Origin of the sequence: Streptomyces sp. NPDC008139, assembly GCF_042957025.1 — a bacterium.
In the GTDB taxonomy this organism is placed as follows: Bacteria; Actinomycetota; Actinomycetes; order Streptomycetales; family Streptomycetaceae; genus Actinacidiphila.
In genome coordinates, this window is record NZ_JBIBHM010000007.1 from 294,570 (window position 1) to 409,912 (window position 115,343).

Below are 115,343 nucleotides of genomic sequence, written 5' to 3' on the forward strand. Positions count from 1 at the left end.
GGTTGGCCTTCCGGCCGGGGCTTAGCTCAGCGCCTCCGGCCTGCCCGGCTCGTGCGGTGCAGAGGAGCCGGAGGATTCGGATCGCCGCGTCGGCCTGCGGCCGGGGCTGTTTCGGTGCCGCGCGGCCGCCGGCCGAGGCGGTGCTTGGGGGTGCCCGGTGCGGCGGAGATGGTGAAGCGCCCCTGCCGAAGGGATCGGCGGGGGCGCTTCGTTGTGCGGGGTGGGGTCAGGCCGCGCGGCCTGAGCTGCCGGTGTCGCCGCCGCGGGCGCGGCGGCCCACCGCGCCGCCGCGGCCGGCGGCGGCGCCGGGGCCGGTGCGGCGGCCGCGGCCCGCGGCGCCCTCGTTGGCGGTGGCGCCGGTACGGCGGGGTGCGGCCTTCTTGGCGGGCTGCTGACGCTCACCGGTGGTGGCGGCGCCGCCGCGGCCACTGCCGCCACGACGGCGGCGGGACGGGGCCGCGCCGGGAGCCTTGGCCTTGGGGGCCGGGACCTCGGCGGCGGGCAACGTGACCGGGGTGCCGGACGGCTGCCGGGCACCGGTGATCCTGACCAGATCCGCGTCGCCCGGACGGACCCGGGCGGTGTGCGGCCGGATCCCGGCCTGCGTCATGAGCCGGGCGTTCTCACGCCGCTGCTCGGGCAGCACCAGCGTGACGACCGTGCCGGACTCACCGGCCCGCGCCGTACGCCCGCCGCGGTGCAGATAGTCCTTGGCCTCGGTCGGCGGATCGACGTTCACGACCAGGTCGAGACCCTCGATGTGAATCCCGCGCGCCGCGACATTCGTGGCCACCAGCGCGTCGGCCGTCCCCGTACGGAACTGGTCGAGCGCCCGGTTCCGCTGCGGCTGCGACTTGCCGCCGTGCAGCGCCACCGCCCGCACCCCGAGGCCCAGCAGGTGCTTGGTGAGCCGGTCGGCGCCGCGCTTGGTGCCGACGAACATGATCACGCCACCCTGCCGGGCGGCGATCTCCGCGGTCACCGCCCGCTTGGTCGCCTCGTCGACGTGCAGCACATGGTGCTCCATCGTCGTCACCGTCGCGGACGACGGGTCCACCGAGTGCGTGACCGGATTCTTCAGGAACCGCTTGACCAGCTTGTCGACATTGCGGTCCAGCGTCGCCGAGAACAGCATCCGCTGCCCGCCCGGCTTGACCTGCTCCAGCAGCCGCGTGACCTGCGGAAGGAACCCCATGTCGGCCATCTGGTCGGCCTCGTCCAGTACCGTCACGCCGACCTGGTCCAGCGAGCAGGCGCGCCGCTCGATCAGGTCGAAGAGCCGTCCGGGGGTCGCGACCAGGATCTCGGCCCCGCCGCGCAGCGCGGCGATCTGCTTGGTGATGGAGGCGCCGCCGACCACCGCGGTGGTCCGCAGCCCGAGCACCTTCGCGTACGGCGCGAGCGCGTCGGTCACCTGGGTGGCCAGCTCGCGGGTGGGCACCAGCACCAGCGCCAGCGGACGCTTGGCGTCGGCACGGCGGCCGAGCGCCTTGACGCGGGTCAGCATCGGCAGGCCGAAAGCCAGCGTCTTGCCGGAGCCGGTACGGCCGCGGCCGAGCACGTCACGGCCGGCGAGCGAGTCCGGCAGCGTCGCGGCCTGGATCGGGAACGGTTCTGTCACCCCGTCGGCGTCCAGGGCGGCGACCAGCGCCGGGTCGAGCGGAAGCTCGGAGAACAGCTTTACGGGGGACACGGGTGACAAAAGCGGGATTCCTTCCTCGGGCCGCCACGGCGGGAGCCATTGCGGCGGCTGCACGCGAGAGGCCCGCACCGTGCGGTGCGGGCCTCTCGTTACCGAGCGTCGCGGCTCGGTTACTCTGAATTAGAGCGGACGGATGTTCTCCGCCTGCGGGCCCTTCTGGCCCTGCGTGACGTCGAACTCGACCTTCTGGCCCTCAAGCAGCTCACGGAAGCCCTGGGACTGAATGTTCGAGTAGTGGGCGAACACGTCCGGGCCGCCACCCTCCTGCTCGATGAAGCCGAAGCCCTTTTCCGAGTTGAACCACTTCACGGTTCCGGTAGCCATAACAATCTCCTTATGGTGGGGCAGTTTCCAAACCCGCACTGTACGGATATGGGTCGCTGTAGATGATCACCCCACACCGGAGAAATCCGGCAAAACAAAAGTGCGCCCGGAATCGCAATCATCCAGGCGCACAAAAAGTTCTGGGTACCACAACTGCAACGCGACTAGCCTACCAGAGTCCGGCGGCCTCCGGTCGATCTTGTCCCGGCGAGTTCCTCTGCCCGGGTCCTGCGGCGGGTGGGGACCCGCCGCAGGACTCAGACACGAGCCGTACGGGCTAGCTGACGTTGACCGCCGCGTCGTCGATCAGGAACGACGTCGCGAGGGAGGCGTCCTCGGTGCCGGTGAACTTCAGGCTGACGGTCTGGCCCTTGTAGGAGGACAGGTCGACCGAGCGCTGGACGTAGCCGGTGCCCTTGTTGACGTTGGAGTAGGTGACCAGGGTCGTGCTGCCCGCCGTGAGGGTGAGCTTGTCGTACGCCGTGGTCGTGGAGGTCTCCTGGCTGCTGATGTAGAGCCAGTAGGTGAAGGTGGCGCTGGTGCAGGAGGCGGGGATCGTGACCGACTGGGCGAGCGTGTCGGTGTGCGTGGTCCCGTAGCCGTTCAGCCACGCCTTGTACGAGCCGCCGTGGGACGCGGCGCCGGTGCTGTTGTCGATCACGCCCGACGTCGTCGTCCAGCCGGTGTTGCCGCTCTCGAAGCCCGGGTTGGTCAGGAGCTGCGCCGCGGTGCAGCCGCCGCCGCCCGCGCTGGTGACCGTCCAGGTGAAGGTCGCCGTACCGGTGGCGTTGGTGGAGTCCTTCGCCGTGACCGTCACGCTGGAGCTGCCGGTCGCGGTCGGGGTGCCCGAGATCAGGCCGCTGGAGGCGTTGATCGACAGACCGGCCGGCAGGCCGGTCGCGGTGTAGGTCAGCGCGCCGCCGTTGGTGGTGCTCGCCTGGATCTGGAGGCTGGCCGCCGTGTTCACCACGGTGGACTTGGCGCCCGGGTTGGTGACGGTGACGCCGCTGGGCGTGGTGACCCGGCTGCCGACGTTGATTGCCGCCCAGGTGTTGGCGACCGTGTTGTACGTGGCGCTGTTGGCGCCCCACAGGTCGGCCGCCGCCAGCAGCGACTGGGTGCGGGCCGACGCGTAGTTGGTGGTCGAGGTGAAGCGCTCGGTGAGCGCCTTGTACCAGAGCTTGAGGGCGTTGTCCCGGCCGATGCCGGGCACCGACAGACCGTCGGAGGTCGGGCTGTTGTAGCTCACACCGCCGATGACCTTGGCGCCGCTGCCCTCGGAGAGCAGGTAGAAGAAGTGGTTGGCCGGGCCCGACGAGTAGTGCACGTCGAGGCCGCCCAGGCTGGAGGACCAGTAGTCCTTCGAGCCGCCGTCCTTGCTCGGCTGGTCCATGTACCGCAACGGGGTGCCGTTGCCGTTGATGTTGATCTTCTCGCCGATGAGGTAGTCACCCGGGTCGGAGGTGTTGTTGGCGTAGAACTCCACGCCGGTGCCGAAGATGTCCGAGGTGGCCTCGTTCAGACCGCCGGACTCACCCGAGTAGTTCAGCCCCGCGGTGTTGGAGGTGACGCCGTGGCTCATCTCGTGGCCCGCGACGTCGAGGGCGGTCAGCGGGTGCGTGTTGCCGCTGCCGTCGCCGTACGTCATGCAGAAGCAGGAGTCGTCCCAGAAGGCGTTGACGTAGCTGTTGCCGTAGTGGGCGCGGGAGTACGCGGCCACACCGTCGCCGCGTATGCCGCTGCGGCCGAAGGTGTTCTTGTAGAAGTCCCAGGTCTCCTGGGCGCCGTAGGCCGCGTCCACACCGGCGGTCGTGGCGGTCGACGGGTTGCCGTCGCCCCACGTGTCGCTGGACTGCGAGAACAGCGTGCCGGTGCCGGAGGTGCCGTGGTTCAGGTTGTACGTCTTGTGGCCGCCGCGCCCGCCGTCGGTCAGCGTGTACGTCGACCCGGACTGCGTGGTGCCGATGGTGACCTGGCCGCTGTACTCACTGTTGCCGATGCCGGTCTCGATGCCCTGGTACTCGTACAGGCGGTTGCCGGTGCTCGCGTCGGTGATGACGTGGAGCTGGTTCGGCGTGCCGTCCTCCTGGAAGCCGCCGATGACGGACTCCCAGGCCAGTACGGGCGTACCGGACGCGGCCCAGATGACCTTGTGCGGCGCGCCGACCGCGGCCGGGGAGGCCGCGCCGTCCGCCTTCGCGCGGGCGAGCGCGGTGGTCTTCGCCGAGTCCGCGCTCTTGACCGCGGTCGTGCTGGCCACCGCCACCGAGGCGTTGGTCGCCTTGTCGACACCGGTGGTCGCCCCTGCGGCGTCCTGGTGCACGATCAAGTCGCCGCCGAGGACCGGCAGGCCCTGGTACGTACGCTCGTAGCGGGTGTGGACGGTGCCGTCGGTGTCCTTGGTGACGGACTTGACGACCAGCTTCTCACCCGAGCTCAGGTGCAGCGAGGACGCGGTGGCCGCGCTCTTGGTCTGCGCCTGCGAGACGAGGGTGGCCTGCTGGGCCGGGGAGAGCGATGCGGGCAGCGCACCCGCTCGCGGCTGAACATGTGTACTGGCCTGGGCCGTTGCCTGCCCGGGTACGCCTGCTGAGGCCGTACCCGCGGGCAGTGCGACCGCCAGCATCGCTGCACCGGCAATCAGCACTCCTGCTGCTGTTGCCTTGCGGGGGGATCTGCGCACTCGTCACTCCTTCTGCGGCGACCGCGGATGGGCGGTCGGTGACAGTCCGGACAGGTGGGGTTGGTGATCTGTCCGGGTAGAGCTGTGGCACTGCTGTAGTGCTGTGGCGTTGCTGTGGGACGGGGCACAGAGTGGCATCCTTTACCGGTACATGTCAGTGGCGTGGGGCAAACTTGGCCGAAAACAGTCCGTTGTTCGGTGAGCGGTGTTCGCATAGCGGTCATTTGTCATCGCGGTGTTGCGCGGAGAAGAAGTTTTTCTGCGGGCGAATGGGGTCAAGAGGGGGCCAATCCGGCCCTCTGGATCAGGCGGAGTTGGTGTCCCGGCAATACGAACCGCCCTTGGCGCGTGGCGCGAAGGGCGGTTCGTTGGCGTGGGCCGGGCGGTGCGCCGACGCGGGGCGGGGCGGTGCGCCGACCCGGATGGGGTGGTTCGCCGACACAAGCGGGGTGGTTCGCCGACACAAGCGGGGCGGTTCGCCGACGCGGGCGGGTGCCGCGTCGGCGTGGACGGCCTCGTCGTAGGGGCGCTGACGGTCAGACCAGGCTGTCCCGCCACGCCTGGTGGAGTCCGGCGAAGTGGCCGTCGTCCGCGATGAGTTCGTCCGGGGTGCCGTCCTCGACGATCCGGCCGTCGCGCATGACCAGGACCCGGTCGGCGATCTCCACGGTCGACAGCCGGTGCGCGATGATCACGGCCGTACGCCCGTTGAGCACGGTGTGCATCGCGTGCTGAACGGCCTTCTCGCCGGGCACGTCCAGCGAGGACGTCGCCTCGTCCAGGATCAGCACGCCGGGGTCGGCGAGCAACGCCCGCGCGAAGGCGACCAGTTGGCGCTGGCCCGCGGAGATACGGCCGCCGCGCTTGCGTACGTCCGTGTCGTAGCCGTCCGGCAGCGCCGCGATGAAGTCATGGGCGCCGATGGCCTTCGCGGCGGCCTCCACATCCTCGCGGGAGGCGTCCGGCCGGCCGATCGCGATGTTCTCCGCGACCGTCCCGGAGAACAGGAACGCCTCCTGCGTCACCATCACGACCCCGCGCCGCAGATCGGTCTGCGTGAGATCGCTCAACTCCACGCCGTCCAGCAGCACTCGGCCACTGGTGGGGTCGTAGAACCTGGCCAGCAGTTTGGCGAGCGTCGACTTGCCCGCGCCGGTCGCGCCCACCACGGCGACGGTCTGCCCCGCGGGCAGCCGCAGCGAGAACCGCGGCAGCACCTCGCCGCCCGTGCGGTACGCGAAGCGCACCTCGTCGAAGACGACCTCGCGGCCCGGCAGTTCGCCCGCCCGCTCCGGCAGCGGCACCGCGCGCTCGGGCGCGGGCTCCGGCACGGTCGGCCGCTGGGCCAGCAGCCCGGCGATCTTCTCCAGTGAAGCCGCCGCGGACTGATAGGAGTTGAGGAACATGCCGAGCCGGTCGATCGGGTCGTAGAGCCGCCGCAGATACAGCACGAAGGCGGCGAGCACGCCGAGCGCCATCCCGCCGTCCGCCACCCGGTACGCGCCCCACATCACGATCGCCGCGATCGTGACGTTGGCGATCACGCGGGAGCCGACGACGTAACGCGCCATCTCCAGGATCGCGTCGCCGTTGGCCCGCTCATGGCGGTGGTTCAGTTCGAGGAACGCCTCGTCGTTCGGCTCCTCGCGGCGGAACGCCTTCACCGGGCGGATGCCGTTCATCGTCTCGGTGAACTTCACGATGACGGCCGCGATGGCCGTGGACCGTTTGCGGTAGGCGACCATCGAGCGGCGCTGGTACACGCGGATCGCCACGTACAGCGGGGCGTACGACACCAGGGCCGCCAGGCCCAGCTCCCAGTCGAGGAAGATCAGCAGCGCGGTGATGTAGACCGCCGACAGCACGACCTCGATCAGCTCGTCCAGGCCGTCGTTGAGCAGCTCGCGGATCGACTCGACGTCCGAGGTGGAGCGGGAGATCAGCCGGCCCGAGGTGTAGCGCTCGTGGAAGTCCAGGCTGAGGGTCTGGGCGTGCCGGAAGATCCGGCCGCGCAGGTCGACCAGCACGTCCTGGCTGACCCGGGCGGCGACCCGGATGAAGAAGCGCTGGAGCGTGCCGGAGGCGATGCCGCAGCCCATGTAGCCGCAGGCGACCGCGATCAGCGCGCCGTGCCGGCCGTCGCGCACCGCCGGGATCGCGTGGTCGATGGAGTACGCCACCAGGAGCGGGCCCGCCTGCACGGCCGCCTGCTGGACCAGCAGCAGGATCGCGGCCAGCCAGACGCGGGCGCGGTGCGGGCCGAGGAGCGAGCGCAGGAGGGTGAACTGGGCGTTCTTCGGGGCGGGCAGGACGTCCTTGGCAAAGGGGTCGTCGGGCGGGAGCGGCGCGGTGGTGGGCTCGTCGAAGTCGTACTCCTCGGTCGCGCCGGCTTCTGTCGCGTCCTCTTTCGCCGCGCTCTCTTTCGCCGCGCTCTCTTTCGTCGCGCCCTGTTCTGTCGCGCCCTGTTCTGTCGCGGACGTCATCGGGCGTCGCTCCTCTCCCGCGCGGCGGAAGCCTCGTCGGCCTCCCCGGTTCGTTCTTCGGCGCCGTGCTGCTCCGGCAGGTCCGGGTGCCCCTCGGCGTCCGGCTCTTCGTCGGCGCCCGACATCAGGTGGCGGTAGACCGCGCTGTCCCGCAGCAGTTCGGCGTGCGTGCCGACGGCCGTGATCCGGCCGTCCTCCAGCAGTGCCACCCGGTCCGCGAGCATCACCGTGGACGGGCGGTGCGCGACGACCAGCGCGGTCGTGTCGGCCAGCACCTCGCGCAGCGCGGCCTCGACCAGCGCCTCGGTGTGCACGTCGAGCGCCGACAGCGGGTCGTCCAGGACCAGGAACTGCGGGCGGCCGACCACCGCGCGGGCCAGCGCGAGCCGTTGCCGCTGCCCGCCGGAAAGGCTCAGGCCCTGCTCGCCGACCTGCGTGTCCAGGCCCTGCGGCAGCCGCTCCACGAAGCCGCACTGCGCGACGGCCAGGGCGCGTACGATGTCCGCCTCGTCGGCGCCCTCGGGGCCCGCGCCCATCGCCACGTTCTCCCGTACGGTCGCGGAGAACAGCGTCGGCTCCTCGAAGGCGACGGCGAGCAGTTCGCGCAGCCGCTTGACCGGCAGGTCGGCGATGTCCGCGCCGTCCAGGGTGATCCGGCCGCCGGTCGCCTGGTGCAGCCGGGGGAGCAGCGCGGTCAGCGTCGTCTTGCCGCTGCCGGTGGCGCCGACCAGGGCCATCGTCTCGCCGGGGCCGACGTGCAGGTCGACGCCCTTGAGGAGATCGGGGCCCGCGTCGGGGGCGTCGGGGTAACGGAAGCGGACGGCGTGCATGCGCAGACCGTCGCTCGGTCGCCCGGCTCCGGTGCCGTCCGTGGCACTCGCGGCGCTTCCGTCGTTCTCGCTCCCGCTGGTGCTGCCGGTGCTGCCGGTGCTGCCGGTGCTGTCGGGTTCGGGGGTGTCCATCGCCTCGAAGTACCGGTCGGCGGCGGTGGCCGCCTCATTGCTCATCGCGAGCAGGAAGCCGATCGACTCGACCGGCCAGCGCAGCGCGAGGGCGGTCGACAGGAACGCCACCAGGGTGCCCGCCGACAGCTTGCCGTCCGAGACCTGGAGCACACCGCACACGAGCGCGGCGCCGATCGCCACCTCGGGCAGCGTCATGATCACGGCCCAGATGTCCGAGAGCAGCCGCGCCTTGCGCATCTCGGTACGCCACAGCCCCCGGGTCTGCGCGCGGAAGGCCCGCGCCTGGCTGCGGTGCCGGCCGAACGCCTTGATGATCCGGATGCCCAGCACCGACTCCTCGACCAGCGTGGCCAGATCGCCCGCTTGGTCCTGCGCGCGGCGGGCGGCCAGCGCGTACCGCGTCTCGAAGACGGAACACATGATCATCAGTGGCACGGCGGGCGCCAGCAGCACCAGGCCGAGCAGCCAGGACTGCGCGAACAGGATCGCGAAGCCGATCAGCACGGTGACGGTGTTGACCACCAGGAAGACCAGCGGGAAGGCGAGGAACATCCGCAGGATCTGGAGGTCCATCGTCGCCCGCGAGAGCAACTGCCCCGACGCCCAGCGGTCGTGGAACTCCACAGGCAGCCGCTGGAGATGCCGGTACAGATCCGCCCGCATCGCCGCCTCGACCCCGGCCAGCGGCCGGGCCACCAGCCACCGCCTGATCCCGAACAGCAGCGCCTCCAGCAGCCCGAGCAGCAGGATCAGCCCGCCGCCCAGCCACACCCCGGCCGGATCGTGGTCGGAGACCGGGCCGTCCACCATCCACTTCAGCACCAGCGGAATCAGCAGCGCCACGCACGACGCGCCCGCGCCCACCACCGCGGACACCCCCAACCGCACCCGCACCGCCCGCACATAAGGCCAAAGGCGCAGCAGCGACCGAATCGCTGATCTCGAACGGACGGCGGGCGCGGGGTCAGTGGTCGTGGCAGACATCCCTCCCGACATTAGGCGCGACCACCGACACCGCTCACCCGGTTTTCCGCCGCGCGTACCCGCCGCCGATCCCTTCCCGCCACAGGAACGGGGCCGCCCCAGCGATCACCTGTCGCACACCATGGGAATCCTTGAAGAATTCATTACCTCGCCATGACCCGAGGCCCCCGGACCGGACGGTGAGGCCGCCTTCCGCGTGGATCCACGGCCGGTGGTCCGGGGGCAGCCGGATTGCCCCGTTGGGGCGGGTGGTGAGGTGCGGGAGCGTGGATGGCCGGGGCCGGGAAGGTCGGGGGCGGGTTAGGTCGTCGGGGCTCGGCGGAGGTTGCGGATGGCGGGGACGGAGAGGAGGAGGGTGCAGACGATGAGGGTGACCACGGCGCCGGTCTGGAGGACGTGGCGGGCGCCGAAGGCGGCGGAGGCGGGGCCGGCGAGGGACTGGCCGACGGGCATCATGGCGATGGAGCCGGCGACCTCGTAGGCGTGGATGCGGTTGAGGATCTCACCGGGGACCTGGGTCTGGACGCTGGTGGCCCAGTTGACGCCCCAGTAGGCCCAGCAGATGCCGGAGCCGAAGACGCAGGCGGCGATCGCGGGGACCGGGAGGTCGAAGCCGACCGAGGCGGGCATCAGGGCGGTGCCGAAGAGGGCGATGGAGCCCGCGCGCAAGGGGCGGTCCGCGCGTACGCGCATGGCGATCAGCGCGCCGACCGCGGTGCCGCCGCCGAGGGCGGAGTTGACGAGGCCGTAGGCGCCCGCGCCGTGCTCGGGGATGATCTGACCGGCGGCGAGCGGTATGTAGGGGCCGAAGACAAAGATCATGTAGCCCATCCAGATCACGATCACCCCCCACATCCAGGTGCGCGCGCGGAACTCCCGCCAGCCCTCCGCGAGATCGGCCTTGAACGTGCCAGTGCCAGTGCCAGTGCCAGTGCCAGTGCCCGAGCCGGTGCCCGTGCCCGACCCCGTCCCGGCGCCCGTCTTCGCCGGAAGCGGTCGCAGCCGCAGCGCGATCAGGCACAGCGCGCTGACCAGATACGTCGACGCGTGGACGGCGAAGACGACACCCGGTGAGGTGAAGCCGACCAGGACACCGGCGACCGCTGGCCCGGCCAGCCCCGCGACGGACTCGGCGGTACGGGTCACGCCGTTGGCGCCCTGCACATCGGTGGCGACCCGCACGACCGTACTGGCCACGCCCGGCTGGAACATGGCCGCCGCCGTGCCGTTGACGACGGCGATCAGCGCCATCTCCCACAGCGTGATGTGGTGGGTGAGGAAGAGCACCGCCGCGGTGGACTGCGTGCCGACGCGTACGAGATCGGCGCCGATCATCAGCCGCCGCGCGTTGAAGCGGTCCGCGAAGACCCCGCCGAAGATGACGAATCCGGCGAAGCACGCGGTGGACGCGGCCATCACCAGGCCGATGTCACCGGCCGAGTAGCCGTACTGGATCAGACCCGCGGACAGCGCGACCGGCAGCATCGTGTCGCCGAGCATGGCGACGGAGCGCGCCGTGAAGTAGAACCGGAAATTCGCCGACCACAGCCGCTCCTTACCGGGAAGCGGGGATGTGCGCGGGAGGTCTACCGGGGAGGTACGCGGGAGGTCCACTGCTGCGTCGGACAACGGCATGAGATTCGGCTGCGAAAGCGGCTCGGCGGCATCGGCCCCGGCGCGGTCGGGGCTGGGCGCGGAAGAGGTCACCAGGACATAGTGGACTGGACCATTCGGTGTCGTCCACACCGGTCCACACCGGTCCACGCCATTCCCCGCACCGGTCAACGCACCGGTCAAGGCCGGTCAACGCACCGGCCCACACCACCCCCCACACCACCCCCCACACCGGCCCCCGCCACGCCGAGGCGCCCCCCGCCTCCCGACCGCTCCGGTGACCGAACTCACCCGCTGAGCAGGTCTTCCCGTCCCTCCCCGCCACCGCACGCCCGGTACAGCCGCACGGACCTCTCCGCCACCGCAACCTCGGAACCAGCTGCCGCACGCGCCCCGTCAGGCGCCGCCGTCTGCTCCTCCAGGGCGGTGTCGACGAGCAGTTCATACGCCGCCGCCCACGGCGCCCCCGGCAGCGTGAAAGCGGCGGGCCGCGACCCCGCGTGCGCGATCAGCAGGAAGCTGTCGTCCACGACCGCCTCCCCCCGCGCGTTCCGCTGCGGAATCTCCTTCCCCGACAGGAACATCCCCAGCGTCGAGCCCGGCGCGAACCAGTCCTCGTCCGTCATCTCCTCGCCGCGCGGCCCGAACCAGGCCAGATCGCGCAGCCCCTCCGGCGCCTGCGCGAGCCCGGAGAAGAAGCCGCCGCGCCGCAGCACCGGATGGGCCCGGCGCAGGGCGATCAGCCGCGCCGCGAGATCGGACAGCGACCGCCAGGCCGGATCGTCCGCCAGCGACCAGTCGATCCAGCTCACCTCGTTGTCCTGGCAGTACGCGTTGTTGTTGCCGCCCTGCGTCCGCCCCATCTCGTCGCCCGCGACCAGCATCGGCACCCCGGTGGACAGCAGCAGCGTGGAGAGCAGGTTACGGATCTGGCGGCGGCGCAGCGCGCTGATGCCGGGGTCGTCGGTCGGCCCCTCGGCGCCGCAGTTCCACGACCGGTTGCCGTCGGTGCCGTCCCGCCCGTCCTCGCCGTTGGCCTCGTTGTGCTTGCGCTCGTAGCTCACCAGGTCGCGCAGGGTGAAACCGTCGTGCGCCGTGACGAAGTTGACCGAGGCGTACGGCCGCCGCCCGCCCCAGTCGTACAGGTCGCTCGACCCGGACAGCCGGTACGCCAGATCGCGTACATCCCCGGCCGCGCCCCGCCAGAAGTCCCGTACGGTGTCGCGGAACCGGTCGTTCCACTCCGTCCACAGCGGCGGGAAGGCGCCCACCTGGTAGCCGCCGGAGCCCACGTCCCACGGCTCGGCGATCAGCTTGACCCGGCGCAGCACCGGGTCCTGGGCGATCACCGCGAGGAAGGGGGAGAGCATGTCCACGTCGTGCATCGAGCGGGCCAGCGCCGCCGCCAGGTCGAACCGGAAGCCGTCCACGCCCATTTCGGTCACCCAGTAGCGCAGGCTGTCGGTGATCAGCCGCAGCACGTGCGGCTGGACGACGCTGAGGGTGTTGCCGCAGCCGGTGTAGTCGGCGTAGCGCCGCGCGTCCTGCTGGAGCCGGTAGTAACCGCGGTTGTCGATACCGCGCAGCGACAGCGTGGGGCCGCCCTCGCCGCCCTCGGCGGTGTGGTTGTAGACCACGTCGAGGATCACCTCGATGCCCGCCGCGTGCAGCGCCCGCACCATCCGCTTGAACTCGCCGACCTGTTCGCCGCGCGTGCCGCTCGCGCTGTACGCGGCGTGCGGCGCGAAGTAGCCGATCGAGTTGTAACCCCAGTAGTTGCGCAGCCCCTTGCGCTCCAGGTGCTCCTCGTGCGCGAAGTGGTGCACCGGCAGCAGCTCGACGGCGGTCACCCCGAGCCGGGTCAGATGGGCGATGGCCGCCGGGTGCGCGAGACCGGCGTACGTACCGCGCAGCTCCGGCGGAATGTCCGGGTGCGCCCGGGTGAAACCGCGCACGTGCAACTCGTAGATCACCGAGTCCGACCAGGGCGTCTTCGGCCGGTGGTCGTCCTCCCAGTCGTCGTCATCGTCGACCACGACGCCCTTGGGGACGTACGGCGCCGAGTCGCGGTTGTCCCGCACGGTGTCGGCGACCTGCCGCTCGGGCCAGTCGCGGACGTGCCCGTACACCTCGGGGACCAGCGTGAAGTCGCCGTCCACCGCCCGCGCGTACGGGTCGAGCAGCAGCTTCGCCGGATTCCAGCGGGCGCCGGTCCACGGGTCCCAGCGACCGCCGACCCGGTAGCCGTACCGCTGGCCCGGCAGCGCGTCCGGTACGAAGCCGTGCCATATCTCATGGGTCAGCTCGGTCAGCGGCGCCCGCGTCTCGGTGCCGTCCGCGTCGAACAGGCACACCTCGACGGACTCCGCCCCGCCCGCCCACAGCGCGAAGTTGGTGCCCGCGCGCCCGCCGGGACCGGCGTGGAAACGCGCGCCGAGCGGCTGCGCCGAGCCGGGCCACACGGTCGCGAGCCGCGCCGCCACCCGCCGGTCCGACGCACCGGCCGGCGGCGATACGGACGCGACCGGCGGATCCTGCGGTACGGCCGGATCCTGCGGTACGGCCGGGGCGAGTGCGACAGACGGGTCCCGCGGTACGGCCGGGCCCGGCACCGGCGACGACGGCGGCGGTACGGTCGCCGCCCCCGGATCCCCTGCGGGCAGCGGAAGACCCTCCGGGCGTCCCACGACGCCGTGTTCGCGTGTCTCTGACACGTGTATGCCTCCTGCGGCTCCGAAGGACCGAGCTGTGACCAGGTGCGCTGTGCCCGGCAGGGCGGGCCGGGTCCGTACCGTACGCCGGGTGTCCCTCCCCGCGTCGACGGCCGTTTCCCCGCACCCGCTGCTCCATTCATTCCCACCGGGGGGTACGGAGTCACACGGTTGATCGGTGCACGTGACGGCGGCCAGCGCGTTTCCCCGGCGCCGGTCGCCTCGTTGACGGTGCGTGAAGACAGCGGTGAGGCGCGTGCTGCGCGCGGGTGCGGGAGTGGTACTGGGTGCGACGCTGATCGCGGGCTGCGGGGGACCGGGCGGGTCCGACGGGGCGGGCGGGGGCGACGACCGGGCGCCGAGCGCCACGTCGACCGGCACGTCGACCGCCGTACCGGATGTCTCGCAGGCGGCCATCACCGTATCGCCCGGCGACGGCGCGAAGGACGTACCCGCCAGTGGGACGCTGCGCGTCACCGTCGGCCAGGGCAAGCTCACCGGGGTCACCGCCAAGAGCGCGGACGGCACCGCCGTGCCCGGCACCCTCGCCGCCGACGGCAGCGGCTGGCAGCCCACCGGACGCCTCGCGCTGGCCACCCGCTACACCGTCGACGCCTACGCGGTCGACGAGCAGGGCCGCCCGGCCGCCAAGCACGCCGACTTCACCACCCTCGTGCCGCAGCACACCTTCATCGGCTTCTTCACCCCGGAGGACGGCTCGACCGTCGGCGTCGGCATGATCGTCTCGCTGAAGTTCAACCGCCCGGTCACCGACCGCGCCGCTGTCGAACGCGCCATCACGGTCACGTCCGTACCCGCCGTCCCCGTCACCGGCCACTGGTTCGGCGGCCAGCGGCTCGACCTGCGCCCCGCCGACTACTGGAAGGCCGGCACCCGCGTCACCCTCCACCTGCGGCTGCGCGACGTCCAGGGCGCGCCCGGCGTCTACGGCACCCAGTCCAAGGACGTGCGGTTCACCATCGGCCGCGACCAGCGCAGCACCGTCGACGCGGTGGCGCACACCCTGGTCGTCCGGCGTGGCGGCGCGGTCGTGCGCACCCTCCCCGCCTCGGCCGGCGCGCCCCAGCACACCACGTACGACGGCGTGATGGTCATCGCCGAGAAGCACGCCGTCACGCGCATGAACGGTCAGACGGTCGGCTTCGGCGGCGAATACGACATCCCGGACGTCCCGCACGCGATGCGGCTGACCAACTCCGGCACCTTCGTGCACGGCAACTACTGGTCGCCCGCCGGGGTCTTCGGCGCCGCCAACGTCAGCCACGGCTGCATCGGGCTGCGCGACGTCAAGGGCGGCAGCGCCACCAGCCCGGCGGGCTGGTTCTTCGACCACTCCCTGGTCGGCGACCCGATCCGCGTGACCAACTCCCATGACCGCACGGTCGCCGCCGACAACGGGATGGGCGGCTGGAATCTCAGCTGGGCCCAGTGGCAGGCGGGTTCCGCGCTGTAGCGGCGGCTCCGCCCGTCACGCACGCGCGGGCTCCCCGTCCGCAGCCCCGTCCCGCGCACGCGGGCTCCCCGTCCGCCGCACCCCCCACTACACCCCCGACCGGCCCTGGTCCACAGTCATCTGGGACGGAACGGTGACAATCTCGTGAGCACTTGCGCTTGTTCCGTGTGATTGTCTTGCGCTGACCAGGGGAATTCAGGGTGTTCCGGGCGGTAGGGGAGAGCAAGAGTTGAAGCCGATATTGGCTGCGCCGGGTATCAGGAGAAACGTTCTGGTGCTGGCGCTCGGAGCGTTGCTGCTGATGGTCACCGCGTGCGGTGGCGGTGGCGGCGGCAACAAGGCCGGCAGTGGGAACGGCTCCACGTCGGGTGCCTCGAACGGCAAGGCGAACGCGTCGGACACGGTCGCCTCGACCGCCGTCGTGACGATCCTGCCGAAGGACGGCTCGACCGAGGTGTCGACCACGGGGACGCTGAAGGTCACGGCGCAGGGCGGCAAGCTGTCGTCGGTCGTCGTGAAGGACGACAAGGGCACGGAGGTGGAGGGCGCGATCTCCGCCGACGGCGCCGGATGGGTGCCGGCCGGGCACCTGGACACGTCCACGCAGTACACGGTGGACGCGGTCGCCAAGGACGACGCGGGACGTGAGTCCGACAAGCACTCCAGCTTCACCACGGTCACCCCGAAGAACACCTTCGTCGGTTACTACACGCCGGAGGACGGTTCGACCGTCGGCGTCGGCATGGAGGTCTTCCTCAACTTCAACCGGCCGATCACGAACAAGAAGGCCGTCGAGGAAGGCGTCAAGGTCACCGCGAGCCCGTCGGTCCCGGTCGCCGCGCACTGGTACGGCGACCAGCAGCTCTACATCCGCCCGCAGGAGTACTGGGCGGCCGGTACGAAGGTCACGCTGAGCCTCAACCTCAACGGTGTCGAGGGCGCCCCCGGCGTCTACGGCAAGCAGCACAAGGACGTCCACTTCACCGTCGGCCGCCGCCAGGTGAGCATCGTGGACGCGGCCAAGCACACGATGACCGTCTACCGCGACAACAAGGTGCTGCGCACCATCCCGATCTCCTCGGGCGCGCCGGACCACACCACGTACAACGGCAAGATGGTCATCTCCGAGAAGTACGTGACCACCCGGATGAACGGCGACACGGTCGGCTTCGGCGGTGAGTACGACATCAAGGACGTGCCGCACGCCATGCGGCTGACCACCTCGGGCACCTTCATCCACGGCAACTACTGGGCCGCGACCTCGGTCTTCGGCAACAGCAACACCAGCCACGGCTGCGTCGGTCTGCACGACGTGCGCGGCGCGGGTGACGCGAGCACCCCCGCGGCCTGGTTCTACAACCAGTCGATCGTCGGTGACGTGGTGCAGGTGCAGAACTCCAAGGACAAGACCGTCCAGTGGTACAACGGCCTCAACGGCTGGAATCTGCCCTGGAGCGAGTGGACGTCCTGATCGGGGCCGCATAAGGTTCCGCCCGTGTGAGGCACCGCACGTGAGCCGCGACGGCCCGTCCCTGACCTGGGGCGGGCCGTCCGTCGTACGCTCGCCCGTATGACTGTGACCTTTGAAGTCGACGAAGGCGTCGGCACCGTCCGGCTCGACCGGCCGCCCATGAACGCCCTGGACTCCGGCACGCAGGACCGGCTCAAGGAGGTCGCCGAGGAGGCGGCGCGGCGTCCCGAGGTACGGGCCGTGGTGGTGTGGGGCGGGGAGAAGGTGTTCGCGGCGGGCGCGGACATCAAGGAGATGCAGGCCATGTCGTACGAGGACATGGTCGACCGCTCGCGGGCGCTCCAGGAGTCCTTCACGGCGGTGGCGCGGATCCCGAAGCCGGTGGTGGCGGCCGTGACCGGTTACGCGCTCGGCGGCGGCTGCGAGCTGGCACTGTGTGCCGACTACCGGATCGCGGGCGAGAACGCGAAGCTCGGACAGCCGGAGATCCTGCTCGGTCTGATCCCGGGCGCGGGCGGCACCCAGCGGCTGTCCCGGCTGGTCGGTCCCTCGCGCGCCAAGGACCTGATCTTCACCGGCCGGATGGTGACGGCGCGGGAGGCGCTGTCGCTGGGGCTGGTGGACGAGGTCGTTCCGGCCGACGAGGTGTACGCGCGGGCGCGGGCCTGGGCGGAGCGGCTGGCGCGCGGTCCCGCGTACGCGCTGCGGGCCGCGAAGGAGGCCGTCGACGCGGGTCTCGAAACGGATCTGGAGACCGGGCTGACGATCGAACGCACCTTGTTCGCGGGGCTGTTCGCGACGGCGGACCGCGAGACGGGGATGCGCAGCTTCGTCGAGGACGGACCGGGGAAGGCCACCTTCCGCTGAGCCCGCGGATGCTGACGTGTGGTCAGCCGGGGACGGCGATCCGACGCACATGCGGCTGAGCGTCGAACGGGTGCTCGGCTGACAGCGCGTCAGGGGTGACGCAGGGTGCGCGGTCCACCTTAAGGCAACCTTATGCCAGCCTTAAGGAATGGGAGGCCGCCACCATCCGCTGTGATGGTTGCATGCGTCAACTCCACTGGTCAGCGGGGTCGTTGAGGGGCGTTCTGTACCCAGGGCATATGCCTAGTCACAGGCGTGGGGCGGCGCACTCCGTCTGACGAATTCCCCCGGTTACCCCTCGGAGCGCTGCAATTGCAGCCATCATGAAGTCATGGCGGGCCGGGGAGCATCTGAGCAGCCGCAGCGGGTGGACACCGCCGCGGGTGCGGTTCCCGTTCTCACCGACGACACGGCGGCCAAGGCCCTCGATCTGTACGGCGACCCGTCCGTCCAGGAGGTCCATCTGACCTCCCGCCCCGAATCCGCCTCCACCGCCCGGCGCCTGGCGCTCTCCGTGGTACGGGTCTGGGGCCTCCCGCAGTTCGCCGACACCGTGGAACTGCTCGTCTCCGAACTCGTGGGCAACGCCGTACGGCACACCGGGGCGCGGACGTTCGGGCTGCGGATGCACTGGCGCCGGGGCTGGGTCAGGGTCGAGGTGCGGGACCCCTCGCGGGCGCTGCCCTGCCTGCTGCCGGTCCGCGGCCTGGACGCCAGCGGCCGGGGCCTCTTCCTGGTGGACAAGCTCTCCGACCGCTGGGGTGTCGACCTCCAGTCGCGCGGCAAGACGACGTGGTTCGAACTGCGGGTCCCGGAGCGGTAGTTCGCGCCCGGCGCGGGAGTCGGGGCCGTCGTGCGCGGGCGTCGGGGTCATACCGCCGTGACCGGCCCGGATATTGTGAAGAGGCCCTTCGCGTCGTGGTAACGACTGCGCAAGGGCCTCTTCGAACCGCCGCGAAGCAAGGGGGGTGTGGTTCGCGGCGTCTGTGGAACGGCCGAGCGCGGGTCGGTGCGGGCCGTTGAGAAGACTCTGGCACGCAGTGCCAGGCACGGTCAAATGCGCATATGGCTCACATCTGGACAAACGAGGCATTGTGCCGCGCAAAGCAAGGGTGATGTGCACCACCCGCCTTGTAAACCATGGATAAGTACGTTCATCTTCTTCTAATGATCGGAACCCTCGGGGATGTGAGGGGCACGCCCCTGAGGAGGGGTGGGGGTAGCCCCCACACGCAATGGGGGACACACCTGATGGGCCCCCGCGCGGCCGTGCGGAAGAGTCGGTGACACGACGACGGGCGCCCTCAGCGGCCGTCACCGACACAGGAGTTGACCATGGCCGCCAGCACGGCGATCACCGGCCAGGCGGCCATCGCGTCCCCGTCCTCGCGCACCGCGGCCCTCGCCTCCTTCGTGCGGTTCGTGCTGTGCGGCGGCGCAGTCACCGTCCTCGCCAGCGGCGTCCTCCTGCTGATCGGCGACAGCGTCCCCCTCGCCCTGTCCAACGCCGTCGTCACCGTCGGCTCCACGGTCCTGGCCACCGAACTCCACGGCCGCTTCACCTTCGGCCGGGGCGGCGCCGACTGGTCCGACCACTGCGCCTGCGCGCTCACCGTCCTGCTGTCGTACCTCTTCACCACCGGGGCGCTGCTCGCCTACGCCTCCGCGTATCCGTCCGGCGACGCCCTCACCCGACAGGGCGTCTACATCGCGGCCTCCGCCCTCGCCGGCCTCGGCCGCTTCCTGCTCCTGCGGCTCGTCGTCTTCCGGCCGGGCCGCGGCGGTGTCCCGCTCGGCCGGGCGGCGGTCGCCGCCGCGGCCTGACGCCTGGCCCGCGACGGCTGCCTGCGGCCTACGCGGTGGCCGCCGCCGTACGGGTGAGGGCGGCGGCCTCGCCGCGGGAGGCGACGCCGAGCTTGGCGAGGATGTTGGCGACGTGGAATTTCACGGTGGACTCGCTGATGTGGAGGGCGAGGGCGATCTCGCGGTTGCGGCGCCCGAGGGCGAGCTCTTCGAGGACCTGCCGTTCCCTCGGATGGAGGGCGTCCAGCGGACCGGCCGCAGCGGGGGCGGCCGGGAGGTCGGGGGACAGCGGCAGGGTGACGGTGATGGTGGAGCCCCAGCCGGGCAGGGCGTCGAGGACGAGCCGACCGCCGAGCGCCGTGAGCCGGTCGGTGAAGCGGTGGACGGCGAGCGCCTCCGGGGCGAGCAGGCCGGGCCCGTCGTCGCGTACCAGCACGCGGAGCGTGTCCTCGTCGAGCTGCCAGCTCACATGGAGCCGCCCCAGGTCGCCCTGTTCCAGCATGGCCAGGACGGCGCCGCGTACCGCCGCCCGCGCGCCGTGGGCCACGTCGGCGGCCAGGGTACGGCGCGAGGCCGGAGGGCGCAGGTCCAGCTCGACGGGGCTGTAGCGCAGCAGCGGGCGCAGCTCGGCGGTGAGGCGGCCGAAGGCGGTGTCCGCGGGCTCCTCGCTCAGCTCCCGGTCCAGGTCGGCGCCCGCGCGCAGGTCGATCAGGGCCGCGACGGCCAGGTCCACGGCGCCGCGCCGCGCGGCGGTGTCGTCCAGGGACGCGGCGCGCAGCGTACCGAGAATCGCCGACAGTACGGAGGAGTGCGCGTCGGTCAGCTCCGCGATGGCCCGCGCCCTGGCCGCGGCGGCGGCCCGCGAACTGGCCGCCTGCGTCGGTCCTGCCTCCGCCATCCGGCGCTCCTGGTTGACGGTGACCAGGTCCCACAGGCCCTGCGCCACGGCCGTGACGTCGGCGTCCAGCGGCCCGGCCGAGGAGCGTACGACGACCAGCAGCGGGCCCGCGCCCGTGTCGGTGGCCTCGGTGGTCTCCGCGAACTCACGCGCGGAGGCGACGGCGAGCACCGGGCGCGGCGCCCCGGCCAGCACCGCCTCGCCCTGCCAGGGCGCGCCCGCCGTCACCAGCCCGGCCAGGCGCGTCAGTTCGGCGCCGGTGATCCGGCCGGTCAGTTCCTCCTCCCCGAAGGCCGCCGTCGGAGTGAACGTGCAGACGGCGCTCCGCCGGGCGACCGCCCGGTGCGGCACCAGGTCGGTCAGCACCTCCGACAGCCGCCGCATGGTGTCGGGCAGCGGTGCGCGGGTGACGACCAGGGCCCGCGCGAGGGCGTCCTGCGGGCGGATTCCGTCATGGCTCGGCATGCCTCCCGAGCGTACGGCGACGATGATGGGCGCGGACTGTCCTTTCGGCCGGGCGGAACCGTCCGAAGGGCGGGCCGGGTCGGCGGCGGCCTGCGGTGATGCTGGGAAGTGCCCTGAAGGACCCCGGGGAGTACCGGGGACACCCGGGGAGTCCCCCGGGACACCTGGGGAATGCCCGGGGACGCCCGGGGAACGCCTAGGGATGCCGGCGGAACGCCCGGGGAATGCCGCCGTCGCACCAGGGCGCCGCGTCTACTCGGGTGCCCGCCAAGGCAATTGCTTCAGGTCTCCGAATGTTCTCGAATATTTCCGAGCCTTCCGAAGGATTGTGAACCCCATGACGAAGTCCATCGCCTTCACCGAATACGGCTCCGCGGACGTGCTGCGGGTCGTGGACACCGACGTGCCGGAGCCGGGCCCCGGCCAGGTGCGGATCACGGTGCGCACGGCGGGCGTGAACCCGCTCGACAGCAAGATCCGCGCCGGTTACATGGAGCAGGTCTTCCCCGTGGACTTCCCGCATGTGGCGGGCCTCGAGGCGGCGGGTGTCGTCGAGGCGCTGGGCGAGGGCGTCGAGGGCCTGGCGGTCGGCGACGACGTCTTCGGCCAGACCACCACCGGCGCCTACGCCGAGCGGGCGCTCGCCGAGGTCGCGAAGGTCGCACTCAAGCCCGGCACGCTGAGCTGGGAGCAGGCGGCGGCGCTGCCGGTCGCGGCGGAGACCGCGTACCGCGCGCTGGACATGCTCACGGTGCAGCCCGGCGAGACGCTGTTGATCCACGGCGCGGCGGGCGGCGTCGGCACCGTCGCCGTACAGTTCGCGGTCGCGCGCGGCGTCAAGGTCGTCGGCACGGCGAGCGAGGCCAACCACGAGCACCTGCGGGCGCTCGGCGCGGTCCCGGTCGCCTACGGGGACGGGCTGGTGGAACGGGTGCGGGCCGCCGCGCCCCAGGGGATCGACGCGGCGCTCGACGCGGCCGGGCGCGGCGACGCGCTCCAGGCGTCGGTCGAGCTGACCGGCGGCACCGAGCGGGTGCTGTCCATCGCGGACGCGCCGGGCGCGGGCAAGCTCGGCGTCCGCTTCACCTCGGGCGCTGAGGGGTACTACGGCGAGCCCGCCTTCGCGGAGGCGCTGGCGCTGTTCGCTGCGGACAAGCTGACCATCGCCGTCCACGAGGTGTTCCCGCTGGAGGCGGCGGCGGACGCGCAGCGCGCGAGCGAGGCCGGGCACCTGACCGGCAAGATCGTGCTCAGGGTGTCCGAGGGCGTCTGACACCCGGGGACGCGGCGTGACGGCGGGCGGTACGGGCGGGTTCCGTACCGCCCGCCGCCGTGTCGCCCTCGATCCTTGTGAGGTCCCCGGCCCCTTGTGAGGTCCCCGGCCCCTGTGAGGTCCCCGGCCCCTGTGAGGTCCCCGGCCCTTGTGAGGTCCCCGATCCCTGTTAGGTTAGGGCACCCTAACCTAATGATCGGAGGGAGTCAGGGTGAGCAGCGAGGTCTTCAGGGACGCCTGGGGCATCCCCCACCTCCGCGCGGACAGCGCCCGCGAACTCGCCTTCGCTCAAGGTCGGAACGCCGCCGTCGACCGGGCCTGGCAGCTGGAGACCGAACGGCACCGCGCGGAGGGCGGCACCGCCGCGTTCCTCGGAGCCGGCGCCGTCGAGTGGGACCGCTTCGCCCGCCGCGCGCTGCTCGCCGACACCGCCCGCCGCTGCCACGCCCGGCTCGACCGGGACACCGCGCGGTGGGTCGCCGCCTATGTGGACGGCGTCAACTCCGGGCTGCCCCAAGGCGCCGCGCAGGCACCGGAGTTCGCCGCCACAGGCCGGGCGCCCGGCCGCTGGCAGCCCTGGACCCCACTGGCCGTCTGGCTCTCCACCCACATCCTCTTCGCGGGCTTCCCCGCCAAACTCTGGCGGTACGAGGCGGCCCGGCGGCTCGGCCCGGACGCCGTCGCGGCCTTCGCCACCGACGGGCCCGGCACCGCGGGCAGCAACGGCTGGCTGATCACCGGGGACCGCACCGCCACGGGCGCGGCGCTCCTCGCGGGCGACCCGCACCGCTTCATCGAGGCACCGGGCGTCTACCAGCAGATCCGCCTGGCCTGCCCGGAGTTCGACGTCGTCGGCCTCGCCGTCCCCGGCGTCCCCGGCCTCGCCCACTTCGGCCACACCGGCGGCGTCGCCTGGGCCATCACCAACGCCATGGCCGACTACCAGGACCTCTACCGCGAACACCTGCGCCGCGCCCCCGACGGCTCCGTCCGGGCCCTCGGCCCCGACGGCTGGGAGGCCGCCGCTTCCCGTACCGAGACCGTCGCCGTCGCGGACGCGGACCCCGTCCGCGTCGAGATCGTCGAGACCGCACGCGGCCCGGTGATCATCGGCGGCCCCGACGCGCCGGAGAACCCCGACATGCCGGAGAACCCCGACGCGCCCGAGACCCCCGACGCGTCGGACGGCGCGGACACCACCTGGAACGCCGTCAGCCTGCGCTGTCCCGCCCGCGCCGGAACCGAACTCGGCTTCTCCGCACTGCCGTCGCTGCTGCGCGCCACCACCGTCGGCGACGTCGACCGGGCGCTGGAGGGCTGGGTCGAGCCGGTCAACGTCGTGCAGGCCGCCGACACCGAGGGCGGCCTCCTGCACCGGACGGCGGGCCGAGTGCCCGTACGGCATCCGGACAACTCCCTGTACGCCGTGCCCGCGTGGCGGAAGGAGCACGCGTGGACCGGCGCCTACGCGCCCCTGCCGCGCGCCGAAGTCCGCGACGGCCTCGCGGTGATGGCCAACGCGCGCGAACTCGCCGCCCCGCTCGGCCCCGAATTCGCCGCGCCGCACCGCGCGCGCCGCATCCGCCGCCTCCTGGCATCCGGCGACGACTGGACGGCGGACGGCATGGGGGCGATCCACACCGACGTCCATCTCGGCTCCGCCCGCGCCCTGTTGGACCACGTAGCCGACCTCCAGGGCCCTGACACGCCGCCGCTGAGCCCCGCGGCCTCCGCTCTCGGCGCGCGACTCCTGCGCTGGGACCGGCGGATGGCGGCCGAGAGCACTGACGCCGCGTCATACGCCGTACTGCGGACGGCGGTCGTACGCGGTCTCGCCGCGCACCCCGCACTGGCCCCGCTGGCCGAACTCGTCCATCTGCCGTCGTATCCCGCGACGTTCACACCGTGGCTGGCGCTGGTGCCCCGGGTGGCGTTCGCGCTGGAGACCCTGCTGGGTGGCGGGCTCATACCCGCGCGGGACCGGTCCGCGATCGTACGGGCCGCGCTGGAGGAGACGGCGGGGGCCGGGACGGGGGAGGCGGGCACGGGGGAGCGGACGTGGGGGGAACTGCACCGGCTCGCGCCCTGGCAGGCGCTGCCGCCCGACGCGTACGGGCACGCACCCGAGGTGTGGCCGGGGCTGGCGGGGGACCACGACTGCGTGCTGTCCACGTCCAGCGTCCCCGGTATCACCCACCACAGCCTGCGCGGGCCCGCCGCCCGCTACGTATGGGATCTGGCCGACCGTGAGAACAGCCGGTGGGTCGTGCCCTTCGGAGCGAGCGGAGTGCCCGGTGGCCCGCACCACCGCGACCAGCTTCCGTACTGGCTGCGCGGCGACCTCGTCCCCGTGGTCACCGACTGGACCCGACTCACCAGGGAGACATCTGTGTCCGAAGCCCCGGAAGCCCCGGAAGCCCCGGAAGCCCCGGAAGCACCCGAAGCCCCGGAAGCACCCGAAGCCACCGAAGCGCCTGTCGCCGGCCCCGCTGGAGCCGCCGCCTTTCAAGGGCCGCCCGCCGGCTTCGGGACCGTCCGCTTCGTGCCCGTCGACCCCGACCGGGACATCGGCCTCATCCACGCGTGGGTCACCCAGGAGCGGGGCCGGTTCTGGGGCATGGGCGACGCGACCCGCGACCAGGTGCGCGAGATCTACGCCTTCCTGGACTCGCTCGACACCCACCACGCCTACCTGGTCCGGCGCGACGACCGCCCCGTGGCCCTCTTCCAGACCTACCAGCCGGAGGCCGACCCGATCGGCGACTTCTACGAGCGGCTGCCCGGCGACATCGGCGTCCACGTCTTCGTCGGCCCCGTCGACCCCGGCGCCGAACGCGAACCCGACTACGCGCGGCACCTGTTTGCCGCCTTCCTCGCCCACGTCTTCGCCGACCCCGCCTGCCGCCGTATCGTCGCGGAACCCGACGCCCGCAACACCCGCGCGATCGACCGGCTCCTCAGTACCGGCTTCACCCTCGGCCCCCGCGTCGAACTCCCGGACAAACCTGCTCAGTTCGTCTTCCTCACACGCGACTTGACCACTGATTGACCAAAAGAAAGCGATACTGCGACCGGGAACCCTTCAGGTAGCGTGAAACGTCTCTACTGATGATCAGCTGTTGATCACCGGTTCACCACCCGTGAACACCACCCGCTGAACACCACCCGCTGAACACCACGCGCCGACGGGGGAATTGACGCATGGGTCGTCCGAGCGACTGGCACATACTCGACATGGATCGCGATCCGGTTCCGGGTGACGCGTCGCGGGTGAAGGCGTTGTCGCGGCAGTTGCACGAGTTCGCGGACGATGTGGGCGGCGCGCTGCGGCTGGTGAAGGGGATGCAGTCGGAGGACGCGATCCTGGCGTGGGCGGGGCTGTCGGCGGACGCGTTCCGGGACGAGTTCGGGTCGACGCCGAAGAATCTCGACAAGCTGCATACGTCGTACCGGATCGCGGCGGAGGCGCTGGAGTCGTACTGGCCGGATCTGGAGCACGCGCAGTACCAGGCGGACCGCGCCCTGGCCGACGGGCGCACGGCGCATGCCCGGCTGGTCTCCGCCCAGAGCGGTCTCAACGGTGCGCAGGACTGGGTGCACACGGCCACGTCGACCGCCGACTCGTACGATCCGGCGAAGAACCACGGTGTGACCGTCCCGCCGCCCGATTCGGACCAGGTCCGCCAGGCCACCCGTGACCTGGCCGCCGCCAAGGCCCGTCGGGCCGACGCCCAGCAGGCCGTCTCCTCCGCGCAGTCGGCGCTCGACGCGGCGAAGCGGCTGGCGGAGCAGGCGCGGGGTATGCGAGAGGACGCGGCGCGGCGCACGGTGGCCAGGCTGCACGAGGCGTCGGACGCGGGGATCAAGAACCGGCACTGGTGGGAGAAGGCGGTCCACTGGGTCGCCGACCACTGGGACGAGATCATCACGGTCTGCAAGTGGATCGTGGCGGTCCTCGGCATCGTCGTGATGATCATCGGCGGCCCGCTGGCCTGGCTCGTCGTCGCCGCGGCGCTGCTCGTCCTTGCCGACACCGTCACCAAATACATCCAGGGCAAGGCCACCTTGTGGGACGTGCTCTTCGCCGTCCTGGACTGCGTCCCCATGACCAAGGGCCTGACCTCCCTCGGCAAGCTCGCCGAGCTCTACAAGGCGGGCGGGCTGCTCAAGATCGGTGCCCACGCGCTGGGTTCGGCCAAGGGCGCGCTCAAGAACATGGCATCGCTGATCCGGGACGGCGGCGAGGGACTCCGGGCAATCACGGTCGCCTTCAAGGGCGGCGACCGGCTGCCCGGCGGCACCATTCCCTTCCGCGATCTGTCACCGAAGGCCAAGCAGTTGGTGAAGGCGCTGGAGGACGGCCACATCCAGATCCGCCCCGCCGAGGTGAATGTCACCCATCTCGCGGAACTCCAGAAATTCGCGGGTGTGGAACACGCCATCGTCCAGGGCCCCGGCGGCGAACTGCGGCTTTTCCGGGGCACGGAGATCGGCAGTTCCATTCCGAAGGACCTGCGCGGCCGGGGCTACAAGTTCACCGTCCACACCCACCCCGAGGACCGCATACCGGGGCCGCCGACCGATATCGAACGGGCCCAGGGAATGCGGAACAGTATGCAGTTCGACCTCGACAACAAGGCGAGCAGGCACGTGGAGGCCGTGGTCAGCCGCGACGGCAATGTCACGTTCTTCGACCACAACGGAATTATCGACGTGCCACAGGGGCAATATCCGCCGGGCGGTCCCATGAATGACCGCGGGTACGTGGTGAGAGTGCCTCATGTATAGTCGGCGGGAATCACCTTCAGCAACGGCATTGAGTGTGAGTACGGAGGATTCGGGCGCGATGAACGGACCCAACGCCTGCCAGTTCTGCGGACGTTATGTCCTCCAGGTGCCGGGCTGGACCACGTTCGTGAAGAGCTACCGAATGCTACTGGCGCCCTGGGACCCCCAAGAGGTGTTCCTGGAAGGCTCCTTCCACCACTCGTGCCTGCGCACCTCCCCGTACCGGCAGAAGTTCCGCGCGGACGCGCTGCGGCAGCTCACCCAGGGCGACCACGACGTGGAGGTCGAGTTCGGGGGGCGGACCCGGCAGCAGCGCCGCCCCGGAATGGCCTTCACCGAGCAGGTGTTCTTCGGCGCGTCCGGCGAGCTGTTCCGCCATGCCAACGTCGACAGCTGGGTGTTCGTCGAGAAGGACGGCCCCTGGCATTTCCTCTCCGCCGACGACGTGCGGACGCTCGCCGCCGGGAGTCCGCTGCGGAAGTCCTCGGAAGCCGGTACGACACGGCTGCCGAGAGACCCCGGCGAATCCGTCGCCGAATGGACGCTGCCCGAACTGCTCGACTTCCTCGAAGTCCGCGACCTCTACCAGGAAGTGCTCGACCGGCTCGAACCCGAATACACCTTCTGGGAGTACAACGCCATCGCGCCGAAATACTTCCTCGACTACTCGGTGGACTGCGTCCAGCCGCTCCCCGCCGAACTGGCCGCATTCTGCGCCACCTACACGTACCGCGCCCGCAGCCTGGACTGGGAGGACGGCGACGCATGAGCGAGGACCGGCTGGCGATACCGCTCGACCTGCTGGAGGACTTCGCCACGATGCTCGGGTCGATCACCAAGCGGCTCGACGACACGAAGGCGACCCTGCGGGCCTTCGAGGACGACATGGGCGACGGCAGCGTCGCCGGCGCGCTCGACCACTTCCAGTCCAACTGGAAGGACGGCAGGGGCGACATCCACAAGCAGCTCACCGGCCTGGAGAAGATGGCGACCACCGTGGTCAGCGAGATCCGCAAGGTGGACACCGACCTGGCCAAGCAACTCGCCGATTCCACCGAGAGCGCCCCCGGCCCGCAGCAGGGGCCCGCCCCGCACGGCACGAAGGAATAGCCGGTCATGAACGAGAGCACGCCGGAAGCCCCCGCTGCCCCGCCGGTCGGCGTCTCCCTGTCCGTACCCGAGTCGTGGTGGGAGTTCGACGTACGGCCCGAGGGCCGCGAGGAGACCGTCCGCGCGCTGATCGACGCGCGCGTCCGGGCCGTCCCCGAACTGGCCTCGTACCGCAAGGACCTGGTCGCGCTGCTGCGCCGGATGGCCCGTGACGCCCATGACGCGGGGGCGCTCTACTGCGGCTGCATGGCCGAGAACTTCGAGGGCGTCCCGCTGACCGCGATGGTCACCGTCACCGTCGTGAGCGCCACCGGCTCCCAGGGCTCCACGCTGAGCACCGACCCGCGCGTCATCGCCGAGACGCTCAGGACGATCACGCCCCGCCGCGAAGGCGACGCCTGGCGGCAGGTCACCACCGTCGAGATCCCCGAAGTCGGCCTGTGCGCCCGCACGGTGGGCGTCGAGGACGTCCCCGTCGAGCAGGGCGACACCCGCACGGTCCGGATGGCGCTCACCCAGACCTACATCCCCGTTCCCGGCCGCCCCGCCGAGATTGTCCTCGTCTCCGGCGCCAGCCCCGTCCTCGACCTCGCGGAAGCGTTCCACGACATCTTCGACGCGGTGACGAGCACCTTCCGCTTCGCGACGGCGTAGGACACGCGGCGGTACGCGGCGAGGGCGGGCGGACCCGGCAGGGGGTCCGCCCGCCCTGGTACGCGGGGGAGGCGTTCAGCTCTCCTGGAGGTTCGCGCTTCGGGCGGTGTCAGCTCCCGAAGACCTGGAAGTCCCAGAGGGAGTAGCCGTAGGCGGTGGCGCGTTGGGTGCCGTACACGCGGATGTAGCGGCCGGTGCAGTTGACGTTGAGGGTCTGGAGGCCGCCGGTGCCCGCCGTGGTGCTGTAGCAACTGGTCCAGTTGGTGCCGTCGTTGGAGACCTGTATCTGGAACGCCTTGGCGTAGGCGGCCTCCCAATTGAGCTTGACCTGGTTGACGGCGTGCGAGGCGCCGAGGTCGACGCGCAGCCACTGCGGGTCGCTGAAGGCGCTGGACCAGCGGGTGGTGGTGCTGTTGTCGACGGCGGCCGAGGCGGGGGTGCCCGCGTTCTCCGTGGAGGAGGCTGTCGCGGGCTTGTTCAGCGCCAGGTTGGTGCCGTTGGACGGCGGAGTGGTGCTGCCAGGGCCCTTGTTGTAGACGGCGACGTAGTCGATGTTCATCTGGCCGCCGCTGACGGTCGCCGCGTTGGGGCCGCCGCCGAAGGCGTCGGGGAAGCCGCCGCCCATCGCGAGGTCGTAGATGATGAAGAACGGGTGGTCCACCGCGTTGGCCCAGGTCGTGGCGTCGACCTGATTGGCGTTGACGGTGAAGTAGTTGGCGCCGTCCAGGTACCAGCGGATCTGCTCGGGCGAGACCGAGCGGTCGATCTGCACGGCGTAGGTGTGGTAGCCGGTCTGGCAGCCGGAGCAGGCGCGTTCACCGCTGCCGATGCCGGTGGACTCGTTGCACGGACCGCCGGGGTTGACGCCGCAGTGCAGCGTGCCGAACACCGAACTGCGGGAGTTGATGTCCTCCATGATGTCGACCTCGCCGGAGGTCGGCCACGTGGTGCCGGTGCGCAGCGTCGAGCCGAGCATCCAGAACGCGGGCCAGTAGCCGGCGCCGTTGGCGGTCGTCAGATTCGGCTGCTGGATCGACGACTGCATCATCACGACGCCGCCGGGGGGCGCCCCGAAGGACGACGACTGCGTCTCGATCCGGCCCGAGGTCCAGCCCGCGCGCGGGTCGCTGCCCGAGTGGAGGGCGCGCAGCACGAGATGGCCGTTGCCGTCCTGGAAGACATTGGACGTGCTGTTGGTCATCGTCTCGATCTCACCAGTGCCGAAGCTGCTGCCGGGGCCGGTGTCGTACTTCCAGTTGCCGCCGTCGACCCCGGTGCCCGAGGCGCCGTTGAAGTCGTCGCTCCAGGTGGTGGTGAAACCGGCCGGAGGGGCGGGTACGGCGGCGGGCGCGACGGCCGGGGCCGCCGCGGGGGTGGCCGCGCCGCCCGGGCTCGCCACCGCCGTCAGGCCGGCCATGGCCAGCGCGCCGACGGCCAGTGCCGCGAGGCCGATCCGGGTGCGGGAGCGGCGCCCGCGGTGCGACGCGGCGCCGGCGGTACCGGCCCGGTTTTGAGGGTCGTGCCCGTGGTCCTGCTCTGGTGCGTGTCCGGTGGACATGCGAAATCTCCTGTCCCGACGAAGCGTTGTGGGGGGTGCGCCCGTGTGCGGAGTACGGCGTGACCGCCGCGTACGGCGGGGCCGTTGAGCGCGGCGTGACCGCTGGGTGCGGCGGGACCGCGCGTTACGGCGTAACCGTTTCCGGCGGCTCAGGGCGCGTGCGGGAGCGCTGACTGCGAGAGGCTGCCGTGCGGCGTCGCGCTGCCTTCCGGCATGGCGTGCATGTGGACTCCTGACCGGGTGGGGGGCCGTGTACAGGGTGGGGCACGCTCGTGAGAGCGCTCTCTCGCGAACAGGTAATGGTCTATAACTCCGCCATGCGCGCGTCAAGGCGTCGGGCAGGAAAGCCGGGCAGCGCGAAGGGGCGGACCCCGCCGGGCCCGCCCCTCACATGTGCCTCACGCGTCACTCAGTCGTACGACGACCTGCGACGACGTGACGCCGTACGAATGACGACCTGCTACGGCTTGATCTTGACGACCTGCGGGTCGTGGTCGCTCGTCTGGTTGGCGAACTCCGAGTTGATGTGCACCACGTCGTAGTCGACGTGCTTCAGGCCGGGGCTGACCAGGATGTGGTCCAGGACCTGGGAGTTGCCCTCGTACACGTAGGAGTAACGCTCGTCCTTGGGCAGGGTGTTGACCAGGTCGGTGAGGACCGTGCCGTTGCCGGTGAGGGCCTGGGCGGCAGGCGAGAACTGGTAGTCGTTCAGGTCGCCGAGGACCACGACGTTGGCGTTGCGGTCGGCCTTCTCGAGCTGCTGCACGAAGTCGTGCTCCAGGATCGCCTGGCGGTTGCGCTGCACCTCCGAGCTGCGGACCGGCGGCTGGAAGCGGCTGTCGATGCCCTGGTCGCCGCCCTTGCTGTTGAAGTGGTTCGCGATCACGAACAACTTCTCGCCGCGGAAGGTGAATTCGCCCACCAGCGGCTTGCGGCTGCTGTTCCACGCCGGGTCGGTGGGCGCGATGCGGCCGGGGGAGACGGTCAGCGCGGTCTTGGAGCCGGTGCCGGTGATGCCCACCGCGGTGGTGGAGTCGCCGCCGGGACGGTCGACGAAGCTGACACGGTCGGGGTTGAACAGGAACACCGAGCGGATGTTGCCGCCGGGCTCGCCGCCGTCCTTGTCGTTGACCGGGTCGATCGAGCGCCACTGGTAACTCGGGCCGCCCGCCGCCTTGATGGCGTCGGTCAGCTTGGTCAGCGTCTTGTCCGCGGCGACCGTGCCGTCGTCGGTGGCGCCGTTGTTGTCCTGGATCTCCTCCAGCGCCACGATGTCGGGCGAACGCAGGTTGGTGACCAGGCCCTTGGCGAGCGCGTCGAACTTCGACTGCGGGTTGCCGGGCGCCAGGTTCTCCACGTTGTACGTGGCGATGGTCGCCTGGTCCGACTTGGCCTTGTCGGTCACCTCGGGCTTGAGGCCACCGCTCTTGACCGTGCCGATCGTGCGCGCCTGGACGGCGAAGGTGCCCGCGTACTGGTTGTAGTCCAGCGGACCCGCCGTCGTGCCGCGCAGCGTGTCGCCGACGTTCGCCACCGGGAACGCCTGCGTGGCGGTCGGGATGAGCGACTGCACCATCAGGCGGCCGGAGTTGGGCTGGTCGTAGCCCGTGTAGAGGGTGCCGCCGCGCTTGGTCTTGTTCTGGTCCGCCTTGACCGTCACCCACAGCTCGGAGTACGGGTCGGTGGCGCCGACGACGCGGCTGTCACCGATCTGCACGTTCATGCCCTCGAGCGAGGCGAAGAGGTCGAGCGCGTACTCGTCGGGACGCAGCGGCAGGTTCTCGATCGTGCCGCCGCCGACGGCCGGGACGAACGCGTCGGGGACGCTCTTCTTGTCCAGGACGACGGGCGCGGGGAGCGCGTTGCCGTGCGAGACCACTGTGGCGGTGGCCTTGGTCAGCTCGGTCACCGGCTGGCCGCCGGCGGAGGTGCCGCCCGGGTAGTAGTCGGAGACGGTGCCCGTGAGCGAGACGCTGTCGCCGACCGCGACGGTCGGGGTGACCGAGCCGGTGAAGACGTAGATGCCCTCGCTGGTACGGGGGTTGGCGTCCGGCGTCGGGTCCTGCACCCAGTAGCCCTGCGAGGAGCCGAAGGAGCGGACGCCGATGACGATGCCGGTCACGCCGGTGACCGCCTTGCCCGCGAGCGGGGAGAGCCGGGTGTCGCCCTGGATGTCGTGGATCTTCGCCTCGACGCCGGTCGGGGGCGAGGTGGGCGGCGTGGTCGGCGGGGTGGTGGGGGGCGTCGTCGGGCCGCCGCCGTCACCCGCGGCGCCCGGAGTGGGCGCGCCCGCGGTGAAGTCCGCCGCGTTGTCGTCGGTGTCCGTCAGCGTGGGGCGCGCCACCGAGTCGGTGTTGCTCGCCCCGGCCGCCGGGCCGTTGCCCTCGAACACCGCGGCCGTGCCGTAGCCGACCAGGTCGCGGATGGTGCCGTCGGCGGCGCAGTCCGCCTTCGTCACGCAGGTCAGCGGGTCGGTGCCGTGCACAAGGGCGACCGTTCCCGTCGTACCGGACATGTTGATGGCGCCGACCACGTTCGGCGACGGCAGCGCCGCCGTACCGCCGGTGCCCGCGGCCTCCTGCACCAGATACCGCGCGCCCGCGCCGAGCGACCCGGTCAGCGGCGTCACCTGCCACTTGGACGTCGGCGTCGGCGCGCCCGGCAGGTACTGCACGCTGTACCCGCTCAGATCCAGCGGAGCGCTGCCCGAGTTGGCCAGCTCGATGAAGTCGTTCGTATACGTGGCGCCGGAGTTGCCGCCGCCGCCGTACACCTCGGACACCATCACATCGGCGGACGGCGTCGCGAAGGCGGTGTGCACGCCGACCGCGGCCAGCACCACCGCGCCGGCTATCCCGATCGTGACCAGCCGCTTGCGGTTCCCGGCAGTACCGGGTCTGTCAGGGCGGGGCTCTGCCCCAGAGATGTGCGACACCGGTGAGGGTCTCCTTCGTGCGGTGCGTTGAACGCGATGAATACGTCGTGTTTTCCACGTCTCATGACGGCACATCACCATGAGCCGGAATGAGCGATCCGGCTCAAGATACGCGCGTAGACCCCGCCGTAGAAGGAGCCGAGAGGTTAAATCTGCGTAGTTCCCGACGACGCTTCCCCGTACCGCCGATCAGTCCCCCCACCCAGTGCTATCGCCCGGACCGCGGCTGTGCCGACGGGCGAGAGTCGCCGCGTGCCGCTTCCCGGCCTCTTCGGCGAGGACGGCGCGCAGCTTCTCGCGCCCGCGCCCGCGGGTCTTCACCGCGTGGCAGTTCGGGCACAGGGCGACCATGTTGCTCGGGTGGTCGCGTCCGCCGAGTTGGAGGTCGACGACGTGGTCGATCTCCAATATGGCCACGCCGTTCGGCGTCGTGTCCGCGGGCTGGCCCGTGCATCCGGGGTTCTCGCAGAGTCCGCGGCAGCGCTCGAGGACGGCCTGACGCGCCGCGCGCGACCGGACGTAACGCCCGGTGGTGGTGCTCACGCGGCCGGTCCCGCGCCGCTTCTCGTGGTGCTCGGCGGCGCGGCAGAGCCGGTCGTAACCGGCCGCGAGGACAACGGGGTCGGGGGTGAAGCGTTCCGTGCCCTCGGCGACCGGGCCGTCCTGATACGGCTGACCGTCCTCATACGGCCCGGTTCTGTCCTGTTCGGTCTCGTCGGGCGTGTCGGCCACCTCGGACACGTCGGGCACGTCGAGTTCGTCGTCATCGAGCCCGACCTCCCGCAGGAGCGGGCCGGGGTCGACGTCCTGGTAGTACGTGTCCACCAGCGTGTCGACGACGACGGCCCGCGCCTCGCCCGACCGGCGCAGCAGGTCGTACACAGCCTCGGTCAGACCGCCCGACGGCTGCTGCTCGGCGAACCAGCGCGCCAGCGTCGCATCACCGTGCGCGGGCGGTACGGCGCCCGAGTGGCCGGACAGCTCCCACAACCCCGCGCGATACAGCGCCGCCACCGGATAGTCCGCCCGCGCCCGCTCGCCCCGCGTCCCGCGCCGTTCGAGCAAGCCGCCCAGCTCCTCCTCGACGCGGCTCCACGGCAGCACCCGCGCGCGCCCCCGCCCCGCCCGCCCGAGCGCCCAGAGCAGCGTCATGGGCTGGTACAGCAGCGGGGCCCCTTGCGCCTTGTTCACCTTCAACCGCCCTACGCGGCGGACGAGTTCGCCGTACGCGTCCAGCAGGCCGGCGTTGTCGTCGGCCCCGGCCTCGGCCCCGACTTCGGCCTCGGCTTGGGTTTCGACCACCGTGTAGCCGAGTCCGCGGAGCACGCCGACGGCGGCGGCCAGCCCGCCGGAGAAGTCGGCCGGGGCGAGCGGCTGCCGGCCGGGGAGGTAGCCGTGGGCCACGCCCACGATCGCCTTGGAGTCGTACCGCTTTCCGTCGTGCAGGACGAAGTAACGCAGCGCGGGGCGGAAGCCGTGCGTCCGCAGGAACGCGTCGCGGCCGAGCCGGTCGCACTCCTCGATCGCCCGGCTGATCTCCTTACGGGTGACGTCGCTCGGTGCCATGGCGGAAGGGTAAGGGGTGGGAACGGCCAGGGGCGGGCCTGGCGGGGTCGGGGTCGGGGTCAGGCGATGGTGACGGTGATGCCGGCTTCTTCGAAGGCGGCGGCGGTTTCCGGGGGGATGGCCTCGTCGGTGATCAGGGTGTCGATGGTTTCGAGGCCGCAGACGCGGGCGAAGGCGCGGCGGCCGATTTTGGAGGAGTCGGCGGCGATGACGACGCGTTGGGCGCGTTCGGCGAGGAGGCGGTTGATGCTGGCCTCGTCCTCGTGGTGGGCGTAGACGCCCTGGGCGGGGTCGAGGGCGTCGATGCCGAGGACGGCGATGTCGAGGATGATCTCCTGGAGGACGCCGCGGGCGAGGGGGCCGGTGAGTTCGTAGGACTGGGGGCGGGCGACGCCGCCGGTGACGACGATCTTGATCTGGGGCCGGATGACGAGCTCGTTGGCGATGTTGAGGGCGTTGGTGACGACGGTGAGGGCGGGCTGGCGGGTGCCGTCCGCGGTGACGTCGCCGCGCAGGGCCAGCGCGCGGGCGACCTCGGTGGTGGTCGTGCCGCCGGTGAGGCCGACGACGTCGCCGAGGGCGACGAGGGACGCGGCCGTCCTGCCGATGCGCTGCTTCTGGGAGGCGTGCCTGGCCGTCTTGTAGCGCAGCGGCAGTTCGTACGAGACGCCGTGCGCGACGGCCCCGCCGCGGGTGCGGGTGAGCATCTGCTGCTCGGCGAGCTGGTCCAGGTCGCGGCGGATGGTGGCGGTGGAGACGTCGAGCGTGGTCGCGACCTCCTCCACCTCCACGCGGCCGTGCTCGGCCAGCAGATCCAGTAGTGCGGTCCACCGGGCGTCCCTGGACACAGGCGTTCTCCTCCGTGACGTGATCGTCCTCGGCTTGATCTTGCGTGGTTTGGCCGGTTCGGCTTGACCGTGCGCGGCTGAGCGGGCTCGGCTCGACCGGTTCCGCTCGCTCGTGCGCGCACCAGCGTGGCACACGCGCGCGGACCCCACGGCCGTGCGGACAGCGCGCACCATGAATGCTTGAAAGTGTTCGATTATGCGGAGTAAGGTGCAAATACAAGCATCCTCGCGCAAGCACCGTCGGGAGAACCCATGCCTCTTGCAGCCGCCCGCGCGCTGATCACCGCCGCAGCGGTCGAGCACCGCGCCATCGCGGCCTTCGACGCGATCACCCTCGAACACGTACAAGCCGTCGTCGAAGGCGCGGAGTCGGTCGGCTCCCCGGTGATCATCCAGGTCAGCGAGAGCGTGGTGCAGTACTACGACGGGCGTCTGCTGCCGCTCGCCCGCGCCGCCGCGGAGACCGCGCGGGCCGCCGCCGTACCGGTCGCGCTGCATCTGGACCGGGTGCGCAGGACGGCGCTCCTCGCCCAGGCCGCGCACTGCGGCTTCAGCTCGATCATGTACGACGCGGCGCGGCTGCCGTACGCGGAGAACGTAGCGGTGACGCGCGACGCCGCGCAGTGGGCGCACGAGCAGAATCTGTGGATCGAGGCCGACGCGGCGGCCGTCCCCGCGGGCGCGGCGACCGGTCCCGAGCCGGGCGGCGACCCGGACGCGGCCCGCGCTTTCGTCGCCGCGACGGGGGTCGACGCCCTGACCGTCCCGCTCGGCGCGCGCCCGGACCGCCGACTGCTGGCCCGGCTGCGTACCGCCCTCGACGTGCCCCTCGTCCTGCGCGACACGGCGGGCGCCACCGCCGGTGAACTCGGCCTCGCCGCCGCCGAGGGGATCAGCAAGGTCACCGTCGGAACCGGGCTCGACATCGCCATGACCGGCGCCGTCCGCGCCCGCCTCGCCGTGGACGACATCACCGACCCCCGCGTCTATCTCCGCGAGGGGCGGCGCGCCATGACCGCGTCCGTCGCCGGGTTCATCCGGGCGCTGGACAGCCGCCTTCCGGCGGGGGCGTAACGGGGCGTGAGGCTTCGGACGGGGACGTGAGGCTTCGGGCGGTCCGGGGCTGAGAGCGGCGGCGGGAACCGTTACGGCAGCAGCCGCAGCCCGGCGACGAGGACACCGGCCAGGCGCCGCGCGTCGTACCCCGGATCGCTGTCCGCCCCGATGCAGAGATTCCCGACCCCCCGCATGAGCACCCGCGCCTCGACGTCCGAGCGGATCTCGCCGGCGGCGACGGCGGCGTCGAGCAGTCGGGTGCACACGGGCACGAGCCGGTCGAGGAAGTACGCGTGCAGCGCGTCGAACCCGGCCTCGTCGGAGTGCAGTACGCCCGCCAGCCCGTGCTTGGTGACCAGGAAGTCCACGAAGAGGTCGATCCACTGCCCGAGGGCGGCGTACGGGGACGGGTCGGCCGCCAGCAGCGTGGGACCGGCCTCGGCGCAGGCGTCGACCTGGTGCCGGTAGACGGCGATGATGAGGTCGGCGCGGGTCGGGAAGTGCCGGTAGATCGTGCCGGTGCCGACGCCCGCCTCGGCGGCGATGTCCCGTACCGGCGCCTCGACGCCTGACGTCACGAAGACGGCCGCCGCCGCGTCGAGCAGGGCCTCCTTGTTGCGCCGGGCGTCCGCACGCCTGGGCCGGGGGGCCGCGCCCGCGCCGCCCGCCGCGCCGCCCCTGCCGTCCGCATCGCCTCGCGCGCCCGCGCCGCCCCTGCCGTCCGCATCGCCTCGCGCGCCCGCGCCGCCCCCCATGTCCGGGCCGCCCCCCGCGCCCGCGCCGTCCCCCGCGCCCGCGCCGCCTTCTCCGTCGTTCACCGCACCGTCCTCCGTCCCGTGTCCCCGGCAGTCGCGCTTGCTATCCGGAACGTCGTTCCGTATCGTCGTTTGTGGCGGAACGATGTTCCGTTTATCTCATGATGCCAGAGCACGGAGGAATCCACTCATGCAGTACCGCACTTTGGGCCGCACCGGCGTGCAGGTCAGCACCCTCGCGCTGGGCGCGATGAACTTCGGCGCGATCGGCCGCACCACGCAGGACGAGGCCACCGCCATCGTGGACGCCGCCCTCGAAGCCGGGATCAACGTCATCGACACCGCCGACATGTACGGGCACGGCGACTCGGAGGAGATGGTCGGCAAGGCCATCGCCGGGCGCCGTGACGACATCGTGCTGGCCACGAAGGCGACCATGCCGATGGACGACGAGCGCAACCACCGGGGCAGCTCGCGCCGTTGGCTGGTCACCGAACTGGACAACAGCCTGCGCCGCCTCGGCGTCGACCACGTGGACCTCTACCAGATGCACCGCTGGGACCCGCGCACCAGCGACGAGGAGACGCTGTCGGCCCTCACCGACCTCCAACGCGCGGGAAAGATCCGCTACTTCGGCTCCTCGACCTTCCCCGCGTACCGCATCGTGCAGGCGCAGTGGGCCGCGCGCGAGCAGCACCTGGCCCGATACGTCACCGAGCAGCCCAGTTACTCGATCCTCCAGCGCGGCATCGAGACCCATGTCCTGCCGGTGACCGAGGAGTACGGGCTCGGCGTGCTGGCCTGGAGCCCGCTGGCCTCCGGCTGGCTGTCGGGCGCGGTCCGCGAGGGCCGCGACATCACCACCAACCGCTCCGCCCACCTCCCGGAGCGCTTCGACCTGACCGTCCCGTCCAACCGGGCCAGGCTCGACGCCGTCGAGCGGATCGTCCGGGTCGCCGACGACGCCGGCCTGACGATGATCCAGCTCGCGCTCGGCTTCGTCACCGCGCACCCCGCCGTGACCAGCGCGATCATCGGCCCCCGCACCCTGGACCACCTGCACTCGCAGCTCGCCGCCGCCGACACCGTGCTCTCCGCCGACGTCCTGGACGCCCTCGACGCCATCGTCCCGCCCGGCACCGACCTCGCCCCCCAGGAGAAGTTCGACACCCCGCCCGCCCTCCTCGACCCCTCCCTCCGCCGCCGCTGACCCGGATTCAGCGGTGCCATCGCCCTGGAGTCCGCCCGGCAGGGCGGCGTCCGCCTGCCGATGCCCTGGTGGGACGGACGGTCAGCACTCGATGACGTTGACGGCGAGGCCGCCGCGGGCGGTTTCCTTGTACTTGACCTTCATGTCGGTGCCGAACATTGCAGCGGCTGTGACCTGCGGCTTCAGCAGCTGATGAGTGATCCGTTTCAGCGTCAGGGACTTCTCAGGGACTTTTGGCCCTTCCCCACGAATCAGCCAGGCGTCCATCGCGGCGAGCCCGCGCTTGCCCGCACCGGGCATGAAGTGAGCGTAGTGGTCGAGGGTGACCTTCGGTGAGGAGTGTCCGAGCCAGGCGGAGAGGCTGACGATGGACTCTCCGGCTTCCAACTGCACGCTTGCGTAGGTGTGTCGCAGGACGTGGAACATATCGGAGCGGGAGAGGTCGAAGACCGGGTGGCGTCGGATGCGCGCCCCGTGCTTTACGACCTTCTCTCCGATCTTGCGAAGGATTCCAGCGTCAGCGAGCGCGGGCTTCCAACTCCGCTCGCTCCACGTCCTGTAGTTGATACGCAAGCCGTGAGAGGTGGTCAAGACGAGCCGTACGGTGACCGGCTGCCTCTGCCGCTTTTCGAGAGGAGTACTCGGCTCCTCGGGGTTCCTCCAAGGGAGAGCGCATTCAACGGGTGGAAAGCGTCGGAAGTGAGCGCGGGCGCGCTGCGCCAGGGTGGGGGAGAGGGGAACGTCACGAGTCTTTTGCCCCTTGGGGAGGCAGAAGTAGGGACGGCCTTTGGTATCCCATCGAAGTTGGCGCCGCACAGGCACGACGCCAGCCTCGAAGTCGAAGTCCTCCTCTGCCAGCCCAAATGCCTCTCCTTGGCGTAGGCCCAGGCCCAACCCGACGTCAATGGCGAAGTGGTAGCGCTCCTGCAAGTTGTCGCGGACCGCTTCAACGATGTGACGGGTCCACGCTTTGGCTTTGCGCTGGGCGGGCTTGGGTCGCTTGATCGTGCGATTGGCCGCCGTCGGACTTTTGAGAAGCCGCTTGTCGTCGACAGCGGCATTGAAGATCATCGTCAGATGTATCCAGATGACCTCCGCCGTCGACACCTCGACCCGAGAGAGGAGTTCCGCCTTGAACGTGCGCAGAGCCGAAGCGTCAATGTCCCGAAGAGCCAAGGAGCCCAGGAGAGGGATGATGTGGTTCCAGATGCGGCTGCGCATTGGGGCTGCGGTCGAGGGCTCGTCTGTCCGGCTCGGCCACCAGTGGACTTCTATGTACTCGGCGAGGGTGATCTCGCCGTCTCGGGGATCGACGAACTCGCCGCGCCTGGTTTCTGACGAGGCTGTGGCCAGCCAGGTCTTGGCGTCCGTACTTGTCTCGAAGGACCTGTCCTGTATGCCGGTTATTCCCTTGACTCGGTAGCGCATGCCCTTGCCCCACATGGACGTGCGCTCGCGCTTGCCGGTCACCTTGCTCGGCCGCTTCTTGAGCCAGCGATCTTCGATGTAGCCCGACATGGGGCCTCCTGCCTATGCGAATGGTTCGTTCCGAACGACTGACGCTGTTCGGAACGCTTCTTCGGGGCAGCTCATATCCCGCTGTGCGGTGCGACATTGATGTCGATTCAGCGTCGGTGCTCTGTGCCGTTGGGGGTGTCACGATGTGCGACGCTTCGGCTTGTGATTCAGTGGGTTGGAACGGAGCGCGTTCACATGGTCGTTCCATCGCTGGTCTTCGCCGAAGCCGACGACGTCCTATGGCACGAGTACGACGCCCTAGCTCGTCGCGCCTACGGGCACCCGGTCGAGGACATTTTACGTCTGAGCCAATACGCCGATCGGCGTGTTGTACTGCGTAACGGGAAACAAAGGCCAACGCGACGCGCTCCGTCACGAGATGCTCGCCGCCGGTTGTACCCGCTCAGACATCGCAACCGAGATGCGGACACGATTCGCGTTCCGGCCCCGTGAGGCGTGGCGGCACGCCCACGGCTGGAGCCTCCAAGAAGCCGCGGACTGTATAAACACCGTGGGCGTCGGACGACCTGACGCCGTCGCGGCGGACGCCTCCCTCCTCGGCAAGTGGGAGAAGTGGCCGCTCACGGCCGGGCGCAAGCCCTCGAACGCCGTACTGGGCCTGATGGCTGCAGTCTATGAGTGCGACGTGCCGGAACTGCTGGACTGTGAGGACCGGAGGATGATGCCGTCGGCGACGGTCGCACGCGGTCCGTCCAACCCACAACCATCCGCACCGCCTCGGCCCGAGCCTTCGGCACGGACCGTGCCCGAGCTTCCGGCCGGCGCCGTCGCTGTGCGGCGTGCCGCAGAGGAGAGCGCGGCATGGGCAGCGTGGGCCGAGAACACCAACGTTGGGCAGTACGCTCTGGAACAAATCCAAGCCGACGTACGTGCTCTCGCGGCCGACTACCTCGTCGGCGACGCAGTCGACGTTTTCACCCGCACTCGGGCCCTGCGTGACAAGATCTTCCGGCTCCTGGAGGGTCACCAGCGGCCCCGACAGGCTGCGGACTTGTATGTGTGTGCCGGATACGTGTGCGGTCTAATGGCGTGGATGTCCAGCGACCTGGGACACTTGGCCGCCGCTGATACCCACGGCCGTACCGCGATGTTGTGCGGCGAGACAGTCGGGCACAACGGATTGAGGGCGTGGACGGCGTCGACTCGCTCGAAGATCGCGTTCTGGGACGGTCGGTACCGCGACGCCATCAACCATGCCCGCCGCGGTGCCTCGTACAACCCGCCTGGCACGGTGCAGGCGTTGCTCGCCTGCCAAGAAGCCGACGCCTGGAGCCGCCTTGGCGCAATCGATGAGACGCAGGCCGCTTTGCGCGGCGCAGAAGCGGCCCGTGAATCGATCGTGGGCGGGGACGAGATCGGCGGCCTGTTGTCCTGCTCGATCGGCCGCCAGGAGCAGTACGCCGCCGCGGCACTTCTCCGTATCGGCTCCTACAGCGAGGCGCTAATCCAGGCCGATATGGCCCTGGGACACCTTCAAGCACAGCGGGTGCGGGTATACGGCACGGAGGCGCAGACCAGCATCAGCCAGGCCATGGCATATGTAGGTCTTAAGGAGCCTGAGGCGGTCACGGACACGCTGGAGCCGGTCCTAGGTCTGCCACCCGAGCGACGTCTGGACACCGTGATCGGCCGTATGCGCGACCTTGGCTCGATGATGGCGGGTGGCCCGGGTGCCCGCGGGGCGGCCAGCATCAAGGCCCGCGCAACTCTTGCCGACTGGTGCCTGGACAGCGTGCCCAGAAGCCTTGCCCTCTCGCCAGGAGGCGACTCGGCCTGATTGGATCACGCGTCATGACCACAGCACCCGCATCAATGATCAACCACTGGTGGTGGCGTCCGGGGTGGCGCAAGGGCCGATCCTTCTACACCTGGCACTTGACCTTCGACGATCAGGCGGACGTCCATCGTTTCGCCGCCGAGTATCGCGCGGCCCTCGCGCCCGTGGGTGGACTGGACCTCATACCTGACCGGTGGCTCCACTTGACAATGCAGGGAGTTGGCTTCGTCGGCGAGGTCCCGGAGGACACCGTCGACGCCATCGCCGAGGCGGCCAAGCTCCGTCTTGCGGTGCTACCTCAGTTCGCCGTCACCCTCGGCACACCGGTCGTGGACCCCGAGGCGATCCTCGTGCCCGTCCAGCCAGCGGACTCCGTACGGAGGTTGCGGGACGTCATCCGGGCCGCGATCGGCGATGTCCTTCCCGAGGTCCCGGAAACCGCCAGCGGATTCACTCCACACGTGTCCGTCGCCTACAGCAACACCACAGGCCCATCAACGCCGTTCACTGAAGCCATCACCAACGCGAACATCGCTCCCGCCACGGCCCGTGTCACCAACGCGTCTCTGATACGCATCAACCGTGACCACCAGATGTACCAGTGGAGCACCATCGCCGAGATCCCGCTCGGCTAAACATCGCCGTACGGCTTCGTCCAAAGTCCAACACCAGGTCGTCGCACTGCCCCCGTTCGGACAGCGGGGCGAGACCGTGGGGGTCTGCCGCAGGATCGGGTGACATCTTGACCTGACCTGTCAGCCAAACGTGCACCAGACCCCTTCGGCACCGCCGATTAGGGGACAGAGCCAAGAAAAAGACACTCCCCCTGGCGGGGGGCACCGGGTGTGCCGGTGGCCCCCCGCTGGTGTGGTGTGGTTGGGTTTTCTTCCTTCAGCTATGGGTGTTGAGGATGGTGACTCGGTCGAAGTTCCAGGTGCCGGGTGGGTTGGACCAGCCGCGGACGACGTCGTTGAAGTTGCCTGAGTTGTCGTCTTTGGTGGTCCAGGTGAGCATGCGTACGGTGCCGTCGGCGTAGCCGTACATGGCGGCGATGTCGTCGCGTCCGTCTCCGTTGAAGTCTCCGGCGATGAGTTTCATGTTCGGGTAGTAGTAGTTGTCGGGGGGAGCGCTCCAGGCTTGGACGGGTGCGCTGAAGCCGCCGGAGGGGTTGGCGGTGAGGGCGTAGAGGCCGTAGATGGCGTCGTGGCCGTCGTTGAAGTCGTACCAGAAGGACACGTCGTCCTTGCCGTCGCCGTTGAAGTCGCCGGCCTGGAGGTAGGTGCGTTGTGCGTTGCCCCAGGTGGTGCTGGTCCATGACGACAACGGGTTTTGGAACGCGCCGGTGGGTGCGGTGAGGAAGCTGTACATGGTGAGGCGGCCGTCGGCGTAGCCGTAGAGTGCGGCGATGTCGTCGCGTCCGTCTCCGTTGAAGTCTCCGGTGACGAACTTCATGTTCGGGGCGTACCAGTTGCCTGCGGGAGCGGTCCAGGATTCGAACGGTGGGTTGAAGCCGCCTTGGACGTTGGCGGTGAAGGTGTACAGGCCGTCGCTGCCGTCGCCGTAGTCGTACCAGGCGGCGAGGTCGTCGCGTCCGTCGCCATTGAAGTCGCCTGTTTGCAGGTTGACATGGTCGAAGTACCAGTCTCCTGGGGGACGGCTCCAGGAGGAGACGGGTGCCTTGAATCCGTCCTGTCCGTTATTGATAGCGGTCCATACCTTGACGGAGCCGTCGGCGTATCCGCTGAGCCAGGCGACATCGCCCAGTCCGTCACCGTTGAAGTCGCCGGTGAGCTTCTTCATTCGGGGCGCGTTCCAGGTGCCCGGGGGTGCGCTGTAGGCAAGGGTCGGCGCGGCGAGCGTGCCGTCGGAGTTGGCGGTGAAGGTGTGCAGGGCGTCGCTGCCGTCGGCGAGGTCGTACCAGGCGGCCACGTCGCTGCGTCCGTCGCCGTTGTAGTCGTGGCGGACGGTGGTGCCGCTGCTCCACAGCGACTGGCTTTTGATGTTGTAGACGATGAGATTGCCGCGGTCCTGGAGCAGTGTGTAACTGTTGGCTTGGTGGGTGTTGGTCGACCAGAGAGCGGTGCTGCCGTCGGGTTTGTAGACGACGAAGTTGCCGTCGGCCTGCATGGTGGCGGTGGCTCCGGGGTTGCCGTCGGTCTTCGTCGACCAGACCGCGGTGTTGCTGTTGTTGGTGATGATGAGGTTGCCGTCGGGATTCATAGTGAGCTTTGCCGAGCGGGAAGTGAAGGTCGACCCGGAGGTGAGTGTGGTGCCTGCGGGGATGCGTGTGCCGCCGGTGATGCCGTCGATGGTGAAGGCGGTCCCGAATCCGGTGAAGTCCGTGCCGGTCTTCTTCCCGGCCCACCCGCTCATGGTGTTGTCGGTCTTACGTGCCCACAGGTCCGGGATGCCGTCGCCGTTGACGTCGCCGGAGGAGCCGACGGCGGGGTAGGCGGCGGCGGTCACACCGGAGCCGATTTTCACCCGGGATGCGGTGGCGCCCCAGGTCGCGGGATTCACAACGCCGGAATTCTCGCCCTGCCTGCCGTAGGTGCGGAAGACGTCACCGGTGGCATTGTCGCGCAGCAGCAGGTCGGGGATGCCGTCGCCGTTGAGGTCACCGGGTGCGATGACGGTGAACTTGTTCCAGTCGTTGCCGCCGACGAGTACGGGAGCGCCGTGGATGTCGAGGCGTTTGCTGGCACGGTCGCCGTAGTACGCCCACAGCAGAGTGCCTTCCTTGACGAGCAGGTCGGGAGCGCCGTCGCTGTTGATGTCGCCGGGTGCGACGATCTGCTCGGCGTCGTGCCAGTGGTCGTCTCCGGTGGGACAGCCGTCTGGATCGTCACCGTTGCCCTCAACGGGAAACGGGCAGTTGACGCGTAGCTTCTGCTTGCCTTCAATCATGCCGGAAACCGTTGCGATGCCGGATCCGTTGTTCGGGTAGACGTACAGATCCTTGGACGTGCCGTCCACGGTGCTTGGTTCGAGAGTGACGAGGTCGTTGTATCCGTCCTGCCCCCAGTCACCGCGCGAGGCGACCTGGGCACCGTCGAACGCCTGTCCGCCGTTGGTCGCGGCGGAGAACTGCCCATTGCCCTGACCGGCGTAGGTGAGCAGTGTGCCATTGGAGTCGACGCTCCAGATGTCGTTGTTGCCATCACCGTTGAGATCGCCCGGCACATCGCGAACGCCAGTGCCGGCCGCATAGTAGACGTACGTGGCGGTGTCGGAGCGGTTCCCCGCGGCATCGACGGTGAAGGCGTACACGAAGTGGGGGCCGAAGCCGGGTGGGGCGATCTGTACGGTCGCCGTGGCGCCTGCGGAGACCGCGACGTAGTGCACCTGTGGATCGTAGTCGGTGTACCAGCCGTACGAGGTCGCGTCGGTCACACCGTTCGGGTTGATCGTGAAGGCAGCCGTGCTGCGGGCCTTTCCGGTGTTGGCCGGCCAGCCTCCGTCGCCGGGTGGGAACACGTCGGAGTGGATCAGCGGGGGGTTGCTCGGCCTGGTGCGGTCCACGCTGAACTTGCAGGTGACGCTCGCCGGCGAGACGGCGCCCTGGTTGTCCTTGGCTGTCACCATCCAGGTGTAACTGCCCGTTGGTGTATCGGAATCTGGCAGGACCAGTGTGGCGACTCTCCCCTTGAGCGCAGGAATGGACTTGTCCACTACTGGGCTGCTGCTACCGGACTTGAAGAGCTGGAACCTGGCGGTCAGATTGCCGCCGTCCTGGTCGTTGACAGTGGCGTGCAGGCTGATGCTGGTGTTGCCGAGCGCCGTGCCGGTAGCACAGTTCGACTTGGGGTTGGTGCCCAGGCCGCTGGGTGCGCTCGGTGCATGGTTGAACTCGGTCTCCAGGACGGCGCTCTTGGGGTCGAACTTCTTCCAGCCGTAGGTGTCGCCCTCATCGGCGGCGTACAGGCCGAGCGTGACGCTGGGGTTGGCGTGAGAGGCCGCGTCCTTGATCTTCGCGGTCAGGTCGAATTCGAGGTTGCCCGCAGGGCAGGAACTGCCCCAGCCCTTGGAGTCGTTGACCGTGGCCAGCGCGTTGGATCCGATCTTGGCTGGCTGGTGGTTCCAGGTGGTGTTCTTCGAGATCGGGCCGGTCTGCCAGAGCTGGACCTCGCGGTCCTGGCACGACCAGGACCAGGTGTTCTTGATCCGGAAAGTCGACTTGATGACGGCGGCGTTCTTAATGTTCGAGGTGTCCCACTGGAAGAAGGAGCGGGACAGGCCGTTGGTCTCGGCCTCGTAGCCGACACGGGCTACTTCGTTGGCGTTCCAGAAAGACGTCGTCGGGTACTTCTTGTAAACTCGGGTCCAACTCTGCCGTACGCCCCAGGCCCAGGACGGGTCGATGTAGACCGGATACTGGGTGTTGGCGTCGGTCAGCAGCGTCTGGTTCGGGGTGATGGTCAGCGTGTTGCCACTGACCGTGGTCGGCATCTGCGCGTTCTGCGCGCCCGGCGGAGGCTCGAAGGACTCCGCCGGGTCGGTGTCATCGGCGGTCTCAGCGGTTGTCGCGCTCCGTGAACCATTCGGGCGCTTGGCGGTGCCGGACGGTGTCGTGTCGTCGCTGGTCTGGGTGGTGGAGTCCCACATCAGCGGGGTCGGGCTGGTAAAGACAGTCTGCCCCGCCGGGTCGGAGGCAGTGACACTGCCGGTTTCCGTGTCTTTGGCCACCGACAGGCCGATGGTGCTCATGGTGTACCGCAGTGTGGCCAAGGCCGGATTCTGCGCGGCTTGTGCGGTTTTGACGACGATGAGCTGCGAGAAGCCCTCGACCTCGGCTTTGAGCTGGAGGTCGATACCGGGAAGGATGTCGGTGTACGTGGCGACGTTGCCGTCAAGTGTCGGCACCGGCAGGGCTGTTGGCCATGACAGGGTCAGAGTGCGGCCGTCCTTGACACCGGACAGCAGCGGACCCGTCCCACCACCGGAGAATGTCACCACAACGGTGGCCGCCTTCGGCACCACCGACCCGTCGGCGGCGAACACCAGCGTCGGATCGGTCGGCACCCACGCGCCGCCACGGAAGACACGGACCGGTGAGCCGTACCGCTTCACCGAGAAGGTGCCGTCCGGGTTTGCCCACTCGTCCGACAACTCCGTCCGTGCGGAGACCACTTCGGCCGGTTGACCGGTCGACTGCGCCTCCTGCAACGCCTTGTCCTCGTCCGACACTGACCCGTCGTCGACGCCGTCAACGGCGTCCGTCACGGTAGTGGGAGCGATACGAGGGGCCAGCGCCACCGCCGTCGCCGCAGGGAGAAAACCGGCAATACCCATCGTCATGGTCAAGGTAATGGCTATACCACGGGTATAGCCAGGCGGATGCTGTCCATGGGGCTTCCGGAACATTGGATTCCCTTTAATCGGTGAATGATTCGACGGGACTCTATACGCTCACCACTCGTCACTTAAAGGTACTTTTCTCCATCTCTGCAGGTGGATGCTTCTTTTATTGCAGAAATAATGAATGGTTGTACGCATCAAGCTGCGTGTTTGCGCCATGTTTATCGAGCCTTGGGGTGACCTGCTGATCGTTGTGGGTCTCGTCATCCTTGGTGAACATCTGTTAAAGTCCGCCGGTCTTGTTCAATGGGGCGCATTGAGGGGTGGGGCGGGCGTGGGTTGGTTCGGCGTGCGTACTTTGTCCATTTCGGTGACGGTATTTGTCGCCGTGGGTCTGCTGCCCGCTGCAGCTGCTGCCGACGGCCGGTCAGGCCTGTCACTGCCGGGCGTCAAGCAGCCGAAGGCCGTACCCGTGAAGCCGGTGAAGATCGGCGGGAACGACAAGCGCGTGAACCAGGCGGCTGCGGCCTGGAAGGCGCCCAAGGTGAGCTGGCCCGCTACGGGCAGCGCCGACGTCGCTCTGTCGAGCGATACCGTGCCAACGGCCAAGGCTGTCGCCGGATCGGCAGGAGCCGGGTCCGTGCCCGTGCTGAACAAGGCGGGTTCACTGCCGGTCCGGGTCGGCGCGGTCCAGGGCAACTCGCGTGCGGCAACGACTCACCTGGCCAAGGTCCGAGTGAGTGTCGCGGACCGTTCCACCACTCAGAAGGCCGGAGTCAACGGGCTGCTCCTGTCCGTCGGCGGCGTCGACACGCAGGGATCCGCGCAGGTCGAGGTGGACTACAGCTCGTTCAAGGGCGCGTACGGCGGCGACTGGACGTCCCGCTTGCGCCTGGTGCAGCTTCCAGCGTGTGCGCTGACCACTCCGGAGAAGACCGCCTGCCAAGTCGCCACCCCGGTGAAGACCACGAACGACACCCGGGCATCCACCCTCACCGCCCAGGTCGCCGTGGGCGCCCAGGCGTCGGGCGCGACTGTCCTGGCCGCCGAGGCGGATGCGTCGGGGTCGTCTGGTACATACAAAGCGACCTCCCTCCAGCCCTCAGGGAGCTGGAGCGCGGGCGGCTCGACGGGCGCCTTCACCTGGGCGTATCCGATGGCGGCACCGACTGTGCCCGGTGGGCTTCAGCCGAATGTGGCCATGAGCTACAACTCACAGTCGGTGGACGGACGGACGGCGGCATCGAACAACCAGCCGTCGTGGATCGGTGACGGCTGGTCGTATGAGCCGGGGTTCATCGAGCGCCGCTACAAGCCGTGCGACGACGACCAGGCCGGTGGGACCAACACCGCCAAGGTCGGTGATCTGTGCTGGTTCAGCAACAACGCGACACTGTCGCTGGGCGGCAAGTCAACCGAGTTGGTCTACGACTCCACGAACGGTTGGCACCCGGCCGACGACTCCGGCGAGAAGATCGAAAAGCTGACCAACGCCGACGAGGTCACCGGCAACGGCGATAACGACGGTGAGCACTGGAAGGTCACCACGACCGACGGTACCCAGTACTACTTCGGCCTCAACCGCCTTCCCGGCTGGACGGGTTCGGCAACGCCTGAGACCAACTCCACTTGGACGGTGCCGGTGTTCGGCAACCAGGCTGGCGAGCCCTGCTACAACGCCTCCTTCGCCTCCGCCTGGTGCCAGCAAGCGTGGCGCTGGCAGCTCGACTACGTCGTGGACACCCACGGCGACGCGATGGGCTACTACTGGAATGAGGAGACCAACAACTATGGCCGGAATCTGAACCACACCACCGGCGACGCCACGGTCACCCCGTACGTCCGCGGCGGCTATCTCGACCACGTCGACTACGGCCTGCGCTCGGACGCCGTCTACTCCGGCAAGGCCATGGGCAAGGTCAACTTCACCACCGCCGAGCGCTGCTTGGTCGACTGCGGCACCTTCGACACGGCGCACAAGGCGAATTGGCCCGACGTTCCATTCGACCAATACTGCAAGGACGGCGCCACAAAATGCACCATCGACCAGACCTCGCCCAGCTTCTGGTCCCGGAAACGGCTCTCCAACGTCACCACCCAGGTCCTGACCGGCAATGTGTACAAGAACGTCGACTCCTGGCAACTCGGCCAGGGTTTTCCGCCCGCCGGCGACGGCATCTCCACCCCGCTGTGGCTGAACTCGATCACGAGGGGCAGCAAGGACACCTCGGGGGTGTTCACCGCGCTGATGCCGCCCGTGACGTTCGCCGGCGAGCAGAAGGCCAACCGCGTCGACAAGACTGGCGACGGCCTCGCTCCCTTCATCCGCCTACGGATGTCGGAGATCACCACCGAGACCGGCGGCACTATCGGGCTGTACTACGACGACCCCACCTGCAGCGCCATATCGCTACCGCCTGCCGACGCCACCAACACCACGGCCTGCTACCCGGTCAAATGGGCCTTCGAGGGCGAGACGTCGGTGTTGGATTGGTTTAACTCCTACCGGGTCTCAGAGGTCGTCGAAGGCGACAACCTCGCCGCCACCCCGGACAAGGTCACCGCCTTCGCCTACGTCGGCGGCGCCGCCTGGGCGAAGTCCACCGACGAGTTCACCAAGTCCGACGACCGCACCTATTCGGTCCAGCGCGGCTACACCCTGGTACAGACCCGCACCGGATCCGGGTTCGACCCCAAGACGCTGAGCGAGACCCGGTACTTCCGTGGCATCGACGGCGCCGCCGTCAAGGACTCCACGGACGCCCCGGTCACCGACCGCGAGCAGTTCGCCGGAATGGCCCGGGAGACCGCGACCTACAACGGTGACGTCGCCCCCAAGCTCGTCACCGCGACGTCATACACCCCGTGGCGGTCCGGGGCGACTGCGACCCGCACCCGCACTGGACTGCCGGACCTGGTCGCTTACCACACCGGTACCTCCGAGGAGGAGACGCATGTCCCGGTCACCGGCGGCACGCGCACCACGAAGGTCTCGAGTACCTTCGACAGCCTCGGGATGATCACAGCCGTCTCGTCCAGCGGGGACACCGCGAAGACGGGTGACGAGTCGTGCACCACCACGACATACGTACGCAACAACTCGCTGTGGCTGATGAATCTGGTCGCCGAGACGCGCACAGTCGACCGGACCTGCGACGTGACGCCCAGTCTCCCGGCCGACCTGAATGGCGATACGCTCACCTACTACGACGGTGCCACCGCGTTGACCGCGGCGCCGACCAAGGGCGATGTCACCACCACCCAGCAGACCAACGGCGCAGGCACCGGCTTCGACACCCTGCTCAATGTGCCCAAAGACTGCACCATCGGCGGGAAGACAGGCCAGCTATGCGTGGACGTCTACGGCAGGGTGCTGTCCGCCGCCGACGCCTACGGCAAGGTGACACAGACCGCCTATACCCCCGCGACCGGTGAAGTCCCGCTCAAGTCGGTGGTGACCAATTCGCTCAGTCAGACGGTCACCACCACACTGGATCCGCTGCGCGGCCAGCCGATCACCGTCACCGACGCCAACAACCGAGTGACGACGAACGCCTACGACGCGCTCGGCCGCGTCACCCAAGTGTGGACCCCCGCCCGCCCCCAGTCGGCCAACCCCACCACACCCAGCTACACATACACCTACACGGTCCGCAACGACGGTCCGGTCGTGGTGACCACCAAGGTCCTCAACTACAACGAGGTCTACCAACCGTCGTACGCCTTCTACGACGGCATGCTGCGCCAGTACCAGACCCAGGAACCCTCACCGGACGATTCGGGACGGTTGGTCGCCGATTCGCTTTACGACACCCGTGGGTTCGTCTGGCGCTCCTCGGGTACGTACTACGCCGACGGAAGCGCGGAGGCCGTGCCGGTCACCGGGCAAGAGCTGAACTACCCGGCTTCGACCGACACGATCTACGACGGTGCAGGGCGTGTCACGCAGACGGTCAACAAGAAGTTCGGCGATCCGGCGGAGACGACAACCACCACCTACTCCGGCGACACCACCACCGTCGTTCCGCCCGTCGGCGGTACGGCCACCAGCACTGTCGTCGACGCTTTGGGCCGTACCACTGAACTCAAGGAGTACACCGACGCCGCTCGGACTAGTTCGCAGTCCACGTTGTCGACGTACGACGTGCACGGCCACCTGGCCCAGGTCAGGGACGCGTCCGGTGCGAAGTGGACTTACACCTATGACAACCGTGGCCGCCAGATCAGCGCGGACGATCCGGACAAGGGATTCTCAAGCATCACGTACGACGCCGGTGACCGTACCGTGGACGTCACCGACGCCCGTGGCTACAAACTGCACACCGACTACGACGACCTCGGCCGCAAGACCAAGCTGACGTCGACCTATCAGGGAACGACCACGACCCTGTCGGAGTGGACATACGACACCGCCACCGGAGGCAAGGGCCAGCCCGCCAAGTCGACCCAGTACATCGGCGGTCAGCCCTACACCAGCGAAGTCACCTCGTACAGCAGTCTGTACATGCCGTCGATCCAGCAGGCAACTGTGCCTGGCACCGGTGGTCTGGCGAACACCTATAAGTGGACGACCGCGTACTACTTCACCGGTCAGGTCAAGTGGACCCGGGAACCCGCTATGGGCGGCCTGCCCCAAGAGGACATCACCCCCCTTTACACCTACAACGCTGCCCTGCCCGAAGGACTCGCCGCCGGCACCGACTCGATCGTGGCTGGCACTCAGTACGACCACTACGGTCGCACCGCACGCGAGGATTACGGCGACTTCAACCACACCGTCTACAACTCATATCAGTACGACGAACACACCGGTGCTCTGACCGACCAGATCACCGACCGCGACACCGCGCCCCAGCGCGTCAGCCACGCCCACTACACCTACGACGCAGCACAGAACGTCACCTCCGTCACCGACACCACCGGCCAGGACGCTGCCACCGTCACCGACGCCCAGTGCTTCACGCTCGATGCCCTTCGCCGCGTCACCACCGCCTGGACGGCCAACTCCGGAAGCAACTGTGGTCAGGGCTCATCCGCCACGACAGTCGGCGGCCCGGACGCCTACTGGACGTCGTACGGCTATGACGCGGTAGGTGACCGCACCACCGAAACCCGACACACCACAGCTTCCGGCCCGGCAGCCGACACCACCCGCACCTACACCCCGCCCACCACCGGCACGCACGACCTGCCGAAGGTCACCCAGACCGGCACCGCGCCGCACACCGACACCTACACCTACGACGCGGCCGGCAACACCGCCACACGCACCCTAGGCACCTCAGCCCAGCAGACACTGAGCTGGGACCCGCAAGGCCATCTGTCATCGGTCAATCAGGGCAACGCCGCACTCGCCTCGTACGCCTATGACGCCGACGGCAACCGCCTCACCGTCACAGACGCCACCGGCACCACCCTCTATCTGCCTGACGGCAACGAACTGCTCCTCAAGCCCGACAACACCCTGGTCGGCACCCGCTACTACACCTTCAACGGCGAAACGATCGCCATGCGCACAGGCGGCAGGATCAGCTTCCTGATCAGCGACTCCAACGGCACCGGCACCGTTCAGATCGATGCCATCACCCAGGCTGTCGTTCACCGCAAGACCACCATCTTCGGCGACACCCGTGGCGCCCCCGCGACCGGTTGGCAAGGCACCAAGGGCTTCGTCGGCGGCACCAGCGACGCCACCACCAATCTCACCCACCTCGGTGCCCGCGAATACGACCCCACCATCGGCCGCTTCATCAGCGTCGACCCGGTACTCGATCTCGCCTCACCGCAAACGCTGAGCGGATACACCTACGGCGCCGACAATCCACTGGTCTACTCCGACCCTTCCGGGATGATTCTCAAGTGCGGAGGCGACGAAGGCGCGTGCCCGAACAGGTCGGCAGCAGAGCCAGAGGCCGGTAGCACCACCACCTCTGGGACCACTTCCACTGACCCGTCGAACGATGAGGAAGATAAGAAGTGGTACAAGGTATGGGGGCCACGGCACGACACCGCCGTCATCGCCGCCACCAAGGAGTTCCAGAGCCGCTACCCGGGCGACCTCTTCGACAACGACTTGTTCATTCGGGGCGGATCGGCCAATGGCAAGGGAAACTCTGGCTGGGCGGACATTGTCCAATGGAGCGACGATACCGTCTACGTGTGGGAGGTGAAGCACTTTGGAGGCACCGCAGAAAAAGCTGGGCCGGCACAACTCGCGCGGTACATTGCCAAGCTTACTGACATGCTCCGCGCGAACGGGGACAGTCGACGCGTTCAGGTCGGGCCGCGGCTAGGCAAGTCCCTTGGGCCGATGCCGAACCTGTGGAATCCATCGGAGGACATCACCGTCCAGGACGGCAGGAATCCTGGGATCATCACATACACGTGGAAGAAGAACGGCGGAAAGCGGACTCCCCAGCCCGATCCCACGCCTGTGCCGGTCACGAACCCCAAACCGGTTCCTGTGGGCCAGCCCTCCAAACGGCCGAAGTGGGTCTCCACCCGTCCCTTGCGGCCTATGCCGGTCCCGGCCGCGCCGCAGGCGGTGGCTCCGCCCAGCGGATCTCTGCTGCCCCACGCCGACCCTCAGACAGTGGTTGGTCTCGGCGGACTCGGCGCAGCCTTGTACGGCATTGCCCGGCTCGTGGTCGGCATCGGAGCGGGCTTTGAGCAGGGCGTGGCTGGCTAGCTTGTCCTGGGTCTCTATATGATCGGTTCAAAATCTCCGGCAGGAAGACGAAGGGTGGCTGAGCGTCGCCATGGGTGCCACAGTGCTATGTGAAGTCGATTTCGAGATTGCTGATGCTGAGGATTTCGGTCGGCGTGCCGTTGAGTGGGTGATCGGCGGTGTCCGGGCACTGGCCGGTGACGTTCTGAGCCGCGTCTCCGCAGACGCGTCGGTACCCAAGGGAAGACTGACGAGCGGGCTCGCCCTGGGCCCCGCGGGGGCGGAGTGGGGCTTCGTCTCCATCACCCGCATGGGGAAGAACGGCCTGCGGCAGCCGGGCAAGGTGGTAGAGGAGTCGACGGTCGCCTGGGCGGAGAAAGAGGCCAGCAAGGGGATTGTGGGGATGAATCTGGGATTCGTCTTGCTGGATGCGTCAGGATTTCCTTCCGAGGGGATCATCCGCTTCGAGGCGAACATCCTGGAAGATGTCGACGGCTGGTGCCGGGTCTGGATCGAGGCGCCCGAGAGCGCATTCCAGGACATTGCGACACAACGGGCATGGCTTCGGTTCCTGCGCGGCTTCTGCGACGAGGTGAATCCCTCGTACGGCCAGATCTCCTACGAATACAGCGTCCCCGGGGTTACCCCGCTGGAGGCGGTGACCGGGCCCCCCTGGACGATCTACTACGAAGCGATCTCCGCCTCGCGCTCGGTCCTGCGCGGCTACTCCTGGCTCACCGTCGCCGCGAGCGAACTCGTTGACCGCCTCGGCGGCGCAGACGCCCTGCGCGCCAGCGGTGCCTTCACCCAGGTCGAGCCGCTGCGCTCGGGCGGTGTGTGGTTGTTGGCCACCGAGAACTACGCCGATTACACCGATGAGAGCGTGGAAGCGGTGTGGCGGGCGCTGGCACCGGTCTTGCTGAAGGGCACCCCGAGCCGGGACCGCGCCGGCCGGGAAGAGTCCCCCGTCCGTCTGGTCTTCCGCGACGCGGCCGAGGTCACCACGAGCTGACCGGTCCCGCTCAGCGTTGTCAGTGACGGCTTCTACACTGCCGCCTACTCGGGCGAGACCGATGCGAACACGAGAGAAGGGCGGGGTCCGTACATGGGTGGCGATGGATGGAGCCGGGCCGGGGCGTATCAGCCGGATCTGGCTGCGGCGTTCCAGGCGGAGCAGGAGCGGGAACTCGCCGAGGACGACCACGGGTTCGGCGACATGACGATGGCCGAGCGCTGGCAGGACCCGGACTGGCAGGAATACATCATGACCGGCGGCACCGGATCCGTCCTCGACCAGATCCGCGTGGTCGCCCCCGATGACGACGAAGAGGGGCCCTTCATGCGCCCTCTGACCGACGATGAAGTCCAGGCCTGGTGCCCGGACGGTCGCCCCAGCGAAGCCGAGTGGACCGACGCCCTGGCCTCCGGCCGCCTGGACTACCCCGACCGCGCGGCGGGCAACTGTACGACCCTCTACGACGACAGCAAGCCCACGAGGGTCGCCTACTGGGGGGTCACAGCCGACTGACTCACAGCGCCCCGTGCCGGAACCTCCCTGGAAGCCCAACCCCCAGTGGGGCGGCCAGGCTCCTGCTCTGGCAAAAAGAAGGGCTTCCGGTCAGGTTCGAACCGACGATCCCCGCTTTACCAATTCTCTCGGGGCGAGGCGCTGACCTGGGGTGATGCGAGATTCGCCCCGCTGACATGCCAGGCGCCGTTTGCCGGCCTTGCTCGTCGGGCAGCCGACCGTCGGTCCCCGAACCGGCGCCCAGGCCCAGCAATCCACCCGTAGGGCCGTTCGGCGGCTCTTGTAAGGCTGGTGGAAACGTTGCTGTGGTCGGCAAGGCCAGACCGCTTGGATCGTCCTATGGAACGTCTTGACGTCGAACTCTTCACGGATGGCGGTAATGACGCCGTGCTGCGGCTGCCCGGCCGCAAGTTCCCGGGCGTGCTGGTTCAGGGAGACTCACTGAGCATCCTGCGGGCCGACGTGGCAGAACTGTCGGAGCTCCGTGAGGCTGGCGACTTGGTGGAGGCAAGCAAGGCGGCGAGCCTCCTCCTGGCTGGCATCGACCTCCTCTTTGAGAGGTACACCGAAACTCTGCGCCTCCACCACATCCAACTGCCCTTTTGATCGCCAGGGGCCTTGCCCGGCCACCATGACAGCGAGCGCGGGCCCGGCGCTGAAGGCCGAAGACGCCAAAGAGGCAGGTCGAGGCTCACGTCGGGCGGTGGCGTAACTGAGGATCCTGGGGACCGGTTCAGTCGCTGTCCTCCCAGCCAGTGCGTGCTGCTCCGCGTTAGGGTCTGTCAAACGTGCGGTGTAACTGGGGTGGTTGGGATTACGGCGGGCTGTGGAGAGTCGGCCGTCGAAGGTGATGTTGAAGGCGTTCAGCGCGGTCTTCCAGCGCATGGTCCAGCGGGCCTGGCCCTTGCCAGTGGGGTCGAGGGACATGATCGCCATGTAGACGCCCTTCAAGGCGGACTGCTCGTTGGGGAAGTGCCCGGGCCTTGCCCGCCCGGCGGATCCTGGCGTTCCTGGACTCGATCGCGTTGGTGGTGCAGACGATGTGGCGGATCTCGGTGTCGAACCGCAGGAACGGGGTGAACTCTTCCCACGCGTTCTCCCACAGCTTCACGATCGCCGGGTGTTTTCTGCCCCAGGTGTCGGCGAACTCCGCGAACTGCTCGAGCCACGCCCTGGCCATCACTGCAGCACTCCTGCGCCACTCGGCGCCGAACCCCTGGGAGATCGACCGCGTCCGCCAGCACGCCCGCCGACTCCTCACCGACAGCAAAAACCGGGCGCCCGGCCCTGATCGGCAGACTCTGCGCCGCGCCCTGGTGGAATCCGGGGACATCGACCCGCCGGAGCTGTGACCCTCTGAAACGCACCTGCACACGGTTGCGGCCGCCCACCAGCTCAGTCCTGGGCAACCAGGTCCGTTCATGACCAGCCTTTTCGTCCGGGCCTGCGAGGACTACGCAACATCCTCCGCCGCAGGCTACGGGCGACTCATAAACCTTAGGTCTGTGATCGGCGGTGACAGAGCTGCTGTCCATGTGGACCCTTGCCGGGTGGACGGTTTCGCCGATGGTCGGGTACGAGCCTCGGTGCTGGACTGCCTGCTGACGCAGCCTCCGCAGGCCCTGGGCCCAGGGACTTTTCAGGGACTTTCAGCTCTGTCGAGGGACTTCCGAGGGACTTCCCTTCGTACAAGCACGGAAGGCTCCGACAGAGCTGAAAGACGAGAAGCAGCAGGTCAGCGGCTACGCGGTCAGCACTCGATGACGTTGACGGCGAGGCCGCCGCGGGCCGTCTCCTTGTACTTGACCTTCATGTCGGCGCCGGTCTCCTTCATGGTCTTGATGACCTTGTCGAGGGAGACGTGGTGGCGGCCGTCGCCGCGCATGGCCATGCGGGCGGCGGTGACGGCCTTGACGGCGGCCATGCCGTTGCGCTCGATGCAGGGGATCTGGACGAGGCCGCCGACCGGGTCGCAGGTGAGGCCGAGGTTGTGTTCCATGCCGATCTCGGCGGCGTTCTCGACCTGTTCCGTGGAGCCGCCGAGGATCTCGGCGAGGCCGCCGGCCGCCATCGAGCAGGCCGAGCCGACCTCGCCCTGGCAGCCGACCTCGGCGCCGGAGATGGAGGCGTTCTCCTTGAAGAGCATGCCGATCGCGCCCGCCGCCAGCAGGTAGCGCACGACGGCGTCCTCCTGGTCGACGGCGCCGGCGGTCGGCGCCGCGACGAAGTTCAGGTAGTAGTGCAGGACGGCCGGGATGATGCCCGCGGCGCCGTTGGTGGGGGCGGTCACGACCCGGCCGCCCGCCGCGTTCTCCTCGTTGACGGCCATGGCGTAGAGGGTGACCCACTCCATCGCGTGCGCGGCCGGATCGCCCTCGGCGCGCAGCTGGCGCGCCGACTGCGCCGCGCGGCGGCGGACCTTCAGGCCGCCCGGCAGAATGCCCTCACGGGACATCCCGCGCCGCACGCAGGACTCCATCACCCGCCAGATGTCGAGCAGCCCGGCGCGGATCTCCTCCTCCGTACGCCACGCCTTCTCGTTCTCCATCATCAGCGCCGAGATCGACAGACCCGTCTCGCGCGAGAGCCGCAGCAGCTCGTCCCCGGTGCGGAAGGGGTGCCGCAGCACCGTGTCGTCCAGCTTGATCCGGTCCTCGCCGACCGCGTCCTCGTCCACGACGAAGCCGCCGCCCACCGAGTAGTACGTCTTCTCCAGCAGCGGGGCGCCGTCCGCGTCGTACGCGAACAGCGTCATCCCGTTGGCGTGGTACGGCAGCGACCTGCGCCGGTGCAGCACGATCTGCGTCTCCGGGTCGAAGGCGATCTCGTGCGCCCCGAGCAGGCTCAGCCTGCCCGCCGCGCGCACCGCCGCGACCTCGTCGTCCGCCGTCTCCACGTCCACCGTCCGCGGCGAGTGGCCCGCGAGCCCCAGCAGCACCGCCTTCGGCGTCCCGTGCCCGTGGCCCGTCGCCCCCAGCGACCCGAAGAGCTCCGCCCGGACCGACACGGTGTGCGCCAGCAGTCCCTCGTTCTTCAGCCGGTGCACGAAGATGCCCGCGGCACGCATCGGGCCCACGGTGTGCGAGCTGCTGGGGCCGATGCCCACGGAGAAGAGGTCGAATACGGATATTGCCATGAGGACTCCAGATCTCGAAGGGGCACGGCCCCTTCACGGTTCCTCCCGCGGAGGAGGGTTCCCCAGGGGCGCGGGGAACTGCGCGACCAGCCCCCACCGGCGGGTGGTCCGGCGACAACCGGACTGCCCCGCCGGGGCGGGTGGTGACCTGCGGGAGCGCTCCGGCCGAGCGCGCGGTTCCTCCCCCGACCTTCGGCCGGGAGGTGCCCCCTCGCCCCTACGGGGCTACGCGTAGAGCGGGTGCTTGCGGGTCAGGGCGGCGACCCTGTCCCGAAGAGCCGCGGCATCGTAACTCGGCTTGAGGGCCGCCGCGATGATCTCCGCCACCTCCCGGAAGTCCTCCGCGTCGAAGCCCCGCGTGGCCAGCGCGGGCGTGCCGATGCGCAGCCCCGAGGTGACCATGGGCGGCCGGGGGTCATTGGGGATCGCGTTGCGGTTGACGGTGATGCCGACCGAGTGGAGGCGGTCCTCGGCCTGCTGGCCGTCGAGCGCGGAGTCGCGGAGGTCGACCAGCACGAGGTGGACGTCGGTGCCGCCGGACAGGACGGAGACGCCGACCTCGGTGAGGTCGTCCCGTACCAGCCGCTCGGCGAGGATCTTGGCGCCCTGGAGCGTACGCGCCTGCCGGTCCTTGAACTCGTCGGTGGCGGCGGCCTTGAAGGCGACCGCCTTTCCGGCGATCACGTGCTCCAACGGGCCGCCCTGCTGACCGGGGAAGACCGCGGAGTTGATCTTCTTGGCCAGCTCGGCCTTGGAGAGGATCACACCGCCGCGCGGGCCGCCGAGCGTCTTGTGGGTCGTGGTGGTGACCACGTCCGCGTACGGCACGGGGGAGGGGTGCAGACCGGCCGCGACCAGGCCCGCGAAGTGCGCCATGTCGACCATCAGGTACGCGCCGACCTCGTCCGCGATCCGGCGGAACTCGGCGAAGTCGAGCTGGCGCGGATACGCCGACCAGCCCGCGATGACGAGCTGCGGCCGGTGCTCCCTGGCCAGCTTCTCGACCTCGGCCATGTCGACCAGACCGGTGTGCTCGTCGACGTGGTAGGCCGCGACCTTGTACAGCTTGCCGGAGAAGTTGATCTTCATACCGTGGGTCAGGTGGCCGCCGTGCGCCAGGTCCAGGCCCAGGATGGTGTCGCCCGGCTTGATCAGGGCGGTCATCGCGGCGGCGTTCGCGGACGCGCCGGAGTGCGGCTGCACGTTCGCGGCCTCGGCGCCGAACAGCGCCTTGACGCGGTCGATCGCGAGCTGCTCGATCACGTCGACGTGCTCGCAGCCGCCGTAGTAGCGGCGGCCCGGGTAGCCCTCGGCGTACTTGTTGGTCAGCACGGAGCCCTGGGCCTCGAGGACCGCGACCGGCGCGAAGTTCTCCGACGCGATCATTTCGAGGGTGGACTGCTGGCGGTGGAGTTCGGCGTCGACCGCGGCGGCGACGTCCGGGTCGAACTCGTGCAGGGACTGGTTCTGCAGCGACATGAGATCTTCCTGGTCAGAAGGTCGATGAATACCGGGGGCCGGCGAACGGCCGGTGACGGCGGGCCCGGCGGGAGGCGAGCCCGCGATGACGGCCGGGGGCCGGCCCGCCATGACGGCCGGGGGCCGGCCCGTGACGGAGGCCGGAAGGTCAGCCCGCGATGAAGGCGTCGTACTCGGCGGCGGACAGCAGCTCGTCCGTCGCCTGCGGCTCGCGCACCTTGAACAGCCAGCCGTCCGCGAAGGGCGAGGAGTTGATCAGGGCCGGGTCGTCCACGACGTCCTGGTTGATCTCCGTGACCTCGCCGGTGACCGGCGAGTACAGGTCGCTGACGGACTTGGTGGACTCCAGCTCACCGCAGGTCTCACCCGCCGTGACGGCGTCGCCCACCGCGGGAAGCTGCACGAACACGACGTCGCCGAGCGCGTCGGCGGCGTGCGAGGTGATCCCGACGGTGACGCCCTCGGCCTCGGGGGCCGACAGCCACTCGTGTTCCTTGGTGTACCGAAGATTCTGGGGGTTGATGCTCATGACGGAATTCTCCCGGATGCGAAGGGGTGCCCGCGCGCGGGGACGGCGCGGTCGGTCGGCTCGGCGGACAGGTCCGGTACCGGACGGACAGGCCCGGTACCAGGTGGCGGTACGAGCGTGTCAGCGCTCACGCTTGTAGAACGGCAGCGCCACGACCCGGTGCGGCTCACGGGTGCCGCGGATGTCGACCGCGACCCCCTCCGTGCCGGGCGCGGCATGCGCGGCGTCCACGTACGCCATCGCGATGGGCGCACCCAGCGTCGGGGACGGCGCGCCCGAGGTGACCTCGCCCACCACGGCGCCCGAGGCGTCGGTCACGGCGTACCCCGCGCGCGGCACCCGGCGGCCCTCGGCGATCAGCCCGACCAGCTTGCGCGGCGGGGTGGCCGCCGCCTTCTCGGCCGCGGCCTCCAGCGCCGCCCGGCCCACGAAGTCGCCCGCCTTGTCGAACTTCACGACCCGGCCGAGCCCCGCGTCGAACGGCGTCAGCGCGGTGGTCAGCTCGTGCCCGTACAGCGGCATGCCCGCCTCCAGGCGCAGCGTGTCCCGGCAGGACAGGCCGCACGGTACGAGCCCGGCCGCGGCCCCGGCCTCGGTGAGCGCCTGCCACAGCCGCTCGGCGTCGGCGGGCGCCACGAACAGCTCGAAGCCGTCCTCGCCGGTGTAACCGGTGCGGGCGATCAGGGCGGGCACCCCGGCGACCGTGCCGGGCAGGCCCGCGTAGTACTTCAGCCCGTCCAGATCCGCGTCCGTGACCGACTTCAGGATGCCGGGGGACTCCGGACCCTGGACGGCGAGCAGCGCGTACGCGTCCCGGTCGTCGCGTACGGCGGCGCCCGGGAAACCGGCCGCGCGCTCGGTGACGGCGTCCAGCACCACCTGGGCGTTGGAGGCGTTGGCGACGATCATGAACTCCTGCTCGGCGAGCCGGTACACGATCAGGTCGTCCAGGATGCCGCCGTCGGGCGCGCAGATCATCGTGTAGCGGGCCCTGCCGACCGCGAGCGCCGACAGGTGGCCGACCAGCGCGTGGTCGAGCGCCTCGCCCGCCTGCGCTCCCGTGACGGTGATCTCGCCCATGTGGGAGAGGTCGAAGAGTCCGGCGCGGGTGCGGACGGCGGTGTGCTCGTCGCGCTCGCTGCCGTACCGCAGCGGCATGTCCCAGCCCGCGAAGTCGGTCATGGTCGCGCCGAGCGCGCGGTGCGACGCGTCGAGGGCGGTGTGGCGCGGGGAGGTCGGTGGCTGGCTCATCGGAGGGCTCCCAGAGGGGTGACGGCACGGGACGGACAGGGCGGGCCGGGGCATGCTCGCCCCGGGTCTCCCCATCTGTCATCGGAACCTGAGAGGTTCACCGTGACCCTCGCGGGTCCCGGTTTGCACCTTGGGTGGGGCCGCTCCCCGTTAAAGGGAGCCGCCCGCTTTTCAGATCTGCCTCGTCCGCGCGGTATCTGTGCCTGAGAGATTCAAGGGAGGACTTGCTCCTTCGGCGCCCGGCCCGGTGAGGGGACGGAACTCTCCCGCGCGGCCTCCAACGGCCGGTATGCAAGTTGTGCCGCCAATCATTGCACGCCAGCCGCTAGGGTTTCCGGGCAGGACAGTGGCACATGGGCGGACAAGGGTGGACATGGAGATTCCGGCACCGTACACGGCACCGTACATATGGCCGGCCAACGAGCTGGAAGAGGTGCTCACCGCGAGCCTCGGCAACCCCTCGGCCGCCCCCCGGCTGCTGGAGGTGCTGGGGCGCTCCCATGTCTGGGTGCCGCTGCCGAACGGCGGGGCGCCGGACGCGCCGGGGCTCGACCTGCCCACCGTCGAGCTGGAGGGCGCGACCTATGTGCCGGTCTTCAGCTCCGAGCAGCAGTTCCGGCAGGCCGCCGACGGCATGGCCTGCACCGTCGCGCCCGTCCACGAATTCGCCCGCGGCCTGCCGCCGCTGGTCGGCATCGCCCTGAACCCCGGCGGCGCCGTCGGAGTGCCGCTGCCGCCCGCCGCCGTCGCCGAGCTGTGCCGCGGCGGCGAACGGTACGAGCGGGACGGCACGCCCGGCCGTACGGTCGGCGCCCGCGTACGGCTGTGGGAACCGGACCACGACGACGAGCCGGTGGACTTCCTCGCCACCGCCGCGGGGGAGTTCGCCGTCACCCCGGTCGTGCTGTCCGCCCGCCGCGCGCTGGCCGCCGTGGAGGAGGAGCCGCCCGCGCTCTTCGTCGGGGTCGAGCTGGACCGCTGGCAGGACGTGGACCGCGCCGCGGCCATGGACGCCATCGGCCGCGCCCTCGGCGCCGCGCCGCTGCCCTGGCCCGTCCACCTGATTCTGCTGGACGTCGCACAGGACCCGGTCGCGGACTGGATGCTGGAGACCGTACGGCCGTTCTTCACGCGGGACTGAACCGGACCGAACCGGACTCATCGGGACCGAACGGGACCGACCGGCGGGGAGGCCGTACGGCACGGGTGGGGATCCAGGACGTGACCTGGTTTGATGGCGGGCGGCGCACAGGTGTGCGCCGGGCAGACCGAACGAGGGGAAGGGGCGGTCCCACGTGATCGCGGGCGCGCAAGGCGGTGCGGCGGCGGCCGGCCATGTGGAGCAGATGCTGCTCCAGGTGGCGCCCGGTCGCTTCGACGCATACGAGAACCTGCTCGCGTCGCTGGCCGAGGGCCAGGTGTGGATGCTGCTCTGGCACGGCACGCCCGGTTCGGCCGATGCCCAGTACGGCAACCTCCGGATCGGCGGTCACGGCTACGCGCCGTGCGTCACCTCGCCGCGTGAGCTGACCGCCAGCGGCTGGAGCCGGGAGTACGAGGTCGTCTCCGGGCGCGACATCGCCCTGACTCTCTTCCCCGACCGCTGGGGCCTCTGGCTCAACCCGCACGCGCCGGGCGGCGGGGTCGGGGTGCCCTGGCTCGACCTGCGCCGGATCGCCGCCGGGCTCGACCTGCTGCCTGCCGGGCCGCTCCAGATCGGCGAACCCTCGTTGCAGATCCCGCAGTTCTACGCTCTTCTCGCGCAGGCCGCGCACCGCACGCCCGCCGTGCGCGCCCTCCGGCGCGCCTGGGTCCAGCCCACCCTCGGCGAGCCCTATCTCGCCATCGGCGTCGAGGTCTACGACGACTCTCCGCAGTCCGTCGAGTCCGTCCGCCTCATGATGCAGCAGTCCGTCGCCGGTGTCCCCGACGGTCTGCCCGTCTCCACCGTCGCCATGGCCGACGCCTACGATCCCGTCGCCATGTGGATGCGCGCCAACGGGCAGCCCTTCTTCGACCGCGAAGCCTTCGCCGGCGGCCCGGCCTGGGACCCCCGCTAGGGCCTGTCCGGCGGATCACGAACGGCCCCTTCGACCCCTGGCACGCACGCCCGCCGCGTTGCCGAAACACCCGAATAGCTCCGCTATGAGGCCATCCCGGCGCCTTGCGCTCGCACGCGCCAGGCGCCGCCTGGACCGCCCATGATCCGCCGGACAGGTCCTAGCCCTCAAACGCCGGACGGGCTGATGGCGCTCGACCAGAAGCACAAAATCAGCCCGTCCGGCGATTGAGGACTGGCCCGAGCGGCGATGAGCGACCCCTAGGCGTCGGCATCGTCCAGGGCGGCGGACATCAGGCCGAGCGGCGGACTGCCCAGGGCGAGCAGGGCGGCGTGGAATTCGGGCAAGGTGAAGGAAGCCTTCCGCTTGGCCCGCTCGCGCAGCCGCATGATCTCCAGCTTGCCCCAGGTGTACCGCCCATAGGCCGCGTCGAAGGTGCCGCGCCGCGCCTCGGCGGAGGCCCCGGCGCGGGCGAGATGGGCGTCGCGCATGAAGAGCCGGGTCGCGTCCTCTATGGAGAGCGCCCCGGTGTGCAGCCCGATGGAACACGTCAGCCGCGTCACGCGGACCAGCGCTTCGAGCGCGACCCCGATCGCGAAGCGCGGGTCCCGCGCCCGGAACCCCTCTTCGAGGCAGACCTCCTCGACGTAGTGCGCCCACCCCTCGGCGAAGGAGAGGCTGTGCAGGACCCGCCGCACCGGCGTCGCGGCCCGCCGCAGCGAGCGGCTGTGCGCGAAGTGCCCGGGAGCGACCTCGTGGACGGTGATCGACGGCAGGCTGGTGCGGCTGAAGACGGTCAGCCACTCCTCCCGTTCCTCGGCCGGCCAGTCCGGCTCCGGCGGAGTGACGTGGTACCAGGACGCGGCATCGGCCTCGGCGGGCGCGGCCCAGCTCATCATGGCCATGGCCCAGCGCCGGGAGGGCGGCGCGGGCCCGACGAGACAGTCCCCGTCCACGTACGGCGCGAGCTTGTGCGCGCGGGTGAAGGCGATCACCTCGTCGGTGAGCCTGGCCGCCTCGGGGATGACGCCGTCGGCGTCGGGGTGGTCGGCCATCAGCTCGGGGAGCAGCTCGTCCACGGGCCGGTGCCGGTCGTACGCGCGGCAGGAGTCGACCAGCAGCTCGGTGAGCCGGGCCCGCTCCCGGTCGGCCTCGACGGCGAGCGCCGACAGGTCGACGCTCAGGCCCTCCTGACTGCCCATCAGTGCGGCCAGCGCGCTGCCGCCGAGCCGGGGGTCGGGGTCGCCGTGCTCGGCGGCCCGCTCGATGTGCGCGACCAGCCGCCCGTGCGCGGCCAGCGCGGCGGCGGTGTCGGGGCTGTCCTCGGCGTCGAGCCCGGCGGAGAGTCCGCGTACGGCGCCCAGCAGTGCGTCCGCGACCGGCGCGCTCACCCGGTCGAGTGACGCCACCGCCGCGTCCACGGCCTCCGGCCAGCGCGCCAGATGCTTGCGGCGGGCCTTGGCACGCTCCCGCCCGGAGGCGTACTCCCGGTCGTAGCAGGCGAGTTCGAGATTGGACAGATGCGGGTACGGGTCCCGCCTGTGCAGCTCCAGGTCCCCGTACTGCACGCGCAGCGCCTCCTCGAAGACCGTCAGGTGCCGGTCGTCGTGGGCGGACTCCAGCGGTCCCGCGGCGCGCTGGGCGCGGGCCATCGCGTCGAGGCCGCGGCGGACGCCGTCCGGCGACAGGTCCTGGACGCGGCCGTCGTACTCGTGACGCCCCGCCATTTCCCGCACCACCGGCACCATCAGGTCGCATACCGCACGCAGCCGCTCGTTCACCACACGACCGTACCCCGAGGTACGCGTCGGTAACGGTCGATGAATCACCACATCACAGTTGCGCATCCCTTCGTGGTGAGGGCTGGCGGGTGATCGACACATCGCAGAAGAATCCAGCGGCAAGGGCCTCAGGTCCCCCGTTGTCATCTGCACCACCTGCACCGCCTCGTACCAACAGCACTTTCTGCAGAGCCAGTTCATGCATCACGCAATTCATGAGACTCGCACCAGCAGCACGACTGATGAGTAAAGCCGCTACAGCGGCGGGCGCGCGCCGGTTACCCGCCGGCGAGAGGGGTCAGTCACACCATGACCGCACCGATTGAGACCACCCATGGGCAGGCCGAGGCACAGCCGGAAGCCATCCTCAGCGGGGTCGAGCGGAGCCAGATCGAGGGCCGGTCCCTCGGTCAGATCGCCTGGATGCGCTTCAAGCGCGACAAGGTGGCGGTGGCCGGCGGTGTCGTCGTCATCCTGCTGGTGCTGCTCGCGATCCTGGCCAAGCCGATCGAGCACATCTTCGGCCTCGACCCGACCGCCTTCCACCAGGACCTCGTGGACCCCGTCCGCGTCGCCCCCAAAGGCCCCTTCGGCGGCATGAGTTGGGCCCACCCGCTGGGCATCGACCCGCAGTTCGGCCGTGACCTGCTGGCCCGGATCATCGAGGGCTCGTGGGTCTCGATGCTGGTGGCGACCGGCGCGACGATCCTGTCCAACATCATCGGCACCGTCCTCGGCGTCATCGCCGGGTACTACGGCGGCTGGGTCGACAGCCTGATCAGCCGTCTGATGGACACCTTCCTCGCCTTCCCGCTGCTGCTCTTCGCGATCTCGATCTCCGCCTCCCTCCAGGACGGCGCCTTCGGGATGAACGGGCTGCCGCTGCGGATCAGCGTGCTGATCTTCGTGATCGGCTTCTTCAACTGGCCCTACATGGGACGCATCGTGCGCGGCCAGACGCTGAGCCTGCGCGAACGCGAGTTCGTCGAGGCCGCCCGCAGCATGGGCGCCCGTGGGCCCTTCATCCTCTTCAAGGAACTGCTGCCCAACCTGGTCGCGCCGATCCTCGTCTACTCGACGCTGCTGATCCCGACCAACATCCTCTTCGAGGCCGCCCTGAGCTTCCTCGGCGTCGGCATCGCACCGCCCCAGGCCTCGTGGGGCGGCATGCTCAACGACGCCGTCGACCTCTTCTACGCCGACCCGCAGTACATGGTCGTCCCCGGCATCGCGATCTTCATCACCGTCCTGGCCTTCAACCTGCTGGGCGACGGACTGCGCGACGCCCTCGACCCGCGCAGTAAGTGAACGGCCGCAGCACGCCATGCCGCACCGCCCGTACCCGGTACCAGCCCGCCCGTACCACCGCTGAAACCACGTATATCCATTCGATTTGGAGGCTTTCCTCGGCATGAACAGCAGAAAAGCGACAGCCGCGCTGGCGCTTGCCATGGCTCTGGCCCTGGGAGCATCCGCGTGCAGCAGTGACTCGAAGGACGACAAGGGCGGCAAGAACCCGAGCGGCGGCAGCAGCAAGTCCGCCTCCGGCTCCGACGCCGCGCTCACCTCGGTCGTCAACAAGTCCGACAAGAAGGGGGGGACGGTCGTGATGGAGAACTCCGACGTGCCGGACTCCCTGGACATGGGCAACACGTACTACGGCTGGGTGCAGAACTTCTCCCGCCTCTACGCGCGTACCCTGCTCACCTTCAAGCCCGCCGCGGGCAAGGACGGCCTCACCGTCGTCCCCGACCTCGCCACCGGACTCGGCAAGGCCAGCCCGGACGCCAAGACCTGGACGTACACCATCCGGTCCGGCCTGAAGTACGAAGACGGCACGCCGATCACCACCAAGGACATCAAGTACGCGATCGAGCGCAGCAACTTCGCGCCCGAGGCGCTGTCCAACGGCCCGACGTACTTCAAGGCGTACCTCGCGGGCGGCGACAAGTACCAGGGTCCGTACAAGGACAAGAACCCCAACGGGCTCGCGTCCATCGAGACCCCGAACGACACCACGATCGTCTTCCACCTGGCGAAGCCCTTCGCGGACTTCGACTACCTGGCGACGTTCTCGCAGACGGCCCCCGTGCCGCAGGCGAAGGACGACGGCGCCGGTTACGTGAAGCACATCGTGTCGTCCGGCCCGTACAAGTTCTCCTCGTACACCGAGGGCGCGGGCGCCACGCTGGTCCGTAACCCGCAGTGGAGCCAGGCCACCGACCCGGTGCGCAACCCGCTGCCGGACAAGTACACGATCAAGTTCAAGGTCGACGCGGTCACCATCGACAACAACCTGCTGGCGGGCAACACCACGGTGGACTCCGGCGGTACCGGTGTCACCCCGCAGACCCAGGGCAAGGTGCTCGGCCCCAAGTACAAGGGCAGCACCGACGACTCGTACGCCGGCGCCACCGCGTACATGGCGATCAACTCCAAGGTCGCGCCGTTCGACAACATCGAGTGCCGCAAGGCCGTCGAGTACGCGATCGACAAGGTCTCGGTGCAGACCGCGATCGGCGGCAGCGTGAAGGGCGACATCGCCACCACGCTGCTCCCGCCGACCGTCAACGGCTACGCGAAGTTCGACCAGTACCCGACCGAGGGCAACAAGGGCGATGTGGCCAAGGCCAAGCAGGCCCTGAGCGCCTGCGGCAAGCCGGGCGGCTTCACCACCAACCTGACCGCCCGCTCGGACCGTCCGGCCGAGATGGCGCAGGCCACCGCGGTGCAGAACTCGCTCAAGCAGGTCGGCATCACCGCCAACATCAAGAGCTACCCGGCGGGCAAGTACTTCGCCAACTTCGCCGGTGTCCCGAGCTACGTGCACGAGCACCAGCTCGGCCTGATGATGATGGCGTGGGGCGCCGACTGGCCGACCGGCTACGGCTTCCTCGACCAGATCGTGGACGGCAGCGCCATCAAGCCCTCCGGCGGCAACAACCTGATGGAGCTGAACGACCCGGCCATCAACAAGGCGCTGTCGGACGCGATCGCCAACACCGACGCGGCCGCCCGTGAGAAGGCCTGGGGCGACATCGACAAGATGGTGCTCGACACCGCCACCGTCGTGCCGCTGATCTACCGCAAGAACCTGCTGTACCGCCCGGAGAGCGCCACGAACGTGACGATCACTCAGGCGTACCTGGGCATGTACGACTACCTGCTGCTCAGCTCCTCCAAGTAAGCGAGAGCACCGAACACCGGAAGGCAGGTGAAGGCATCGGCGTCCGCCGGGACCGGGGTTGACCCCCGGCCCGGCGGACCCGGCGCCGAACCGCTGTGACTGCGTACATCATTCGACGCGTGATCGCCGCGATAATCCTGGTGCTTGTCGTCAGCGCGGTCACTTTCGCGATCTTCTTCCTGGTCCCCAAGATCGGCGGCCAGAGCACGACCCAACTGGCCACCCAGTACGTGGGCAAGGACGCCAACCCCGAGTCGATCGCGGCGGTCAAGAAGAACCTCGGGCTGGACCTGCCGCTCTACCAGCAGTACTGGCACTTCATCAAGGCCATCGTCATGGGCGCGAACTACAAGTTCGGCCCGGACGCGGCGGTCTGCCACCGCCCCTGCTTCGGCTACTCCTTCAAGTCGCACGTCGAGGTGTGGCCGCAGATCAAGACCCGTATCCCGGTGACCTTCTCACTGGCGATCGGCGCGGCCGTGATCTGGGTGGTCTCCGGTGTCGTCATCGGCGTCATCTCCGCGCTCAAGCGCGGCACGATCTTCGACCGGGTCTCCATGGGCGTGGCCCTGGCCGGTGTCTCGCTGCCGATCTTCTTCACCGGCATGGTGCTGCTCGGCCTGTTCTCCTACAAGTGGACGATCTGGGACAACGTCGAGTACGTCGGGTTCACCACCGATCCCGCCCAATGGGCGTGGAATCTGATCCTGCCGTGGATCGCGCTGGCCTTCCTCTACTCCGCGCTGTACGCCCGCCTCACCAGAGCCGGGATGCTGGAGACGATGGGCGAGGACTACATCCGTACCGCGCGGGCCAAGGGCCTGCCGGAGCGGACGGTCGTCGGCAAGCACGCGCTGCGCGCGGCCCTGACCCCGATCGTCACCATCTTCGGCATGGACTTCGGCCTGCTGATCGGCGGCGCGATCATCACCGAACGCGTCTTCTCCTTCCAGGGAGTCGGCGCCTACGCCGTGCAGGGCGTCAAGGACAACGACCTGCCGATCGTGCTCGGCGTGACGATGGTCGCGGCCACCTTCATCGTCTTCTGCAACCTTGTGGTGGACCTGCTGTACGCCGCCATCGACCCCCGCGTGAGGTACTCGTGAGCACCACGGACGGCAGTGCCCCCGACAGCGGCACGTCCCAAACGTCCGAGGGCGGCGCCGTCGGGTTCGACAAGGCGGCGTCCGTCGTCGGGGAGCCGGTGGCGGACTCCGGCCCGGCCCCCGCGGGGGACGCGTATCTGTCGGTACGTGACCTGCGGATCCACTTCGACACCGACGACGGCCTGGTGAAGTCGGTCGACGGCCTCAGCTTCGACCTCCAGCGCGGCCGTACGCTCGGCATCGTCGGCGAGTCCGGCTCGGGCAAGTCGGTGACGTCGCTGGGCATCATGGGCCTGCACCGCACCTCGCGGGCCCGGATATCCGGCGAGGTCTGGCTGGACGGCGAGGAGTTGGTCGCCGCGGACCCGGACCACGTACGGCGGCTGCGCGGGCGCACGATGGCGATGATCTTCCAGGACCCGCTCTCCGCGATGCACCCCTACTACACGGTCGGCGCCCAGATCGTCGAGGCGTACCGGGTGCACCAGAAGGTGTCGCGGAAGGTCGCGGCCGAGCGGGCCGTGGAGATGCTGGACCGGGTCGGCATCCCGGAGCCCAGGAAGCGCTTCTCGGACTACCCGCACCAGTTCTCCGGCGGTATGCGGCAGCGCGCGATGATCGCCATGTCGCTGGTCAACAACCCCGAGTTGCTGATCGCCGACGAGCCGACGACCGCGCTCGACGTGACCGTGCAGGCGCAGATCCTGGACCTGATCCGGGACCTGCAAAAGGAGTTCGGCTCCGCGGTCATCATGATCACCCACGACCTCGGAGTGGTCGCCGAGGTCGCCGACGACCTGCTGGTGATGTACGCGGGCCGGGCCGTGGAGCGCGGAACCGCCGAGACGCTGTTCACCGCGCCCCGACACCCTTACACCTGGGGCCTGTTGGGCTCCATGCCGCGTCTCGACCGGGAGCGCCTGGAGCGGCTCAACCCGGTCAAGGGCACCCCGCCCAGCCTGATCAACGTGCCGTCCGGCTGCGCCTTCCACCCGCGCTGCCCGTACGCGGCGCTGACCGGCGGCGCCGCGGAGACGGACGTGCCGGAACTGCGCGAGGTGGGCCCCGGCCACATGGCCGCCTGCCACCTCGGCGAGGCCGACCGCCTCCGGATCTGGACCGAAGAGATCGAACCGAAGCTGTGAAGGGTCAGGAAGAACCCGTGGCCGAGAACCCCTCGCCGGACGAGCCGCCGCAGGACGCGTCCTCGTCGGACGGCGCACAGTCGGACGGCACAGCGCCGGACAGAGCCGCGTCGGACGACGTCTCGCCGGACAACTCCGCCTCGGACGGCGGCACTTCGCCGGACAACGTCGCTGCGGACGACGCGCCCCCGGACAACGCCTTGCCGGACGGCGGCACTTCGTCGGGCAGGCCCTCGCTCGACAAGAGCGTCCCGCTGCCGCGGCAGCGCGGCGGCGAGCCGCTGCTCAAGGTGACCGGTCTGGTCAAGCACTTCCCGATCACCAAGGGCCTGCTGCGCCGCCAGGTCGGCGCCGTACAGGCCGTGGACGGCATCGACTTCGAGGTCGCGGCGGGCGAAACGCTCGGCGTGGTCGGCGAGTCGGGCTGCGGCAAGTCCACGATGGGACGGCTGATCACCCGGCTGCTCGAACCGACCGGCGGCACGATCGAGTTCCAGGGCCGGGACATCACGCACCTGAGCACCGGGGCGATGCGCCCGATGCGGCGCGACGTCCAGATGATCTTCCAGGACCCGTTCTCCTCGCTGAACCCGCGGCACACCATCGGCACGATCGTCGGCGCCCCGTACAAGCTCCAGAAGGTCGCGACCGAGCACGGTGTGAAGCGCGAAGTGCAGAATCTGCTGGAGCTGGTCGGGCTCAGCCCCGAGCACTACAACCGCTACCCGCACGAGTTCTCCGGCGGTCAGCGGCAGCGGATCGGCATCGCGCGGGCGCTCGCCCTCAAGCCGAAGCTGGTCGTCGCCGACGAGCCGGTCTCGGCGCTGGACGTGTCCATCCAGGCCCAGGTGGTGAACCTGCTGGACGACCTCCAGTCGGAGCTGGGCCTGACGTATGTGATCATCGCCCACGACCTGTCGGTGATCCGCCATGTCTCGGACCGGATCGCGGTGATGTACCTCGGCAAGGTGGTGGAGATCGCGGACCGGGAGGCGCTGTACAGCGCGCCCTTCCACCCGTACACCACCGCCCTGATGTCCGCGGTGCCGGTGCCCGACCCGCGGCGGCGCACGCAGCGCAAGCGCATTTTGCTCACCGGTGACGTGCCGTCGCCGATCTCGCCGCCGAGCGGCTGCCGCTTCCACACCCGGTGCTGGAAGGCGACGGAGGTGTGCAAGACGCAGGAGCCGCCGCTGGCGGCGCTGGCGACCGGCCACCAAGTGGCGTGCCATCACCCGGAGAACCAGCCGGAGAGCGGGCCGGCGGCGCCGTAGGCAGTCGTGACGGGGTCGGACCGTACGGCCGGCTTTCCGGCCGTACGGCCCGCGCCGTCGGTCCGGTGCCGGTCCGTACGGTGGGCTTCGCGGTTCGTACGGCGGGCCGTAGTACAACATCGGCATGGCCACGGATCTGTTCACGCCCACCGTCCAGCACACGCTCGACGTCGTCGGGATCTTCGTCTTCGCGATCTCCGGCGCGCTGGCGGCGGTCCGCAAGAACTACGACGTGTTCGGCATGGCGGTGCTCGCCGAGGTCACGGCGCTCGGCGGCGGGGTCTTCCGCGACCTGGTCATCGGCGCGGTGCCGCCCGCCGCCTTCACCGACATCGGCTACTTCTCGCCGCCGCTGGTCGCCACCGCTCTGGTCTTCTTCCTGCACCCCGAGGTCGAGCGGATCAACGCCACGATGAACGTCTTCGACGCGGCCGGGCTCGGGCTGTTCTGCGTGTCCGGCACGATCAAGGCGCACACGTACGGGCTCGGACTCACCCCGTCCGTCGCGCTCGGCCTGGCCACGGCGGCGGGCGGCGGCGTCCTGCGCGACCTGCTGGCGAACGAGGTGCCGTCGCTGCTGCGCTGGGACCGCGACCTGTACGCCGTCCCGGCCCTGGTCGGCGCGAGTACGGTCGCGCTGCTGATCCGCTTCGACGTGCTGGGCGGCGTGACCGCGGGGCTCGCGGCGCTGGTCGCCTTCGTCCTGCGGCTGCTGGCGCTGCGGTTCCACTGGCGGGCGCCGCGGGCGTGGCACCGCAGGAGCGCGGCGGCGGAGGGGGAGTAGCGGACTCCGACCGGGCCGGGCCGTGCGTGTGCCGGTCGTGCGTACGCGGACCGTGCGTGTGCCGGGCCGTGCGCATGCCGGACCATGGGAATGAACGGCGGGGTCGCGCGGCCGGTCCCGCGGCGGGAAACCGCCAGCGGTGGACACGGAGTCTCTACCGCTGGGTAACATCGGGGCATGGCACATGCGACAGCCCGCGCGACCCTCGGCGACAGCGAATTCGACCGCGACACGACGGTGGCGGCCCGGCCGGGCGAGCCCGGCACGTACGACATCGACCTGTCGCCGGGCTGGACCATCGCCGCGGCCGTCAACGGCGGCTATCTGCTCGCCGTCGTCGCCCGCGCCCTGCGCGACGCGCTGCCGCACGACGACCCCTTCACCATCACCGCCCACTACCTGACCGCCTCAAACCCCGGGCCCGCCGTGATCAGGACCGAGACGGTACGGGCGGGCCGGACCCTCTCCAGCGGGCAGGCGTCGCTCTACCAGACCGACGAGCAGGGTCATGAGGTCGAGCGGATGCGGGTCATCGCCGCGTACGGCGACCTGGGCGCGCTGCCCGACGACATACGCACCACGGCGCCCGAGCCGTCGATGCCGGAGTACGCGGACTGCGTCGGCCCCGAGGACGCCCCCGAGGGCGGCGCGCCGCTGCCCGGCTCCAGCGCCCTCCTCGACCGCATCGCGCTCCGGCTCGATCCGGCCACCGCCGGCTGGGCCGTCGGCGCGCCCTCGGGCCGCGGTGACATGCGAGGCTGGTTCGGCCTGGCCGACGGCCGCGACCACGACGCCCTCTCGCTCCTCCTGGCCGTGGACGCCCTGCCCCCCACCGCCTTCGACCTCGGCCTCAAGGGCTGGGTCCCCACCCTCGAACTCACCGTCCACCTCCGCGCCCGCCCGGCCCCCGGCCCCCTCCGTATCGCCCTCACCACCCGCAATCTCGCCGGCGGCCTCCTCGAAGAAGACGCCGAAGTCTGGGACACCGCCAACCGCCTCGTGGCCCAGTCCCGCCAACTCGCCCGCGCCCCCCGCCCCTGACCCCCCTCCCGCCGCAGTCGGCCCGCACGCCCGCGCCGTTGGCCATACGGTGTGGCGCCGGGTTCCACCCGGAGAGGGGGCACGGGGCGGTGAGGACAAACCTGTTTCCCGTCCGATTCGGGGTGGGGGCGAGGGGTGGGGAGGGGGCGGACGCGGGTGGGGGTCGGAAGGTTGCTCCGGCGAACGTAGAATCGGGGCACCATGGCCTACTTCGACCACGCCGCCACCACGCCCATGCTCCCGGAGGCGGTCCAGGCGATGACCGCCCACCTCACGGTGACCGGGAACGCGTCCGCACTGCATGCCGCCGGGCGGCAGGCCCGGCGAACCGTCGAGGAGTCACGGGAAGCGCTCGCCGCGGCACTTGGCGCGCGCCCCAGCGAGATCGTCTTCACCGGCGGCGGCACCGAGTCGGACAACCTGGCGGTGAAGGGCCTGTTCTGGGCGCGCAGGGACGCCGACCCGCGCAGGGTCCGCGTACTGGCCAGCCCGGTCGAGCACCACGCGGTGCTGGACGCCGTCCACTGGCTCGCGGAGCACGAGGGCGCGGTCGTCGAGTGGCTGGACGTCGACGGCTACGGCCGGGTCCACCCCGAGACACTGCGCGCCGCGATCGAGCGTGACCCCGACGACGTGGCCCTGATCACCGTGATGTGGGCCAACAACGAGGTCGGTACGGTGCTGCCGGTCGCCGAACTGGCCGAGGTGGCACGGGAGTTCGGCATTCCGATGCACTCCGACGCCGTGCAGGCGTTCGGCCAGGCCGAGGTGGACTTCACCGCGAGCGGCCTCGACGCGATGACGGTGACCGGCCACAAGATCGGCGGCCCGTACGGCGTCGGCGCGCTCGTGCTGCGGCGCGAGGACACCCCCGTACCGCTGCTGCACGGTGGCGGCCAGGAGCGCAGCCGCTCCGGCACCCTCGACGTGCCGGCCATCGCCGCCTTCGCGACCGCCGGGACCCTCGCCGCCGAGCGCCGCACCGCCTTCACCCGCGACATCGGCGCCCTGCGCGACACCCTCGTCCGCGACGTGCTCGCCACCGTGCCCGACGCCATCCTCAACGGCGACCCCGACCCCGCGGGCCGCCTCCCCGGCAACGCCCACTTCACCTTCCCCGGCTGCGAGGGCGACGCCCTGCTGCTCCTCCTCGACGCCCAGGGCATCGCCTGCTCCACCGGCTCCGCGTGCACCGCGGGCGTCGCCCAGCCCAGCCACGTCCTACTCGCCATGCACCAGCCCCCCACCCACGCCCGCGCCACCCTCCGCTTCTCCCTGGGCCACACCACCACCCCCGCTGAGATCGCCACCCTCACCGCCGCCATCGGCCCCGCCGTCGAACGCGCCAGGGCCGCGGGCCAGACCTGAGGGCCGGGCCGGGAGGCCGTTACTCTGGGGGAGTGAATGACTTCCCTGACGCCGATCGCAAGAAGCTGCGCGTACTGGCCGCGATGAGCGGCGGTGTGGACTCCGCGGTGGCGGCGGCGCGCGCCGCCGAGGCGGGGCACGACGTGACCGGCGTGCACCTGGCGCTGTCGGCGAATCCGCAGAGCTTCAGGACGGGCGCGCGGGGCTGCTGCACGGTGGAGGACTCGCGGGACGCGCGGCGGGCGGCCGACGTGATCGGCATCCCGTTCTACGTGTGGGACCTCGCGGAGCGCTTCCGGGAGGACGTGGTCGAGGACTTCGTCGCGGAGTACGCGGCTGGCCGGACGCCGAATCCTTGCCTGCGCTGCAACGAGAAGATCAAATTCGCCGCGCTGCTGGACAAGGCGCTGGCGCTGGGCTTCGACGCGGTCTGCACGGGGCACTACGCGACCGTGCTGGTCAAGGACGACGGCACGCGCGAGCTGCACCGGGCGAGCGACGCGGCCAAGGACCAGTCGTACGTGCTCGGCGTCCTGGACGAGCGGCAGCTCGCGCACGCGATGTTCCCGCTGGGGGACACCCTGACCACCAAGGACGAGATCCGCGCGGAGGCCGAGCGGCGCGGGCTCGCGGTGGCGCGCAAGCCCGACAGCCACGACATCTGCTTCATCGCGGACGGCGACACCCAGGGCTTCCTGGCCAAGCGCCTCGGCGCCGCGGAGGGCGCGATCGTCGACGAGGACGGCGCGCGGGTCGGCACGCACACGGGTGCGTACGGCTTCACCATCGGCCAGCGCAAGGGCCTGCGGATCGGCGTCCCCGCGGACGACGGCAAGCCGCGCTACGTCCTGGACATCTCGCCGGTCGACAACACCGTGACGGTCGGCCCCGTCGACGCCCTCGACGTGACCTCGCTCACCGCGATCAAGCCGCGCTGGTGCGGCACCCCGCCGACCGGCCCCGCCGCGTACACCGCGCAACTGCGGGCGCACGGCGAGGACGTACCGGTGACGGCGGAGCTGGTGGACGGCGAGCTGCGGGTCGGCTTCGGCGCCCCGGTTCGCGGCATCGCGCCGGGCCAGGCCGTGGTGCTGTACGACGGCACGCGCGTCGTCGGCTCGGCGACGATCGCGACGACGGACCGGGCGGGTTCGACCGCGGACCGGACTGCCGCCGACCGGACGGACTCGCACGCGGGACGGATCGCCGCCGTGAACGCCGATCAGGCCGCGGGAGCGCGCGCGGGCGCCGATAACGTGACCGTATGAACATCTGTGTCTTCCTCTCCGCCGCCGATCTCGACGAGCGGTATACGGCCCCTGCCCGGGAATTCGCCGAGCTGATCGGCCGCGGCGGCCACACCCTGGTCTGGGGCGGCTCGGACGTCGGCCTGATGAAGGTCGTCGCGGACGGCGTCCAGGAGGGCGGCGGCCGGCTGGTCGGGGTGTCGGTGGAATTCCTCCGGGCCAAGGCGCGGGAGAACGCGGACGAGATGGTGACCGCTGTCGACCTCGCCGAGCGCAAGGCGGAACTGCTGCGGCGCGCGGACGCGATCGTCATCATGGTCGGCGGCACCGGCACGCTGGACGAGGCCACCGAGATCCTGGAGCTGAAGAAGCACGGGCTGCACGCCAAGCCCGTGGTGCTGCTCAACAGCGCCGGTTTCTACGACGGGCTCAGAGAACAACTGCACCGGATGGACGCGGAGGGCTTCCTGCCGCTCCCGCTGGCCGATCTGGTGGCCTTCGCCGACACCGGCGAAGAGGCCATGACCTACCTGACGGAGAACGTGTGAGCATCCACCTGGTCACCGGAGCCGGCTCCGGCATCGGCGCCGCGGTCGCGCGCAGGCTGCTGGAGCGCGGCGACGAACTGTGGCTGCTGGCCAGGGACGCGGGCCGGGCCAAGGCGCTGGCCGCCGCCTTCCCCGGCGCGCGGACCCTGGTCGGCGACCTCGCCGAGCCGTCCCGGCTGTCCTGGGCGCTCGGCCACCAGGCGCCGCCCGACCGGCTGGACTCGCTGCTGCACATCGCGGGCGTGGTCGAACTCGGCGACATCGGCGACATCACCCCGAAGGTGTGGAACGAGACGCTCGCGGTCAACCTCGTCGGCCCCGCCGAGCTGACCCGGCTGTTCCTGCCCCAACTGCGGCTCTCCCGCGGCCATGTGGTCTTCGTCAACTCCGGCGCCGGCCTCGACGCGCACGCGCAGTGGGGCCCGTACGCGGCCAGCAAGCACGGCCTCAAGGCCCTCGCGGACGCCCTGCGCCGCGAGGAGCACGCCAACGGCCTGCGCGTCACCTCCGTCTTCCCCGGCCGCACCGCCACGCCCATGCAGGCCAAGGTGCACCAGCAGGAGGGCAAGCAGTACGACGCCGAGCGCTGGATCGCGCCCGAGTCGGTCGCCACCACGGTCCTCACCGCGATCGACCTGCCCCAGGACGCGGAGATCACCGACCTGACGGTCCGACCGGGCCGATAACGCCTCGGGCGCGGCTGGCGGCGGGGTGCGGCCTGCGGCGGGGCTGGTGGCGATGGCGAGGTTGCGCCTCCGGGCGGGGTGCCACCTGGGACGGGCTGACGGCGACGGCGGGGTGCCGCCTGCGGCGGGGCTGGTGGCGATGGCGAGGTTGCGCCTCCGGGCGGGGTGCCACCTGGGACGGGCTGACGGCGGCGGCGGGGTGCCGCGTACGGCGGGGAGGAACCGGCGGTGGCCGACGGCCGGGGACTGCTGGCGGGGACAGTGGGGCATCCGTGACGGCGGGGTGCGGCCCTGCGGCGGGTGCCGTTCACCGCGCGTGAGGACGCCTGGCGTCCGCTCATGTCGCGGCCCCGGCCGGTCGCGGCGCGTCTCGGGGGTCGGGTCGCGCCCCGGGGGGCGGGGGTCCGGCGCGCCCCGGGCGGTCGGGTCCCGCTCGGCCGTTTCCGGCGAGTCCCGCCCCGGGCGGTCGGGTCCCGCTCGGCCGTTTCCGGCGAGTCCCGCCCCGGGCGGTCAGGCGCGCCCCGCCGTTTCCGGCGAGCGCCCCGCAGGGGGTCGGTCGCCCAACCGTGTACAGATGCGGGTCGATTGCTCCGGCGCAGCCGATATCCGACCGCTTTCGGCACTTTCGCACCTTAAGGTCATCCGCGCCCCACCCCGATCCGAGGGAGCGGACCGACCATGGCCTCTGCCACCGCAGTACCCCGGCCGAGCAGCGCCGGGCGGGACGTACGGACCCGCGCCGAGGCCGCCCTGCGGCTTGCCGCCCCCGCGCTGCTCGGCTACGGCGCCGCCCGCGCCCTCGGCATCGTCCTGCTCTGCTACTTCGCCGAGCGGCGCGGCCGTTCACCCGGCACGGTGCTGTACGGGTCCTGGGACTCGCGCTGGTACCAGGACGTGGTCGAGCACGGCTACGACCGTACGGTCACCGGCGTGCCCAACGCCTGGCACGGCTGGAGCAACCTCGCGTTCTTCCCGCTGTACCCGGCGCTCTGCCGCGTCGCGGACGCGGTCCTGCCCGTCGGCGCCGCCAAGGCGTCCTGGCTGGTCTCGCTGACCGCCTCGATGGCCGCGGCCTGGCTGATCTTCCTCGTCGGCAACCGCCTCCACCGGCGGCGTACCGGCGTCATCCTCGCGGTGCTGTGGGGCTGCCTGCCGCACGCGCTGGTCGAGAGCATGGCGTACACCGAGTCGCTGTTCACCGCGCTCTGCGCCGCCGCCCTCTACGCCACGCTGGCCAAACGCTGGGTGTGGGCCGGGACGTTCGCCGCGCTGGCCGGACTCACCCGGCCCACCGGCGTCGCCATCGCCGCGGCCGTCGGCCTCACCGCCGGGCTCGCCGCGGTCCGGGCACTGCGGCGCCCGCGCGAGGGACCCTGGTGGGAGCCGGTCTGGCGGCCCGCGCTCGGCATGCTGCTCGCGCCCGCCGGATGGCTGGCCTTCGTCGTCTGGGTGGGCTTGCGCGTGCACCGCGCCGACGGCTACTTCGCCGTCCAGGAAGCCTGGGGCAACCGCTTCAGCAAGGGCGGCTACCTGCTGCGGCGCTTCCGCTGGGTCTTCCTCGGCCCGCGCGGCAGCGACGTACCCGTCGCGTTCGTCGTGGTCACCCTCGTCGTCGTGGCCTGCTTCGCGCTCTTCGCCTTCTGCCTCGTCCAGCGCCAGCCGCTGCCGCTGCTGCTCTTCAGCGGCGCCCTCCTCGCCGTCCTCACCCTCGGCGCCGGCGTCTACATCGCCCGCGCCCGCTTCCTGCTCCCCGGCTTCCCCCTGCTGATCCCCCTGGCCCGCGTCCTCGCCCGCACCCACCCGCGCACCATCGCCTGCACCCTCTCCTTCGCCGCCGTCGCCTCCGCGATCTACGGAGTCCACCTGTCCCTGGTGTGGAACGGCCCGCCGTAGGGGAGGGCGACCGCCAGGAGAGGTCGACCGCCGGAGGAGTGGGTGGCCGCGCAAGGGAAAGCGACCGGGCGCGGAGCGCATACGCTTTCGGACGTGAGTACCCAGACTGACTTCTCCCTGCCCTCGGGCGCCGCGACCGGTGTCGGGTCCATGCCGGGCGGCGACGCCCGGGAGGCGGCGCGGGTGGCCGTGGAGGCCACGGCGGGCATGGCCTTCCTGCCCGAGCTGCCCGGCCGGGGCCCCGGCGCCGACATGATCGGCCGGACCCTCGGCATGCTCGTGGACCTCTACGCCCGCGTGGAGCCCAGCGGCTGGCGCTTCGGCGACCGGCCGGGACGGGACTCGAAGCGGGCCACGTCCTGGCTCGGCGAGGACCTGGACGCGCTGGAGGAGTTCACCCAGGGCTACGAAGGGCCGCTCAAGATCCAGGCGGTCGGCCCGTGGACGCTGGCCGCCGGGGTCGAGACCCGCAACGGCGAGGCCGCGCTGCGCGACCACGGGGCCGTACGCGACCTGGCGGGATCGCTCGCCGAGGGCCTGCGGCTGCACGTCGAGGAGGCGCGGCGCCGGGTCCCCGGCGCCCAGATCGTGCTCCAGCTCGACGAGCCGTCGCTCACCTCCGTACTGCACGGCAGGATCAGGACGGCCAGCGGCTACCAGACCTACCGCGCGGTGGACCGCGCCGTCATCGAGTCGACGCTGCGCGACCTGATCGCGGCCGTCGGCGCACCGGCCGTCGTCCACTCCTGCGCCCCCGAGGTGCCCTTCGGGCTGCTGCGGCGCGCCGGGGTCGTCGGCATCTCCTTCGACTTCGACCTGCTCACCGAGCGTGACTGGGACGACTTCGGGGAGGCCGCGGAAGGCGGCACCGCGCTCTTCGCCGGTGTCGTCGCCGGCAAGGATGCCCCATTGTCAGACCCTGGCGGTAGCGTCAGTGGTGTTCGGGCGCTGTGGCGCAGGCTGGGGCTGGCGCCGGGGGCATTGGGCTCCTCGGTCGCGGTCACCCCTTCCTGCGGTCTGGCGGGGGCCTCTCCGGCCTATGCCCGTGCCGCCCTGGTGCACTGCGCGAAGGCGGCGCGATCGCTCGTCGACAACCCTGAGTGAGGGAAGGGACAGTTTCGTGGCAGCCGTGGACGACGACGCAAGCCGGGGCGAGGCGAGCGCGGCGGAGATCCCCGCCGAGGCACGCGAGGAGCACGCACGCCTCGCCGAGCAGATCGAGGAGCACCGCTTCCGCTACTACGTCAACGACGCGCCCGTCGTCAGCGACGCCGAATTCGACAAGCTGCTGCGCCGACTCGAAGCGGTCGAGGAGGAGCACCCGGGCCTGCGCACCCCCGACTCGCCGACCCAGAAGGTCGCGGGCGCGTACGAGACGGAGTTCACCTCCGTCCAGCACCGCGAGCGGATGCTGTCGCTGGACAACGCCTTCGCGCCGGAGGAGCTGGCCACCTGGGCCGAGCGCGTCGCCGCGGAGCTGGGCCCGCCGGACAACACGCACAGCCCGTACCACTTCCTGTGCGAGCTGAAGGTCGACGGCCTCGCGGTCAATCTGACGTACGAACAGGGCCGCCTCACCCGCGCCGCCACGCGCGGCGACGGCAGGACCGGCGAGGACATCACGCCCAACGTACGGACGATCGCCGACATCCCCGACCGGCTGGCGGGCGACCGCGTGCCCGAACTGGTGGAGATCCGCGGCGAGGTGTACTTCCCCGGCGAGAAGTTCGAGGAGCTGAACGAGCGGCTGGTCGAGGCGGGCGACAAGCCCTTCGCCAACCCGCGCAACGCGGCGGCCGGTTCACTGCGGCAGAAGGACCCGCGGATCACCGCGAGCCGCCCGCTGCGCATGGTGGTGCACGGCATCGGCGCCCGCCAGGGCTTCGACATCGACTGCCAGTCGCACGCGTACGAGCTGCTGCGCGAGTGGGGCCTGCCGACCGCCCGCTACAACAAGGTGGTCGACTCGCTCGCCGAGGTCTCCGACGTCATCGCCTACTACGGCGAGCACCGGCACGACGTCGAGCACGAGATCGACGGCGTCGTGGTCAAGGTGGACGAGATCCCGCTCCAGGGGCGGCTCGGCTCCACCTCGCGGGCGCCGCGCTGGGCGATCGCCTGGAAGTACCCGCCCGAGGAGGTCAACACCAAGCTGGTGGACATCCGCGTCGGCGTCGGCCGCACCGGGCGCGTGACGCCGTACGCGGTCGTCGAGCCGGTCACGGTGGCGGGCTCCGAGGTCGAGTTCGCGACGCTGCACAACCAGGACGTGGTGAAGAAGAAGGGCGTCCTGATCGGCGACACCGTCGTGCTGCGCAAGGCGGGCGACGTCATCCCGGAGATCCTCGGGCCGGTCGCGGACCTGCGGGACGGCAGCGAGCGGGAGTTCGTGATGCCCGCCGAGTGCCCGGACTGCGGCACCGCCCTCCAGCCCATGAAGGAAGGGGACATCGACCTGCGGTGCCCCAACGCCCGCTATTGCCCTGCCCAGTTGCGTGAGCGGATCTACTACCTCGCGGGACGCAAGTGCCTCGACATCGAGAACTTCGGATACGTCGCCGCGACCGCCCTGACGCAGCCGCTGGAGCCGTCCGAGCCGCCGCTGAAGGACGAGGGCGACCTGTTCGGCCTGGAGATCGAGGAGTTGCTGCCGATCCGCTCCTACGTACTCGACCAGGACACCGGCCTGCCCAAGCGGGACGCGGACAGCGGCGACGAGAAGATCGTCACCTTCTTCGCCAACCAGAAGGGCGAGCCGAAGAAGAACGCGCTGGCGATGCTGGAGCACATCGCCGCGGCCAAGGAGCGCCCGCTGGCCCGCATCCTCACCGGCCTGTCGATCCGTCATGTCGGCCCGGTGGCCGCCGAGGCGCTGGCCCGCGAATTCCGCGACCTGGACCGGATCAAGGACGCCGCCGAGGAGGAACTGGCCGCGGTCGACGGCGTCGGCCCGACCATCGCCGCGTCGGTGAAGCAGTGGTTCGCCGAGGACTGGCACCTGGAGATCATCGAGAAGTGGCGGGCCGCGGGCGTCAAGTTCACCGAGGAGGGCTCGGACGAGGGACCGCGTCCCCTCGAAGGACTCACCGTCGTCGTGACCGGAACACTGGCTGGACACACCCGAGACGGCGCCAAGGAGGCCCTGGTCGGCCGCGGTGCGAAGGTCACCGGCTCGGTCTCCAAGAAGACGAGTTTCGTCGTCGTCGGCGACAACCCCGGTTCCAAGTACGACAAGGCGCTCCAGGTGAAGGTGCCGGTGCTGGACGAGCCGGGCTTCGCCGTCCTGCTCGAACAGGGGGCCGAAGCCGCCAGAGCCGTAGCGGTGAATCCGCCGGAGGCGGCGGAAACGGAGGAAGGTGCCGCGGACAAGCCGGTGGCCGAAGACGCGGAAGCCGCGGACGCCGACGGCACAGAAACGGCCGCCGAATCCGGCTGAATGGCCCTGGGATGTCACCCGTTCGGCCCATATCAGAATACGGCGACCGCCCAGGTCGCATTCCGGGAACCCCTGCCGATCGGTGCCCGAGGTGGCGTGTCGCGGCCTACTGTTGAGAAGCGCGCCCGCCGGGCATGAACCTTCCAGCGGCCTCAGCGGGTCCCACCGCGGGCACCGGCGCGGTGGACCTGCTTGCCACACCAGGCTGCGAGAGGGACGGGCATGGAAACGACGGAGGGCGTCGTAGCGGCGCCGCTGCCCAGCAGCCAGGCCGCGACACCGCTCCCGTGCGCGACCCGGCCGTCGATCCGGATAGGGGTGCCGGCGGTGGCCGGTGCCGCGCTCGTCGCGGGCGTCGTCCGCATGGTCGTCAGCGGCCACGCGCTGTTCCCCGGCGGCACCATCGGCTGGGCCCTGGCCGTACTCACCGGCATCGTTGTCGGCCACCTGGTCGCGATGGGCCGCGACCGCTGGTGGGGCGGCACCGGATCCGGCGCCGCCCTCACCCTCGCCATGCTGCTGCTCTACGGCTGGGTGCCCGCCGTCCTCGTCAGCCTCGCCGTGGTCGTCCTGGTCGGGGCCGCCCGCAGGCACCGCTGGCGGGAGGCCGCCCTGCACGGCGCCATCGACATCCTCGGCATCGGCGCGGGCGCGCTCACCCTCTACTGCTTCGGCGACCACCCCTCCGTCGAGGGCCCCTGGCGGCCCGCCGCCTGGACGCTGTCCGCCGCCCCGGCCATCCTCGTCACCGCGTTGGCCTATCTGACCGCGACCCGGCTGCTGCTGTGGCTCGCGTTCGCCCCGCGCGCCGGCGGCCTGCCCACGGTCGCGCGCACCGCGCTCATCCGGCAGGGCATGGTCGGCGTCGCCCTGCTCGGCATCTCCCCGCTGATACTGGTCGTCGCCTGCGACATGCCCGTCCTGCTGCCGCTGTTCTCCGTCCCGCTGATCGCGCTGGACTCCACCTTGTGGATCGCGCACGCCCGCGCCGAGGAACAGCTCCGCGACCCGCTGACCGGCCTGCCGAACCGTCAATGGCTCCTGGAACGCGTCCGGTCGGCGCTCGACATCGCCCAGGAACGCGGCGAGCGCAGCGCCCTGATCCTCATCGACCTCGACAAATTCCGCTCGGTCAACGACACGCTCGGGCACCTCGCGGGCGACCGGTTGCTCCTCCAGGTCGCCGACCGGCTGCGGCTCGCGCTGCCGCGCGGCGCCGAGGCCGCCCGGCTCGGCGGCGACGAATTCGCCGTCCTGCTGCCCATCTGCGACTCGCCGACCCGCGCCCAGCGCGTCGCCCGCGCGCTGGCCCTGGCGCTCGGCTCCCCGATCAGCCTGGACGGCCTGACCCTGGTGCTGGAGGCCAGCGCCGGGGTCGCGGTCTTCCCCGACCACGCGGTCGACGCCGAAGGGCTGCTGCGCCGCGCCGACGTCGCGATGTACCAGGCCAAGCTGGACCGCAGCGGCGTCGAGGTCTACGAGGCCAAGCGCGACGGCAACACCCCCGACCGGCTCGGCCTGCTCGGCGACCTGCGCCGCGCCCTGGACGCCGGGGACGTCCAACTCCACTACCAGCCCAAGGTCCGCTTCGACGGCCAGGTCGCCGGACTCGAAGCGCTGGTGCGGTGGGAGCACCCGGAGCGCGGCCGGGTGAACCCCGAAGAGTTCATCACGATGGCCGAGACGTCCGGGCTCATGCCGCAGCTCACCGAGTACGTCCTCGACACCGCCCTCGCGCAGGTCGCCCGCTGGCGCCGGATGGGCCTCGAAGTCCCCGTCGCCGTCAACGTCTCGCCCCGCGACGTCCACAGCCCCGGCTTCGCGGGCGCCGTCGCCGCCCGGCTCGCCCGGCACCAGGTCCCGCCGGGCTCGCTCCAGTTGGAGATCACCGAGCACGTCCTGCTCGAAGACCCGCAGCGCGCCGCCGACACCCTCAACGGGCTCACCGGACACGGCGTCAAGATGTCCCTCGACGACTTCGGCACCGGCTACTCCTCCCTGGTCCACCTGCGACGGCTCCCCGTCAGCGAACTCAAGATCGACCGCTCCTTCGTCGCCCGCCTCGTCATCGACAACGAGGACGCCGAGATCGTGCGCTGCACCATCGACCTCGCCCACTCCCTCGGCCTCCTCGTCGTCGCCGAGGGCGTCGAGGACGACGAGACCTGGGAACGCCTTCGTGACCTGCGGTGCGACGCCGTCCAGGGGTGGCTCGTCGCCGCCGCCATGCCTCCCGACGAAGCCACGGCTTGGCTGCGCGCCCGCGGTGAACGAGGGTGGCAGCGGCCTGTCGCCGCGCTGGCCGCGACGCCCGAACCCGAGCCCGAGCATTCGGCTCTGCCGGAGATCCGCCGACCCTGACGGTCACTCTGCCGTGGACGGCACGCCGATCCTTTTTCGGGCGCCGGGGGCACCTCCCAGCGGTAGCTGGGGGAGGAACTGCACGGCCCGCCACCGCGCTCCCGCAGGTCACCACCCGCCCCGGTGGGGCAGATCGGTTGTCGCCGGACCACCGGCCGGTGGGGGCGGGCCGCGCAGTTCCCCGCGCCCCTGAAAAGCAAGGCCCCGCGTCAGCGCACCGGACCGGGGCCGCGCTCCTGAAAAGATCGGCTCGCCGTCCACGGCGAAGGAGCCGCCCCACGCGGAAGGGAACCGTCCGGGGTGGTGGGAAAGTCGGTGCGGGGGTGCGGGGCCGGGCCCGTAGGATGAGGGGTCCACCGACATCTCACCCCGCAGAGGATCGCAATCGCATGCCTGGCATCACGCGCGAGGAGGTCGCCCACCTCGGCAAGCTGGCACGGCTGGAACTGTCCGCCGACGAGCTGGACCACTTCGCCGGACAGCTCGACGACATCATCGGCGCGGTAGCCCGCGTGTCCGAGGTGGCCGGCGAGGACGTACCGCCGACCTCGCACCCGCTGCCCCTGACCAACGTCATGCGCCCGGACGACGTCCGGCCGTCGCTGACCCCGGAGCAGGCCCTGTCGGGCGCCCCGGCGCAGGAGCAGCAGCGCTTCAAGGTGCCGCAGATCCTGGGGGAGGACTAAGACCATGACGGACATCATCAGGCTGACCGCCGCTCAGACGGCGGAGAAGATCGCGTCCGGCGAACTGACCGCGGTCGAGGTCACCGAGGCGCACCTGGCCAGGATCGAGGCCGTCGACGAGAAGGTGCACGCCTTCCTGCACGTCGACCGCGAGGGCGCGCTCAGGCAGGCCCGAGCCGTGGACGCCAAGCGCGCGGTGGGCGAGCCGCTGGGCCCGCTGGCGGGTGTGCCGCTGGCGATGAAGGACATCTTCACCACCGAGGGCGTGCCCACCACCGTGGGCTCGAAGATCCTCGAAGGGTGGATCCCGCCGTACGACGCGACCGTCACGAAGCGGCTGAAGGCCGCCGACGTGGTGATCCTCGGCAAGACCAACATGGACGAGTTCGCGATGGGCTCCTCGACGGAGAACAGCGCGTACGGCCCGACCGGCAACCCGTGGGACCTGACCCGTATCCCCGGCGGCTCCGGCGGCGGTTCGGCCGCGGCGCTCGCCTCGTACCAGGCGCCGCTGGCCATCGGCACCGACACCGGCGGCTCCATCAGGCAGCCCGCCGCGGTGACCGCGACGGTCGGTGTGAAGCCCACCTACGGCGGCGTCTCGCGGTACGGCATGGTCGCCTTCTCGTCCTCGCTCGACCAGGGCGGCCCCTGCGCCCGTACGGTGCTGGACGCCGCGCTGCTGCACGAGGTGATGGCCGGGCACGACCCGCTCGACTCCACCTCCATCGACGCGCCGGTGCCGCCGGTCGTCGAGGCCGCGCGCAACGGCAGCGTGGCGGGCCTGCGGGTCGGCGTCGTCAAGGAGTTCGGCGGCGAGGGCTACCAGGCCGGTGTCGTCCAGCGTTTCAACGAGTCGGTGGAGCTGCTGCGCGACCTGGGCGCCGAGATCGTGGAGATCTCCTGCCCGTCGTTCACGTACGCGCTCGCCGCGTACTACCTGATCGCGCCGTCGGAGTGCTCCAGCAACCTGGCCCGCTTCGACGCCATGCGCTACGGCCTGCGGGTCGGCGACGACGGCACGAAGTCGGCCGAGGAGGTCACCGCGCTGACCCGTGACGCGGGCTTCGGCCCCGAGGTCAAGCGCCGCATCATGCTCGGCACGTACGCGCTCAGCTCCGGCTACTACGACGCGTACTACGGCTCGGCGCAGAAGGTCCGCACGCTGATCACGCGGGACTTCGAGAAGGCCTTCGAGAGCGTCGACGTGATCGTCTCGCCGACGACGCCGACCACCGCCTTCCCGATCGGCGAGCGCGCCGACGACCCGATGGCGATGTACCTCGCGGACCTGTGCACCATCCCCGCGAACCTCGCGGGCAACGCGGCGATGTCGCTGCCCTGCGGACTGGCCCCCGAGGACGGGCTGCCGGTGGGACTCCAGATCATCGCACCCGCACTCAAGGACGACCGGCTCTACCGGGTCGGCGCCGCCGTCGAGGCCGCCTTCGTGAAGAAGTGGGGCCACCCCTTGCTAGAGGAGGCACCCCAGCTATGAGCACCGTGAAGAAGAAGGGCAAGCCGGGCACGTACCTGGCCATCGGCAGCACGCTCTTCGCGGCCTTCAGCAACATCAAGAAGATCCGCACCGCCCGCGGCGAGCAGGACACCCTCCAGTTGGTCGACGGCCTGATCCGGGTGGCCGCGGTGGCCACCGGCGTCGCCCTGCTCATCCGCGAGCTGCGCCAGGCGAACGACGACGACATCCTGACCGGCTGACCGGACGGACTGAGAAGGTAGAGGGAACTGTGACCGTCACGGAGCTGCTGTCCTACGAGGACGCGCTGGCGTCGTACGACCCGGTGATGGGCCTTGAGGTCCATGTCGAGCTGGGCACCAGGACCAAGATGTTCTGCGGCTGCTCGACCGAACTGGGCGCCGACCCCAACTCGCAGACCTGCCCGACCTGTCTTGGCCTGCCCGGCGCGCTGCCGGTGGTCAACGCGGTCGGCGTGGAGTCCGCGATCAAGATCGGCCTCGCGCTCAACTGCGACATCGCGCAGTGGTGCCGCTTCGCCCGGAAGAACTACTTCTACCCGGACATGCCGAAGAACTTCCAGACCTCGCAGTACGACGAGCCGATCGCGTACAACGGCTATCTGGACGTCCAGTTGGAGGACGGCGAGGTCTTCCGGGTGCAGATCGAACGCGCCCACATGGAGGAGGACACCGGCAAGTCGCTGCACGTCGGCGGTGCCACCGGGCGGATCCACGGCGCCTCGCACTCGCTGCTGGACTACAACCGCGCGGGCATCCCGCTGATCGAGATCGTCACCAAGCCGATCGAGGGAGCGGGCGCGCGCGCTCCCGAGGTCGCCAAGGCGTACGTCGCCGAGCTGCGCGAGCTGATCAAGGCGCTGGGCGTGTCCGAGGCCCGGATGGAGCAGGGCCAGATGCGCTGCGACGTGAACTTGTCGCTGCGCCCGCACGGGCGGGAGAAGTTCGGCACCCGCAGCGAGACCAAGAACGTCAACTCGCTGCGCAGTGTGGAGCGGGCGGCCCGCTTCGAGATCCAGCGGCACGCGGCGGTGCTGTCCTCCGGCGGCACGATCCTCCAGGAGACCCGGCACTTCCACGAGGAGGACGGGTCGACGACCTCCGGCCGGATCAAGGAGGAGGCCGAGGACTACCGGTACTTCCCCGAGCCCGACCTGGTGCCGGTCGCTCCGGCCCGTGACTGGGTCGAGGAGCTGCGCGCCGGGCTGCCCGAGCTGCCGCGGCTGCGCCGCAAGCGGCTCCAGGAGAGCTGGGGCATCGCCGACCACGAGATGCAGTCGGTGCTCAACGCGGGCGCGCTCGACCTGATCCTCGCCACCATCGACGAGGGCGCGGACGCGGCGGCGGCCCGTAAGTGGTGGATGGGCGAGCTGGCCCGGCACGCCAACGAGTCCGGCACCGAGCTGGCCGAAGTGCCGATCACCCCGGCGCAGGTGGCCAGGGTCGCGGCGCTGGTCTCGGCGGGCGACCTCAACGACAAGCTGGCCCGCCAGGTCATCGAGGGCGTCCTCGCGGGCGAGGGCGACCCCGACCAGGTGGTCGACAAGCGCGGCCTGAAGGTCGTGTCCGACGACGGCGCCCTGGGCGCGGCCGTGGACGAGGCCATCGCGGCCAACGCGGCGATCGCGGACAAGATCCGTGGCGGCAACCTGGCCGCGGCGGGTGCGCTGATCGGCGCCGTCATGAAGCTCACGCGCGGGCAGGCGGACGCGAAGCGGGTCCGTGAGCTGGTGCTGGAGAAGCTGGGCGTGCAGGGCTGAGGCCAGGCCGCCCGCGTGTGCTGGACGGTTCTACGAGGGCGGTTCCCCGTGGCGGGGGCCGCCCTCGGCCGTGGGCGGCCCCCGTCGCCGTGGGCAGCCCACTTCGCCGGGGGCGGCCTCGGCCGGGCCCGGCCGGGATGTGGACAGCGGATCTCACAGGTTGAGGCGGGCACTCTCAGACGACTCTCAGTCCGCTCTCAGAAAGCATCCCTACGGTGCGGACCATGGAGACCACCAAGCCCCCCACAGTGACCGACGCCGAGACCGAGAGCGGGACCGAGCCCGCGCAGGAGAAGCCCGGCACCCCCGCCGCGGAGACCGCGGCCGACCTCGAAGTCGTGGACGAGACCGACTACGAGGTGATCGGCGACGGAGCCGGCGACGACGAGGAGGACGACGCCCTCGCCGCGGAGCCCGCGGCGCCGTCCGCCGCCTCCGCCATCGTGACCGGCGCCGCCGCCGTCGCGGGCGCCGCGCTCGCGCTGTCCTCGCTCACCGGCACCTGGCTCAGCAACGTCGTCTCCCAGCGGCAGGGCCTGATCGGCCAGATCAAGACGTCCAGCGGCACCGCCAAGCAGCAGATCGCCGCCGGATACGGCACGCCCTGGCACGCGATCGCCCTGGTCAACGGCATCTTCGCGGTCGTCGCGCTGATCGTCTGCGGCGGGGTGCTGCTGCACCCGGCCTCCCGGGCCCGCGCCGCCCGCGGCCACTGGAGCCAGGCGCTGGCCTGGGGCGGTGTCGTCCTGGCCTTCATCGGCCTGCTCATCGCGGGCGCCATGTGGTTCGACGTATTCGCCGACCTCCCTAAGGTCCCCGCGTCCTGACCCCCCTACGGTCCCCGCGTCCTGACCCCCGCGCGGTGAGCGTCTAAGGCACCCGCACCCCGTACGGGGCGGCCGTCTAAGGCCCCCTGAGGCCGAGAGTTGCGGCAACTGCCCGATGTGGCGGGACCCCCTTGGAGACGAAGCTTGTGGCATCGGAACAAGCACATCATCCAAGGGGAGAGACCGATGTTCGCTTACGAACTCCAGCAGGCCCGCCGTGACGACCTCCAGCACCGCGCCGACGCCTGGCGGCTGGCCCGGGACGCCAAGGCCGCCCGTGACGCCGCCCGCAGGAACCGCAGGACCACCAGGACCGCCGCCCGCACCGGCACCGAGGCGGACTCGGCCGCGGAGGCCCCCGCCTCCCCGCGCCCGTCCCGCGGCCGAGCCCGCCACCACGCCGCATGATTCCGCCGAGCCCGGCCCCGGCGTCGGCCGGGACCACCGCGACCGCGCTGCCGGGTGCGCGGGCGCAGGGGCCGCCCCCGGCGGGCGGCCCCTCTCCCGCGCCGGGCGGGAGGGACGGGCAAGGCGCCGCCCGGGTAATCGGTGTCGGGGGAAGGCGTGGGCGTGCGATGCTCGGCAGCGTGCAGACGCAGTCGCTGAGTCCCGAGTTCATTGGCCGTGACGCCGAGCTGGCGAAGCTCGGCGCCGCGCTGGCCGCCGCGGCGGCGGGGGAGCCGCAGGCGGTGCTGATCGGCGGGGAGGCCGGGGTCGGCAAGACCCGGCTGACCGAGGAATTCGTGGCCGCCGCGCGGGCGGCCGGAGCGGTCACCGCGGTCGGCGGCTGCGTGGAGATCGGCGCGGACGGACTGCCGTTCGCCCCGATCTCGACGGCGCTGCGCGCCCTGTACCGGGCGCTCGGCGCCGAGCTGACGGCCGCCGCGGCCGGGCAGGAGGCCGAGCTGGCCCGGCTGCTGCCCGAGCTGGCCGAATCCGGCGGCGGCCTGCCGCGCGACCCGCACGACGAGGACGGCCGGGTCCGCCTCTTCGAGCTCACCGCCCGCCTGCTGGAACGGCTCGGCGCCGACCGTACGCTCGTCGTCGTCCTGGAGGACCTGCACTGGGCCGACCGCTCCACCCGCGAGCTGCTGGCGTATCTCTTCCGCTCGCTCCAGCGCGCCCGCGTGCTGATCGCGGGCACCTACCGCGCCGACGACATCCACCGCAGGCACCCGCTGCGGCCCTTCCTCGCCGAGACCGACCGGCTGCGGACCGTCAAGCGCATCGAGCTGCCGCGCTTCAGCCGCGCCGAAGTGCGCCGTCAGCTCGCGTCGATCCTCGGCGCGGAGCCCGCGGACGCCGTCGTGGACGAGGTCTTCACCCGCTCGGACGGCAACCCCTTCTTCGTCGAGGAGCTGGCGTGCAGCATCACCCGCGGCTGCGCCACCGGCATCAGCGAATCCCTCCGCGACCTGCTGCTGGTCCGCGTCGAGGCGCTGTCTGACGACGCCCAGCGGGTGGCGAAATTCGTCGCGGAAGGCGGCAGCACGGTGGAGTACCGGCTGCTCGAAGCCATCACGGGACTGGACGAGGACGCCCTGCTGGACGCGCTGCGCACCGCCGTGGGCGCCAACATCCTGCTGCCCTCCGACAGCGGTGAGGGCTACCGCTTCCGGCACTCCCTGGTCCGCGAGGCCGTCGGCGACGACCTGCTGCCCGGCGAGCGCAGCCGGATCAACCGGCGGTACGCGCAGGCCGTCGAGGCCGACCCGACGCTCGTCCGCGCCGACGAGCGGGCCGCGCGGCTCGCCAGTTACTGGTACGCCGCCCACGACCCGGCCAAAGCGCTGCCCGCCGTCCTGCGCGCCTCCGTCGAGGCCAGGCGGCGGCACGCGTACGCCGAGCAGTACCGGCTGCTGGAACGCGCGCTCGAACTGTGGGACGACGCCCCCGAGGAGACCCGCGCCGAGCTGCGGCCCGCCGACTACGCGGAGGCGTACCCGGCGTGCGGCTGCCACCCCGACACCCCGCTGAGCCTGCTCGACCTGCTCGCCGAGGTCACCGTCGCCGCCCGGCTCGGCGGCGAGCGGGAACGCGCGCACGCGATGGCCAAGCGGGCACTGCGGCTGATGGACCGCGACGACAGCGGAGACGACCCGCTGCGCGCCGCCTGGTTCTGGGCGCAGCGCTCCCGGGTCACCGAGGCGCTCGGCCGCGGCGACGGCTGGGACGAGCTGTCGCGCGCCCGCGAACTGGTCCGCGGCCAGCCGCCGTCCGCCGCGCACGCCGAGGTCCTCACGATGATCGCGAGCTGGATCATGGTGCACAAATCCGGCGCCGAGGGCATCGACATCGGGTGCCGCGCCGTCGAGTACGCCCGGCAGGCCGGCGCCCGCGACACCGAACTGCACGCCCGCGTCACCCTCGGCCTGCTCCAGGCCGACGGCGGTGACATCGACGGCGGCATCGCGGAGGTCGAGGAGGTACGGCGGCTGCTCAGCGGCGACCACGCGGTGCCCGGCGCCATCGCCCGCACCTACGGCAATCTGTCCTCCGTCCTGGAGGGCGCGGGCCGCTCCCGCGAGGCGGTCGCCGTCGCCCGCGAGGGCCAGCGGCTGATCGGCGCGCGCGTCTCGCTCGGCATCCGCTCGTGGCTGCTCACCAACGAGGGCGAGTCGCTGATCTCCCTCGGCCGGTACGCGGAGGCCGCCGTCGCCCTCGCCGAGGCGCTGCGGTACGCCGACGGCTCGTATCCGCGCGCGGGCATCGAGATGCACCACGGATTCCTCGCCCTGCTGCTCGGCGACACCGAGGCCGCCGTCCGCTACCAGGCCGCCGCCCGGGCCGGCCTCCTCCACGACACGCAGCCGCAGCACCTCATCCCGAGCCGCACCCTGGCACTCCAACTGGCCTCGGCCCAGGGCCGGTTCGACGACGCGCGCCGCGAACTCCTCGGCGCGATCGACAGCGGCTTCGCCACCGGTACCACCCGCTTCGCCTGGCCTCTGCTCGCCGCGGGAGCCGCCGCCGAGGCCGACGGCGCCGCCGACCCGCGCGTCCTGGAACGTATCCGCGCCGCCGCCCGCGAGCTGTCCCGGCCGACGCCGCTCGCCGAGGCGTACGCCTTGGTGGTCGACGCCGAACTGGCCCGCGCAGAAGGCCGTACGGAGCCCGACCTGTGGGCCGCCGCCGCGCTCGCCTTCGCCCGCCAGGAACGGCCGTACGAACTGGCCGCCGTACGCCACCGGCACGCCGAGGCGCTGCTGGCCGCGGGGTCCGAGGGCCGTGAGGAGGCCGGGTGCCTGCTCGCGCAGGCGTACGCGACGGCGGACGCCTTCGCCGCGCGCCCCCTGCGCGACCGGATCACCCGACTGGCCCAGCGCGGTCGCCTGCCTCTGGACAGCCCCGCGCCTCCCGCCGCGGACCCCGTCGAATCCCTCGGGCTCACCGCCCGTGAACGCGACGTGCTCCGCCTGGTCGCCGACGGCCTCACCAACCGTCAGGTCGCCGAAGTCCTGTTCATCTCACCCAAGACGGCGAGCGTCCACGTCTCCAACATCCTCGCCAAGCTTTCGCTGTCCACCCGCGGTGAGGCCGCCGCGCTGGCCCACCGGCTGAATCTCTTCGCCCCGGCGGCGTCCTGACGCCGCCCGCGCGGGTCAGCTCACCGTGAGGTGCAGGATGCGGTCGTCGCCCTTGGCGGGGGTGCCGCGGCCGTCGGTGTTGCTGGTCGTCAGGTACAAGGTGCCGTCGTCGGCGGCGACGACGGTGCGCAGGCGGCCGTAGGTGCCGGTGAAGAAGGACTGCGGGGCGGCGGCGGTGCGGGTGCCGTCGAGGGGGATGCGCCACAGCCGGGCGCCGTGGAGGGCGGCCATCCAGATGGACCCGGCGGCGTAGGCGATCCCGCTGGGCGACGCCTGGTCGGTGTGCCACTGTACGACGGGGTCGACGTACCCCGCGCGGTGCGCGATGCCCTCGACGACCGGCCAGCCGTAGTTCTTGCCGGGCTCGATGAGATTCAGCTCGTCCCAGGTGTCCTGGCCGAACTCCGAGGCCCACAGGCGGCCCTTGTCGTCCCAGGCCAGGCCCTCCACATTGCGGTGGCCGTCGGAGTAGTCGAGGGAGCCGGGCGTGGGGTTGTCCTTCGGCGGCTGCCCGTCGGGCGTCATCCGCAGGATCTTCCCGGCGAGCGAGGACTTGTCCTGCGCGAGCCCGCGCTGGTTGGTCTCACCGGTCCCGGCGTACAGCATCTTGTCGGGGCCGAAGGCGATCCGCCCGCCGTTGTGGATGGTGCCGCTGGGGATGCCCCGCAGGATCGTGTCGGGGGCGCCGAGTTGCTGGCCCTCGGCGTGCGAGGTGTCGTACAGCATGCGGACGATGCGGTTGTCCGACGCGGTCGTGAAGTACGCGTAGACGAGCCGGTCGGAGCCGAAGTCGGGGGAGACCGCGAGGCCGAGCAGGCCGCCCTCGCCGCCCGCCTGGACGCCGGGCACGGTGCCGACCGCGCTGGTGGTCTTCTTGACCGGGTCCACGCGGACGATCCGGCCGGTGTCGCGGGAGCCGACCAGCATGGTGCCGTCGGGCAGCGTCGCGACACCCCACGGGGTGTCGAGCCCGGAGGCGACGGTGCCGGTCACCTTCGCGGTGCCCTTGGCGGGCGCGGCGGACTCCGACGGGCTGGTGGGCGGCGCGGTGGTCCCGGCCGTGCCGCCGCTCGGGGAGGGCGCGGACGGCGAGGCGCCACTGCCCGACGGCCGGGGAGTGACGAGATTCGGGCCGTCCGACGAGCAGCCGCCGAGGACGAGTACGGCCACGGCGGCCATGGTCCCGGCCGCCGTCCGGCGGACCGGTCCGCGGTGCACTGCGCTCCAAGACCTCATGGCGCTCACTCCCTCGTTTCGCCCCAGCACATCACACGCGAGCGGCGTCCCGCCCGCCGATCACCCGTACCCGCCGGGGCCGTACGGCAGACCCGCGTCAGTCCCACGAGCCGCGCGCGGCGGGCAGCTCCGCGATCTCCGACAGGTCGTCCGAGGTGAGCCGCAGCCGCGCGGCTCCGGCGTTCTCGGCCGTCCAGCGGGCCGACTTGGCGCCGGGGACCGGCACGACGTGCGGCCCCTGGGCGAGGACCCAGGCCAGGGCGACCTGGGCGGCGGTCGCGTCGTGCCGCTGGGCCACCCGGCGCAGTCCGGCCACCACGGGCTGGTTGGCGGCCATCATCTCGGCGGTGAAGCGCGGATGCCGGGCGCGCAGGTCGTCCGGCTCGAAACCGCCGCCTGGCGTCAGCGTGCCGGTGAGGAAGCCGTTGCCCAACGGCATCGCGGCCATGAAGCCGATCCCGCGCGCCGCGCACCACGGCAGCAGCGACTCCAGGGCCTCGGCCGCCCACACCGACAGCTCGGCCTGCACACAGCTGACCGGGAAGACCTGCTGGGCGCGTACGAGGTGCCGGATCGTCTCGTCGTGCAGGTGCGCGCCGGTACGGCGGTTGCCGCGCGCGCCGACCGCGCACAGGCCCAGCGCCCGCACCTTGCCCGCCGCGACCAGTTCCGCCATCGCGCCCCAGGTCTCCTCGATGGGCACCTCGGCGTCCACCCGGTGGAGCTGGTAGAGGTCGATGACGTCGGTCTGGAGGCGGCGCAGCGACGCGTCGCAGGCGCGTTTGACGTACCCGGGGCGTCCGTTGGCGACGATGTGCTGCTCGCCGACGAGCAGCCCGCACTTGGTGGAGACGAACGCGTCGCGCCGCCGCTCCCTCAACACCCGCCCCAGCAGAAGCTCGTTGGTGAACGGGCCGTACATGTCGGCGGTGTCCAGCAGCGTCGAACCCGAGTCGAGCGCGGTGTGCACGGCCCGCAGCGACGTCTCGCCGTCCTGGCGCGAGGTGCTGTACGCCCAGCTCATCGGCATGCATCCCAGGCCCACGGCGCCCACTTCGAGAGCTGCTGCACCGATTGTCCTGCGCTCCACCCGACCGTCCTCCCTCAAAGGGCCGTTCGTGATCCGCCGGACCGATCCCAGCCGCCGCCCCACTGTGTCATAGCCTCCTGACCATGAACGACATGACCCGAGACCGCCGTCCCCAGGTGTGGCTCTCCGTGCCGCCCGAGGGCGTGGACGGACTGCCGGACGCCTTCGAGTACGTCTTCTGGGACGGTGACGGCGACTTCCCCGCCGACCCGGCGGACGCCGCCTTCTACGTCGTCCCCTACATGAAGGGCGCGACCGCGGGAGCGCTGCCGCTGCCGCGGATGACCGGGGTGCGCGCCGTGCAGACGCTCAGCGCCGGAGTGGACCACATCCTGCCGCACCTGGAGCGACTGCCGCCCGGCGTGAGCCTGTGCAACGCGCGCGGGGTGCACGAGGCGAGCACCGCGGAGCTCGCCCTCGCGCTCGTCCTCGCCTCGCTGCGCGGCATCCCGCGCTTCGTGCGCGGCCAGGACGCCGAGGAGTGGCACGGCGGTTTCTACCCGGCGCTCGCCGACCGCGAGGTGCTGATCGTCGGGTACGGCTCGATCGGCGCGGCCGTCGAGGAGCGGCTGATCCCGTTCGAGTGCGAGGTGGTGCGGGTGGCGCGCGGCGCCAGGAACGCGCCGCGCGGACCGGTGCACGCCCTCTCGGAGCTGCCGCGCCTCCTTCCGTCCGCCGACGTGGTGGTGCTCACCACCCCGCTGACCGAGCAGACCCGCGGCCTGGCCGGCGCGGAGTTCCTGGCCCGGATGAAGGACGGCGCGCTGCTGGTGAACATGGCGCGCGGCCCGGTCGTCGACACCGAGGCGCTGCTCGCCGAGACCGGGGCGGGGCGGCTGACCGCGGCGCTCGACGTCACCGACCCCGAACCGCTGCCCGCGGGGCACCCGTTGTGGCACGCGCCGGGCGTGCTGATCAGCCCGCACGTGGGCGGCAGCACCTCCGCCTTCATGCCGCGCGCCCAGCGGCTGATCCGCGAGCAGCTCGTACGCTTCGCGGCCGGTGAACCGCTGGAGAACGTCGTCGCGACGAGCTGACCGGCCGGCCCACCGACCGGCTGACCGGCCGATGGCCCGACCGAGACGCCCCGCGCGCGGCCGATGCGTATTCGTGATGCGGGGCGGGCACGCCTACAGCACGGGGGAGGACGGCCCTTCGGCACGCGGCGACCGCACGCGCATCCGCCATCTTCCCTGTGGTTACGCTGAGTAGAGGAACTATGTCCCTGAGTGACGGATCTGGTGTATCGTCCCGATCGGGGGACTCACCGGGGCCGGGAGGGACGGCCACGGTGATGTGAACGACGAGCAAGTGAAGGGGGGCGACGGGCGATGCACGGCCAATGGACTTACTCCGGTCACTCCAGCGCGCGGGCCCAGAGCGCCGTACTGAGCAGCACACCGCGGCCGTTCGGCCCGCGCCGACGACACCGGACCGCACGGTGAGTTCCACCGGGGCGGTGCTCGCCCGCCCTTCGGCGCGCGGCGGCCGGGGGGCGGGCCTGCTGCCCCAACTGCTGGTCGCGGTCCTGTGCGGCGGCTACACCACCGGCGCCGTGCTCGGCTGGGGCTCCAGCGAAGTCGCCCTGGTCATGGGTGACTTCGGCCTCTCCGCCGCCGCGGCCACCGCCACCGTCTCCTCGCTGGTCTACGCGCGCAAGGTCTGCGGCCAACACCGCCCCGCCTGGCTGCTGTTCGCGGTCTCCTCCGCGATGGTCGCGCTCGGCAACGGCATCTGGGGCTGGTACGAGGTGGTGCTGCGCCGCCCGGTGCCGCAGACCTCCGCCGCCGACTTCTGCTTCCTGATGTTCGCGCCGCCCGCCATCATCGGCCTGCTCGTCCTGGCCAAACGCCCGGTCACCAGGGCCGGTTGGGTCTGCCTGGCGCTGGACGCGTCGCTGATCGGCGGCTCGCTGCTCACCTTGTCGTGGAGCCTGGCGCTGGCCCACACCGCGGCCTGGGACGGCCCGAGCACCGCCCGCATGGCGCTCTCGCTGGCCTACCCGCTGCTGGACATCGTCCTGGTCAGCATGGTGCTCGCACTGCACTTCCGGCGCTCGGCCGCCAACCGCGCCGCGGTCAACACCGCCATCGCCGCGCTCGCCATGACCGTGCTGTGCGACGCCCTGTTCACCTCGCCGATCCTGCGCGAGCACTACCGCTCGGGCCAGATCCTCGACGCGGGCTGGTTCGCGGGCAGCATGCTGCTGGCATACGCGCCGTGGACCGGCACCCGCACCGACCCGGTGCGGCGCACCGCCACCGCGACCCGCAAGGTCACCGGCTCGCTCGCCGCCCTCACGCCGTATCTGGCCGCCGCCGTCTGCACCCTCGGCATCCTCTACAACGTGATAACCGGCCAGAAGTGCGACCGCGTCGTCCTCTTCACCGGCTGCACCGTCGTCCTCGCCCTCGTCGTACGCCAGGGCATCATGCTGCTCGACAACATCTCGCTCACCCAGGAACTGGCCCAGAAGGAGAACCACTTCCGCTCCCTGGTCCAGGGGTCGAGCGACGTCATCATGATCGCCGCGCCCACCGGAGTGCTGCGCTACGTCAGCCCCGCCGCGCAGGGCGTCTACGGCCGTGACCCGGAGGAACTGGTCGGCACCGAACTGGCCGCGCACATCCACCCCGACGACCTGGGACGCGTCGTCCACGAGGTCCGCAGATTCCTCGCCGCGCCGCCCGGCGACGAACCCGCCACCCGGATCGAGTGCCGCATCCGCTCCGGCCACACCCGCAACCAGGACGGCTCGATGGCCGACGACTGCTGGCTCAGCGTCGAGTCCAGCGTCAACCGCTACCAGGGCGGCCTGATCTTCAACAGCCGGGACGTCACCGAACGCGTCAGGCTCCAGGCCCAGTTGCAGCACAACGCCTCGCACGACCCGCTCACCGACCTGCCCAACCGCGCGCTGTTCACCGAGCGCGTCACCCGCGCCCTGAGCGGCCGGCGGGCCGGTGACGCCCACGCCGCCCTGCTCTACGTCGACCTCGACGGCTTCAAGGCCGTCAACGACACGGTCGGCCACCAGGCGGGCGACGAACTGCTCGTCCAGGCCGCCCGGCGGATACGGGACGCGCTGCGCTCCGGCGACACCGCGGCCCGGCTCGGCGGCGACGAGTTCGCCGCCCTGGTCTGCGGTGCCAGCGCCGACCCGCGTGAGCGCGAGTTCCAGATCCTCGACATCGCGGAACGCCTGCGATCGGTGCTCTGCGAGCCGTACGGGGTGGAGGGCGGCGAGGTACGGGTCGCCGCCAGCATCGGCATCGCCTTCGCCGAACCCGGCGCCACCCCCGGCGAGCTGATGCGCAACGCGGACCTGGCGATGTACCGCGCCAAGCAGGCGGGCAAGGGCCGCGTCGAGGTCTACGCACCGCAGATGCAGGCCGACGTCGTCCGCCGCACCGAACTGGCCGGCAGGCTCCGCAAGGCGCTGCACGACGGCGAGTTCACCCTGCTCCACCAGCCCGTGGTGGAACTGGACAGCGGCCGGGTCACCTCCGTCGAGGCGCAGGCCCGCTGGCGGTCCGCGCAGGGCATCCTCTTCACCCCCGCCGAATTCCTGCGCGCCACCGAGGACACCGACCGGTCCTTAGAGCTGGGGCGGTGGCTGCTGGAACAGGCGGTGGAGCAGGCGGCGCTGCGGTACGGGGCCGGTCACACCGTCCCCGTCGCCGTCCGGCTCCCCGCCCACCGCCTGCTCCACCGCGACCTCCCCGTGTCCGGCATCGAGACCATGCTCACCCGCCACGGACTGCCCCCCGGCGGCCTCGTCCTGGAGCTGGCGGGCGGTGACCCCCGGATCGCCCTGGACGACCTGGAGCGGCGGCTGTCCGCGCTGCGCAGGATGGGCGTACGGATCGCGCTCGGCGGCTTCGGCGGCGGCTACGCCTCGCTCACCGCGCTGCGCAGGCTCCCCGTCGACCTCGTCAAGCTCGACCGCTGCTTCGTGGAGGGCGTCGTGGAGTCGGCCCGGCTGCACAAGATCACCCGCGGTCTGCTGCGGATCGCCCACGACCTGGGCGTGGGCAGCGTCGCCGACGGCGTGGACCGCCCCGAGCAGCTGCACGTCCTGCGCGACATGGGCTGTACGCACGGCCAGGGCATGGCCTTCTCCGGGCCGCTGGACGAGCACCGGCTGCGCGGCTCGCTGACCCGCGGGGGCTATCCCGTACCGCGGGAAACACCCCGTGAACAGGTCACATCGAACGGACTTCCGCTGCCCTCGCGTCGCTCAAATACTGAGACGCGTGTCCCACCGGCTTGACACCCGCCGGGGTCCGGGAGGAAGGTCAAGGCCATGCGCACCCGAATTCTCGTACTTGGAAAGCGCGTCGGCTGACCGAGGCCGTACAGCCTCGCACACGCACCGACGCGCTCCCCTCGCTTGCCTCACGGCACGAGGGGTTTTTTGTTGTCCGGCCCCCGTCGGACACCCCCACAAAACCCTCATCACCCCCATCTTCGAGAGAAGAGAACGCAGATGACCGAGCAGGCCAACGGGTCCCACCATCCGCAGCCGCGGACCCGCAGCGCGGCTCCCGCCGCAGCAGCCACCCCCGAGCGCATGACGGGCGCGCAGTCGCTCATCCGCTCCCTCGAGGCCGTTGGCGCCGACACGGTATTCGGCATTCCCGGGGGCGCGATCCTGCCCGCGTACGACCCGCTCATGGACTCCGCGAAGGTCCGGCACATCCTGGTCAGGCACGAGCAGGGCGCGGGTCACGCCGCCACCGGCTACGCACAGGCCACCGGCAAGGTCGGCGTGTGCATGGCCACCTCGGGCCCCGGCGCGACCAACCTCGTGACGCCGATCGCCGACGCCCACATGGACTCGGTGCCGATCGTCGCCATCACCGGGCAGGTCGCCGCCAAGGCCATCGGGACCGACGCCTTCCAGGAGGCGGACATCTGCGGCATCACCATGCCGATCACCAAGCACAACTTCCTGGTCACCGACGCGGCCGACATCCCGCGCACCATCGCCGAGGCGTTCCACATCGCCTCCACCGGCCGCCCCGGCCCGGTCCTGGTCGACATCGCCAAGGACGCGATGCAGAACGAGACGACGTTCTCCTGGCCGCCGCAGCAGGACCTGCCCGGCTACCGTCCGGTGACCAAGCCGCACGCCAAGCAGATCCGCGAGGCCGCCCGGCTGATCAACGAGGCCAAGCGCCCCGTGCTCTACGTCGGCGGCGGCGTCATGAAGGCCCGCGCCACCGGCGAGCTGCGCATCCTCGCAGAACTGACCGGCGCGCCCGTCACCACCACCTTGATGGCGCTCGGCTCCTTCCCCGACAGCCACCCGCAGCACGTCGGCATGCCCGGCATGCACGGCGACGTCGCCGCGGTCACCGCGCTCCAGAAGGCCGACCTGATCGTCGCCCTCGGCGCCCGCTTCGACGACCGCGTCACCGGCCGCCTCGACACCTTCGCGCCGTACGCCAAGATCGTGCACGCCGACATCGACCCGGCCGAGATCTCCAAGAACCGCGTCGCGGACGTCCCGATCGTCGGTGACGCCCGCGAGGTGCTCGCCGATCTGATCGTCGCCGTCCAGGCCGACCACGAGGCCGGTCACAAGGGCGACTACACCGGCTGGTGGGAGCACCTGAACTTCTGGCGCAACACCTACCCGCTCGGCTACGACCTGCCCTCCGACGGCAGTCTGTCCCCGCAGCAGGTCATCGAGCGGATCGGCCAACTCGCCCCGGAGGGCACGCTGTTCGCCGCGGGCGTCGGCCAGCACCAGATGTGGGCCGCCCAGTTCATCAAGTACGAGAAGCCCTCCACCTGGTTCAACTCCGGCGGCGCGGGCACCATGGGCTACGCGGTCCCGGCCGCCATGGGCGCCAAGGCCGGCCGCCCCGAGGCCACGGTCTGGGCGATCGACGGCGACGGCTGCTTCCAGATGACCAACCAGGAACTGGTCACCTGCGCGCTCAACAACATCCCGATCAAGATTGCGATCATCAACAACGGCGCGCTGGGCATGGTCCGCCAGTGGCAGAACCTCTTCTACGGCGAGCGGTTCTCCAACACCGTGCTGCACTCCGGCGCCGAGAACGTCCCCGGCTCCACGCAGGGCGTCGGCTCCATCCAGAACCGCGGCACCCGCGTCCCGGACTTCGTGAAGCTGTCCGAGGCGATGGGCTGCGTGGGCTTGCGCTGCGAGACCCCCGAGGAGCTGGACGCGGTCATCGCCAAGGCCAACTCCATCAACGACCGCCCCGTCGTCGTGGACTTCATCGTCCACGAGGACGCGATGGTGTGGCCGATGGTCGCCGCAGGCACCTCCAACGACGAGATCATGGCCGCCCGCGACGTCCGCCCGGACTTCAGCGACGAGCTGGACGACTGAAGCGACCGCGGACACGTGAGAGAAGGAATCCCGACCATGTCCAAGCACACCCTCTCCGTCCTGGTGGAGAACAAGCCCGGTGTCCTCGCCCGGATCACCGCGCTGTTCTCCCGGCGCGGCTTCAACATCGACTCCCTCGCGGTCGGCACCACCGAGCACCCCGAGATCTCCCGCATCACCATCGTGGTCAACGTGCTGGACGAACTGCCGTTGGAGCAGGTCACCAAGCAGCTCAACAAGCTCGTCAACGTGCTGAAGATCGTCGAACTCGACCCCGCGTCGGCGGTTCAGCGCGAACTCGTTCTGGTGAAGGTGCGGGCCGACAACGACTCGCGCTCCCAGATCGTGGAGATCGTCCAGCTCTTCCGCGCCAAGACCGTGGACGTCTCCCCGGAGGCCGTCACCATCGAGGCCACCGGCGGCGCCGACAAGCTGGAGGCCATGCTCAAGATGCTGGAGCCCTTCGGCATCAAGGAACTCGTCCAGTCCGGCACCATCGCCGTCGGCCGGGGCGCCCGTTCCATCACCGACCGCAGCCTGCGCGCGCTGGACCGCTCCGCGTAGCACCGCGGCGTCACGTAACGCCTCCTCGCCCGAATCCGTATGGCGAGACCCCGCAACCCCCGTGTCCCCACCCGTCGTACGGTGGGCCGTACAACCCGATCCAAGGAGAGACCCGAAGTGGCCGAGCTGTTCTACGACGACGACGCCGACCTGTCCATCATCCAGGGCCGCAAGGTCGCGGTCATCGGATACGGCAGCCAGGGCCACGCCCACGCGCTGTCGCTGCGTGACTCGGGCGTCGACGTGCGCGTCGGTCTGCACGAGGGCTCCAAGTCCAAGACCGTGGCCGAGGAGCAGGGCCTGCGTGTGGTGTCGGTGGCCGAGGCCGCCGCCGAGGCCGACGTGATCATGATCCTGGTCCCGGACCCGATCCAGGCCAAGGTCTACGAGGAGTCCATCAAGGACAACCTGAAGGACGGCGACGCCCTCTTCTTCGGCCACGGCCTCAACATCCGGTTCGGCTTCATCAAGCCGCCGGCCGGTGTCGACGTGTGCATGGTCGCCCCCAAGGGCCCCGGCCACCTGGTCCGCCGTCAGTACGAGGAAGGCCGCGGCGTGCCCTGCATCGCCGCCGTCGAGCAGGACGCCACCGGCAAGGGCTTCCCGCTGGCCCTGTCGTACGCCAAGGGCATCGGCGGCACCCGCGCCGGCGTCATCAAGACCACCTTCACCGAGGAGACCGAGACCGACCTCTTCGGCGAGCAGGCGGTCCTGTGCGGCGGCACCTCCGCGCTGGTCAAGGCCGGCTTCGAGACCCTGGTCGAGGCGGGCTACCAGCCGGAGATCGCGTACTTCGAGTGCCTCCACGAGCTGAAGCTGATCGTGGACCTCATGTACGAGGGCGGCCTGGAGAAGATGCGCTGGTCGGTCTCCGAGACCGCCGAGTGGGGCGACTACGTCTCCGGCCCGCGGATCATCAACGAGAACACCAAGGCCGAGATGAAGAAGATCCTCGGCGAGATCCAGGACGGCACCTTCGCCAACAACTGGATCGCCGAGTACAACGCCGGTCTGCCGAAGTACAACGAGTACAAGAAGGCCGACGAGGACCACCTGCTGGAGACGACCGGCCGCAAGCTGCGCAAGCTGATGAGCTGGGTCGACGAAGAGGCGTAACACCCCTCCCGCGGTCTCGGGGGCTCTCGGCCGCCGGGCGGCCCAAGGGGTCTGTCCGGCGGGTGAGAAGCCCCTTGGCCGTGGCGTACAACCACCTTCGGGTGATCCTTACACCAAGGCGTAGGGTGCCCGTCAACGCGCCGATACACTGCCTTAACAAGCGCGTCAGGCTCACAGCGTCGTGCGTCTTCCACGCGGCATGCCATCCCCTCCCTCCCTGGAGCGACCGCGGGACCGGCCGCCCACGAAGGACAAGTGAGGACCACGTGAGCCAGAAGCCTGTCGTACTCATCGCAGAAGAGCTGTCGCCCGCCACGGTGGACGCGCTCGGCCCGGACTTCGAGATCCGGCACTGCAACGGGGCGGACCGAGCCGATCTGCTGTCCGCGATCACCGATGTCGACGCGATCTTGATCCGCAGCGCCACCAAGGTCGACGCGGAAGCCGTGGCCGCCGCGAGCAAACTCCGGGTCGTCGCCCGCGCGGGCGTCGGCCTCGACAACGTCGACGTCTCCGCCGCCACCAAGGCCGGCGTCATGGTCGTCAACGCGCCGACCTCCAACATCGTGACCGCCGCCGAGCTGGCCTGCGGTCTGATCATCGCCAGCGCGCGCAACATCGCCCCGGCCAACGCCGCGCTCAAGAACGGCGAGTGGAAGCGGAACAAGTACACCGGCGTCGAGCTGAGCGAGAAGACCCTCGGCGTCGTCGGCCTCGGCCGGATCGGCGTGCTGGTCGCCCAGCGGATGTCCGCCTTCGGGATGAACATCGTCGCGTACGACCCCTACGTGCAGCCCGCGCGCGCCGCGCAGATGGGCGTCAAGCTGCTCACGCTGGACGAGCTGCTCGAAACCGCGGACTTCATCACCGTGCACCTGCCCAAGACGCCCGAGACGCTCGGCCTGATCGGTGACGAGGCGCTGCACAAGGTCAAGCCGTCGGTCCGGATCGTGAACGCCGCGCGCGGCGGGATCGTGGACGAGGAGGCGCTGGCCTCGGCGCTCAAGGAGGGCCGGGTCGCGGGCGCGGGTCTCGACGTATACAGCAAGGAGCCGTGCACCGACTCCCCGCTGTTCCAGTTCGACAACGTGGTGGCCACCCCGCACCTGGGCGCCTCCACCGACGAGGCGCAGGAGAAGGCGGGCATCGCCGTCGCCCGCTCGGTGCGCCTCGCGCTCGCCGGTGAGCTGGTCCCGGACGCGGTCAACGTCCAGGGCGGCGTCATCGCCGAAGACGTCAAGCCCGGTCTGCCGCTCGCCGAGAAGCTCGGCCGGATCTTCACCGCGCTGGCCGGGGAGGTCGCGGCCCGCCTCGACGTCGAGGTCTCCGGCGAGATCACCCAGCACGACGTGAAGGTGCTGGAACTCAGCGCGCTCAAGGGCGTGTTCGAGGATGTCGTCGCCGAGACGGTCTCCTACGTCAACGCGCCGCTGTTCGCGCAGGAGCGCGGGGTCGAGGTCCGCCTCACCACCAGCTCCGAGTCGCCCAACCACCGCAATCTGGTGACGGTGCGCGGCACGCTCGCCGACGGCACCGAGGTCTCGGTCTCCGGCACGCTGGCCGGCCCGAAGAACATCCAGAAGATCGTCGCGGTCGGCGACGTCGACACCGACCTGGTGCTCGCCGACCACATGGCCTTCCTGCGCTACACCGACCGCCCCGGCGTCGTCGGCACCCTCGGCCGGATCCTCGGCGAGGTCGGCGTCAACATCGCCGGTATGCAGGTCGCCCGCGCCGCCGCCGGCGGCGACGCGCTGGTCGCCCTCACTGTCGACTCCACGATCCCGGCCGGTGTCCTCAGCGACATCGCGGCGGAGATCGGCGCGACGTCCGCCCGCGCGGTGAACCTGACGGACTGACGGTCCGCACGCGTACGACGGCGCCGCCTCCCACCGGGTGTGGGGGCGGCGCCGTCGTATCTCCGGCCGCCCTACAGCCGCGCCGCCTTCAGGGCCATATGGAGCAGCAGCCGCGACTCGCCGTCGGCCAGGTCGAGGCCGGTCAACTGCTCGATGCGCGAGAGCCGGTAGTAGAGGGTCTGGCGGTGGATGGCCAGCGCGGTGGCGGTGCGGCCGGCCTGCCCGGCGTTGTCGAGGAACGCCTCTGCGGTGTGGGCCAGTTCGCGGTGCGCGGGGGAGAGCAAAGGGGCGATCACCGGGTCCGGCGGGACGTCCGCCGGGAGCGCGGTCAGTAAGCGGTAGGGGCCGATGCCCGACCACTTCGCGATCGGCCCGTGCAGCGGCTGGGCGAGCGCGGCGCGCGCGGCGTCCCCCGCCTCCCGCCACGCCTCCGGCAGCTCCGCGAGCGACTTGCGCCCGTCGCTGACCCCGGCCACCGCGCCCTCCGAGGCCACCGCCCCGAGTACCCGCGCCGCCGCCGACCTGGCGGTGGCCAGCAGTTGTACGGTGCGCAGCCGCACCAGCAGCGCGACGCAGTCGCCGCGCGGGCCCGGCACGAAACAGAGCGCGGCGGCCGACGGGATCGTCCGCGGCCCCGGCAGGTCGTCCTCGCCGCCGGACGGCGGCCGGATGCAGACCAGCGCGTGCGGCTCGTCGGCGTCCGGGCCGAGCGCCGTACGCAGCGCGTCCTCCGCGTTGTCGCGGGCGGCGCGGGTGCGGGCGGTCAGCAGGTCGCGCAGTGCCCGGCCGGTGCCCGCGCCCTCGCGGGCCGTCACCGCGAGCCGGTCGCCGATCCTGGCGGCCACCGCCATCGCCGCGTCGAGCTGGGTGGCGGTGTGCTCGGCCTCGTCCAGCAGCCAGACGTAGCCGTGCACCACGCCGCCGTGCCGCACGGGCAGGCAGAGTCTGCCGCGGAAGACGCCCGCCGAGGGCGCGGCCGGAATCCGTACCGGCCCGGTGGCGCGGGTGATGCCGAACTGCTCGAACCAGGCGCGGACCTCGGTGGTGGAGCCGCGCGTGAGGATCGACCGGGTTCGCACCGGGTCCATCGCGCCGTCGTCACCGTCGTGCACGCCGAAGGCGATCAGCCGGAAGTCCCGGTCCTCCAAGGTCGCGGGCGCCCCCAGCAGCGCCGACACCTCGTCGACCAGCTCCTGGAGATCGCCGCCGAAGCCACTGAAACCGCCGCTGCCGCCGTAGTCACTACGCACTCGTCCATTCTCCCTCATACATCTGTATGAGGGACCACCCCCTGATGCGTGACAGGTGTCGCTGGTCCAACGGGTAGGCGAATCCTAGATTCGGGGCGACGGCCGGAGACGGCCGTTCCCTCGTACCGCCCTCGTCCCGGAGGAGCCACCGTGCTCGGTCCCGTGTTGCTCGCCGCCTCGCGCAGCGACCGTATGCGCCGCGTCGTCGCCGCCGCACCCGTCACCCGTCCCGTGGTGAACCGCTTCATCGCGGGCGACGAACTGCGCCCCGCGATGGACACCGTGCGGTCGCTCACCGCCTCCGGCCTCGACGTCACCCTCGACCACCTCGGTGAGGACGTCACCGACCGCGCCACCGCGCAGGCCACCAGGGACGCGTATCTGCGGCTGCTGGAAGCGCTGCGGAACGACGGCCTCGGCAGCCGCGCCGAGGTGTCGGTGAAGCTGTCCGCCTTCGGCCAGACGCTGCCCGACGGCGGCCACGACATCGCGCTGGCCAACGTACGGCGGGTCGCCGAACTCGCCGCCGAGGTCGGCACCACCGTCACCCTCGACATGGAGGACCACACCACCGTCGACTCGACGCTGGCGATACTCCACGAGCTGCGCCGCGAGCACCCCGGCACCGGCGCCGTCCTCCAGTCGTATCTTTTCCGCACCGAGGACGACGCCCGCGCGCTGGCGGTCGCGGGCTCGCGCGTGCGGCTGGTCAAGGGCGCGTACAAGGAGCCCGCCGAGGTCGCCTTCCAGGCCAAGGCCGACGTGGACAAGGCGTACGTCAGGGCGCTGCGGATCCTCTTCGCGGGCGACGGCTACCCGATGGTCGGCTCGCACGACCCGCGCATGATCGCCATCGCGCAGGACCTGGCGGCGCGCAACCACCGGCCGGCCGGGTCGTACGAGTTCCAGATGCTGTACGGCATCCGGGCCGCGGAGCAGCGGCGGCTCGCGGACGAAGGCGAACGTATGCGCATCTATGTGCCGTACGGCGCAGACTGGTACGGATACTTCATGCGCCGCCTCGCGGAGCGCCCGGCGAACCTCGCCTTCTTCCTCCGCTCCTTCCTTCCCGCCCGCTGATCCGGCCCGCCGGTCCCGGGCCCCTGATCCGCCCGTCGACTCCCGCCCGCTGATCCCCCTTTCTTCACCGAAGGAGAAACGCTTCATGGACGCCGTGACCCAGGTTCCCGCGCCGGTCAACGAGCCGGTGCACTCGTACGCGCCGGGCAGCCCGGAGCGCGCCCGTCTGGAGGCGAAGCTCAAGGAACTGGCGGGCAACCCCGTCGACCTGCCGATGTTCATCGGCGGCGAGCAGCGCATGGGCGGCGGCGAGCGCTCCGACGTCGTGCAGCCGCACAACCACGGCGCCGTGCTCGGCAGCTACGCCGAGGCCACTGCCCAGGACGCGCAGGACGCGGTCGACGCCGCGCTGGCCGCCGCCCCCGCCTGGCGCGCGATGGCCTTCGACGACCGCGCCGCGATCATCCTGCGCGCCGCGGAACTGCTCGCCGGACCCTGGCGCGAGACGATCGTGGCCTCCACGATGCTCGGCCAGGGCAAGACCGCCCAGCAGGCCGAGATCGACAGCCCCTGCGAACTGGTCGACTTCTGGCGGTTCAACGTCCACTTCGCGCGCCAGATCCTGGCCGAGCAGCCGGTCGCCAACGCCCCCGGCGTCTGGAACCGCCTCGACCACCGCCCGCTCGAAGGCTTCGTCTACGCGATCACGCCGTTCAACTTCACGGCCATCGCGGGCAATCTGCCCACCGCGCCCGCCCTGATGGGCAACGTCGTGGTGTGGAAGCCGTCGCCGACGCAGACCCACTCGGCCGTCCTGCTGATGAAGGTGCTGCGCGAGGCCGGGCTGCCCGACGGCGTCATCAACCTGGTGACCGGCAACGGCATCGCCGTCTCCGAGGTCGCCCTGACCCACCCGGACCTCGCCGGTATCCACTTCACCGGCTCCACCAAGACCTTCCAGCACCTGTGGCGCACGGTCGGCGAGCACATCGAGGGCTACAAGTCCTACCCCCGGATCGTCGGCGAGACCGGCGGCAAGGACTTCGTGGTCGCGCACCCGTCCGCCGACCCCGCGATCCTGAAGACCGCGCTGACCCGCGGCTCCTTCGAGTACCAGGGCCAGAAGTGCTCGGCCTCCTCCCGCGCCTACATCCCGCGCTCGATCTGGGACGGCGGCTTCAAGGAGGAGTTCGCGGCCGAGGTCGACGGCATCACCATGGGCGACGTCACCGACCTGTCCAACTTCCTCGGCGCCGTCATCGACGAGCGGTCCTTCGCCAAGAACAAGGCCGCCATCGACCGCGCCAAGGCCGACCCCACGATCGAGGTCGTCGCGGGCGGCACGTACGACGACTCGGTCGGGTACTTCATCCGCCCGACCGTCCTGGTCTCCACCGACCCGGCCAACGAGATCTTCCGCGAGGAGTACTTCGGCCCGGTGCTCGGTGTGTACGTCTACGAGGACGCCGACTTCGAGACGATGCTCGCGCAGATGGAGTCGGTCTCGGCGTACGGCCTGACCGGCTCGGTCATCGCGCAGGACCGGGCCGCGGTGGCCGACGTGATGGAGAAGCTGCGGTTCGCCGCGGGCAACTTCTACATCAACGACAAGTCGACCGGCGCCGTTGTCGGCCAGCAGCCGTTCGGCGGCGGCCGGGCGTCGGGCACCAACGACAAGGCGGGCGCCGCGCAGAATCTGCTGCGCTGGACGTCCACGCGCTCCATCAAGGAGACGCTGGTCCCCCCGACGGACTACCGCTACCCGCACCAGGGCTGACCACGCCCTGCCCTCAGCGGCCCCCGTCACCGGTCCCCATCCGGTGGCGGGGGCCTCCTCATGAGTGACGGTCGTCTCAGATAGTAGGAAGTCCGAGTAATTGTGGCGACAGGACGGCCACGCTGACCTAACTTTGTAAGAAGCCGAACGTCTCGCTCCATCGAGCGAGCGGCGGATGCGAGCAGCGCCCTTCGCGCGGGTCACCCCCGCGGCGCCCGCTCCCCGCCCCGTTCCGTGGCGACCGCCATCCATCTCCTCAAGTTTTCCCTGGAGTTGATCACCATGGACGAGACCGCCCGCCAGAACGCCCTCCGCGCCCTCCAGCGCAGCATGGACCGCCGCGACAACGGCGGCAGCACGGGCCACGAGGCCCGCTGACCGCACCTCGCACGAGCGGCGCGCGGCCGGCGCCGCCCGCGGGGTGGCGACCGGCTGACGCCCAGGATGCCGGGTACCTCCGGTCGTCCGGCATGCGGACACGCCGTGTCAGAGGCTGGGACGCGGAGTAGGGTGCACGGCATGTCTCGCAGCATCAGCCTCGCAGTGATCCCCGGTGACGGAATCGGCCAGGAAGTCGTGACGGAGGGCCTCAAGGTCCTTGCCGCCGTGCTTCCGCAGGACGTCAAGCTGGAGACGGAGGAGTTCGACTTCGGCGCGAAGCGCTACCACGCGACCGGTCAGACGCTGACCGACGACGACCTCGGCCGGCTCAAGGCGCACGACGCGATCCTGCTGGGCGCGATCGGCGACCCGTCGGTGCCGTCGGGCGTGCTGGAGCGCGGCTTCCTGCTCAAGCTCCGCTTCGCCTTCGACCACCATGTGAACCTGCGGCCGAGCAAGCTGTTCCCCGGTGTCGCCTCGCCGCTCGCGGGCACCCCGGAGATCGACTTCGTCGTGGTCCGCGAGGGCACCGAGGGCCCGTACACCGGCAACGGCGGCTCGATCAGGACCGGCACCGAACACGAGGTGGCCACCGAGGTCAGCCTGAACACCGCCTTCGGCATCGAGCGCGTGGTGCGCGACGCGTACGCCCGCGCCCAGGCCCGCCCCCGCAAGAAGCTCACGCTCGTGCACAAGAACAACGTGCTCGTGTACGCGGGCCACCTGTGGACCCGGATCTTCGAGCAGGTCGGCGCCGAGTTCCCCGAGGTCAGCACCGACTACCTGCACGTGGACGCGGCGACGATCTTCCTCGTCACGCAGCCCGAGCGGTTCGACGTGATCGTCACCGACAACCTCTTCGGCGACATCATCACCGACCTGGCCGCGGCCGTCTCCGGCGGCATCGGCGTGGCCGCCAGCGGCAACATCAACCCCAGCCGCGACTTCCCCTCGATGTTCGAGCCGGTGCACGGCTCCGCGCCCGACATCGCGGGCCAGTCCAAGGCCGACCCGACCGCCACCGTGCTCTCGGTCGCCCTGCTCCTGCGGCACCTCGGTTACGAGGCCGAGGCCGAGCGGATCGACGCCGCCGTCCAGGCCGACCTGTCCGAGCGCACCGGGCAGCCCGCCCGCAGCACGGTCGCGATCGGCGACGCGCTGGCCGCCCGGGTATCCGCCTGACGCGGCGGTCCGGCCTCGAGGCCAGGGGCTGCCCCGGCCCCACCTGTAGGTACCCGGCCCCACCGCTGCGATAATCGGCGGTGGGGCCGCGGTGCGACCGGATGCTCGGACGTCCTAGGACCTGTCCCGGTGTCCCCGCCGCCACGACGGCGAACGACAACGGCTGACCTGCGCTGACAGCACCTGCCAGCGCACGACGGCGAACGACGGCGAACGACAGCGAACACGGCGAAGGACACGGACATGACGACACCCACGATCGAGCTGAAGCCCTCCGCCCACCCGCTGGCCGCCGCCGAGCGCGAGGCGATCCTGGCCGACCCCGGCTTCGGGCGGTACTTCACCGACCACATGGTCACCATCAAGTGGACCGAGGGCCGCGGCTGGCACGACGCCCAGCTCGTGCCGTACGCCCCGCTCTCGATCGACCCGGCGAACATGACGCTGCACTACGCGCAGACGATCTTCGAGGGCCTGAAGGCGTACCGCCAGCCCGACGGCACCGTGGCCACCTTCAGGCCCGAGGCCAACGCGCGGCGCTTCCAGTCCTCCGCGCGCCGCCTGTCGATGCCCGAGCTGCCGGTCGAGACCTTCATCGAGGCGTGCGACGTGCTGGTCAGGCAGGAGAAGGCGTGGGTGCCGGACGCGGGCGAGGCGTCCCTGTACCTGCGGCCCTTCATGATCGCCACCGAGGTCGGCCTCGGGGTGCGCCCGGCCAACGAGTACCTCTTCCTGGTGATCGCCTCCCCGGCCGGTTCCTACTTCTCCGGCGGCGTCAAGCCGGTCTCGGTGTGGCTGTCCGAGGAGTACGTGCGCGCCGCGCCCGGCGGCACCGGCGCCGCGAAGGCGGGCGGGAACTACGCCGCCTCCCTCGTCGCCCAGGCCCAGGCCATCGAGCACGGCTGCGACCAGGTGGTCTGGCTCGACGCGATCGAGCGCCGCTGGATCGAGGAGATGGGCGGTATGAACCTGTACTTCGTGTACGGCAACCGCATCGTCACCCCCGAGCTGTCCGGCTCCCTCCTGCCGGGCATCACGCGCGACTCCCTCCTCACCATCGCCGCGGACCTCGGCTACGAGGTCGGCGAGGGCCGGATCTCCGTGGACGACTGGAAGCGGGACGCCGCCGACGGCACCCTCACCGAGGTCTTCGCGTGCGGCACCGCCGCCGTGATCACTCCTGTCGGGTCCGTCAAGTCCACCCGCGCGAGCTGGCCGGTGGCCGACGGCGCGCCCGGCGCGGTCACCATGCGCCTACGGGAGGCGCTTCTCGACATCCAGGGCGGCCGGGCCGCCGACCCGTACGGCTGGATGCACCCGCTGGGCGGCTGAGCGCGGGCAGGGGCGGCGCGTCGGACCGAGGGGCGCCGCCCACCAGGTGAGCGACCGAATGGTGAGACCGGCGTCCCGAGCGGTCCGGTTTGTGGCACACTGCCAGCGTGCACCCGTACGCCAACGTGATTATTGGCCGCAGGCACGCCGGTCCGCAGTGACTGACCCCCTGACCACAGGGGAGCGTCACCCGCCCAGACCCGCGTGCAGACCTCTCGCATCCGCGAGAGGTTTTTTCGTTTTCCGGCCCACCACCGCCGGGAGGCGGAGCGCGAGGGACGATGGGGGCAAGTGGAGCTGGATCCTCCCGATATCCGCATGTCCGGACGGGAACCCACTCACCCGACAGGAGTTACGACAGCCATGACCGCCGAACTGGACGACAGCTTCCACGTCTTCGACACCACGCTGCGCGACGGCGCCCAGCGCGAGGGAATCAACCTCACCGTCGCCGACAAGCTGACGATCGCCCGGCACCTGGACGACTTCGGAGTGGGGTTCATCGAGGGCGGCTGGCCCGGCGCCAATCCCCGGGACACCGAGTTCTTCGCCCGCGCCGCCACCGAACTGGACCTGAAACACGCGACGCTGGTGGCCTTCGGCGCCACCCGCCGCCCCAACGCAGTCGCCGCGCAGGACCCGCAGGTCAAGGCCCTGCTGGACTCCGGCGCCCCGGTCATCACCCTGGTCGCCAAGTCCCACGACCGGCATGTGGAACTGGCCCTGCGCACCACTCTCGAAGAGAACCTGGCGATGGTGACGGACACCGTCTCCCACCTCGTCGCCCAGGGCCGCCGCGTCTTCGTCGACTGCGAGCACTTCTTCGACGGCTACAAGGCCAACGCCGCCTACGCCACCGCCGTCGTACGGGCCGCGCACGAGGCGGGCGCGTCCGTCGTCGTCCTGTGCGACACCAACGGCGGGATGCTGCCCGCCCAGGTCCAGGCCGTCACCGGGCTGGTCCTGGCCGACACCGGCGCGCGCCTGGGCATCCACGCGCAGGACGACACCGGCTGCGCGGTCGCCAACACCCTGGCCGCCGTGGACGCGGGCGCCACCCACGTCCAGTGCACCGCCAACGGCTACGGCGAGCGCGTCGGCAACTCCAACCTCTTCCCGGTGGTCGCCGCGCTGGAGCTCAAGCACGGCCGCCGCGTCCTGCCGCCCGGCACGCTCGGCGAGATGACCCGCATCTCGCACGCCATCGCCGAGGTCGTCAACCTCCCGCCCTCCACCCACCAGCCCTACGTCGGCGTCTCCGCCTTCGCGCACAAGGCCGGTCTGCACGCCTCCGCGATCAAGGTCGACCCCGACCTCTACCAGCACATCGACCCCGAGCAGGTCGGCAACACCATGCGGATGCTGGTCTCCGACATGGCGGGCCGCGCCTCCATCGAGCTCAAGGGCAAGGAACTCGGCATCGACCTCGGCGGCGACCGCGAGCTGGTCGGCCGAGTCGTCGCGCGCGTCAAGGAACGCGAGCTGAAGGGCTACACCTACGAGGCCGCCGACGCGTCGTTCGCGCTGCTGCTGCGCGAGGAGCTGGAACGCGCTGAGAACGGCGGCCCGCGCCGCTTCTTCCGCACCGAGTCCTGGCGCGTCATCACCGAGGACCGCCCCGACGGCACCCACGCCAACGAGGCGACGGTGAAGATGTGGGCCAAGGGCGAGCGCATCGTCGCCACCGCCGAGGGCAACGGCCCGGTCAACGCCCTGGACCGCGCCCTGCTCGCGGCCCTCGGCCGGATCTACCCGCAGCTCGCCGCCTTCGCGCTGGTCGACTACAAGGTCCGTATCCTCGAAGGCCGTTCGGGCACCGACTCCACCACCCGCGTCCTGATCACCACCACGGACGGCGCCGCCGAGTGGTCCACGGTCGGCGTCGCGGACAATGTGATCGCCGCGTCCTGGGCGGCACTTGACGACGCGTACACGTACGGGCTGCTGCGCGCGGGCCTCGAACCCCAGGAGCAGTAGCGGGATTTCGCCCCCGGGCGTCACCCTTCGTGGGCCGTTTGCCGGCCTTTACCGGTCTTTGCCGTGCCCCGGGTCCCGGTCGTGTTCCTCGCGACCGGGACCGTTCATGTGCGGACACTGGCGGACGCGCGTAGACCTCGGGCACACTCCTCCTGCGCCACCTGCACACCGGTCACCCGCACACCACCCACCCCAGCGGAAACAGCAGGAGGAATCGCATGACGCTACGTCTGCGCGCCCGATCCGTGCTCAGTGTCCTGACTCTCGTCCTCACCGCGGTGTTCGCCCCCGGCATCGGACTGGCTAGCTCCACCGACGCGTTCGCCGTCACCAAGCTCACCCACGCCCAGGCGACGAGCATGTTCAGCGGCGCGGGCATCACCTGGTCGTCCTCCGGCGGCTGCTCCAACCGCAACGTCTCGACGTGTACGTCCTTCGACCAGCTCAACCTCACCACCGCCCAGGGCGCCGTCACCCTCAAGCACGCCAGCGGCTGCGCCCTCAACATCACCGGCGG

79 protein-coding genes, 1 pseudogene and 1 riboswitch (1 of these 81 only partly in view) are annotated in these 115,343 nt (G+C 70.7%); of the genes and pseudogenes, 56 read left to right on the forward strand and 24 right to left on the reverse strand.

Annotated features, from left to right (window positions below; translation table 11 throughout):
* Nucleotides 1-226: 226 nt before the first annotated feature.
* The 7 genes from ACFZBB_RS16995 to glgX all read right to left on the reverse strand — a co-directional run bounded on the left by ACFZBB_RS16995 (nucleotide 227) and on the right by glgX (nucleotide 13,238).
* Nucleotides 227-1,771, reverse strand: coding sequence for a DEAD/DEAH box helicase (locus ACFZBB_RS16995; protein WP_391122796.1), 1,545 nt, complete (start codon nucleotides 1,769-1,771; stop codon nucleotides 227-229).
* A 51-nt stretch (nucleotides 1,772-1,822) separates the two neighbouring features.
* Nucleotides 1,823-2,026 carry a cold-shock protein gene (locus ACFZBB_RS17000; protein WP_188279682.1) on the reverse strand — a complete coding sequence of 68 codons (204 nt, stop codon included), beginning with the start codon at nucleotides 2,024-2,026 and terminating at the stop codon, nucleotides 1,823-1,825.
* Nucleotides 2,027-2,303: 277 nt separating this feature from the next.
* The gene (locus ACFZBB_RS17005; RefSeq protein ID WP_391044828.1) at nucleotides 2,304-4,652 is read right to left on the reverse strand and encodes a M4 family metallopeptidase; all 2,349 of its coding nucleotides are present in this window, start codon (nucleotides 4,650-4,652) and stop codon (nucleotides 2,304-2,306) included.
* A gap of 593 nt (nucleotides 4,653-5,245) precedes the next feature.
* Nucleotides 5,246-7,192, reverse strand: coding sequence for an ABC transporter transmembrane domain-containing protein (locus tag ACFZBB_RS17010; RefSeq protein WP_391122799.1), 1,947 nt, complete (start codon nucleotides 7,190-7,192; stop codon nucleotides 5,246-5,248).
* The gene (locus tag ACFZBB_RS17015) at nucleotides 7,189-9,141 is read right to left on the reverse strand and encodes an ABC transporter transmembrane domain-containing protein (RefSeq protein ID WP_391122802.1); all 1,953 of its coding nucleotides are present in this window, start codon (nucleotides 9,139-9,141) and stop codon (nucleotides 7,189-7,191) included. Before ACFZBB_RS17015 ends, ACFZBB_RS17010 begins: the two co-directional genes overlap by 4 nt.
* Before the next feature lie 300 nt (nucleotides 9,142-9,441).
* Nucleotides 9,442-10,641, reverse strand: coding sequence for an MFS transporter (locus tag ACFZBB_RS17020; RefSeq protein WP_391123215.1), 1,200 nt, complete (start codon nucleotides 10,639-10,641; stop codon nucleotides 9,442-9,444).
* A gap of 401 nt (nucleotides 10,642-11,042) precedes the next feature.
* Complete coding sequence (gene glgX, locus ACFZBB_RS17025) at nucleotides 11,043-13,238, reverse strand: glycogen debranching protein GlgX (protein WP_391123218.1); 2,196 nt, start codon at nucleotides 13,236-13,238, stop codon at nucleotides 11,043-11,045.
* A 463-nt stretch (nucleotides 13,239-13,701) separates the two neighbouring features.
* On the opposite strand from glgX, the gene ACFZBB_RS17030 reads away from it, so the two are divergent.
* From ACFZBB_RS17030 to ACFZBB_RS17050, 5 genes are all read left to right on the forward strand, one after another.
* Nucleotides 13,702-14,940, forward strand: a complete 1,239-nt coding sequence (locus tag ACFZBB_RS17030; RefSeq protein WP_391122805.1) for an Ig-like domain-containing protein — start codon at nucleotides 13,702-13,704, stop codon at nucleotides 14,938-14,940.
* Nucleotides 14,941-15,241: 301 nt separating this feature from the next.
* Nucleotides 15,242-16,411, forward strand: coding sequence for an Ig-like domain-containing protein (locus ACFZBB_RS17035; protein WP_391123221.1), 1,170 nt, complete (start codon nucleotides 15,242-15,244; stop codon nucleotides 16,409-16,411).
* Nucleotides 16,412-16,510: 99 nt separating this feature from the next.
* Nucleotides 16,511-17,278, forward strand: coding sequence for an enoyl-CoA hydratase-related protein (locus ACFZBB_RS17040; protein WP_391044672.1), 768 nt, complete (start codon nucleotides 16,511-16,513; stop codon nucleotides 17,276-17,278).
* Between the two features lie 331 nt (nucleotides 17,279-17,609).
* Entirely contained in the window at nucleotides 17,610-18,101 is a 492-nt protein-coding gene (locus tag ACFZBB_RS17045) for an ATP-binding protein (RefSeq protein WP_391122808.1), read from the forward strand.
* A 512-nt stretch (nucleotides 18,102-18,613) separates the two neighbouring features.
* Nucleotides 18,614-19,102 (forward strand): hypothetical protein, encoded by a 489-nt coding sequence (locus tag ACFZBB_RS17050; RefSeq protein WP_391122811.1) that lies wholly within the window; start codon nucleotides 18,614-18,616, stop codon nucleotides 19,100-19,102.
* A 28-nt stretch (nucleotides 19,103-19,130) separates the two neighbouring features.
* Here ACFZBB_RS17050 and ACFZBB_RS17055 read toward each other — a convergent pair whose 3' ends face one another.
* On the reverse strand, nucleotides 19,131-20,444 hold the full coding sequence (locus ACFZBB_RS17055; protein ID WP_391122814.1) for a LuxR C-terminal-related transcriptional regulator: 1,314 nt from the start codon (nucleotides 20,442-20,444) through the stop codon (nucleotides 19,131-19,133).
* 337 nt (nucleotides 20,445-20,781) lie between these two features.
* Here ACFZBB_RS17055 and ACFZBB_RS17060 point away from each other — a divergent pair, with 337 nt between their 5' ends.
* The 6 genes from ACFZBB_RS17060 (at nucleotide 20,782) to ACFZBB_RS17085 (ending at nucleotide 28,269) form a co-directional block, all read left to right on the forward strand.
* A complete protein-coding gene (locus ACFZBB_RS17060; protein WP_391122817.1) occupies nucleotides 20,782-21,717 on the forward strand; it encodes a zinc-binding dehydrogenase in 936 nt (311 codons plus the stop codon).
* Nucleotides 21,718-21,928: 211 nt separating this feature from the next.
* Nucleotides 21,929-24,766 (forward strand): GNAT family N-acetyltransferase, encoded by a 2,838-nt coding sequence (locus tag ACFZBB_RS17065; protein WP_391122820.1) that lies wholly within the window; start codon nucleotides 21,929-21,931, stop codon nucleotides 24,764-24,766.
* Between the two features lie 152 nt (nucleotides 24,767-24,918).
* The gene (locus ACFZBB_RS17070; protein ID WP_391122823.1) at nucleotides 24,919-26,505 is read left to right on the forward strand and encodes a putative T7SS-secreted protein; all 1,587 of its coding nucleotides are present in this window, start codon (nucleotides 24,919-24,921) and stop codon (nucleotides 26,503-26,505) included.
* Between the two features lie 58 nt (nucleotides 26,506-26,563).
* Nucleotides 26,564-27,274, forward strand: coding sequence for a hypothetical protein (locus tag ACFZBB_RS17075; RefSeq protein ID WP_391122826.1), 711 nt, complete (start codon nucleotides 26,564-26,566; stop codon nucleotides 27,272-27,274).
* Nucleotides 27,271-27,615, forward strand: coding sequence for a hypothetical protein (locus ACFZBB_RS17080; RefSeq protein ID WP_391122829.1), 345 nt, complete (start codon nucleotides 27,271-27,273; stop codon nucleotides 27,613-27,615). The genes ACFZBB_RS17075 and ACFZBB_RS17080 overlap by 4 nt, the downstream gene beginning before the upstream one ends.
* A 6-nt stretch (nucleotides 27,616-27,621) precedes the next feature.
* Nucleotides 27,622-28,269 (forward strand): hypothetical protein, encoded by a 648-nt coding sequence (locus ACFZBB_RS17085; protein ID WP_391122832.1) that lies wholly within the window; start codon nucleotides 27,622-27,624, stop codon nucleotides 28,267-28,269.
* Between the two features lie 109 nt (nucleotides 28,270-28,378).
* Here the strand turns inward: ACFZBB_RS17085 and ACFZBB_RS17090 are convergent, their stop codons facing one another.
* From ACFZBB_RS17090 to ACFZBB_RS17105, 4 genes are all read right to left on the reverse strand, one after another.
* Nucleotides 28,379-29,827 carry a discoidin domain-containing protein gene (locus tag ACFZBB_RS17090; RefSeq protein WP_391122834.1) on the reverse strand — a complete coding sequence of 483 codons (1,449 nt, stop codon included), beginning with the start codon at nucleotides 29,825-29,827 and terminating at the stop codon, nucleotides 28,379-28,381.
* A gap of 460 nt (nucleotides 29,828-30,287) precedes the next feature.
* Nucleotides 30,288-32,696, reverse strand: coding sequence for an endonuclease/exonuclease/phosphatase family protein (locus ACFZBB_RS17095; RefSeq protein ID WP_391123224.1), 2,409 nt, complete (start codon nucleotides 32,694-32,696; stop codon nucleotides 30,288-30,290).
* 255 nt (nucleotides 32,697-32,951) lie between these two features.
* The gene (locus ACFZBB_RS17100; RefSeq protein WP_391122837.1) at nucleotides 32,952-34,328 is read right to left on the reverse strand and encodes an HNH endonuclease; all 1,377 of its coding nucleotides are present in this window, start codon (nucleotides 34,326-34,328) and stop codon (nucleotides 32,952-32,954) included.
* A 59-nt stretch (nucleotides 34,329-34,387) separates the two neighbouring features.
* Nucleotides 34,388-35,176, reverse strand: a complete 789-nt coding sequence (locus ACFZBB_RS17105) for a DeoR/GlpR family DNA-binding transcription regulator (protein ID WP_188283080.1) — start codon at nucleotides 35,174-35,176, stop codon at nucleotides 34,388-34,390.
* A 252-nt stretch (nucleotides 35,177-35,428) separates the two neighbouring features.
* On the opposite strand from ACFZBB_RS17105, the gene ACFZBB_RS17110 reads away from it, so the two are divergent.
* Nucleotides 35,429-36,250: a class II fructose-bisphosphate aldolase gene (locus tag ACFZBB_RS17110; protein WP_391122840.1), complete on the forward strand. Its 822-nt coding sequence runs from the start codon at nucleotides 35,429-35,431 to the stop codon at nucleotides 36,248-36,250.
* 71 nt (nucleotides 36,251-36,321) lie between these two features.
* On the opposite strand, the gene ACFZBB_RS17115 is transcribed toward ACFZBB_RS17110, so the two are convergent.
* A complete protein-coding gene (locus ACFZBB_RS17115; RefSeq protein WP_391122843.1) occupies nucleotides 36,322-37,050 on the reverse strand; it encodes a TetR family transcriptional regulator in 729 nt (242 codons plus the stop codon).
* Between the two features lie 127 nt (nucleotides 37,051-37,177).
* On the opposite strand from ACFZBB_RS17115, the gene ACFZBB_RS17120 reads away from it, so the two are divergent.
* Nucleotides 37,178-38,197: an aldo/keto reductase gene (locus tag ACFZBB_RS17120; protein WP_391122846.1), complete on the forward strand. Its 1,020-nt coding sequence runs from the start codon at nucleotides 37,178-37,180 to the stop codon at nucleotides 38,195-38,197.
* An 81-nt stretch (nucleotides 38,198-38,278) separates the two neighbouring features.
* On the opposite strand, the gene ACFZBB_RS17125 is transcribed toward ACFZBB_RS17120, so the two are convergent.
* Nucleotides 38,279-39,715: a tyrosine-type recombinase/integrase gene (locus ACFZBB_RS17125; RefSeq protein WP_391122850.1), complete on the reverse strand. Its 1,437-nt coding sequence runs from the start codon at nucleotides 39,713-39,715 to the stop codon at nucleotides 38,279-38,281.
* Nucleotides 39,716-40,769: 1,054 nt separating this feature from the next.
* On the opposite strand from ACFZBB_RS17125, the gene ACFZBB_RS17130 reads away from it, so the two are divergent.
* Nucleotides 40,770-41,513 carry an XRE family transcriptional regulator gene (locus ACFZBB_RS17130; RefSeq protein WP_391122853.1) on the forward strand — a complete coding sequence of 248 codons (744 nt, stop codon included), beginning with the start codon at nucleotides 40,770-40,772 and terminating at the stop codon, nucleotides 41,511-41,513.
* A gap of 98 nt (nucleotides 41,514-41,611) precedes the next feature.
* A complete protein-coding gene (locus ACFZBB_RS17135; protein WP_391122856.1) occupies nucleotides 41,612-42,148 on the forward strand; it encodes a 2'-5' RNA ligase family protein in 537 nt (178 codons plus the stop codon).
* A gap of 256 nt (nucleotides 42,149-42,404) precedes the next feature.
* Here the strand turns inward: ACFZBB_RS17135 and ACFZBB_RS17140 are convergent, their stop codons facing one another.
* Nucleotides 42,405-46,811, reverse strand: a complete 4,407-nt coding sequence (locus ACFZBB_RS17140; RefSeq protein WP_391122859.1) for an FG-GAP-like repeat-containing protein — start codon at nucleotides 46,809-46,811, stop codon at nucleotides 42,405-42,407.
* Between the two features lie 184 nt (nucleotides 46,812-46,995).
* Between ACFZBB_RS17140 and ACFZBB_RS17145 the strand changes: the two genes are divergently transcribed.
* From ACFZBB_RS17145 to ACFZBB_RS17160, 4 genes are all read left to right on the forward strand, one after another.
* Nucleotides 46,996-53,499, forward strand: coding sequence for an RHS repeat-associated core domain-containing protein (locus tag ACFZBB_RS17145; protein ID WP_391122862.1), 6,504 nt, complete (start codon nucleotides 46,996-46,998; stop codon nucleotides 53,497-53,499).
* Between the two features lie 70 nt (nucleotides 53,500-53,569).
* The gene (locus ACFZBB_RS17150) at nucleotides 53,570-54,490 is read left to right on the forward strand and encodes a hypothetical protein (RefSeq protein WP_391122865.1); all 921 of its coding nucleotides are present in this window, start codon (nucleotides 53,570-53,572) and stop codon (nucleotides 54,488-54,490) included.
* A gap of 93 nt (nucleotides 54,491-54,583) precedes the next feature.
* Nucleotides 54,584-55,006, forward strand: a complete 423-nt coding sequence (locus tag ACFZBB_RS17155) for a hypothetical protein (RefSeq protein ID WP_391122868.1) — start codon at nucleotides 54,584-54,586, stop codon at nucleotides 55,004-55,006.
* A gap of 339 nt (nucleotides 55,007-55,345) precedes the next feature.
* Entirely contained in the window at nucleotides 55,346-55,612 is a 267-nt protein-coding gene (locus ACFZBB_RS17160; RefSeq protein WP_391122871.1) for a DUF6959 family protein, read from the forward strand.
* Between the two features lie 225 nt (nucleotides 55,613-55,837).
* On the opposite strand, the pseudogene ACFZBB_RS17165 reads toward ACFZBB_RS17160, so the two are convergent.
* The 5 genes and pseudogenes from ACFZBB_RS17165 to gcvT all read right to left on the reverse strand — a co-directional run.
* A pseudogene (locus ACFZBB_RS17165) lies at nucleotides 55,838-56,192 on the reverse strand (transposase); the annotation flags it as partial.
* A 564-nt stretch (nucleotides 56,193-56,756) separates the two neighbouring features.
* Entirely contained in the window at nucleotides 56,757-58,142 is a 1,386-nt protein-coding gene (locus tag ACFZBB_RS17170; RefSeq protein WP_391122875.1) for an L-serine ammonia-lyase, read from the reverse strand.
* 225 nt (nucleotides 58,143-58,367) lie between these two features.
* The gene (gene glyA / locus ACFZBB_RS17175) at nucleotides 58,368-59,621 is read right to left on the reverse strand and encodes a serine hydroxymethyltransferase (RefSeq protein WP_355348037.1); all 1,254 of its coding nucleotides are present in this window, start codon (nucleotides 59,619-59,621) and stop codon (nucleotides 58,368-58,370) included.
* 148 nt (nucleotides 59,622-59,769) lie between these two features.
* On the reverse strand, nucleotides 59,770-60,150 hold the full coding sequence (gcvH, locus tag ACFZBB_RS17180; protein ID WP_355348040.1) for a glycine cleavage system protein GcvH: 381 nt from the start codon (nucleotides 60,148-60,150) through the stop codon (nucleotides 59,770-59,772).
* A gap of 120 nt (nucleotides 60,151-60,270) precedes the next feature.
* Entirely contained in the window at nucleotides 60,271-61,401 is a 1,131-nt protein-coding gene (gene gcvT / locus ACFZBB_RS17185; protein ID WP_391122878.1) for a glycine cleavage system aminomethyltransferase GcvT, read from the reverse strand.
* A 181-nt stretch (nucleotides 61,402-61,582) separates the two neighbouring features.
* Nucleotides 61,583-61,680: riboswitch (glycine riboswitch) on the reverse strand.
* A 94-nt stretch (nucleotides 61,681-61,774) separates the two neighbouring features.
* On the opposite strand from gcvT, the gene ACFZBB_RS17190 reads away from it, so the two are divergent.
* Both ACFZBB_RS17190 and ACFZBB_RS17195 read left to right on the forward strand, forming a co-directional pair.
* A complete protein-coding gene (locus ACFZBB_RS17190; RefSeq protein WP_391122882.1) occupies nucleotides 61,775-62,542 on the forward strand; it encodes an enhanced serine sensitivity protein SseB C-terminal domain-containing protein in 768 nt (255 codons plus the stop codon).
* Between the two features lie 205 nt (nucleotides 62,543-62,747).
* Nucleotides 62,748-63,461 carry an enhanced serine sensitivity protein SseB C-terminal domain-containing protein gene (locus tag ACFZBB_RS17195; protein WP_391123227.1) on the forward strand — a complete coding sequence of 238 codons (714 nt, stop codon included), beginning with the start codon at nucleotides 62,748-62,750 and terminating at the stop codon, nucleotides 63,459-63,461.
* A 260-nt stretch (nucleotides 63,462-63,721) separates the two neighbouring features.
* Here the strand turns inward: ACFZBB_RS17195 and ACFZBB_RS17200 are convergent, their stop codons facing one another.
* The gene (locus tag ACFZBB_RS17200) at nucleotides 63,722-65,242 is read right to left on the reverse strand and encodes a DUF885 family protein (RefSeq protein ID WP_391122885.1); all 1,521 of its coding nucleotides are present in this window, start codon (nucleotides 65,240-65,242) and stop codon (nucleotides 63,722-63,724) included.
* Nucleotides 65,243-65,551: 309 nt separating this feature from the next.
* Here ACFZBB_RS17200 and ACFZBB_RS17205 point away from each other — a divergent pair, with 309 nt between their 5' ends.
* The 22 genes from ACFZBB_RS17205 to ACFZBB_RS17310 all read left to right on the forward strand — a co-directional run bounded on the left by ACFZBB_RS17205 (nucleotide 65,552) and on the right by ACFZBB_RS17310 (nucleotide 93,675).
* Nucleotides 65,552-66,550, forward strand: a complete 999-nt coding sequence (locus ACFZBB_RS17205) for an ABC transporter permease subunit (RefSeq protein ID WP_391122888.1) — start codon at nucleotides 65,552-65,554, stop codon at nucleotides 66,548-66,550.
* Nucleotides 66,551-66,653: 103 nt separating this feature from the next.
* Complete coding sequence (locus ACFZBB_RS17210; RefSeq protein WP_391122891.1) at nucleotides 66,654-68,429, forward strand: ABC transporter substrate-binding protein; 1,776 nt, start codon at nucleotides 66,654-66,656, stop codon at nucleotides 68,427-68,429.
* 95 nt (nucleotides 68,430-68,524) lie between these two features.
* The gene (locus ACFZBB_RS17215; RefSeq protein WP_391122894.1) at nucleotides 68,525-69,535 is read left to right on the forward strand and encodes an ABC transporter permease subunit; all 1,011 of its coding nucleotides are present in this window, start codon (nucleotides 68,525-68,527) and stop codon (nucleotides 69,533-69,535) included.
* A gap of 98 nt (nucleotides 69,536-69,633) precedes the next feature.
* On the forward strand, nucleotides 69,634-70,680 hold the full coding sequence (locus tag ACFZBB_RS17220; RefSeq protein WP_391123230.1) for an oligopeptide/dipeptide ABC transporter ATP-binding protein: 1,047 nt from the start codon (nucleotides 69,634-69,636) through the stop codon (nucleotides 70,678-70,680).
* Nucleotides 70,681-70,934: 254 nt separating this feature from the next.
* Entirely contained in the window at nucleotides 70,935-71,954 is a 1,020-nt protein-coding gene (locus ACFZBB_RS17225; RefSeq protein ID WP_391123233.1) for a dipeptide ABC transporter ATP-binding protein, read from the forward strand.
* 124 nt (nucleotides 71,955-72,078) lie between these two features.
* Nucleotides 72,079-72,738 carry a TRIC cation channel family protein gene (locus tag ACFZBB_RS17230; RefSeq protein WP_391122897.1) on the forward strand — a complete coding sequence of 220 codons (660 nt, stop codon included), beginning with the start codon at nucleotides 72,079-72,081 and terminating at the stop codon, nucleotides 72,736-72,738.
* A 177-nt stretch (nucleotides 72,739-72,915) separates the two neighbouring features.
* Nucleotides 72,916-73,779 (forward strand): acyl-CoA thioesterase domain-containing protein, encoded by an 864-nt coding sequence (locus ACFZBB_RS17235; protein WP_391122900.1) that lies wholly within the window; start codon nucleotides 72,916-72,918, stop codon nucleotides 73,777-73,779.
* A 201-nt stretch (nucleotides 73,780-73,980) separates the two neighbouring features.
* A complete protein-coding gene (locus tag ACFZBB_RS17240; protein WP_355348065.1) occupies nucleotides 73,981-75,147 on the forward strand; it encodes a cysteine desulfurase family protein in 1,167 nt (388 codons plus the stop codon).
* Nucleotides 75,148-75,179: 32 nt separating this feature from the next.
* Nucleotides 75,180-76,415 carry a tRNA 2-thiouridine(34) synthase MnmA gene (gene mnmA / locus ACFZBB_RS17245; protein WP_391122904.1) on the forward strand — a complete coding sequence of 412 codons (1,236 nt, stop codon included), beginning with the start codon at nucleotides 75,180-75,182 and terminating at the stop codon, nucleotides 76,413-76,415.
* Entirely contained in the window at nucleotides 76,412-76,942 is a 531-nt protein-coding gene (locus tag ACFZBB_RS17250) for a TIGR00730 family Rossman fold protein (protein WP_391122907.1), read from the forward strand. The genes mnmA and ACFZBB_RS17250 overlap by 4 nt, the downstream gene beginning before the upstream one ends.
* The gene (locus ACFZBB_RS17255) at nucleotides 76,939-77,628 is read left to right on the forward strand and encodes an SDR family oxidoreductase (protein WP_391122910.1); all 690 of its coding nucleotides are present in this window, start codon (nucleotides 76,939-76,941) and stop codon (nucleotides 77,626-77,628) included. Before ACFZBB_RS17250 ends, ACFZBB_RS17255 begins: the two co-directional genes overlap by 4 nt.
* A 678-nt stretch (nucleotides 77,629-78,306) precedes the next feature.
* Nucleotides 78,307-79,521: a hypothetical protein gene (locus ACFZBB_RS17260; protein ID WP_391122913.1), complete on the forward strand. Its 1,215-nt coding sequence runs from the start codon at nucleotides 78,307-78,309 to the stop codon at nucleotides 79,519-79,521.
* 93 nt (nucleotides 79,522-79,614) lie between these two features.
* Nucleotides 79,615-80,625, forward strand: coding sequence for a methionine synthase (locus tag ACFZBB_RS17265; RefSeq protein ID WP_391122916.1), 1,011 nt, complete (start codon nucleotides 79,615-79,617; stop codon nucleotides 80,623-80,625).
* Nucleotides 80,626-80,650: 25 nt separating this feature from the next.
* Complete coding sequence (ligA, locus tag ACFZBB_RS17270) at nucleotides 80,651-82,957, forward strand: NAD-dependent DNA ligase LigA (protein ID WP_391122919.1); 2,307 nt, start codon at nucleotides 80,651-80,653, stop codon at nucleotides 82,955-82,957.
* A gap of 222 nt (nucleotides 82,958-83,179) precedes the next feature.
* Nucleotides 83,180-85,318, forward strand: a complete 2,139-nt coding sequence (locus tag ACFZBB_RS17275) for an EAL domain-containing protein (RefSeq protein WP_391122922.1) — start codon at nucleotides 83,180-83,182, stop codon at nucleotides 85,316-85,318.
* Between the two features lie 389 nt (nucleotides 85,319-85,707).
* Nucleotides 85,708-86,004: an Asp-tRNA(Asn)/Glu-tRNA(Gln) amidotransferase subunit GatC gene (gene gatC / locus ACFZBB_RS17280; RefSeq protein WP_355348086.1), complete on the forward strand. Its 297-nt coding sequence runs from the start codon at nucleotides 85,708-85,710 to the stop codon at nucleotides 86,002-86,004.
* A gap of 4 nt (nucleotides 86,005-86,008) precedes the next feature.
* The gene (gatA, locus tag ACFZBB_RS17285; RefSeq protein ID WP_391122925.1) at nucleotides 86,009-87,502 is read left to right on the forward strand and encodes an Asp-tRNA(Asn)/Glu-tRNA(Gln) amidotransferase subunit GatA; all 1,494 of its coding nucleotides are present in this window, start codon (nucleotides 86,009-86,011) and stop codon (nucleotides 87,500-87,502) included.
* Nucleotides 87,499-87,723, forward strand: coding sequence for a hypothetical protein (locus tag ACFZBB_RS17290; RefSeq protein WP_391122928.1), 225 nt, complete (start codon nucleotides 87,499-87,501; stop codon nucleotides 87,721-87,723). The genes gatA and ACFZBB_RS17290 overlap by 4 nt, the downstream gene beginning before the upstream one ends.
* 29 nt (nucleotides 87,724-87,752) lie before the next feature.
* Nucleotides 87,753-89,261: an Asp-tRNA(Asn)/Glu-tRNA(Gln) amidotransferase subunit GatB gene (gene gatB / locus ACFZBB_RS17295; RefSeq protein ID WP_391122931.1), complete on the forward strand. Its 1,509-nt coding sequence runs from the start codon at nucleotides 87,753-87,755 to the stop codon at nucleotides 89,259-89,261.
* A 224-nt stretch (nucleotides 89,262-89,485) separates the two neighbouring features.
* Nucleotides 89,486-90,088 (forward strand): hypothetical protein, encoded by a 603-nt coding sequence (locus tag ACFZBB_RS17300; RefSeq protein ID WP_391122934.1) that lies wholly within the window; start codon nucleotides 89,486-89,488, stop codon nucleotides 90,086-90,088.
* Nucleotides 90,089-90,274: 186 nt separating this feature from the next.
* Nucleotides 90,275-90,496, forward strand: coding sequence for a hypothetical protein (locus ACFZBB_RS17305; RefSeq protein ID WP_391122937.1), 222 nt, complete (start codon nucleotides 90,275-90,277; stop codon nucleotides 90,494-90,496).
* A 167-nt stretch (nucleotides 90,497-90,663) separates the two neighbouring features.
* Nucleotides 90,664-93,675: an AAA family ATPase gene (locus tag ACFZBB_RS17310; protein WP_391122940.1), complete on the forward strand. Its 3,012-nt coding sequence runs from the start codon at nucleotides 90,664-90,666 to the stop codon at nucleotides 93,673-93,675.
* Between the two features lie 15 nt (nucleotides 93,676-93,690).
* On the opposite strand, the gene ACFZBB_RS17315 is transcribed toward ACFZBB_RS17310, so the two are convergent.
* Nucleotides 93,691-94,911, reverse strand: coding sequence for a PQQ-dependent sugar dehydrogenase (locus ACFZBB_RS17315; RefSeq protein WP_391122943.1), 1,221 nt, complete (start codon nucleotides 94,909-94,911; stop codon nucleotides 93,691-93,693).
* Between the two features lie 97 nt (nucleotides 94,912-95,008).
* Nucleotides 95,009-96,001 carry an aldo/keto reductase gene (locus tag ACFZBB_RS17320; protein WP_391122947.1) on the reverse strand — a complete coding sequence of 331 codons (993 nt, stop codon included), beginning with the start codon at nucleotides 95,999-96,001 and terminating at the stop codon, nucleotides 95,009-95,011.
* Between the two features lie 92 nt (nucleotides 96,002-96,093).
* Between ACFZBB_RS17320 and ACFZBB_RS17325 the strand changes: the two genes are divergently transcribed.
* From ACFZBB_RS17325 to serA, 6 genes are all read left to right on the forward strand, one after another.
* A complete protein-coding gene (locus ACFZBB_RS17325) occupies nucleotides 96,094-97,038 on the forward strand; it encodes an NAD(P)-dependent oxidoreductase (RefSeq protein ID WP_391044844.1) in 945 nt (314 codons plus the stop codon).
* A gap of 404 nt (nucleotides 97,039-97,442) precedes the next feature.
* Nucleotides 97,443-100,274 carry an EAL domain-containing protein gene (locus tag ACFZBB_RS17330; protein WP_391122950.1) on the forward strand — a complete coding sequence of 944 codons (2,832 nt, stop codon included), beginning with the start codon at nucleotides 97,443-97,445 and terminating at the stop codon, nucleotides 100,272-100,274.
* A gap of 216 nt (nucleotides 100,275-100,490) precedes the next feature.
* Nucleotides 100,491-102,368 carry an acetolactate synthase large subunit gene (locus ACFZBB_RS17335; RefSeq protein WP_391122953.1) on the forward strand — a complete coding sequence of 626 codons (1,878 nt, stop codon included), beginning with the start codon at nucleotides 100,491-100,493 and terminating at the stop codon, nucleotides 102,366-102,368.
* Between the two features lie 36 nt (nucleotides 102,369-102,404).
* The gene (gene ilvN / locus ACFZBB_RS17340) at nucleotides 102,405-102,932 is read left to right on the forward strand and encodes an acetolactate synthase small subunit (RefSeq protein ID WP_188284938.1); all 528 of its coding nucleotides are present in this window, start codon (nucleotides 102,405-102,407) and stop codon (nucleotides 102,930-102,932) included.
* Nucleotides 102,933-103,049: 117 nt separating this feature from the next.
* Nucleotides 103,050-104,048: a ketol-acid reductoisomerase gene (ilvC, locus tag ACFZBB_RS17345; RefSeq protein WP_355348120.1), complete on the forward strand. Its 999-nt coding sequence runs from the start codon at nucleotides 103,050-103,052 to the stop codon at nucleotides 104,046-104,048.
* Between the two features lie 266 nt (nucleotides 104,049-104,314).
* Nucleotides 104,315-105,907 (forward strand): phosphoglycerate dehydrogenase, encoded by a 1,593-nt coding sequence (serA, locus tag ACFZBB_RS17350; RefSeq protein ID WP_391122956.1) that lies wholly within the window; start codon nucleotides 104,315-104,317, stop codon nucleotides 105,905-105,907.
* Between the two features lie 71 nt (nucleotides 105,908-105,978).
* Here the strand turns inward: serA and ACFZBB_RS17355 are convergent, their stop codons facing one another.
* Entirely contained in the window at nucleotides 105,979-107,175 is a 1,197-nt protein-coding gene (locus ACFZBB_RS17355) for a helix-turn-helix domain-containing protein (RefSeq protein WP_391122960.1), read from the reverse strand.
* Between the two features lie 132 nt (nucleotides 107,176-107,307).
* Between ACFZBB_RS17355 and ACFZBB_RS17360 the strand changes: the two genes are divergently transcribed.
* The 7 genes from ACFZBB_RS17360 to ACFZBB_RS17390 all read left to right on the forward strand — a co-directional run.
* The gene (locus ACFZBB_RS17360; RefSeq protein WP_355348129.1) at nucleotides 107,308-108,237 is read left to right on the forward strand and encodes a proline dehydrogenase family protein; all 930 of its coding nucleotides are present in this window, start codon (nucleotides 107,308-107,310) and stop codon (nucleotides 108,235-108,237) included.
* Between the two features lie 85 nt (nucleotides 108,238-108,322).
* Nucleotides 108,323-109,954 (forward strand): L-glutamate gamma-semialdehyde dehydrogenase, encoded by a 1,632-nt coding sequence (gene pruA / locus ACFZBB_RS17365; RefSeq protein ID WP_391044767.1) that lies wholly within the window; start codon nucleotides 108,323-108,325, stop codon nucleotides 109,952-109,954.
* Between the two features lie 234 nt (nucleotides 109,955-110,188).
* Nucleotides 110,189-110,332, forward strand: coding sequence for a hypothetical protein (locus tag ACFZBB_RS17370; protein ID WP_188284990.1), 144 nt, complete (start codon nucleotides 110,189-110,191; stop codon nucleotides 110,330-110,332).
* 141 nt (nucleotides 110,333-110,473) lie between these two features.
* On the forward strand, nucleotides 110,474-111,517 hold the full coding sequence (locus ACFZBB_RS17375; protein ID WP_391044771.1) for a 3-isopropylmalate dehydrogenase: 1,044 nt from the start codon (nucleotides 110,474-110,476) through the stop codon (nucleotides 111,515-111,517).
* Nucleotides 111,518-111,760: 243 nt separating this feature from the next.
* Nucleotides 111,761-112,849 carry a branched-chain amino acid aminotransferase gene (locus ACFZBB_RS17380; protein ID WP_355348140.1) on the forward strand — a complete coding sequence of 363 codons (1,089 nt, stop codon included), beginning with the start codon at nucleotides 111,761-111,763 and terminating at the stop codon, nucleotides 112,847-112,849.
* A 363-nt stretch (nucleotides 112,850-113,212) separates the two neighbouring features.
* The gene (gene cimA / locus ACFZBB_RS17385; protein ID WP_355348143.1) at nucleotides 113,213-114,826 is read left to right on the forward strand and encodes a citramalate synthase; all 1,614 of its coding nucleotides are present in this window, start codon (nucleotides 113,213-113,215) and stop codon (nucleotides 114,824-114,826) included.
* Nucleotides 114,827-115,044: 218 nt separating this feature from the next.
* Nucleotides 115,045-115,343, forward strand: the 5' portion of a protein-coding gene (locus ACFZBB_RS17390) for a hypothetical protein (RefSeq protein ID WP_391122964.1). 220 nt of this gene lie beyond the right edge of the window; 299 of the gene's 519 nt are visible here — the first part of the coding sequence; it begins with the start codon at nucleotides 115,045-115,047; its stop codon lies beyond the right edge, outside the window.

Coding starts and splice junctions, on each gene's coding strand:
- ACFZBB_RS17000 (WP_188279682.1), bottom strand. CDS start 2,026: ATGGCTACCGGAACCGTGAAGTGGTTCAACTCGGAAAAGGGCTTCGGC.
- ACFZBB_RS17005 (WP_391044828.1), bottom strand. CDS start 4,652: ATGCTGGCGGTCGCACTGCCCGCGGGTACGGCCTCAGCAGGCGTACCC.
- ACFZBB_RS17010 (WP_391122799.1), bottom strand. CDS start 7,192: ATGACGTCCGCGACAGAACAGGGCGCGACAGAACAGGGCGCGACGAAA.
- ACFZBB_RS17015 (WP_391122802.1), bottom strand. CDS start 9,141: ATGTCTGCCACGACCACTGACCCCGCGCCCGCCGTCCGTTCGAGATCA.
- ACFZBB_RS17020 (WP_391123215.1), bottom strand. CDS start 10,641: ATGCTCGGCGACACGATGCTGCCGGTCGCGCTGTCCGCGGGTCTGATC.
- ACFZBB_RS17035 (WP_391123221.1), top strand. CDS start 15,242: ATGGTCACCGCGTGCGGTGGCGGTGGCGGCGGCAACAAGGCCGGCAGT.
- ACFZBB_RS17040 (WP_391044672.1), top strand. CDS start 16,511: ATGACTGTGACCTTTGAAGTCGACGAAGGCGTCGGCACCGTCCGGCTC.
- ACFZBB_RS17045 (WP_391122808.1), top strand. CDS start 17,610: ATGGCGGGCCGGGGAGCATCTGAGCAGCCGCAGCGGGTGGACACCGCC.
- ACFZBB_RS17050 (WP_391122811.1), top strand. CDS start 18,614: ATGGCCGCCAGCACGGCGATCACCGGCCAGGCGGCCATCGCGTCCCCG.
- ACFZBB_RS17055 (WP_391122814.1), bottom strand. CDS start 20,444: ATGCCGAGCCATGACGGAATCCGCCCGCAGGACGCCCTCGCGCGGGCC.
- ACFZBB_RS17060 (WP_391122817.1), top strand. CDS start 20,782: ATGACGAAGTCCATCGCCTTCACCGAATACGGCTCCGCGGACGTGCTG.
- ACFZBB_RS17070 (WP_391122823.1), top strand. CDS start 24,919: ATGGGTCGTCCGAGCGACTGGCACATACTCGACATGGATCGCGATCCG.
- ACFZBB_RS17075 (WP_391122826.1), top strand. CDS start 26,564: ATGAACGGACCCAACGCCTGCCAGTTCTGCGGACGTTATGTCCTCCAG.
- ACFZBB_RS17080 (WP_391122829.1), top strand. CDS start 27,271: ATGAGCGAGGACCGGCTGGCGATACCGCTCGACCTGCTGGAGGACTTC.
- ACFZBB_RS17085 (WP_391122832.1), top strand. CDS start 27,622: ATGAACGAGAGCACGCCGGAAGCCCCCGCTGCCCCGCCGGTCGGCGTC.
- ACFZBB_RS17090 (WP_391122834.1), bottom strand. CDS start 29,827: ATGTCCACCGGACACGCACCAGAGCAGGACCACGGGCACGACCCTCAA.
- ACFZBB_RS17100 (WP_391122837.1), bottom strand. CDS start 34,328: ATGGCACCGAGCGACGTCACCCGTAAGGAGATCAGCCGGGCGATCGAG.
- ACFZBB_RS17110 (WP_391122840.1), top strand. CDS start 35,429: ATGCCTCTTGCAGCCGCCCGCGCGCTGATCACCGCCGCAGCGGTCGAG.
- ACFZBB_RS17120 (WP_391122846.1), top strand. CDS start 37,178: ATGCAGTACCGCACTTTGGGCCGCACCGGCGTGCAGGTCAGCACCCTC.
- ACFZBB_RS17125 (WP_391122850.1), bottom strand. CDS start 39,715: ATGTCGGGCTACATCGAAGATCGCTGGCTCAAGAAGCGGCCGAGCAAG.
- ACFZBB_RS17130 (WP_391122853.1), top strand. CDS start 40,770: ATGTCCAGCGACCTGGGACACTTGGCCGCCGCTGATACCCACGGCCGT.
- ACFZBB_RS17140 (WP_391122859.1), bottom strand. CDS start 46,811: ATGACGATGGGTATTGCCGGTTTTCTCCCTGCGGCGACGGCGGTGGCG.
- ACFZBB_RS17145 (WP_391122862.1), top strand. CDS start 46,996: ATGGTTGTACGCATCAAGCTGCGTGTTTGCGCCATGTTTATCGAGCCT.
- ACFZBB_RS17150 (WP_391122865.1), top strand. CDS start 53,570: ATGGGTGCCACAGTGCTATGTGAAGTCGATTTCGAGATTGCTGATGCT.
- ACFZBB_RS17155 (WP_391122868.1), top strand. CDS start 54,584: ATGGGTGGCGATGGATGGAGCCGGGCCGGGGCGTATCAGCCGGATCTG.
- ACFZBB_RS17160 (WP_391122871.1), top strand. CDS start 55,346: ATGGAACGTCTTGACGTCGAACTCTTCACGGATGGCGGTAATGACGCC.
- ACFZBB_RS17170 (WP_391122875.1), bottom strand. CDS start 58,142: ATGGCAATATCCGTATTCGACCTCTTCTCCGTGGGCATCGGCCCCAGC.
- glyA (WP_355348037.1), bottom strand. CDS start 59,621: ATGTCGCTGCAGAACCAGTCCCTGCACGAGTTCGACCCGGACGTCGCC.
- gcvH (WP_355348040.1), bottom strand. CDS start 60,150: ATGAGCATCAACCCCCAGAATCTTCGGTACACCAAGGAACACGAGTGG.
- gcvT (WP_391122878.1), bottom strand. CDS start 61,401: ATGAGCCAGCCACCGACCTCCCCGCGCCACACCGCCCTCGACGCGTCG.
- ACFZBB_RS17190 (WP_391122882.1), top strand. CDS start 61,775: ATGGAGATTCCGGCACCGTACACGGCACCGTACATATGGCCGGCCAAC.
- ACFZBB_RS17195 (WP_391123227.1), top strand. CDS start 62,748: ATGCTGCTCCAGGTGGCGCCCGGTCGCTTCGACGCATACGAGAACCTG.
- ACFZBB_RS17205 (WP_391122888.1), top strand. CDS start 65,552: ATGACCGCACCGATTGAGACCACCCATGGGCAGGCCGAGGCACAGCCG.
- ACFZBB_RS17210 (WP_391122891.1), top strand. CDS start 66,654: ATGAACAGCAGAAAAGCGACAGCCGCGCTGGCGCTTGCCATGGCTCTG.
- ACFZBB_RS17230 (WP_391122897.1), top strand. CDS start 72,079: ATGGCCACGGATCTGTTCACGCCCACCGTCCAGCACACGCTCGACGTC.
- ACFZBB_RS17235 (WP_391122900.1), top strand. CDS start 72,916: ATGGCACATGCGACAGCCCGCGCGACCCTCGGCGACAGCGAATTCGAC.
- ACFZBB_RS17240 (WP_355348065.1), top strand. CDS start 73,981: ATGGCCTACTTCGACCACGCCGCCACCACGCCCATGCTCCCGGAGGCG.
- ACFZBB_RS17250 (WP_391122907.1), top strand. CDS start 76,412: ATGAACATCTGTGTCTTCCTCTCCGCCGCCGATCTCGACGAGCGGTAT.
- ACFZBB_RS17260 (WP_391122913.1), top strand. CDS start 78,307: ATGGCCTCTGCCACCGCAGTACCCCGGCCGAGCAGCGCCGGGCGGGAC.
- ACFZBB_RS17275 (WP_391122922.1), top strand. CDS start 83,180: ATGGAAACGACGGAGGGCGTCGTAGCGGCGCCGCTGCCCAGCAGCCAG.
- gatC (WP_355348086.1), top strand. CDS start 85,708: ATGCCTGGCATCACGCGCGAGGAGGTCGCCCACCTCGGCAAGCTGGCA.
- gatA (WP_391122925.1), top strand. CDS start 86,009: ATGACGGACATCATCAGGCTGACCGCCGCTCAGACGGCGGAGAAGATC.
- ACFZBB_RS17290 (WP_391122928.1), top strand. CDS start 87,499: ATGAGCACCGTGAAGAAGAAGGGCAAGCCGGGCACGTACCTGGCCATC.
- ACFZBB_RS17300 (WP_391122934.1), top strand. CDS start 89,486: ATGGAGACCACCAAGCCCCCCACAGTGACCGACGCCGAGACCGAGAGC.
- ACFZBB_RS17305 (WP_391122937.1), top strand. CDS start 90,275: ATGTTCGCTTACGAACTCCAGCAGGCCCGCCGTGACGACCTCCAGCAC.
- ACFZBB_RS17310 (WP_391122940.1), top strand. CDS start 90,664: ATGCTCGGCAGCGTGCAGACGCAGTCGCTGAGTCCCGAGTTCATTGGC.
- ACFZBB_RS17315 (WP_391122943.1), bottom strand. CDS start 94,911: ATGAGGTCTTGGAGCGCAGTGCACCGCGGACCGGTCCGCCGGACGGCG.
- ACFZBB_RS17325 (WP_391044844.1), top strand. CDS start 96,094: ATGACCCGAGACCGCCGTCCCCAGGTGTGGCTCTCCGTGCCGCCCGAG.
- ACFZBB_RS17335 (WP_391122953.1), top strand. CDS start 100,491: ATGACCGAGCAGGCCAACGGGTCCCACCATCCGCAGCCGCGGACCCGC.
- ilvN (WP_188284938.1), top strand. CDS start 102,405: ATGTCCAAGCACACCCTCTCCGTCCTGGTGGAGAACAAGCCCGGTGTC.
- ACFZBB_RS17355 (WP_391122960.1), bottom strand. CDS start 107,175: ATGAGGGAGAATGGACGAGTGCGTAGTGACTACGGCGGCAGCGGCGGT.
- pruA (WP_391044767.1), top strand. CDS start 108,323: ATGGACGCCGTGACCCAGGTTCCCGCGCCGGTCAACGAGCCGGTGCAC.
- ACFZBB_RS17375 (WP_391044771.1), top strand. CDS start 110,474: ATGTCTCGCAGCATCAGCCTCGCAGTGATCCCCGGTGACGGAATCGGC.
- ACFZBB_RS17380 (WP_355348140.1), top strand. CDS start 111,761: ATGACGACACCCACGATCGAGCTGAAGCCCTCCGCCCACCCGCTGGCC.
- cimA (WP_355348143.1), top strand. CDS start 113,213: ATGACCGCCGAACTGGACGACAGCTTCCACGTCTTCGACACCACGCTG.